Annotated in this window: 107 protein-coding genes and 1 pseudogene (1 of these 108 running past the window's edge); 39 read left to right on the top strand and 69 right to left on the bottom strand. The window is 63.4% G+C overall.

Annotated elements, in window-relative coordinates; all coding sequences use genetic code 11:
• From AX729_RS21525 to AX729_RS21485, 10 genes are all read right to left on the bottom strand, one after another.
• Positions 1-5,740 carry the 5' portion of an LPD38 domain-containing protein gene (locus AX729_RS21525; protein ID WP_061026374.1) on the bottom strand. The gene continues 1,343 nt to the left of window position 1, outside the view, so the window shows 5,740 of its 7,083 coding nt (coding positions 1-5,740); it begins with the start codon at positions 5,738-5,740; the stop codon falls past the left edge of the window.
• A complete protein-coding gene (locus AX729_RS21520) occupies positions 5,740-8,205 on the bottom strand; it encodes a lytic transglycosylase domain-containing protein (protein WP_156457124.1) in 2,466 nt (821 codons plus the stop codon). The genes AX729_RS21525 and AX729_RS21520 overlap by 1 nt, the downstream gene beginning before the upstream one ends.
• A 1,777-nt stretch (positions 8,206-9,982) precedes the next feature.
• Positions 9,983-10,366 (bottom strand): hypothetical protein, encoded by a 384-nt coding sequence (locus AX729_RS21515; RefSeq protein WP_156457123.1) that lies wholly within the window; start codon positions 10,364-10,366, stop codon positions 9,983-9,985.
• A complete protein-coding gene (locus AX729_RS41170) occupies positions 10,350-12,530 on the bottom strand; it encodes an AICE element replication initiation protein (RefSeq protein WP_245325305.1) in 2,181 nt (726 codons plus the stop codon). Before AX729_RS41170 ends, AX729_RS21515 begins: the two co-directional genes overlap by 17 nt.
• Positions 12,523-12,828: a hypothetical protein gene (locus AX729_RS21505; protein WP_061026371.1), complete on the bottom strand. Its 306-nt coding sequence runs from the start codon at positions 12,826-12,828 to the stop codon at positions 12,523-12,525. Before AX729_RS21505 ends, AX729_RS41170 begins: the two co-directional genes overlap by 8 nt.
• Positions 12,825-13,082 carry a transcriptional coactivator p15/PC4 family protein gene (locus tag AX729_RS21500; RefSeq protein ID WP_197433644.1) on the bottom strand — a complete coding sequence of 86 codons (258 nt, stop codon included), beginning with the start codon at positions 13,080-13,082 and terminating at the stop codon, positions 12,825-12,827. The genes AX729_RS21505 and AX729_RS21500 overlap by 4 nt, the downstream gene beginning before the upstream one ends.
• 102 nt (positions 13,083-13,184) lie before the next feature.
• Positions 13,185-13,418 carry a helix-turn-helix transcriptional regulator gene (locus tag AX729_RS41800; RefSeq protein ID WP_502686913.1) on the bottom strand — a complete coding sequence of 78 codons (234 nt, stop codon included), beginning with the start codon at positions 13,416-13,418 and terminating at the stop codon, positions 13,185-13,187.
• A 133-nt stretch (positions 13,419-13,551) separates the two neighbouring features.
• Positions 13,552-14,370: a hypothetical protein gene (locus AX729_RS21495; RefSeq protein WP_156457122.1), complete on the bottom strand. Its 819-nt coding sequence runs from the start codon at positions 14,368-14,370 to the stop codon at positions 13,552-13,554.
• Between the two features lie 511 nt (positions 14,371-14,881).
• Complete coding sequence (locus tag AX729_RS39815; RefSeq protein ID WP_156457121.1) at positions 14,882-16,102, bottom strand: tetratricopeptide repeat protein; 1,221 nt, start codon at positions 16,100-16,102, stop codon at positions 14,882-14,884.
• Positions 16,072-16,959 carry a hypothetical protein gene (locus tag AX729_RS21485; RefSeq protein WP_061026367.1) on the bottom strand — a complete coding sequence of 296 codons (888 nt, stop codon included), beginning with the start codon at positions 16,957-16,959 and terminating at the stop codon, positions 16,072-16,074. Before AX729_RS21485 ends, AX729_RS39815 begins: the two co-directional genes overlap by 31 nt.
• A gap of 487 nt (positions 16,960-17,446) precedes the next feature.
• On the opposite strand from AX729_RS21485, the gene AX729_RS21480 reads away from it, so the two are divergent.
• The 4 genes from AX729_RS21480 (at position 17,447) to AX729_RS21465 (ending at position 20,730) form a co-directional block, all read left to right on the top strand.
• Positions 17,447-18,004: a hypothetical protein gene (locus AX729_RS21480; RefSeq protein WP_156457120.1), complete on the top strand. Its 558-nt coding sequence runs from the start codon at positions 17,447-17,449 to the stop codon at positions 18,002-18,004.
• 92 nt (positions 18,005-18,096) lie between these two features.
• Positions 18,097-19,119, top strand: a complete 1,023-nt coding sequence (locus AX729_RS21475; protein ID WP_061026365.1) for a site-specific integrase — start codon at positions 18,097-18,099, stop codon at positions 19,117-19,119.
• A gap of 158 nt (positions 19,120-19,277) precedes the next feature.
• Positions 19,278-19,568: a helix-turn-helix transcriptional regulator gene (locus tag AX729_RS21470; protein ID WP_061026364.1), complete on the top strand. Its 291-nt coding sequence runs from the start codon at positions 19,278-19,280 to the stop codon at positions 19,566-19,568.
• Entirely contained in the window at positions 19,555-20,730 is a 1,176-nt protein-coding gene (locus AX729_RS21465; RefSeq protein WP_156457119.1) for a site-specific integrase, read from the top strand. Before AX729_RS21470 ends, AX729_RS21465 begins: the two co-directional genes overlap by 14 nt.
• 9 nt (positions 20,731-20,739) lie before the next feature.
• On the opposite strand, the gene AX729_RS21460 is transcribed toward AX729_RS21465, so the two are convergent.
• The 3 genes from AX729_RS21460 to AX729_RS21450 form a co-directional block, all read right to left on the bottom strand.
• A complete protein-coding gene (locus tag AX729_RS21460) occupies positions 20,740-21,411 on the bottom strand; it encodes a hypothetical protein (RefSeq protein WP_156457118.1) in 672 nt (223 codons plus the stop codon).
• 473 nt (positions 21,412-21,884) lie between these two features.
• Entirely contained in the window at positions 21,885-22,790 is a 906-nt protein-coding gene (gene rnz / locus AX729_RS21455; protein WP_061026361.1) for a ribonuclease Z, read from the bottom strand.
• Between the two features lie 30 nt (positions 22,791-22,820).
• Positions 22,821-23,447 carry a TetR/AcrR family transcriptional regulator gene (locus AX729_RS21450; protein ID WP_061026360.1) on the bottom strand — a complete coding sequence of 209 codons (627 nt, stop codon included), beginning with the start codon at positions 23,445-23,447 and terminating at the stop codon, positions 22,821-22,823.
• Positions 23,448-23,646: 199 nt separating this feature from the next.
• Here AX729_RS21450 and AX729_RS21445 point away from each other — a divergent pair, with 199 nt between their 5' ends.
• Together AX729_RS21445 and AX729_RS21440 are read left to right on the top strand one after the other, a co-directional pair.
• Complete coding sequence (locus AX729_RS21445; protein WP_061026359.1) at positions 23,647-24,891, top strand: efflux RND transporter periplasmic adaptor subunit; 1,245 nt, start codon at positions 23,647-23,649, stop codon at positions 24,889-24,891.
• 180 nt (positions 24,892-25,071) lie between these two features.
• Entirely contained in the window at positions 25,072-28,260 is a 3,189-nt protein-coding gene (locus AX729_RS21440; RefSeq protein WP_061026358.1) for an efflux RND transporter permease subunit, read from the top strand.
• A 193-nt stretch (positions 28,261-28,453) separates the two neighbouring features.
• Here AX729_RS21440 and AX729_RS21435 read toward each other — a convergent pair whose 3' ends face one another.
• From AX729_RS21435 to AX729_RS21410, 6 genes are all read right to left on the bottom strand, one after another.
• A complete protein-coding gene (locus AX729_RS21435; protein ID WP_061026357.1) occupies positions 28,454-28,951 on the bottom strand; it encodes a hypothetical protein in 498 nt (165 codons plus the stop codon).
• A gap of 85 nt (positions 28,952-29,036) precedes the next feature.
• Positions 29,037-29,483 carry a MaoC family dehydratase gene (locus tag AX729_RS21430; protein ID WP_061026356.1) on the bottom strand — a complete coding sequence of 149 codons (447 nt, stop codon included), beginning with the start codon at positions 29,481-29,483 and terminating at the stop codon, positions 29,037-29,039.
• A 387-nt stretch (positions 29,484-29,870) separates the two neighbouring features.
• Positions 29,871-30,293 carry a hypothetical protein gene (locus AX729_RS21425; RefSeq protein ID WP_061026355.1) on the bottom strand — a complete coding sequence of 141 codons (423 nt, stop codon included), beginning with the start codon at positions 30,291-30,293 and terminating at the stop codon, positions 29,871-29,873.
• A 12-nt stretch (positions 30,294-30,305) separates the two neighbouring features.
• Positions 30,306-30,527, bottom strand: a complete 222-nt coding sequence (locus tag AX729_RS21420) for a hypothetical protein (RefSeq protein WP_007592399.1) — start codon at positions 30,525-30,527, stop codon at positions 30,306-30,308.
• Between the two features lie 201 nt (positions 30,528-30,728).
• Positions 30,729-31,547 (bottom strand): lytic murein transglycosylase, encoded by an 819-nt coding sequence (locus tag AX729_RS21415; protein ID WP_061026354.1) that lies wholly within the window; start codon positions 31,545-31,547, stop codon positions 30,729-30,731.
• Between the two features lie 34 nt (positions 31,548-31,581).
• Entirely contained in the window at positions 31,582-33,435 is a 1,854-nt protein-coding gene (locus AX729_RS21410; RefSeq protein WP_061026353.1) for a flavin-containing monooxygenase, read from the bottom strand.
• 178 nt (positions 33,436-33,613) lie between these two features.
• On the opposite strand from AX729_RS21410, the gene AX729_RS21405 reads away from it, so the two are divergent.
• Positions 33,614-35,239: a long-chain fatty acid--CoA ligase gene (locus AX729_RS21405; protein ID WP_061026352.1), complete on the top strand. Its 1,626-nt coding sequence runs from the start codon at positions 33,614-33,616 to the stop codon at positions 35,237-35,239.
• 55 nt (positions 35,240-35,294) lie between these two features.
• Positions 35,295-36,506 (top strand): acyl-CoA dehydrogenase family protein, encoded by a 1,212-nt coding sequence (locus AX729_RS21400; RefSeq protein ID WP_061026351.1) that lies wholly within the window; start codon positions 35,295-35,297, stop codon positions 36,504-36,506.
• Between the two features lie 235 nt (positions 36,507-36,741).
• On the opposite strand, the pseudogene AX729_RS21395 reads toward AX729_RS21400, so the two are convergent.
• The 5 genes and pseudogenes from AX729_RS21395 to AX729_RS21375 form a co-directional block, all read right to left on the bottom strand.
• Positions 36,742-37,650 (bottom strand): annotated as a pseudogene (locus tag AX729_RS21395) (amino acid ABC transporter substrate-binding protein).
• Between the two features lie 129 nt (positions 37,651-37,779).
• A complete protein-coding gene (locus tag AX729_RS21390; protein WP_061026350.1) occupies positions 37,780-39,213 on the bottom strand; it encodes an amidohydrolase family protein in 1,434 nt (477 codons plus the stop codon).
• An 18-nt stretch (positions 39,214-39,231) separates the two neighbouring features.
• A complete protein-coding gene (locus AX729_RS21385) occupies positions 39,232-40,257 on the bottom strand; it encodes an ABC transporter substrate-binding protein (protein WP_061026349.1) in 1,026 nt (341 codons plus the stop codon).
• 39 nt (positions 40,258-40,296) lie between these two features.
• On the bottom strand, positions 40,297-41,073 hold the full coding sequence (locus AX729_RS21380) for an ABC transporter permease (protein ID WP_061026348.1): 777 nt from the start codon (positions 41,071-41,073) through the stop codon (positions 40,297-40,299).
• Positions 41,073-41,930, bottom strand: coding sequence for an ABC transporter ATP-binding protein (locus AX729_RS21375; RefSeq protein ID WP_156457117.1), 858 nt, complete (start codon positions 41,928-41,930; stop codon positions 41,073-41,075). The genes AX729_RS21380 and AX729_RS21375 overlap by 1 nt, the downstream gene beginning before the upstream one ends.
• Positions 41,931-42,124: 194 nt before the next feature.
• Here AX729_RS21375 and AX729_RS21370 point away from each other — a divergent pair, with 194 nt between their 5' ends.
• Positions 42,125-42,883, top strand: coding sequence for a GntR family transcriptional regulator (locus AX729_RS21370; RefSeq protein WP_061026347.1), 759 nt, complete (start codon positions 42,125-42,127; stop codon positions 42,881-42,883).
• On the opposite strand, the gene AX729_RS21365 is transcribed toward AX729_RS21370, so the two are convergent.
• Entirely contained in the window at positions 42,880-43,296 is a 417-nt protein-coding gene (locus AX729_RS21365) for a nuclear transport factor 2-like protein (protein ID WP_061026346.1), read from the bottom strand. The two genes, AX729_RS21370 and AX729_RS21365, sit on opposite strands and share 4 nt — an antisense overlap.
• Before the next feature lie 147 nt (positions 43,297-43,443).
• On the opposite strand from AX729_RS21365, the gene AX729_RS21360 reads away from it, so the two are divergent.
• The gene (locus AX729_RS21360; RefSeq protein WP_061026345.1) at positions 43,444-44,685 is read left to right on the top strand and encodes an amidohydrolase family protein; all 1,242 of its coding nucleotides are present in this window, start codon (positions 43,444-43,446) and stop codon (positions 44,683-44,685) included.
• Positions 44,686-44,868: 183 nt separating this feature from the next.
• Positions 44,869-45,183 carry a hypothetical protein gene (locus AX729_RS21355; protein ID WP_061026498.1) on the top strand — a complete coding sequence of 105 codons (315 nt, stop codon included), beginning with the start codon at positions 44,869-44,871 and terminating at the stop codon, positions 45,181-45,183.
• Here the strand turns inward: AX729_RS21355 and AX729_RS21350 are convergent.
• The 6 genes from AX729_RS21350 to AX729_RS21325 are packed head-to-tail and all read right to left on the bottom strand — an operon-like array spanning position 45,162 to position 50,074.
• Positions 45,162-46,112, bottom strand: coding sequence for a DUF1932 domain-containing protein (locus AX729_RS21350; RefSeq protein ID WP_197433646.1), 951 nt, complete (start codon positions 46,110-46,112; stop codon positions 45,162-45,164). The genes AX729_RS21355 and AX729_RS21350 overlap by 22 nt on opposite strands.
• Entirely contained in the window at positions 46,109-46,978 is an 870-nt protein-coding gene (locus tag AX729_RS21345) for a substrate-binding domain-containing protein (protein ID WP_061026343.1), read from the bottom strand. Before AX729_RS21345 ends, AX729_RS21350 begins: the two co-directional genes overlap by 4 nt.
• A 24-nt stretch (positions 46,979-47,002) precedes the next feature.
• Entirely contained in the window at positions 47,003-47,686 is a 684-nt protein-coding gene (locus tag AX729_RS21340; RefSeq protein ID WP_061026342.1) for a 4-carboxy-4-hydroxy-2-oxoadipate aldolase/oxaloacetate decarboxylase, read from the bottom strand.
• Complete coding sequence (locus AX729_RS21335; RefSeq protein WP_061026341.1) at positions 47,683-48,396, bottom strand: PIG-L deacetylase family protein; 714 nt, start codon at positions 48,394-48,396, stop codon at positions 47,683-47,685. The genes AX729_RS21340 and AX729_RS21335 overlap by 4 nt, the downstream gene beginning before the upstream one ends.
• A 51-nt stretch (positions 48,397-48,447) precedes the next feature.
• Positions 48,448-49,332, bottom strand: a complete 885-nt coding sequence (locus AX729_RS21330; RefSeq protein ID WP_061026340.1) for an amidohydrolase family protein — start codon at positions 49,330-49,332, stop codon at positions 48,448-48,450.
• A 31-nt stretch (positions 49,333-49,363) separates the two neighbouring features.
• A complete protein-coding gene (locus AX729_RS21325; RefSeq protein WP_061026339.1) occupies positions 49,364-50,074 on the bottom strand; it encodes a TetR/AcrR family transcriptional regulator in 711 nt (236 codons plus the stop codon).
• Positions 50,075-50,189: 115 nt separating this feature from the next.
• Here AX729_RS21325 and AX729_RS21320 point away from each other — a divergent pair, with 115 nt between their 5' ends.
• Positions 50,190-51,170: a tripartite tricarboxylate transporter substrate binding protein gene (locus AX729_RS21320; RefSeq protein WP_061026338.1), complete on the top strand. Its 981-nt coding sequence runs from the start codon at positions 50,190-50,192 to the stop codon at positions 51,168-51,170.
• Between the two features lie 200 nt (positions 51,171-51,370).
• Positions 51,371-52,291 carry a PepSY domain-containing protein gene (locus AX729_RS21315; RefSeq protein ID WP_061026337.1) on the top strand — a complete coding sequence of 307 codons (921 nt, stop codon included), beginning with the start codon at positions 51,371-51,373 and terminating at the stop codon, positions 52,289-52,291.
• Between the two features lie 14 nt (positions 52,292-52,305).
• On the opposite strand, the gene AX729_RS21310 is transcribed toward AX729_RS21315, so the two are convergent.
• Positions 52,306-53,451 carry a mechanosensitive ion channel family protein gene (locus AX729_RS21310; RefSeq protein WP_061026336.1) on the bottom strand — a complete coding sequence of 382 codons (1,146 nt, stop codon included), beginning with the start codon at positions 53,449-53,451 and terminating at the stop codon, positions 52,306-52,308.
• A 126-nt stretch (positions 53,452-53,577) separates the two neighbouring features.
• Between AX729_RS21310 and AX729_RS21305 the strand changes: the two genes are divergently transcribed.
• Positions 53,578-54,828, top strand: a complete 1,251-nt coding sequence (locus tag AX729_RS21305; RefSeq protein ID WP_061026335.1) for a DUF763 domain-containing protein — start codon at positions 53,578-53,580, stop codon at positions 54,826-54,828.
• A gap of 162 nt (positions 54,829-54,990) precedes the next feature.
• Here AX729_RS21305 and AX729_RS21300 read toward each other — a convergent pair whose 3' ends face one another.
• The 3 genes from AX729_RS21300 to AX729_RS21290 all read right to left on the bottom strand — a co-directional run bounded on the left by AX729_RS21300 (position 54,991) and on the right by AX729_RS21290 (position 57,554).
• Positions 54,991-56,253 carry a cytochrome P450 gene (locus AX729_RS21300; protein WP_061026334.1) on the bottom strand — a complete coding sequence of 421 codons (1,263 nt, stop codon included), beginning with the start codon at positions 56,251-56,253 and terminating at the stop codon, positions 54,991-54,993.
• Positions 56,254-56,353: 100 nt separating this feature from the next.
• Positions 56,354-56,674, bottom strand: a complete 321-nt coding sequence (locus tag AX729_RS21295) for a hypothetical protein (RefSeq protein ID WP_061026333.1) — start codon at positions 56,672-56,674, stop codon at positions 56,354-56,356.
• 106 nt (positions 56,675-56,780) lie between these two features.
• Positions 56,781-57,554, bottom strand: coding sequence for a ferredoxin--NADP reductase (locus AX729_RS21290; protein WP_061026332.1), 774 nt, complete (start codon positions 57,552-57,554; stop codon positions 56,781-56,783).
• A gap of 155 nt (positions 57,555-57,709) precedes the next feature.
• On the opposite strand from AX729_RS21290, the gene AX729_RS21285 reads away from it, so the two are divergent.
• Both AX729_RS21285 and AX729_RS21280 read left to right on the top strand, forming a co-directional pair.
• Positions 57,710-58,906, top strand: a complete 1,197-nt coding sequence (locus AX729_RS21285; protein WP_061026331.1) for an amidohydrolase family protein — start codon at positions 57,710-57,712, stop codon at positions 58,904-58,906.
• 121 nt (positions 58,907-59,027) lie between these two features.
• On the top strand, positions 59,028-59,717 hold the full coding sequence (locus AX729_RS21280) for a hypothetical protein (protein ID WP_061026330.1): 690 nt from the start codon (positions 59,028-59,030) through the stop codon (positions 59,715-59,717).
• 16 nt (positions 59,718-59,733) lie between these two features.
• Here the strand turns inward: AX729_RS21280 and AX729_RS21275 are convergent, their stop codons facing one another.
• The 8 genes from AX729_RS21275 to AX729_RS21240 all read right to left on the bottom strand — a co-directional run bounded on the left by AX729_RS21275 (position 59,734) and on the right by AX729_RS21240 (position 67,906).
• A complete protein-coding gene (locus AX729_RS21275; protein ID WP_061026329.1) occupies positions 59,734-60,189 on the bottom strand; it encodes a MarR family winged helix-turn-helix transcriptional regulator in 456 nt (151 codons plus the stop codon).
• A gap of 13 nt (positions 60,190-60,202) precedes the next feature.
• Positions 60,203-60,907 (bottom strand): ABC transporter ATP-binding protein, encoded by a 705-nt coding sequence (locus AX729_RS21270; protein WP_057028850.1) that lies wholly within the window; start codon positions 60,905-60,907, stop codon positions 60,203-60,205.
• Entirely contained in the window at positions 60,904-61,695 is a 792-nt protein-coding gene (locus AX729_RS21265) for an ABC transporter ATP-binding protein (protein WP_061026328.1), read from the bottom strand. Before AX729_RS21265 ends, AX729_RS21270 begins: the two co-directional genes overlap by 4 nt.
• Positions 61,692-63,563 (bottom strand): ABC transporter permease, encoded by a 1,872-nt coding sequence (locus tag AX729_RS21260; protein WP_061026327.1) that lies wholly within the window; start codon positions 63,561-63,563, stop codon positions 61,692-61,694. The genes AX729_RS21265 and AX729_RS21260 overlap by 4 nt, the downstream gene beginning before the upstream one ends.
• 149 nt (positions 63,564-63,712) lie before the next feature.
• Complete coding sequence (locus AX729_RS21255) at positions 63,713-64,915, bottom strand: ABC transporter substrate-binding protein (RefSeq protein ID WP_061026326.1); 1,203 nt, start codon at positions 64,913-64,915, stop codon at positions 63,713-63,715.
• A 29-nt stretch (positions 64,916-64,944) separates the two neighbouring features.
• On the bottom strand, positions 64,945-65,529 hold the full coding sequence (locus AX729_RS21250; protein WP_061026325.1) for an amino acid synthesis family protein: 585 nt from the start codon (positions 65,527-65,529) through the stop codon (positions 64,945-64,947).
• Positions 65,530-65,555: 26 nt separating this feature from the next.
• Entirely contained in the window at positions 65,556-66,452 is an 897-nt protein-coding gene (locus AX729_RS21245) for a UPF0280 family protein (protein WP_061026324.1), read from the bottom strand.
• Positions 66,449-67,906: a hypothetical protein gene (locus AX729_RS21240; RefSeq protein ID WP_061026323.1), complete on the bottom strand. Its 1,458-nt coding sequence runs from the start codon at positions 67,904-67,906 to the stop codon at positions 66,449-66,451. The genes AX729_RS21245 and AX729_RS21240 overlap by 4 nt, the downstream gene beginning before the upstream one ends.
• Before the next feature lie 241 nt (positions 67,907-68,147).
• On the opposite strand from AX729_RS21240, the gene AX729_RS21235 reads away from it, so the two are divergent.
• Positions 68,148-68,630 carry a (2Fe-2S)-binding protein gene (locus tag AX729_RS21235; RefSeq protein ID WP_061026322.1) on the top strand — a complete coding sequence of 161 codons (483 nt, stop codon included), beginning with the start codon at positions 68,148-68,150 and terminating at the stop codon, positions 68,628-68,630.
• Entirely contained in the window at positions 68,630-72,163 is a 3,534-nt protein-coding gene (locus tag AX729_RS21230) for a molybdopterin cofactor-binding domain-containing protein (protein ID WP_061026321.1), read from the top strand. Before AX729_RS21235 ends, AX729_RS21230 begins: the two co-directional genes overlap by 1 nt.
• On the opposite strand, the gene AX729_RS21225 is transcribed toward AX729_RS21230, so the two are convergent.
• Positions 72,160-73,128 (bottom strand): catechol 2,3-dioxygenase, encoded by a 969-nt coding sequence (locus AX729_RS21225; RefSeq protein WP_061026320.1) that lies wholly within the window; start codon positions 73,126-73,128, stop codon positions 72,160-72,162. The genes AX729_RS21230 and AX729_RS21225 overlap by 4 nt on opposite strands.
• A 427-nt stretch (positions 73,129-73,555) precedes the next feature.
• Here AX729_RS21225 and AX729_RS21220 point away from each other — a divergent pair, with 427 nt between their 5' ends.
• From AX729_RS21220 to AX729_RS21210, 3 genes are all read left to right on the top strand, one after another.
• A complete protein-coding gene (locus AX729_RS21220) occupies positions 73,556-75,295 on the top strand; it encodes an ATP-binding protein (protein WP_197433643.1) in 1,740 nt (579 codons plus the stop codon).
• Between the two features lie 134 nt (positions 75,296-75,429).
• Entirely contained in the window at positions 75,430-76,008 is a 579-nt protein-coding gene (locus tag AX729_RS21215) for a peroxidase-related enzyme (protein ID WP_061026318.1), read from the top strand.
• Between the two features lie 10 nt (positions 76,009-76,018).
• Positions 76,019-76,513 carry an MgtC/SapB family protein gene (locus AX729_RS21210; RefSeq protein WP_061026317.1) on the top strand — a complete coding sequence of 165 codons (495 nt, stop codon included), beginning with the start codon at positions 76,019-76,021 and terminating at the stop codon, positions 76,511-76,513.
• A gap of 246 nt (positions 76,514-76,759) precedes the next feature.
• Here AX729_RS21210 and AX729_RS21205 read toward each other — a convergent pair whose 3' ends face one another.
• The 5 genes from AX729_RS21205 to AX729_RS21195 all read right to left on the bottom strand — a co-directional run bounded on the left by AX729_RS21205 (position 76,760) and on the right by AX729_RS21195 (position 82,084).
• The gene (locus AX729_RS21205) at positions 76,760-77,902 is read right to left on the bottom strand and encodes a PepSY-associated TM helix domain-containing protein (RefSeq protein WP_061026316.1); all 1,143 of its coding nucleotides are present in this window, start codon (positions 77,900-77,902) and stop codon (positions 76,760-76,762) included.
• Positions 77,903-78,302: 400 nt separating this feature from the next.
• Complete coding sequence (locus AX729_RS21200; RefSeq protein ID WP_082770495.1) at positions 78,303-80,867, bottom strand: cation-translocating P-type ATPase; 2,565 nt, start codon at positions 80,865-80,867, stop codon at positions 78,303-78,305.
• Positions 80,864-81,031 carry a hypothetical protein gene (locus AX729_RS40570; protein ID WP_197433642.1) on the bottom strand — a complete coding sequence of 56 codons (168 nt, stop codon included), beginning with the start codon at positions 81,029-81,031 and terminating at the stop codon, positions 80,864-80,866. Before AX729_RS40570 ends, AX729_RS21200 begins: the two co-directional genes overlap by 4 nt.
• A gap of 149 nt (positions 81,032-81,180) precedes the next feature.
• Positions 81,181-81,324 carry a hypothetical protein gene (locus AX729_RS40565; RefSeq protein ID WP_165637161.1) on the bottom strand — a complete coding sequence of 48 codons (144 nt, stop codon included), beginning with the start codon at positions 81,322-81,324 and terminating at the stop codon, positions 81,181-81,183.
• Between the two features lie 136 nt (positions 81,325-81,460).
• Positions 81,461-82,084, bottom strand: coding sequence for a ParB-like protein (locus AX729_RS21195; protein WP_061026315.1), 624 nt, complete (start codon positions 82,082-82,084; stop codon positions 81,461-81,463).
• Positions 82,085-82,386: 302 nt separating this feature from the next.
• Between AX729_RS21195 and AX729_RS21190 the strand changes: the two genes are divergently transcribed.
• From AX729_RS21190 to AX729_RS21165, 6 genes are all read left to right on the top strand, one after another.
• Positions 82,387-82,728, top strand: a complete 342-nt coding sequence (locus AX729_RS21190) for a hypothetical protein (RefSeq protein WP_061026314.1) — start codon at positions 82,387-82,389, stop codon at positions 82,726-82,728.
• 230 nt (positions 82,729-82,958) lie between these two features.
• Complete coding sequence (locus AX729_RS21185; RefSeq protein WP_007592476.1) at positions 82,959-83,246, top strand: acyl carrier protein; 288 nt, start codon at positions 82,959-82,961, stop codon at positions 83,244-83,246.
• A gap of 10 nt (positions 83,247-83,256) precedes the next feature.
• Positions 83,257-83,727, top strand: coding sequence for a 3-hydroxyacyl-ACP dehydratase FabZ family protein (locus tag AX729_RS21180; protein ID WP_061026313.1), 471 nt, complete (start codon positions 83,257-83,259; stop codon positions 83,725-83,727).
• Positions 83,724-84,929 (top strand): beta-ketoacyl-ACP synthase, encoded by a 1,206-nt coding sequence (locus tag AX729_RS21175; protein WP_061026312.1) that lies wholly within the window; start codon positions 83,724-83,726, stop codon positions 84,927-84,929. Before AX729_RS21180 ends, AX729_RS21175 begins: the two co-directional genes overlap by 4 nt.
• Positions 84,930-84,946: 17 nt before the next feature.
• Entirely contained in the window at positions 84,947-86,224 is a 1,278-nt protein-coding gene (locus AX729_RS21170; protein WP_061026311.1) for a beta-ketoacyl-ACP synthase, read from the top strand.
• Positions 86,225-86,233: 9 nt separating this feature from the next.
• Positions 86,234-87,166, top strand: a complete 933-nt coding sequence (locus AX729_RS21165) for a lipid A biosynthesis lauroyl acyltransferase (protein ID WP_061026310.1) — start codon at positions 86,234-86,236, stop codon at positions 87,164-87,166.
• Positions 87,167-87,169: 3 nt separating this feature from the next.
• On the opposite strand, the gene AX729_RS21160 is transcribed toward AX729_RS21165, so the two are convergent.
• Positions 87,170-88,903, bottom strand: a complete 1,734-nt coding sequence (locus tag AX729_RS21160; protein ID WP_061026309.1) for a winged helix-turn-helix domain-containing protein — start codon at positions 88,901-88,903, stop codon at positions 87,170-87,172.
• A gap of 185 nt (positions 88,904-89,088) precedes the next feature.
• Between AX729_RS21160 and AX729_RS21155 the strand changes: the two genes are divergently transcribed.
• On the top strand, positions 89,089-92,589 hold the full coding sequence (locus tag AX729_RS21155) for an autotransporter domain-containing protein (RefSeq protein WP_197433641.1): 3,501 nt from the start codon (positions 89,089-89,091) through the stop codon (positions 92,587-92,589).
• Positions 92,590-92,685: 96 nt separating this feature from the next.
• On the opposite strand, the gene AX729_RS21150 is transcribed toward AX729_RS21155, so the two are convergent.
• The 7 genes from AX729_RS21150 to AX729_RS21120 form a co-directional block, all read right to left on the bottom strand.
• Positions 92,686-93,795 carry a polyamine ABC transporter substrate-binding protein gene (locus AX729_RS21150; RefSeq protein ID WP_061026307.1) on the bottom strand — a complete coding sequence of 370 codons (1,110 nt, stop codon included), beginning with the start codon at positions 93,793-93,795 and terminating at the stop codon, positions 92,686-92,688.
• 6 nt (positions 93,796-93,801) lie between these two features.
• The gene (locus AX729_RS21145; RefSeq protein WP_061026306.1) at positions 93,802-94,980 is read right to left on the bottom strand and encodes an aminotransferase; all 1,179 of its coding nucleotides are present in this window, start codon (positions 94,978-94,980) and stop codon (positions 93,802-93,804) included.
• 8 nt (positions 94,981-94,988) lie between these two features.
• Positions 94,989-95,315 (bottom strand): rhodanese-like domain-containing protein, encoded by a 327-nt coding sequence (locus AX729_RS21140; RefSeq protein WP_061026496.1) that lies wholly within the window; start codon positions 95,313-95,315, stop codon positions 94,989-94,991.
• A gap of 158 nt (positions 95,316-95,473) precedes the next feature.
• Positions 95,474-97,402, bottom strand: coding sequence for a potassium transporter Kup (locus tag AX729_RS21135; protein ID WP_061026305.1), 1,929 nt, complete (start codon positions 97,400-97,402; stop codon positions 95,474-95,476).
• 138 nt (positions 97,403-97,540) lie between these two features.
• Positions 97,541-99,442, bottom strand: a complete 1,902-nt coding sequence (locus AX729_RS21130; RefSeq protein ID WP_061026304.1) for a potassium transporter Kup — start codon at positions 99,440-99,442, stop codon at positions 97,541-97,543.
• A 175-nt stretch (positions 99,443-99,617) separates the two neighbouring features.
• The gene (locus tag AX729_RS21125) at positions 99,618-100,448 is read right to left on the bottom strand and encodes an OmpA/MotB family protein (RefSeq protein WP_061026303.1); all 831 of its coding nucleotides are present in this window, start codon (positions 100,446-100,448) and stop codon (positions 99,618-99,620) included.
• A gap of 23 nt (positions 100,449-100,471) precedes the next feature.
• Positions 100,472-101,245 (bottom strand): motility protein A, encoded by a 774-nt coding sequence (locus AX729_RS21120; protein WP_061026495.1) that lies wholly within the window; start codon positions 101,243-101,245, stop codon positions 100,472-100,474.
• 166 nt (positions 101,246-101,411) lie between these two features.
• Between AX729_RS21120 and AX729_RS21115 the strand changes: the two genes are divergently transcribed.
• From AX729_RS21115 to AX729_RS21070, 11 genes are all read left to right on the top strand, one after another.
• Positions 101,412-101,636 (top strand): hypothetical protein, encoded by a 225-nt coding sequence (locus AX729_RS21115; protein ID WP_061026302.1) that lies wholly within the window; start codon positions 101,412-101,414, stop codon positions 101,634-101,636.
• Positions 101,637-101,639: 3 nt separating this feature from the next.
• Positions 101,640-101,840, top strand: a complete 201-nt coding sequence (locus AX729_RS21110; protein WP_061026301.1) for a hypothetical protein — start codon at positions 101,640-101,642, stop codon at positions 101,838-101,840.
• Positions 101,841-101,870: 30 nt separating this feature from the next.
• The gene (locus AX729_RS21105; protein WP_061026300.1) at positions 101,871-102,107 is read left to right on the top strand and encodes a hypothetical protein; all 237 of its coding nucleotides are present in this window, start codon (positions 101,871-101,873) and stop codon (positions 102,105-102,107) included.
• Between the two features lie 244 nt (positions 102,108-102,351).
• On the top strand, positions 102,352-102,603 hold the full coding sequence (locus tag AX729_RS21095; RefSeq protein WP_061026298.1) for a hypothetical protein: 252 nt from the start codon (positions 102,352-102,354) through the stop codon (positions 102,601-102,603).
• A 52-nt stretch (positions 102,604-102,655) separates the two neighbouring features.
• Positions 102,656-102,889 carry a hypothetical protein gene (locus tag AX729_RS21090; protein ID WP_061026297.1) on the top strand — a complete coding sequence of 78 codons (234 nt, stop codon included), beginning with the start codon at positions 102,656-102,658 and terminating at the stop codon, positions 102,887-102,889.
• Positions 102,882-103,106, top strand: a complete 225-nt coding sequence (locus AX729_RS39810; RefSeq protein ID WP_156457111.1) for a hypothetical protein — start codon at positions 102,882-102,884, stop codon at positions 103,104-103,106. Before AX729_RS21090 ends, AX729_RS39810 begins: the two co-directional genes overlap by 8 nt.
• A 16-nt stretch (positions 103,107-103,122) precedes the next feature.
• Complete coding sequence (locus tag AX729_RS21085; RefSeq protein WP_061026296.1) at positions 103,123-103,326, top strand: hypothetical protein; 204 nt, start codon at positions 103,123-103,125, stop codon at positions 103,324-103,326.
• A 29-nt stretch (positions 103,327-103,355) separates the two neighbouring features.
• Entirely contained in the window at positions 103,356-103,508 is a 153-nt protein-coding gene (locus AX729_RS39805) for a hypothetical protein (RefSeq protein ID WP_156457110.1), read from the top strand.
• A gap of 18 nt (positions 103,509-103,526) precedes the next feature.
• Complete coding sequence (locus AX729_RS21080; RefSeq protein WP_061026295.1) at positions 103,527-103,826, top strand: hypothetical protein; 300 nt, start codon at positions 103,527-103,529, stop codon at positions 103,824-103,826.
• A 307-nt stretch (positions 103,827-104,133) separates the two neighbouring features.
• Entirely contained in the window at positions 104,134-104,376 is a 243-nt protein-coding gene (locus tag AX729_RS21075) for a hypothetical protein (protein ID WP_061026294.1), read from the top strand.
• A gap of 26 nt (positions 104,377-104,402) precedes the next feature.
• Positions 104,403-104,711: a hypothetical protein gene (locus AX729_RS21070; RefSeq protein WP_061026293.1), complete on the top strand. Its 309-nt coding sequence runs from the start codon at positions 104,403-104,405 to the stop codon at positions 104,709-104,711.
• A 537-nt stretch (positions 104,712-105,248) separates the two neighbouring features.
• Here the strand turns inward: AX729_RS21070 and AX729_RS21055 are convergent.
• From AX729_RS21055 to AX729_RS21000, 12 genes are all read right to left on the bottom strand, one after another.
• A complete protein-coding gene (locus tag AX729_RS21055) occupies positions 105,249-107,810 on the bottom strand; it encodes a phage head spike fiber domain-containing protein (RefSeq protein ID WP_061026290.1) in 2,562 nt (853 codons plus the stop codon).
• A gap of 61 nt (positions 107,811-107,871) precedes the next feature.
• Entirely contained in the window at positions 107,872-108,255 is a 384-nt protein-coding gene (locus AX729_RS21050; protein ID WP_061026289.1) for a hypothetical protein, read from the bottom strand.
• Between the two features lie 31 nt (positions 108,256-108,286).
• Positions 108,287-108,625 carry a hypothetical protein gene (locus AX729_RS21045; protein ID WP_156457145.1) on the bottom strand — a complete coding sequence of 113 codons (339 nt, stop codon included), beginning with the start codon at positions 108,623-108,625 and terminating at the stop codon, positions 108,287-108,289.
• A 20-nt stretch (positions 108,626-108,645) separates the two neighbouring features.
• Positions 108,646-108,810 carry a hypothetical protein gene (locus AX729_RS21040; protein ID WP_156457109.1) on the bottom strand — a complete coding sequence of 55 codons (165 nt, stop codon included), beginning with the start codon at positions 108,808-108,810 and terminating at the stop codon, positions 108,646-108,648.
• Between the two features lie 59 nt (positions 108,811-108,869).
• A complete protein-coding gene (locus AX729_RS21035; RefSeq protein WP_061026286.1) occupies positions 108,870-109,217 on the bottom strand; it encodes a septal ring lytic transglycosylase RlpA family protein in 348 nt (115 codons plus the stop codon).
• Positions 109,218-109,228: 11 nt separating this feature from the next.
• Positions 109,229-109,549, bottom strand: coding sequence for a hypothetical protein (locus AX729_RS21030; RefSeq protein WP_082770493.1), 321 nt, complete (start codon positions 109,547-109,549; stop codon positions 109,229-109,231).
• An 87-nt stretch (positions 109,550-109,636) separates the two neighbouring features.
• On the bottom strand, positions 109,637-109,903 hold the full coding sequence (locus AX729_RS21025; RefSeq protein WP_061026284.1) for a hypothetical protein: 267 nt from the start codon (positions 109,901-109,903) through the stop codon (positions 109,637-109,639).
• On the bottom strand, positions 109,903-110,136 hold the full coding sequence (locus AX729_RS21020; RefSeq protein ID WP_156457108.1) for a hypothetical protein: 234 nt from the start codon (positions 110,134-110,136) through the stop codon (positions 109,903-109,905). The genes AX729_RS21025 and AX729_RS21020 overlap by 1 nt, the downstream gene beginning before the upstream one ends.
• Positions 110,137-110,162: 26 nt before the next feature.
• Complete coding sequence (locus AX729_RS21015; RefSeq protein ID WP_061026282.1) at positions 110,163-110,366, bottom strand: hypothetical protein; 204 nt, start codon at positions 110,364-110,366, stop codon at positions 110,163-110,165.
• A 56-nt stretch (positions 110,367-110,422) separates the two neighbouring features.
• Positions 110,423-111,262: an N-acetylmuramoyl-L-alanine amidase gene (locus AX729_RS21010; RefSeq protein ID WP_061026281.1), complete on the bottom strand. Its 840-nt coding sequence runs from the start codon at positions 111,260-111,262 to the stop codon at positions 110,423-110,425.
• A gap of 12 nt (positions 111,263-111,274) precedes the next feature.
• Positions 111,275-113,428: a beta strand repeat-containing protein gene (locus AX729_RS21005; protein ID WP_061026280.1), complete on the bottom strand. Its 2,154-nt coding sequence runs from the start codon at positions 113,426-113,428 to the stop codon at positions 111,275-111,277.
• A 23-nt stretch (positions 113,429-113,451) separates the two neighbouring features.
• Complete coding sequence (locus AX729_RS21000; RefSeq protein ID WP_061026279.1) at positions 113,452-114,042, bottom strand: hypothetical protein; 591 nt, start codon at positions 114,040-114,042, stop codon at positions 113,452-113,454.
• Positions 114,043-114,143 lie beyond the last annotated feature (101 nt).

Raw genomic sequence — 114,143 nt, 5'->3', positions numbered from 1 at the left:
CCGCGTCCGTCGCAAGCACTTGGTCACCGCGAACCTTGTCGAGCACCGGCCGCACCATCGTGCGGTAGGCTTTATTGAGCCCTTGGAGGTGAGCATTGATGAACGGCACATAGCGGCGCACCGCTTCCGTCCGAGAACCATGCCGGGAAAAATCTAGGATATCAGTCGCCTGAAAGGCCGCTTCGATCATCGCTTCATAGTCCGACAAGCCTTCCAACTTTTTGGCCGCGAACACCTTGCCAAAGACCGAGTTGCGCGTACCAGCTTCCGTGAAAGACGCGAGCTCCAGTGCTCCTTTCAGGCTGGTCACTCGGTTTACGAGGTATCCCTTCTTTGCCAGAGCTTGGACGTCCGCCTCGATCGCCCGCTCGACTGGGGCAATGCCGGCGCCAGCCGAGACGCCCCCACCCACGCCGTAGAGCCGTGCCGCCTCGCTCTGAGCGAATTCGCCGTGGATTCCCCTCAGGCCGCTGACGATCGGGACGTAGTCGCTACGCAAGAGCGCCGTTGCGAATTGGTCACGGATGTAATTGGACAACGCGAAGGTCGGGTTTGTCACGATGCCCGTGCGAACCAGTGACGAAGATGCTGCGACAACCTCTGAGAACAGGTCCGTCATCTTCGCAGGAAGCGCGGTCACCAGTTCATAAAGCGGAAGGCCTTCCGCCTCGGACATGAAGCGTGCGGCGCGGAGCTCGCCGCCTTCCTTGTAGAATACGATGGGCTCGCCTCGCTTGCCGGTCGGCTCCATCTTGAAGAACGAGCCAATGATCGGATCTTCTCCGAACACATCCGTGAGGGTGCCGGTAACAAAGGCTGTGTCGTCGGCATCGACCCCGTGCTTCTTGGCAAGCCGCTCTACCGCCTCGGCCAAATCGAACGTGTATTGCCGCGCTTCCTGCGCCGGTATCCGCTCGACATATTTGCCCCCGGCAAGTTTGGCCTGTTCCGCAAGGCGCACGAACGAGCGGATGACATCGTTGTGCTGCAGCGTCCTGTTGACGAGGAACGTCTGCGTCATGATCGACTCGATCGGGTCCTTGATATCCCTCGAGGAGCCGGTCATCCGCTTGACCACCTGCGTCAGGCCCGGCCCTTCGGACGAGGACTCAAAGCCCGATCCCGCCAGAGGCTTGTCCGAGAGATCACGCATGAACGGGACGTAGAACTCTTCCTTCCCTAGCTTCTCGAACAGCTCAGCGGGAATCAGGCCCCCATCGTACGCCTTACGCAGAAGCTCACGCGTGTACGCGTGCACCATATCCGAGGCGTGACGGAACGTGGGATTTGCCGCCTCAAGGTCCGCCATGGCCCGCGCGGCGTCACCGAGGGAAAAGGCCGCTGGCGGGTTCAGCAGCTGACCGTCCTTGAACTTCCGCCACAGCACCGCAGCGCGACGCGCGACCAGGTATGCGCTGAACTGCTCTTTCTTGATGGGGTCCCATTTACCCCAGCCGCCCGAATTCCGGCCCCCTGTCGCTGTCTCGAGCGCGGCCGAAAGTGATGGTCCTTCAGGGATCGTGGCATGGTAGGGCCGCACCCCCTCCATCATATCTCCAACGGCAGCCTGCTGAGACCGGCCCGCGAGGCGCATGAGGATTTCGGGATTGTCGGCCGCCTTGAGGTCGAGTGGCTTTCCGGTTTGTTCGCTGATCGCACGCGCCAGGTCACGCACGGCCGTGGCCACAGGCGCACGCTCGTCGAGGATCGCTCGATAGGCGTTCTGCAGCACCGATTTAATGACGACGGGCAAACCGTCGTCGCGCACGGCGGCGATGCCTTTGGCGATCAGTCCATGCGGCTCCTCGTCGAAGCTGCGCACAACCGAGCCGATCGCATTGACCGACGGCGCTTCGAGATAGGCCCGATACGCCTCGCCGGCTCGATCGAGCGTTGCCAGCAGATCCGGCGCCCGTCTCCGCATGAAATCGCGGAAGGCGTTGGTGAACTGGGAGGCGTTTTGCTCGGCCCAGGCCGGGTTGCCGATGTAACGCCGCACAAACTCGGCGAACCCTTCTTTCACATGCACGGACGGATCGTAAGCCGCAGGGTTGGTAACCATTGGCCGCAGTTCGCTGCCAAAGCGCTCGGTCAGGTCGGTTAGGTCCTGCCCCACTTTGTATTCGATCGCGTGTCCTGCTTCGTGAGCAACTACCTCGAAGTCCGGCACCTCCCGCACACGGACGACGCCGGTACCCGGCGTGAAAACGCCGAGTGCAGAACGCGGGCGCACCCGCCCCTCACGCAAGGGGAATTCAAGTTGCTTTGCGATATCCATCGCCTGCTGCTGCAGGCTCCGGATGGCGGTTTGCCGCTGCGGCGCAGGCGGCTCAGGAACGGGCGCTACGTCGGTCCCCGTGCCGCTTTCGACGGAAACACCCTCGCTGGGCCGCGCCTTCTCCATCGGGAGCCGGCCCCCGCTTTGGCGACTGCTGAGCGCCGCCAATTCGGCCGGCGGCGCCATCGATAATTGCCTGTTATCGGAACCTTGGCTCGGAGCTGCTGCAGCCTCCCTCGCCGCGCCACCAGGCTGCGTCAGGTCGAGGGATTCAGCTCGGCCTGGTGTTCCTTGATTGCTTGCAGCGAGCGCGTCTCGAGGTCCGCGGCCGCCGACCGCAGAGCTTTGTCGTTGTACGCGTCTGCCACGCGCCGTGCCGTGCGCGCCATAACCAGAGCTGCTGGTGAGGAAAAGGCCGCCCTCGTCGGTTCGTTTGACATAACCCTCTGCTCCTTTTCCCGCTGCAAGCTTCTGGACGTCGCGGGCACTCACCGGCACCAGGCCGAGGTCGAGCCCCGCCTCGGCCGTCACCTTACGTGCCTCATCGGCATAGAAGCGGAGAGCGTCGGATATCCGCTGGCCCGCCGCCGCGCGTCGACCGGACGGATCGTAGAACATCCGCATGAACGCTTCCACCGGTTCGCTGAGCCGATCGAATGCATCCTGTTGATCAAGGTGTGATTGTAGCTTCGTGCCTTTGGTGCGCAGATCGGCCGTCCGCTGAACTGCTTCCAGCAGCTCCGGCGTCAGATCCATATCGGCACGGACGAAGCCCGACTCGATCTCGGCTCGCATCTTCGCCCAGTTCGGCGCGGCCGAGACCAGGGCGTTCGAGATGCTCTTGCTGTCGTCGGTCAAGGACTCGGCAATGCGCGTGAGCACGTGTGCGTTGCCGTAGGCGCGGGCCAGCACAGCGTTTCGGATCCGGGTGAGCCCTTCGGCCGACAGTCCTCCTCCGGCATCGAGCATGGCAGCTCGCTCGGTCGGCGGCAGCTTCGCGACGAACGCGCGGGTGAAATCGCGGTTCGCTAGCGCGCCCAGGTCGTCGGCGTTGCGGATCAGGTCGAGCGTTTCGGTCGGAAGTAGGCGAGCATCGGCCAGCGCCCGTTCCGGCGCAGAGAGGCCAAGGGATGCCGACTGGTTTGCCGCGACCGTGAAGGCCTGCCGCTCTTCAGGCGACAATTCGGTAAGCCGCACCCGAACCAGCACCGGCTCCCGGAAGTGCGCAAGGTCGACACCCTGCTGGACCAGCCATTCGCGGTATCGCTGCGCTGCTTCCCCACCCTCGTGATAGGCGCGACGGATGGCCATGACGCGGCCGTTACCGCTTTCTACCATCGCATCAGGCCCGACGATGGGGGCGCCGCGGTCCGCCTCTGAGGATAAGCCCAAGCGATTGGGATCGAGACGATTGGCGATATCGGCAATCTGCGCCTGGCTTGCCGCCCTATCGCGATCGCGCGGCTGCAAGGTTGGGTCGAAGTCAGCATCCGACGATGCCTTAAGGTCGGAGGCTTCGATCACCCGCGGCGCGACGTCGATCGAGCGGCCGTCAGCTACCGCGACACGATGATTTGCCAGGTTGGGAACAGCGTCGCCCGGAAGGCCAGCCGATCCGATGCGAGCCACAGGCATCGGAGCCGAACCGGAGGCTGCCGAAGCCGACGGCACCGATCGTTCTATCGGGGCTGAAAGGAAGTCGGCGAGCTCGCGCATCTGCTCATCGACAAGTTCCCTCGCGTCGTGGCCGTTGCCGTAACGCCTGGCCCGCTCGCGGAATGCGTCCTTCAAGAAGGCTTGCGGATCGCGGCCGGCCTTCTTCTCCTCGTTCAGGGCCGTCAGGATGGTAAGGACGGATTCGCGCTGGCGAGAGTTCATCTGCGACCAGTCGTGCGCCTTGGGGATCTCGCGTACCGCGGCGGCCACCGCGGCGATCGCGTCTTCCCGACCGTTTTCAATGTCCTGGAGGTTACGGGCGAGGTAGTGCCAATTCTCAGCGACGGAATGCTCGGACCATCCCTGGCCATTCAGCCAGTTCTCGTCCGCCTCGGTCAGACCGACCTCACGCTCCAGCTTGTCGATCTGCGCATCCAGCGCGCGCGCTTCGCCATCGCGAGCGTTGTCCCAAGCGCGGTCAGACTTCCGGTGCAATGCTCGCCACTCGTCAGCGCGATCACCGAAGATCTGGTCCTCAACCCGGCGCTGCTGCTGCTCGAGGCCGGCCGCAACGTCGCGAGCTCGCCCTGCTGACAATTCTCCGCCCATCGCCAGATCGAGGGGATCTGGCGCTTCCGGCGGCGGGCGATGCGACTGCTTCGTCGCCTGGCCTTCATTCGAGCCGACGCTCGGGGCCTCTGACGAGCCCTCCGTGGCGTTCGATAATGGGGGTTTATCGAAAGCTTGCGCGTCCGCTCCTGCTTCGTTCGCGATGTGGTCTTGCCTACCAGAAGCCTCCGCCGGCGCGGTCCCCTCTGATGCATTCTCGGCCACTCCTTCGGTCGCCGCGCGCGCCGTCGCAGCGTTGGCGAACTGAGGATCCTCACTGGCCAGGTCGGCGTGGATATTCTTGACCTTCGCCGAAGAAAGCAGTTCGCCGCCGACGTGAAGGCCGCCGCCGATCACGGCACCAGTCGCCATCGCCCAGCCCGTATCCGAAAGGCTGTAGTTCTTGCGCACCCCACCTGCGACCTCAAAGCCCTGGACAACGGGATTGATGGCACCCGTGATAAGCGCCTGCTTGGCGGCCGCCGACAATGCGCGGGCGATGAAAGTGGCGCCCTTGCCGATACCTCCCAGCAAACTCTCAGGACTCAAGAGGCCGCCAGCGAGCTGGCCGGCCAAGGCTGACGCGCCCTCTTCTGTGGTGTCCCACGGCCTGATTGCATCATAACGCGCGAGATCACTCACAATCCGCGAATACTCGGCTTTCTGTTCCTTGATCCAGGACCGCCGCTCGGCCGAGCCGGCGTCCTCGGGCAGCGTAAACAAGTGCGCAAGGCCCGCCAGCTTGGTCGAGCCGTTCAAGGTCCCGCGATAGAACGAATGCACAGCGTTGAGCCGGGCCCGTTCAACCAGGCCGGCCTCACCTGCATCCGGGTCGGCGTCGAACTGATCGAAGTGATTGCTGGAAGACGGACTGTCCTCCTCTGGCACCTTAGGGCTGGTCGCCGGCAAATATCGCGCGGCCTGTTGGGTGTGGAGCGTCTCCGCATAACGCGTGGCGTTGTCTGGGCTATCGAACCTTCCAAGATGCTTGCCCGTCTTCCTGAATTGCCCAATCGCTTCATCATTTGACATAATGCGAGCATCGTCGCTGACGGTCGGGATCAAGGTCTCCTGTCCATCAATGTTCACGCCGATGGAGCGCACTGTCGAGATGCTGCCGTCGTCGTTCTTCACCACGGGACGGGTGTTGAGATCGATATTCCCCGGTTCCAGCAGGCCAGCGACGTCATCTGCCATCATCGCACCGGATAGTTTTCGAGGATCTTCTTCGCTTCGCCCGAGCCGTACTTCCGATCAAAGTCGGCAGACAGCTTTGGGTTGGTCCGCAGATCCATGATTGCCCGGGTGGGAATTGTGACACCTTCCGCGGCTGGCCTTTGGGCCGGCGGCTGCATCGGCCCCATTCCGTAACCCGGCACTGAATAGCTCGGATCAAATGGCCCGCTGCCCGATAGTGCGCGCTCAGCGGCTCCGATTTCAGCTGCCGCACCCGCCGCCCGGGCATCGGCTTCGTCGGGCACCTGCCCCAGCCCCATCTTCTTCACGAGCCGCGCTGCCACCTGTGCAACTTCGTTGTCGACCTTGTGTGCTCGTAAGGCAAAAGCAAACGCTTGGTCGGCATGAACCCCGTAAGTCTCCTGGAATTTGGTCGCGAGCGCGGTCAAAACATCGCGCTCCTGTCCGGGCAGCATCGTGCGAAGGGGCCGAGTGAGCGTGATAGCTTCGGCCTGGGTAATCGGCGACTGGTTCTCCTTTGGGATGCCGGCACGGGTCTGTGCGGCCAAACGCGCCTCAACCACGGCGCTGATTGTTTCCGGGCTTGCCGGCTCAGCTTCCGCCGCTTTCACAAATGGATCTGTTCGAACTGTTTCGGCCGGATCGATGTCACGCTGCTTCCGGAGTTTTGTGGCCGCCGTGCCCGCCATTATGTACACAGCTTGCTTTTGGTGGAAGTCTACGTCGCCAGGCTTTGGCGCGATCGAGGCGAGACGCTCATCGATCTGCCTGTCGGTCAGCGATGATAGGTCATGTGTGGCCGACCACGTCGCGAGCGCGTCGTCTCGATCTTCGGCCCATTTCTGGGCCGCGGCGGTACCAAGTGCGCGTTGAACGCGATAAGGATTGAGGTCGTCGACACCACGCCCCGTCGTGAGCATGGACGTCAGATCGCTCTTCACGAGTCCTTCGACCCGCTGCGTCTCGAGCGCAGTTTCAGCCTCCTGGTGGGAATACCGCCGCCCGAGATACGTCAACGTTGCCGCCTCGAGTGCCGGACCGGCATTGCCGCGCTGAAGAAGGTCCCGCGCCCGCGAGAAGGCCTCAGATTTGTCGGGAAGCGCGCCCCCCGTTGCGGCGTCGACCTTCTGTTCCCACAACTGCGTGAATTGACGGCTGGTCAAGTTCTCCACGCTGCCGAACCGAGCTTTGTCGCGGTCTGGAATATTCCCCCAGATTGCGGCCTTGGCCCACGCTTCGCCCTTCTGCTGCCCCTCCTTCGTCGAGAGCATGTTCTGCCAGGCAGGACGATCCGGATTTGCCATGTGGGCGGCGAAGCCGCCGGCGCCCTGCTGGTGTGTCAGGTACATCTCGGCCGCAGTTGGCAGACGTCCATATTTCTGCTCGAACTCGCCCGCTTCGTTTGCAAGTTTGCGAGCGGTCGCGCGGAGATTATCGCGCGCATTGAAGATGTCACCGCCTCCATACTTTTGAAACTGATCGTCAGAGAGTTGACCGAGGCCTTTGTAGCTGCCTTTCACTGCTGTCGGATTGCCTGAACTCTCGATGCGGATCACTCCGCGCAAGAGAGCGGGGTCAAGGCCAGCGATCGAAGCCGCCCGGTCGACCTCATCATTCAACGTAGCGGGAAGCGGCGACTGCCCGAGCGCTTCATCGCCGATCTGCTTACCGATCTGCTGGGTCCGGATGGGCTTCAGGTATGCACCGGTGTCAGCCCGGCTTTGCCCGTCCATCTGCGGCGCATATTGTACGAACATCCTGACGGCGGCATCGGAGTCGTAGCTGGCCGTTTCTTTGATGATCCGCTGAAGGTTTCGGCCCCGGTTCTTGGCGACCTCCGCCTGAACGGCCTCGGTGTCATAACCTTTCTGCTCGAACAGCTTTCGAACTTCATCATCCGAGCCGCGCAAGGCGACTTCCATACCCTGCGGGTCGGAGTTTTGATTGGCGATTGAAGCCAGGTTTGCGTTGCTGGCCGCCCTGTCGATCGCGGTTTTATCCGCCCATGCGCGCGACTGGCGGGCGGCGTGCTCGGCGGCATAGCCGTAGTATCGCGATGTGAGAAACTTCCCCGACTTCGCGACCATCGCTCTCTCGGACTCGCTCGGCGCCTGTTCCATCGCCTGCTTGTAGAGATCGTCGAGGTCTTGTTTGTATTGCGGCAGAGCATCGAGCGCCGCCTTACCTTCGAGGGTGGCATAAGCCGTGTGCCGATCCGTGACGCGATCAGCCAGCCAAGTGCCCACTTCCGCGGCGTGAACCTCGTTTTGGTTCTCCTGATGCTCCGATGCGATCTGTAGCCCTGTGTTGGCCGCCTTCTCGAGCCCGGCGCCAAACGTCCCAAGCCCCTGCGCGATCCCTCCACCGAACATGCCAGGATCGACCGTTATGCGCTCCCGCGCACCAGTGGCACCCACACTCGGATTCGAGGTCGGGAACGGCGTGTATTCGAGCGGATGTCCCATCGTCTACGACTGCTGTGGCGAAGTGATCCAGATCTAGACCACGCGAGCCATGCAGCGAACTGCTCGATGTCGTGGGGAAATTCGTACGACAAAAACTGGCTGTCGTTTGCGCTTGTTTCGCGCAACCACCTCCCCGCAAGCGCTCCCGATGGCCGAACCAGAATCCCGGATTCCTGGCCCCGCCGCCCTTAGACGCCCGCCCCTCCTCAATCTTTCCACACGCGTTGACGGGGGCCGTCCTACGGCGACCGAATGCGAAGCGCGCATAGCTCAACTCTAATTCGAACAGCCATGCGCGAGGCGAAGCCTGGACGGCTCCTGCGCCGATCTGGACAAGGTGGACGACCCGATCGTTCCGGATAACTCACTGAAGCGACAGGATATCTGCGGCGCCGGACGGCTTGGACGGCCTTTTTCGCCCTCTGTCCACATTGCGCTATGCTCCATCGCAATCATCACTCACGCATTCATGGGACGTTCTGCCAACTCTGCACGCTCTTACTGACGCCCCTTTTGATTCAAAGAAAGGAGCCGTCCAGCCGTCCAAGCCGTCCAAACTCCTTTGCCGATCGGGAGATAGCTGAAATCTGCGAGCCGTCCGAAGTCGTCCAAAGCCGACCAGGCGACGGCCGCCGCTGGAATCATTCGGTATCATTGCGACGCATTCCTGCCGAACCTGCCCTTTGATCGGACTCCCCTTTTCTGCCGATTTTGCGACCTCCGATTCCAGCTGATTTCAGAGAGCGCGTAGGTCGCAGATCGGCGGAGGCATGCAGGAACTGCACAAGAAGGCCCATCGAAGAGGTCGTTCTGACAGGGGGAGTCATTTGGTGTCCGGAAGTCCCGATTGCGGTCACAATTGTGAGGCGGGTTGCGCTGGTGAGCCGAGGTCGACCGCGGACAACGTGTCGCATTTCGATGGGAAAGGGGTGCGGGGAAGCTAAGAAGCCCGGCAGATCGTGATTGCGGCTGAGGCCGATCAAGGGCTCAATTGAGCCCTTGGATCATTGCCTGGCGGTCAAAGTTGCAAGAGCCCGTCGAGCACTTCGGAGAGAGGAGCAAGGCGCAAATTTGCGCTTTGAGTGCCGCCAGCGGGGCTCGTCGCATTGTGAAAGTTCATGGTGCGAAACTCCCTCAATTGAGGGAATAAGCGGTAGCAGGGCTCCTTCAAACGGCAAGCTGCCGCGGTCGATGTGCCATCGCGGAGCGCGCGATAGGCCGAGGCTCCGTGCTCGGGCGGAAACTCCGCCAATTGGCGGAATATGCGGTGGGCCCGGCTGGCAATATGGAGGCGATCGATCTCATAGGCAGATCGATCTCATAGGCAAATGCGTGAGCGATCTCCCGCTGTACCCCGAGAGAACAGCGGGGCAGCCTACGTCCGGGGTTATCTGGGTGCCGCGTTTATTCCGCAAATTCTCGGAATTTCGTCCGGCGCGCGCAGCGGGTTTGTCCGACCGTCAGCGCGCCCGAGGTTGACACGACGAAGCAAGCGGCCAATTGGCCCCTTGAGTGCCGAGCAGCGTGCGCCTGCTCAACAATCGTGAGACGAAGCGTCCGCCGCACAGAGTTCGTGAGAAGCAGGCCCAAGTCAGACGGTACCGCGCCGGCACCATCTAAACTGGTGATAACTCCCAATTATCAGCAGCGAAGCTGCGCGCGCTGCGGCCAGAGGGCCACCAAGAAGAAGGCGGGTCGGCTGGGCGCATATTCCGCCATTTGGCGGAATATGCGGCGTGTGCTCGATGCCGACTTTCCTTCGAAGCGAACAGTCGTCTTAGCTATTGCTCGGTGGTCCACGCCGGAGCGGCACGACGTTACTCGACGAATCGACTCTCTGGTCTTCCTCGGACGGCGCCGCGCGCTCCACGGCTGCGGAAAAGTTCGCCGGATCGATCCCCAGTTCGCGAATAATTTCGCCAAGGGCTGCCTTGGTTCGAATGGTAATCAAGGCGTCAGGCCTTGCCGCAAGGGCATCGCTGAGCTCCTGAGAGTTTCGTATGCGCCAGAAGTCCTCTTCCGACAATCCGTCGAGCCATGCGCGGATCTTATCGCGCCGCACGGGCTCCTTGGCAGCAGGCCTCGCCTTCAAGGCGTCCAGCATTCTCAGTTCCTCGTGCGCCGCGCCGTCACTCTTTCCTTCATCATCCGACGTCGACATGCCGTTCCTCCTCTCCACCCGCGTTCTTTACCGGCGGCACTATGGTAATCGTGCGCACACCAGAGTGGCGACGTTCTACCTTGAATCCTTGCGCCTTGAGGAGTGGCGAGATGCGATCAATTCGATTTCCGAGCCCCTGCGCAGTTGCCGGCCAGGTCCGCTGCTTCCGGATGCCGTCGGCGATCAGGTCCGTCGCGTTCAGTTTTGTCAGCAGCTCGGTGGCGGTGGCAGTCAGACCGTCCGGATACTCGATCCGAACGAGCTTCGCGATCGCCACAGCAACCGAATCAGCCTCGAAGGCGGACTCGACGATCTCCTCGCGGTTAGCGCGAACGACCCTTTGGAAGCTCCCTGGGTCCCAACCGAGGCCGGACTCAGCGGCTGTTACAAGCTTCTCGAAGTCCGCCATTCGACCTGATCGGTCCAGCCGAGTGGTTGGCAAATTGCGAAGCGCCGCGGAGACGGCGCTCAGAAGGGCACCAAGCAGCCGCGGCCGTGCACTCTCGAAACTGAGCCTGATTTCATCTTCAGGCCGCCGGTCACTCTCTGGGATAGAGCGCAAATGTACCGTCAGGGCACGATCGGCCAGGTCGGCCCGGTCGGTCAGCAGCGGAATGCCGTTCAGCATGATCGGCCTTTGGCCCTCAAAAATCGTCTCGTCTTTATCCGTGTGCAGTGTACGGGTCGCATAGCCACCGCCCGTCGACAATCGGCATAGAGCATCGGCGAGCCACGGCGGCACGCTGGATAGGTTATCAAATCCCAGGACATGACTGTTCGAGGCCGAGACGATTAGGTTGTGATCGTCCTTCGGGACCGAACGAATTGCTGCGGCGCTCGGATCGACGAGCTCGCGCAGCATACGCGAGGTCATCGACTTGCCAGATCCCTGTTCGCCGTTCAGCACCAGGATAGGGTATGGCCCTTTAGGCCGAAGAGTGGCTACGAGCCAGCCTACGATCAACATCCACTGTTCTTCGGGCACGTTCATATACGAACGAAGATCCTCGATCATCCCGCCAGCTTCCGGCTCTGGCATCGGCCGTAACGAAGCCGGACGCATGAATTTGACCGGCGCTGCAGTCACAATTCGCCAATCGTTCCGGTTGACCTCGACCGCTCGCCACTTCTGATCGCACAAATCGAGATAGAGCTTACCGGCATGCTCGCCGACCCGAATGAAAGGCTTGTGTTGCGGCCCGTCGTGCACGGCCCGCGCCTCGAAGATCCTGATCGCGTCTTCAAGTGACTGTCCCCCAATCGCTCGTCCTGTAGCCTGGTAATACCTGCCGGACAGCCACATGCGAAATTCGCGTGATCTAAGCGGCCAATTCTCCTGGTGCGAGTTCACTGGAAAGGTCGTGTAGGCTACCCTGTTGGCGTCGTGCCAAAACTCGCAGCAATCCGTGAGTTCGATTACGACGTCGCGCTGCGTCGCCCGCCTCCTGTTACCCTCACACTGTTCTGCCGGCGCTCCACCGTTCGGAGCAGGCCGCGCCTCCTCGATGAGCTGATGGGCGTGCCCGGGCGTCCATCCTTCCTGCAGGGCATCCGCGGCATCCCATCCCGTACGCACGCCCTCGGGTGGCGAAATGATGCTGATCGATTCAGCCTCCGCCGCGCGCGCAAGCTTCGCCACATCATCCGCATACTGAAGCCCCGCAGCATCACTGTCTGGCCAGATCGTCACCACTCTCCCACGTAGCGCTGACCAGTCGGCCTTCGCCGCGCTTTTCGACCCGTGCGGCGAGGTTACCACGACCATGTCAGGCAAGAGCTGTGTAGCCGCGTCGGCAGCCTTCTCGCCCTCGGTAACGAGAACGGGCGCACGTAGCCGCTCAGCGAGGCGATTGAGCCCGTACAACGGCCGCTTGCCCGACCAGCTCTTCCATTTCCATTCTGGCTTGCCGCCGTCATTGGCAAGCCCGAACGTCAGCGGCAGGAAGGTTTTGCCATCTTGCGTGTTGAACCGCCGCACATAGCCGAGGAGCCGATCGGATTCGTCGTAGTAAGTCCAGGTAGCGGCCGGCTTGCCGTACCTCGAGTGTGATGCCGGCGCCCGCGGCGCATCCTCCGGCACCGGCGCCACCGAGCGCCAGTCCGATTTCGGCCGCTCAGATTTGCCAGGAGCACCTGCGAGAGGCGCAAAGGGATCTTCACTCATACGGATCGATCCCCAGCATCGCCGCCACGCGGATGGCTGCCTCGCCCTGCTTCAGATTGAAGAGGTAGGCCGCTAGGCTAACGATATCGCCGCCGGCAGAGCCCGTGGCGAAGTCGGACCAACACCCGGTCTTCAGGTTTATTTTGAAGCTGCCCTTCTTGCCGTCGCTCCGGGTCGGGTTGATCGCTACCCATTCCCTGCCCTCGCGGCGACCATCCGGCAACCAGCGCTGGACGATCACTTCTGCGCTCGCGCGCGCAGCATCGGCGACACGAGCGAATGAAACCTTACGCTTCATTCTACCCCCTCGCCTGGAATTAGACCATCAGCTTGCACAACGGCGAGAGCCTCAGCCACGGCGCTGGCGAGACGCGGGAGATGCTTCAGGCTAAGATTGATGCCGTCCTTGCCTGGCGCGAGCTCACCATCGGCAGTGCGAAACCATTTTCGGACGCCGATGATCTGAGTTCCCTTGAATTCGTGGATTTCGACCCGCAGGATCTCGCGCCGGTTGAGCTCCCATTCCGGAATGATCTTTGGTGCGGCGTCCATCGGCGCGTTGCCGCCGCGCTCGCCTTGCGCTATATCCATGGCTCTCGGTTCCTATTGATCTGCTGAAATGCGAACGCCGCCCGGCCAGGGGCGGCGTTTTCGCTATTCTGCGCACTCAGAAGAACCGGCTTCGGACTCGGCACCGACGAGCTTCAAAAGAGATGGCACGTTGACTAGACGACGACGTCCAACTGGCTTTGTAAGCAACGTTCCGTCATTGATGCGCTCGTAGAGCGTTGTCCGGCTCAGGCCAGTTGCTCGGCAAGCTTCCTTAACCGTGCAGCTTGGACGTTCACGAAACGGAATGATCTCGGCTGAGGCATTTTGCGAAGGCATGTGGTCGGTCCCTGTCCTTGGCAACCGCTTACAACAGCGGTCAACGGGGACCGGAATACGAGATAGAAAGACGAACTCAAAAATGCGTAAGTCGTGGGGAAACGCGTACGAATAAAAGGAGGACAGTGTCGCCCTATGCCGCAATGCGGCCCTCGATTTCCTGAAGCTTGGCCTCGACTACTTTGGCGAAATCGGCAGTCGCCTCATTCGAACGACGTCCCTTTTTGGGTTTGCCGAGCACGTTGTCGAAGCTGAGGCGCCAGGCTGTCTGACCGCCCAAACCGTTCTCCTTGTGTCGCTCCATCGCCTCTTTGACGACGGCGTCCTTGCCTCGCCCTATATCCCTTGCCGTCTCTCCGTGACCAATCAGAACGCCGCGCTGCAAGAGGAGCTGCTTCGCCGTCCTTAGAATGGCGAGCTGTCGAGAGAGTTCATCATCCGGCCCCAGCAAACGGCCTGTAGCGACATCAATCTCCGCAAGCTCGCGCTCTCCCATCTGGACCTGGTTTGTTGCTGTGCCTTCTGATAGCGCGCCGGGTTTCGTGCGGTCGAGCGTCAGCGGCTTCCTGCGAGGGTCAGAAAGCGGATGCGCGGTTGCAGTCGCATAGCGCCACCGAAGCCAGAGATCCAGATCATCGGCGCTTATCCAAATGGCGACGACACGCCACCGCTCGGTCGGAGCGAAGTTGCCCTGAGATGCTCCGGCGATTATGTGCACAACCCGGTCATTTTCGAGCATGGCATTACGCCAGAACGATTCATGACGAATACGACCGGCGGTAGATCGAGATGGAACGCATCCTGAGCGCATCGCGTCGAGAAAGGCTCCTTCGGTGAATCCGAGCGATGCAGCCGCGCCCAGGATTTCACTGGTCAATATCAAGGCCGCATCAATGCCGATCCAGCGGACAGCTGATGCATGATCTTCCTTCGGCAAGTATTCTTTCTGCATGTTCGCTCCCACAGGCGAAACCACACAGTTACACGGGGGCAGCCGAGTGTGGTGCTCGGCTTGTCGGCTGGCCGGCCTAGCCCCCGCGCGAACCATAGGAGATGGTCCGGATCAACTCCTTGCGTCGGAGGCAAGTCCCCATCGACGCGCCCGATGCAAATGCTGAAGTTCTTGGGCGATCCGCCCCGCTCTCATCAGGTCCGCCGAGCGGCGGTTTTTTGAGGGCCGCGCCCTCCTGCATGAGAGGGCTGCAGTCCCTCTCGTATCCGGAGCGCCGCACGCTCCTCAGAGTGCATCGGCTTTGCCTCAACCATCGCGCTGGTGAAGTGTCCGATCACTTAGACGGCCGATCTGCTCGCTCAGAGAATCGGCCGTTCCGTCGCAGGCCTCGCGATAGGTCGAGCATCGCGAAAAGGCCACCCGATTGTCAACAGGACGAATTCAGGCGATTCACCCGCTCAAGTTGAGTGTAGGCCCGCTCATACTTTCGATAATTAGGGCTTATCGTGAACTAGTCGGCAGAAGTTCGAAGCTGGGGTATAGACTCAAGAATTCTGCGGCTTCTCCGCACGCCCAATTCGTTCTCAATCTCTTGGTCTGCGGTCAGAGCCTCCTCGAACCACCTCTTAGCCAAGTCACCGTCCCCTCGATAAAACGCTACCGCTCCAAGTCCGGCGCACATCATTGCCTTGACTTCCAGATCGTCTTCAAATCGCTCAAGCCCCTCCGAAAACATCTCCAAGGCTGCAACGAAATTGTTTCTAGCAATGTGAGTGCCGCCTAATCGGCTGACGATGGTGGCTTCGGCCCACCTATCCCTTACAAGCCTGTAAATATTTAGTACCTCAAAAAGGTGTAGCTCCGCCTCTGCATAGTCCGCCCGAGCTAGTGCAACGTCAGCCATGCCTTCAATTGCGTTTGCCTGACCGATATCGTTTCCATTTCGGAGATGGGCTCTCTTGGCGAGCTCAAACTGGTCCCGAGATGACTTAAAGTCTCCACGTGCGAGGGCAACGCAAGCCAACCCATGCAAACAAGCTGCTTGACCGCTAGAATCTTGACTGGCCGAATACCGAGCGAATGCATTTTCCAACAGTTCGTCAGCAGCTTCATAATCGCCGTTGATCATCGCGCTGAGCGCAAGAGCTTCTCCAGCCTCTTTTGCGCGGTCATACATTTCCGCTTGTTGAAAAATTCTATTTGCCAGAGCCCACCAATCCTCCTCCTCGTGCGACCTTACGTCAGTCTCACACAAGATTCTTGCTATCCGAGTCGACGAACGAGCTTCACCGCTTGCCTCTCCATGATAGTGAAAAATGCTACGAGCAACTGTGAAGGCCCTTTCTGCCGCGACAAGATCTCTCAAAATCTCGTCTCTCTCACCCCCTACGAACCACCTCTTGGCATGCACCAACGTTTTGGCGTCGGAAACATTAAGATAGCTGGGCAGACGTGAATCTGCGTCGAATATTGCAGCTTGAAGACCAACAACTTTCGACAGGTCAGCTCCTCGCAAATCGGCTCCCCGGAAGTTGAATCCGCTAAGATCGTTTGCGCCAAAGTCCACACCGTCCCATTCTCCTCTAGCAAAACACTCTAAGGGGTTCAGACCGGCGGACCGAGCGAGAGAAACGGCGTCGAGACTTCTGTTGTCGGGCGAAAGCAATTCGCGAAACTTGCTCCGCTGGTACGGCGTTAGTTTCATGACTTGTGCTTCCAGCGCACGGTGCATGCGCCGATCCGCAAACTACCATCGGGCTCTGCAACTGTTTGCGCGATCTGTTGGGCAACCCAAGCCTGCGCGAGCTTCACCTGCGTAGCAGAGAATTTTGATGTGTCACCTTCCAAGGTTATGCGCAGGTCATTTGGATTTTCCAGGTGCAGCTGAAATTCGACTTCGGGTCGCTTGTCAGTACCTTCACCCGTAGTCAAGAATCGCCCAAGGGTCTCTCCCGCCATCTGGTCGCCCTCGAGTATCCCCGACGGCGGATCCGCTGGAGCTCGAAACACCACTTGGCCGGCCCCTTCGGGCTGATATCCGCGCTGGCGAGATGGGCGGTACAACGAACCTGGCTTGACCCGATAACCCTTAAGCACCGGCAACAGGACCGCCCTTCTCACGCCTATCATAACGGCTCGTCCTTCGATCACGTCCGGGGCACGAGCAAAGCGAATTTCACCGATCACGACAAAATCATCAGGCGAACTGCCTTGGTCGGGTACATCAAGGTCCAGCGAACACAGCTTTGGGAAATTGTTATTTGGAATGATCGCTACGTCGCGCATATAGGGGGCGTTTGGCTCATTCGCTCGGGCTGCTGCTTCCAAAGCATTCAGTTGTGCGGCGCTTAGTCCCGCCTTTAACAAACCAGCTTGGGCCGTCTTCCAGCTGTCCCGTTGAGGCTGGTTTTCTCCGTCGAACCATCGGCGAATTGTTCTGATGTTGGTACCGCAGATTTTAGCGAAGTTTGCCTCGTGTCGGCCATTCTCACCCAGCTTGCCCTGTTTGGCCAAATTGAAGAATGCGTCACTCAAGCGGACTGCGAAGGCGCCTTTGTCCGGTTTGTCCGATCTGTCCATTTTGGCCATTTTCAGTTGTCTCGTTTGGACCTCGCAAAGTCCGGTCTGGTGCTCACCATTGCAGGTGACCACGGACAGAGAGAACGGCTATGCAAAACCAGACCATCATCTACCTCCTGCTGGCGGCGCTGGCGCTGATTGAAGGCCACTACATCCAAGCGCTGCTCTACGCGTTGCTGGCGGCAAATCACAAACTCTAAGCAACCATCGGTTCTAAGCTCTTGTTTTGAGCTTAAGGGCCAGATCAACAAGCCGACGAACTGCTTCGGGACGACCAGGAAGGTCACCTTGCGTCCGCCGCCAATCATCAATTGTTTTGAGCAAATCGGCGGACATCCGAACATTGATCGCCTCACTCTCGACGGGGGGGCGACCTCTCTTAGATTTTTTAGCGCTATTTATTGTTGACTTCATGATTTTATGGTGCCAAAAATTAGCGAGCCGAACAAGTGCTGGAACACCCGTTCGACTCTAACCATCGAGCACGAGGTAAGTCATGTCCAAGGCTGATCGCAACAATAGCACGACTCCGTCTGGAGATACCTCGTCTTCTACTAGAAAGGTTGCCAGATCGCGCGAGACGCCTCCGAATGCGGCCGCCGGTGACCTGCCGGCCGACCAGAAGGAGACGAGTATGAGTAAATCAGCAAAAGCCCAACCCGCCCACGCCCTGCAGCCGATGCAGCAGCCGACGGCTCATCGCCGATCCGTCCGCGCAGCGCGCGCCAACGGCTCCGTCGCTGACGATCCAATAATTCAGGCGCTGAATGAATATCGAACTGTGACAGTTCAGGTACTCCAGGAGCGAGGCGTCGACCTTAAAGATCCCACAGCGGCGACCATTGAGGACGAGCAGAAAGCTCTTCAAAAAATCAAGCAGACCGTGCCTCGTACTCTTTACGGAGTCATGCACTTGGCTAAGTTTATCCGTGGTACGATCCAGGACGAAATTGGGATCGACGAATATCAGGCTGCGCTGCAGGACAATTTGATCCGAGGGCTCGAGCGGCTTACTGGTCGCGCAGCGCCCGAAGTCCCGCCCTATTTATATTGAGGCTGAAGCTGGCCGCCGGACGATGTGGTCCGGCGGCCTTCTTGCAACATCCAAAGTTTCGATAACCCTCAATTATCAGAACGGACAACGCGATGACGACCGAGCTCATCGTGCAGACCACGAGTCTGCCTTCAGTGATGGAAGAGCTGCGCGAGCGCGCCGGCGAATACGTCAAGAACGCCCACTCGAAAAACACGCAGCGCGCCTACAAGACCGACTGGGAGCACTTTGAAACCTGGTGCCTGTCGCATGATCGTACGTGCTTCCCAGCTGATGTGTTCGAGACGATCGTGCCCTACCTTACAGCCCACGCGGGCGCGCTGAAGGTCTCGACCTTGCTGCGACGCCTTACCGCCATCCGCGTCATCCACCGCGCGCGCGGCACCAAGCTGGACACCTCCGACGAGCGGTTTCGTGTTTTTTGGCAGGGGCTCCGCAACAAGCACCGCGTCCGCCCGACCAAGAAGGCGCCGCTGATGTCCCCCGACTTGCGTAGGGCTATTCAGGCATTGCCGCCAACGCTGCAAGGACATCGTGATCGTGCCCTGCTCCTGATCGGTTTCGCGGCGGGTCTTCGTCGATCAGAGTTGGCAGGCCTGTGGGCGGCTCAAGATGCGGAAGCGCCAGGCTGGATCGAGGAGACTTCGGACGGCCTGGTCGTGCAGTTGGCAAGCTCAAAGACGAACCAGGCCGGCGAGGAGGAAATAATCGGCGTTCCGTTCGGGAAGGACGAAACCGTATGCCCCGTCCGCGCGTATCGCGCCTGGCTGGCGATTTCCGGCATCGCAACGGGACCGGTCTTCCGTCCTATCAGCCGCCATGGGAAAATGGCCTCTGCTGCGATCACGGGTGCCGGAGTAGCGTTGGTAGTGAAGCGCGTCGTCGGCAACATGGCGTTGGCGGAGGGGCTCACCTTGGATAAGGCTTTGTCCTTGGCGAGCACGTATTCCGGTCATTCCCTTAGATCAGGGCTCGCAACCTCGGCTGCGAAGAACAGGGCGCCCGGACACGCAATCCAGCGCCAGCTCAGGCATAAGTCGTTCGCAACGACGCTGGAATACATCAGGATCGGTTCGCTCTTTGAGGGAAATGCGGCCAGCTTCGCCTTAGAATAGGCCTGCCCCTCCCACGCGCGCAGCCGGCCTGGTGTCTCAGGCGCCTGCTGCACAGCAATTGTCGTACGAATTCCATCCACGACTTATGCATTTTTGGAATCCGACCGTCGCCTCGTACATGTCTCGACAGTTGCCTCACGAGGCCGGGGTATGGGCGAATGACTATCCGCAAGGACGAGAACCTGCTGCGCGGCGATCGCACCCCGGCCTATGTCAGCCGGGAAACGGGTGCGGCCGAGCTGCAGATATCGCCCGACACTTGGGACCACTGGGTCAAGGACGGCACCCTGCCCGCGCCTTGCGACGCCTTCCCAGCCGGCACGGCACGCTGGCGCTGGGAGGACGTTGATCGTAAGCTCTCGGGGCGGACGGTCGTCGGGCTCGACGCCGCCCTCAAGGGAGCGGCGAACTTTGGCAAGAAACCGGGTGGCCGGCGTGACGCTGCCTGAAGGCGTTGAAAAGACCGTCGTCCGCAAGAAGTGCGGCAAGGTCTACACTTACTATTACTGGAATCCCGGCCGCGGCACCGCGCGTGAAGGCGAGCGCATCAAGCTGCCGAGCGCCGACACGCAGCCCGACGCGTTCTGGCGCGAAGTGAAGCGCCGGCGCGAGGCCATGCCGGCAGAGCTGCCGCCCGGATCGGTCGGCGCTCTGATCGCCCGCTACCGTGACAGCGACGAGTTCAAGCGGCTCTCGGAAGGGACGCAGAGCAATTACGACGTCCACATGCGCCGCTTCGAATCCGCCGAGACCTGGGGCCTTGTCGCCGTCGGCGAGCTGGTGCCGCTGGTTGTGCAAACCGCGCGCGACGCCATGAAAGAAACGCCGGTGATGGCCAACCAGATGCTCTCGGTCGGCCGCACGATCTGGGACTGGGCCATTCCGCTCGCGCTCGCCGAGGCCAATCCGTTCGACAAGGTGCGCGATTTCGAGATTCCCGATCGCGGGCACGTGCCTTGGCCAGCCTTCGCGATCGAGCACGTTCGCGCACACGCCCCACCCGACTTGGTGCGGATGATGCGCCTCGGGGTCATGACGTGCCAGCGTGGCAGCGACATGATCCGGATGGGCCCGGAGCACCGCGAGCGCAACGGCATTTGGTGCCGGCCGAAGAAGACGCGCAAGCGCCGGCGTGCCTTCCATATTCCGCTCGCAACCGTCGACGCGCTCGAGTTGGATCGCTGGGCCGAGACGCCGGTGCGCTTCACCAACTCGCGCTGGAAGAAGCCGATCGATCGCTTTCGCGAGGATCTGTATCTCTATTCGCCCAAGGGCGCGGCTTACACCGGCGACGGCCTGCGTGCGCGCTGGAACAGATGGCTGGAAGATACCGAACACGGCCGCGCGCTGTGCAAGCGCTGGAAGCAGTGGGTGGCCGGCCAGGTCAAGAAGTACGAGTGGGACATCGACCCCGAAGATGCCGACCACCCGACCATTCACGGCTTGCGCGGCACCGGCATCCTCGCCCGCGCCGAGGCAGGCTACGAGGTCGACCAGATCGCCAACGACATCGGGATGTCCAGGCAGAACGTCGAGCACTACATGCGGTTCAGAGATCAGATGAAGGTTGGGGCGGACGGGCAGCAGCGGCTTCGGGTGGTCAGCGAGTAAAAACCGCCCCTACTTTTTGGTGATGTGAGGTCCAACCATTCCGGGGAAAAACGGCATCAAGCTTCCCTCATTGAAAGTAAGACGATACGCCCGCGTGTCGTCTTCGATGTTCAAGAAAAATTGGCTCCAGGTTTCTAAAAACGCCTTAGCCTCCAGGCCAAGGACCTTCCCAGATGCTGAAGGATCTGGATCGCCGAATTTTGCGACCAACCTGACCGGCGCGCCGGGCGGAATCAGATTGATCTGATCGAGAGAGACAAGAACGTTTTGTCCGGTCGAATCTCGCGCCAGAACTTCAAGGTCGAGCTTCCTTCCGTTCTTCGCGGAAACCAAGCTCGCAGTTTTCAACACGACCTCTTTTTGAGAACTATTAGTTCCGAAGAACGTTAGCGCGAACACTGGCCGGCCGGTTGGCGGGCCGCCTTCCATCTCGAGATTGTAGAACCACCGCAGCGGTCCAGCTTCAGCCTCGCTTGTAGTTGGACCGATGAGAGAGCCCCCTGTATAGATCGCCCAAGCGGCGGCACCGAGGGTGAGCGATAGAAATATCCACGTACCACCGATGCCGACCAACAATAATTGCCAGCTCTGCACCCCTAGATCTCCCCCGGTAATTCTTTGGCGATTTCGCCAAGCGAATGCCACGACTCCGGCAAGAACCATCGTGGCAAAGAACCACATCCACCCCTCGGCGGGCAGAAATCGCGTTGCGACGCTTGTTAGGAAATTGCCGAGCCACATGTCTGGAACGTAGCACAGGCGCGCTGAAGCCGATCAGCGGTTGCGGGTGGACGATGCAGTTGCCCACAGCAGAGAGTTTTGCAAACCGCTCGGAAGTGCCCGGAATTGCTCAGGTCAAAACCGGAGCCAGTTGCAAAACCGTCTTAGGAAAATCAACAGGTTGGACGAAAAACCGAAAGGCTACCGTTACACCATTCCCCACCGAAGCGCTTGAAAACGTTTAGCTTTCTTCGGAAGTCCTGCAAGGCTGGCTGACAATTTTGCAAATCAGCGGCTCGCAGGCCGCTCATATAGCCGCGCTGCCCTTCGCGGTCCAGCCCTTCTGTGAACATCGTCACGTGTTCTCGCTGCGTTCACGCCCCTTTGCGCGATGTTGCGAAATCGGAGGTGCCCTCTCCGACTCGAGCACGTGTCTAGATGACGATGCGATCGAAATCAGCTGCGATCCGGGTGTTCGGAAAGATCCCGGCGGCCTCCGCAAGAACCTCGTCGTCCTCATAGCGGCCCGATTGGTGCGTGAGCACGAGCTGTCCGACATTGGCTGCCGCCGCAAACGCCGCCGCCTCTGCCGCAGTGAGATGGCCGTAAGCCCGGGCGGTCGATGCGTCGCGGTCCAGGAAGGTCGCTTCGATCACCAGCACGTCGGCGCTGGCGACATCGTCGGACAGCCCCTCCGTGGTCTCTGTGTCGCCTATCACCACGAGCTTCTTGCCGCCACTCGGCGGTCCCAGCACGTCTTCCGGGTCGATCGTTCGTCCGTCGGCGGTCACGACCGGTCGTCCCTCGGCCAGCCCTCCGCGCAAAGGACCGTCCGGAACGCCGAGCGCAGCGAGGCGGTCGGGCTGGAGATGACGGCGCGCGGGGCTCCGGAAAACGAAACCAAAACTGTCGGTGTCGCGGTGGCGGACCGGAAAGCAGTCGATGGTGAATTCACCGGCATCGATGACCTGTCCGGCGGTCAGCGGCGCGAACTCCACCGCGATCGGCGCCCTGCCTGCACCCCAGAGGCCTGCAAGCATTCGGATGACCATGTCGAGCGTCCCTTGCCCGCCGTGAATCGTCATCGCGTCGGAAGTCTGCCGCAATCCCAGCGTTGAAAACAGGCCGGGGATGCCGAGCACATGATCGAGATGAGCGTGCGTCAGCAGGATGCGGTCGAGCCGCCGAAAGCCGGCGCCGCTGCGCAGCAACTGGCGCTGCGTGCCCTCGCCGCAATCAATCAGGACACGCTTGCCTGCGGCCTCCACCAGGAGCGCCGGATGGTTGCGCTCCGCCGAAGGAACGCTGGCGGAGGTCCCGAGAAATGTCAGGGCGAACATTGGCGCGACTCGTCCAGCAGGCCTGTGAGCTTATCCGCTCGGCTTCGCAGAATCTGACCTCGGCTCCGATTGCGCTTCGACCGCCTGCACGGCGACACTCGCGACCTGTCGTAACGCTTCGCAATCCGCGCCTGAGGACGCCATCACGCCCATGCCGACCGACACCGCTGAGACATAGCGCGCGAGCGCCGCGGGATCCGACGTCGGCCTGAGATCGCCTTCGGCCTTGGCGCGAATGAAACGGTCGCGGAGCTGCTCCTCGTTGCGGGCGCGGCGCGCGGCCAATTCGAAGGGGACGTTCTCGGAGCCGGTGCCGCAGGCGATGCCGCCTTGCACCAGCAGGCAGCCGGGTGGATTGGCGGGATCGGTCTGCTTGTCGGCGATGCCCATCAACATCCGCTCGGCGACGGCGCGGGCGGTCGGTGCTGCCACCACCTCCTCCATCCAGATGTCGCGCAGCTTGGTGTAGCGGTCGAGCGCGGCCTTCAGCAGACCTTCCTTGTTGCCGAAGCAGGCGTAGAGACTGGGCGGGTTAATGCCCATAGCCTCGGTGAGCTGGGCAATGGTCGCGCCCTCATAGCCATGGCGCCAAAACACTTCCATCGCCTGGTCCAACGCCACATCAGCGTCGAATTGGCGGGGACGTCCCATGCCCATGTGCCTGTCTCCCTCGGATCCGGCGTTCCGTCCTACCCTAACGTCAAATCCTATCTAATTGTTCTAGCTCTCTTTTCTTGTGTCTTCCAATCGTCGCGGTATCGGCGTACAATTTTCTTAGTGAATGGTACATAAGTATCTTGCACTGCGGTATCCAGCTCCACATCTGTAGTGAACACTACATATCTGGAGCGCGCAAATGCATCCCTCCCAAAATACCCCCCGCACTGGCCGTTTCCGCCGCCTTCTCGGCGGCGTGGCCGTCGTTGGCGTCCTCGCCGCGGCCGGTTCGATTGCAACCGGCCGCTACTTTCATGCGGCGCAGGCGACCGCACCGGCGGCCGGGGCCGAACAAGCCGTTTCCGTCACCGTCGCGGTGATCGAGCCCCGGCAGACTGCGCTGTGGGACGATTTCTCCGGCCGGCTCGAGGCCATCAACCGCGTCGAGCTACGCCCGCGCGTGGCAGGAGCGATCATGTCGGCGAACTTCACCGAAGGCGCGCTGGTGAAGGCCGGCGATCTGCTGTTCAAGATTGATCCCGCCCCTTATGCGGCCGAGGTCGACAAGGCTGCCGCCCAGCTCGAAGCTGCGAAAGCGCGCGTCGTATTCACCCAGAGCGAGCTCGAGCGCGGCGCGCAGCTCGTCGGTAACGCCGTGGTGACGCGGCGCGATTTCGACCAGCGCGAGAATGCCCATCGCGAAGCGGTCGCCAATGTGAAGGCGGCCGAGGCAACGCTCCAGACCGCAAAGCTCAACCTCGACTATACCGAAGTGCGCGCTCCCGTTGACGGCCGCGTCGGCAAGATCGAGGTGACCGTCGGCAATCTCGTTGCCGCCGGCACCGCGTCCCCGGTGCTGACCTCGCTGGTCTCGGTGAATCCGATCTATGCCTCGTTCGATGCGGATGAAGAGATCGTGCTGCGCGCGCTGAACTCGATCGCGGATGCCTCCGGCCAACGCGGCAAGCTGGACCAGATCCCCGTCGAGATGACGACCTCGGGCGGCCTCTCCGCGAAGGGCCACATCCAGCTGATCGACAACCAGGTCAACGGCCAGAGCGGCACGATCCGTGTCCGCGCGGTATTCCGCAACGAGGACGGACGCCTCATCCCGGGCCAGTTCGCCCGCGTGCGCATGGGGCAGCCGAAGCAGCAGTCGCTGGTGATGATCGACGAGCGCGCGATCGGCACCGATCAAGACAAGAAGTTCGTGATGGCCGTCGGCGACGACAGCCGCGCCGTTTACCGGCCGGTCACGCTCGGCGGCGCTGTCGAGGGACTTCGCATCGTCACCGCGGGCCTCAAGCCCGGCGACCGCATCGTGGTCAACGGTTTGCAGCGCGTGCGTCCCGGCGCCCTCCTCAAGACGGAGATCGCACAGATGGGCGCGCGCGGGCCGCAGCAGGCTTCCAACCACAGCAACCAGGACGTGGTGCAACGCTAAGCACGATATTCCGGGGCGCGACGACGTCGCGAACTCAGGTGCGCAAACTGCGCACCTGAAAATCTCGAAGTTGCGAGACTCCGACACTTCACCTCTGGATTACGGGTTCGCGCTGCGCGCGCCCCGGAATAACGGCGGAGCTGTCGGAGGCGCGGAAAGACATTGCCCAGGGGCAAAACCATGAATCTCTCGAAGTTCTTCATCGACCGTCCAATTTTCGCCGGCGTGCTCTCGGTGCTGATTTTCCTCGCCGGCCTGATCTCGCTGTTTGCGATGCCGATCTCGGAGTATCCCGACGTCGTGCCGCCATCCGTCGTCGTGCGCGCGACCTATCCCGGCGCCAACCCCAAGGTGATCGCGGAGACGGTGGCAACGCCGATCGAGGAGCAGATCAACGGCGTCGAGAACATGCTGTACATGTCGAGCCAGGCGACCACCGACGGCGCGATGACGCTGACGGTGACGTTCCGCCTCGGCACCGACCCGGACAAGGCGACGCAGCTGGTGCAGAACCGCGTGCAGCAGGCAGAGCCGCGCCTGCCCGCCGTGGTGCGCCAGCTCGGCATCATCACCAAGAAGTCCTCCCCCGACCTCACCATGGTCGTGCATCTGTTGTCGCCCAACGGCCGCTACGACATGACGTATCTGCGCAACTACGCGGTGCTCAACGTCAAGGATCGTCTCGCCCGCATCGACGGCGTCGGCGACGTGCAGCTCTACGGCGCCGGCGATTATTCGATGCGGGTCTGGGTCGACCCGCAAAAGGCCGCCGAGCATGGCCTCACCGCGAGCGACATCGTGAGGGCGATCCAGGCGCAGAACGTCGAGGCCGCGGCCGGCGTCGTCGGCTCCTCCCCGAACGTGAGGGGTATCGACCTGCAACTCTCCGTCAACGCAGAAGGCCGCCTTGCGAACGAGGAACAGTTCGGCGACATCGTGGTCAAGACCGGCACACGCGGCGAAGTCGTTCGCCTGCGCGACGTCGCGCGCATCGAGCTTGGCGCCTCCGAATACGGCCTTCGTTCGCTGCTCGACAACAAGCACGCGGTGGCGATTCCGATCTTCCAGGCGCCGGGCTCCAACGCACTGCAGATATCCGACAATGTCCGCGCCACCATGGCCGAGATCAAGAAGAACATGCCCGAGGGCGTGTCCTACCAGATCGTCTACGACCCTACCCAGTTCGTGCGCTCCTCGATCGAGGCGGTGATCCACACGCTCCTGGAAGCGATCGCGCTGGTGGTGCTGGTCGTGATCCTGTTCCTGCAGACCTGGCGGGCTTCGATCATCCCGCTTCTCGCCGTGCCGGTGTCGATCGTCGGCACCTTCGCCGTGATGCACGTGTTCGGCTTCTCCATCAACGCGCTCAGCTTGTTCGGCCTCGTGCTCGCGATCGGCATCGTCGTCGACGACGCCATCGTCGTGGTCGAGAACGTCGAGCGCAACATCGAGTCCGGCCTGTCGCCGCGCGACGCCACCTATCAGGCGATGCGCGAGGTCTCGGGGCCGATCATCGCGATCGCCTTGGTGCTGGTCGCGGTGTTCGTGCCGCTCGCCTTCATTTCCGGCCTCACGGGTCAGTTCTACAAGCAGTTCGCGCTGACGATCGCGATCTCGACGGTGATCTCGGCCGTCAACTCGCTGACGCTGTCGCCGGCGCTGTCGGCGCTGCTGCTCAAGGGCCACAACGAGCCGAAGGACCGGCTGACGCTGATCCTCGACAAGAGCCTCGGCTGGTTCTTCCGCGCCTTCAACAAGGCGTTCACGCGCTCCTCCGAGAATTACGGCGGCAGCGTCAGCAAGGTGATCTCGGGCAAGGCTGCGGTGATGGGGCTCTACGTGGTTCTCGTTGGCATCACGGCCCTCTTGTTCCAGCAGGTGCCGGGCGGTTTCGTGCCGGGCCAGGACAAGCAATACCTGGTCGGCTTCGCCCGCCTGCCCGATGGCGCCGCGCTCGACCGCAGCGAAGAGGTGATCCGCAAGATGAGCGACATCGCGCTGACCCAGCCCGGCGTCGAGAGCTCGGTCGCCTTCCCCGGCCTGTCGATCTCCGGGTTCACCAACTCCTCGAACGCCGGCATCGTGTTCTCGACGCTCAAGCCGTTCGACGAGCGCAAGGATCCCTCGCTCAGCGGTCCCGCCATCGCGGCCGAATTGAACAAGAAATATGCCGGCATCCAGGAAGCCTTCATCGCCATGTTCCCGCCGCCGCCGGTCAACGGCCTCGGCACCATCGGCGGCTTCAAGCTGCAGATCGAGGACCGCGCCGGTCTCGGCTATGAGGCGCTGAACGAGGCCACCAGCGCGTTCATGGCGGCGATGCAGAAGGCGCCGGAGATCGCTGGCGTATTCTCGAGCTTTCAGGTCAACGTGCCCCAGCTGTTCGCCGATATCGACCGCACCAAGGCGCTTCAGCTTGGCGTGCCCGTGACCGAGGTGTTCAACACGCTTCAGATCTACCTCGGCTCCTACTACGTCAACGACTTCAACAAGTTCGGCCGCACCTATTCCGTCCGGGTTCAAGCCGACGCGCCATTCCGCGCGCGCGCCGACGACATCAGGCAGTTGAAGGTGCGCTCGTCCTCAGGCGACATGGTGCCGTTGTCGGCGCTGCTCACGATCCGCCAGAGCGCAGGCCCGGAGCGTGCGATCCGCTACAATGGCTTCCTGTCATCCGACATCAACGCGGCGGCCGCGCCCGGCTTCTCATCGGGCCAGGCGCAGGAAGCCGCGACGCGGATCGCTGCGGAAGTGCTGCCGCCGGGCTTTGCCTTCGAATGGACCGACCTGACCTATCAGGAGTTCATCGCCGGCAATTCCGGAATCTGGGTGTTTCCGCTGGCGATCCTCTTGGTGTTCCTGGTGCTGGCCGCGCTCTATGAGAGCCTGACCCTGCCGCTCTCGATCATCATGATCGTGCCAATGGGGCTATTGGCAGCGATGTTCGGTGTCTGGATCTCGAAGGGCGACAACAACGTCTTCACCCAGATCGGCCTGATCGTGCTGGTCGGCCTTTCCGCCAAGAACGCGATCCTGATCGTCGAATTCGCGCGGGAGCTCGAATTCGCGGGACGCACGCCGATCCGGGCCGCAATCGAGGCGAGCCGACTGCGGCTGCGTCCGATCCTGATGACGTCGATGGCATTCATCATGGGTGTTCTGCCGCTGGTGCTCTCGACCGGCGCCGGCTCGGAGATGCGGCGTGCCATGGGCGTCGCGGTATTCTCCGGCATGATCGGGGTCACCGTGTTCGGCCTGTTCCTGACGCCGGTGTTCTACGTGCTGCTGCGGACCGTCACCGGCATGAAGCGGCTGACGCATCACGGCAGCGACATCAGCGCTGCACCGGTTCAGGGCGCCGGGCACTGATCTGCCGCCCAGGCAACAAAGTCGCGTCATTCGATCGAATGACGCGCGATAACTTTCTGATGTCTCGGTTTGAACCTATCTCCGGCTGCAGCGACTCGCCTGCAATCGGAGTGGGGCCTTCAAGCATGAGCGGTATGGAAAAGGCTGCTGCGAACCTGACGAGACAGAGTGTGTCCCGCTATGGAGCGAGGATCTACTTCCTGTTCTCCTCGCAAAACTTCAATGCCGCCAGCGCCTCGCCGGCCCGCGGAATCTGCATCTCGATGCTGTCCTCCTCGTCGTCCTCGAAATCAAGCGTGAGGCGCTTCGCTTTAGCCAGCCGGTCCATGATCGACTGATCATACTCGAAGATGCCGCGCACCGTGGTCTTGTCCATGACCTCCCACTTCGCCTTCTTCATGATGTCGGCGTCGTCGGTGCCGACATCGGCCCGGAGGATCTCGCCTGTCTTGTCCCATTCCCAGCCGTCGTAGATCATGACGATCACAATCGCCTTCTCGGAATAGGTGATCACGATGACGTAGTCGCGGTTCTCGTCATCCTTGTCCTTGTAGCCGCGGCTTGCATTGCAATGCGTATCCTGCGCGCGCTTCTCGATGGTCCAGTCGCCGACTTTGGATTGTTGGGCAACAGCGGGCCCGGCGCTCAATGCGCCCGAAAGCAGTGCCGCGCCGAGAATGAATCGTTTCATGTCGGCCTCCCGCGTGGTTCCCGACCGGAGATGACCATCTCTGCCGGTGACTCGCAAGGGTTTCAGGCACAGAACGCGCCTGTGCCTACTCCCGTCGCGGCACGATCGCAATCGGCGTGAACGTGTAAACTTCCTCGCCCCTCTGGTTGAACATGGTCCATTTCACCAGCGCGATACCCTGCGGCTTCGTCTTGGACGGCGTCAGGCTCATGACCTCGCCGACCAGATGCAGACGGTCGTCGGGGCGCACCGGCATCGTCCAGCGCAGGCCGTCGACACCGGCGCCAATCAGCGGATGCGGGCCGAACGGGCGGGCCTGGATTGCGAGGTTCATGGCGATCGCGGCGGTGTGCCATCCGGAGGCGGCCAGCCCCTTGAACAGGGTCGCCTTGGCGGCCTCGTGGTCGAGATGCATCGGCTGCGGATCGAACTCGGCGGCGAAGCGCTTGATGTCGGCCTCGGTGACCTGAACTTCGGGGGATTTGAACTGCATTCCGACGGTGAGATCGTCGAACCACTCGACCTGCGCCATGATTCTGCCTCGCAATATGATGCGCCGTCCCGAAGAGGCGGCTCAAATGGCTTCAACAGTAACTGGATATAGCGGGCCCGCAGCGCACAAACCAGTAATGGGTTCCGCGCGAAACCCCTTTCCCGATGCGACGAAACACGCCTGAAACAGATGGCCGGTTAAGTGGTTGTCAAAATAAGTACAGGGAAGGCGACCATGCAGTTCATCCTCGACCTGATCTACGAATATTCCTGCTGCCAGAACCTCGTTGCCCAGCTGCCACGGGAGGATGAGCTATGATCGAAGTGATCTCAGCCCTGCTCGCCTTGTGCAGCGTCGGTGTATTCGCGGCGCACGCGCTCGACGCCTACCGCACCTCGCACTCCTGACCGCCTTGCCCTTCCCGCGCTAAAAGGGCCGCCGGTAGAAATGCTCGGAGTGTGTGGCCGGTGGAAACCGGTTGGCAAGCGCAAGTGCTGCCTTCTCGTCCGTCTCGAGAGCGATCTTCTGCGCCAGCATTACGTCGCCCGGCACGAGGAAGCCTGACGGGACGAAGCACCAGCCCATCGTCGCGTGGCCGTCGCCGTCGATCTCGTGGACGTTGGCGGCCGTGCCATAGTGGATGCGATAGGTCCTGCCGGTGTCGCAGCCGACCACGTCGAAATACCGGTGGTGCTCGAACTGCGCGCGCTGCGCCGGCGACAGCCATTCGGCCAGAAGCCGGCGGCCGCGGGCATCCGGCGTATTCTCGCCGAAGAAGCGGCGATAGAGTTCACGCAGCGCATGCAATCGCGCACGCGCCGGCGCCCGGAGCCAGACTGCCGCGATCATGAGCAGCTCGGATCAACCGCCGACCAGGCGGGGATAGAACAGCGTTTCCTGCGCGGTCGGGTCGAACGATCGGATCCGAGTGACTTCGCCGGGGCCGGTCCGAAGAGCGGCGGTGAACCCGGCTCCGGTCAGCTCCCGAAAGCGCCGTTCGGCTCGTGCCAGCGCTTCGGCATTGCCCGGATCAAACTCGTGGCGCGTGTCGCCAGTCTGGTCCATCACGATCTGGGTAGCCATGTTGAGTCTCCTCATGCCCAGCCCTGAACTTGAACAAAGCAAACCTCGTGCCGTCGGTTCCTGATGGCAACAACTTTCTCGCGCCCGCGCATCACGCCTTGCTGAGCAGCCTAAAGCGCAATAAGATCGTCATCGCGCTTTAGGCTGTTGTTTAAGCATGATCTTTTCGGAAATCCGCCGCACGCTTTTCCGGATCATGCTTCAGCGCGAGGCCGCGGCGCTCCCGCCCTCGTCGATCTGACGGCCCATCAGCGCGATGGCTTTCTGATAGACGCCTGCAGCATTCCAAGCCTCGATCGCGGCAAAATTCGGTTCGCCCGGCTGGTACCCGGCTCCCGCGCGCCAGCCATGGGCTTTGAGGAAATTCGCCGTCGAGTTCAGCGCATTGGCAGCAACTTCGAGGTTGCCGGTGCCGTAAGCCAGAATGCTCTTGGGCATGAACTGGGTCTGGCCGACCTCGCCATGCATGGAGCCGCGCGTCGATCCCGACAGCGTTCCGCGATCGATGAGCTTCAAGGCAGCATAGAGCTGGTCGGTGAAGAATTCGGGACGACGGCAGTCATAGGCAAGGGTCGCGATGGATGACAGCATGTTCTGATTGCCGCGCTGGCTGCCGAACCCGGTCTCCATGCCCCAGATCGCGATCAAGGGACCTGGCGGGACGCCATAGCGCTGCTGGATCGAGGCGAACAAGGCGGCCTGCGACTGCTTGAGCTGCCGTCCCTTGGCGACGATGGTGGTGGCACCCCGCTTGGCCAGGAACTGGTCGAGCGTCAGCGAAAAGCTGCGCTGGCCGCGATCGGCCGCGATGGTGGCGCTGGCGTAATTGGTCTGCATCAGGGCCGCTAGCGCGGTGGGACCGATGCCCTTGCCTTGCGCCTCCGCGCTGAACTCGCGCTTCCAGGCCTCAAAGCCGGCCGGCGAGCTGCCGCATTGCGCGGCCTCGGCGGTGGACGCCAGGCAACCCATCAGTGCCGCCACGCCAAGAACCGCCCCCGCAAGAGCCCTGCCTCTGATCATAACCAACATCTCCGTCCTGTACCGATCGGCAATCTTACCCACTCGAAGGCGCCGACTCCATGGCCTGATCATAGGACAATTCGAGACCTTCCAGTTTGCCCTCCTTGCGCCATTTTGCGAGCAGCCGCAGGAACGCCACCGGCCCGCGCCAATACTGGCTGTTTCTTGCCGCGATTGGATCGAATACGCCTTCGTTGTTGTAGTAGCCCGGCGTGCATTCCGCGAGATAGGTCTGCCGGCCGACTGCGGCCCTGACGACCTCGTCGACCCAACCGCTCTCGGCGGCAAGCGTCGGCTCCAGGGTACGCGCCTTGCGCTCGCGGGCCTGCTTGATCACATACGCGATGTGCTGCGATTGCTCATCGATAATGTGAGGAAAATTGGCGCTCTGTCCGGCCTGCACCGTGACAATGAGGAAGCAGTTCGGGAAGCCGCGGCTGTAGAAGCCGTGCAGCGTCTTGACGCCGTCACGCCACCGCTCGGACAGGCTGATGCCGTCGCGGCCATAAACCTCGAAGCCCATGCGGCGGGCGTAATCGGTGCCGACCTCGAAACCGCTGGCATAGATCAGGCAGTCGATTTCATGGGCCTTGCCGTCGACGACGACGGCATTCTCCGTGATGCGCTCGACGCCCTGCCCCTTGGTGTCGACGAGGTGCACGTTCGGACGATTGAACGTATCGAGATATTCATCATGGAAGCACGGCCGCTTGCAGAAGGCCTTGTACCAGGGCTTGAGCGCCGCGGCCGTTGCTTCGTCCTTCACGACGGCGTCGACGCGGGCGCGGATCTCCTCCATCTTGCGGTAATCGGCCTGCTCGATCACCTTGAGCGCCTCATCCATCGAGGTGACCGGCTGGGCTTGGCGGCGCGGCGCCAGCAAGATCTCGCCGAGCAGGCCGGTCCAGCCGTCCTGCACCAGATCCTGTTCGAACGGCTCGCCTGAAATGACGGCTGTAAAATTGTCCATACGCTCGCGCTGCCAGCCCGGCCTCAGGCTCTGGGCCCAGGCCTGATCCGTCGGACGGTCGTCGCGAACGCCGATCGCAGACGGCGTGCGCTGGAACACATAGAGCTCCTTCGCCGACCGGCCGAGATGCGGCACGCATTGCACGGCGGTGGCGCCGGTGCCGATGATCCCGACGCGCTTGTCGGCGAGACCGGTCAGACCACCGTCCGCGCTACCGCCGGTGTAGCCGTAATCCCAGCGACTGGTATGAAAGCTATGGCCCTTGAACGTCTCGATGCCGGGAATGCCCGGCAGCTTCGGACGGCTCAGCGGACCGCCGGCCAAGATGACGAAGCGCGCGCGGATGCGATCGCCCCGATCGGTCTCGACCAGCCAGCGCCCTTCCTGCTCCTGCCAGTCCATCCGCGAGATGACGGTCTGAAACAGCGCACGCTCATAGAGCCCGAAATGACGGCCGATGCGGCGCGAATGCTTGTAGATCTCGGGCGCTCGCGCGTACTTGCGCACCGGCATGTAGCCGGTCTCTTCCAGGAGCGGCAGGTAAATGTAGCTCTCGGTGTCGCAGGCGGCGCCGGGATAACGATTCCAGTACCAGGTGCCGCCGAAGTCGGCGGCCTTTTCCACGATACGAAAATCCTCGATGCCGGCCTCACGCAACCGCGCACCACACAACAGGCCGCCGAAGCCGCCACCGACGATGAGCACTTCGGTTGCTTCGCTAACGGCGGCGCGCGCAAATCCTGGATCGGCCCAGGGGTCGTCGAGATAGCGGCCGAACTCGCCCGTGACGTCGACATACTGCGCCTTGCCCTCGGCGCGCAGACGACGATCGCGCTCGTCGCGATAGCGGGCACGGAGCGCGGAAATATCGACCGTAGGCGCGCCGGTTGTGCCGGTCTTGTGTCTTTCCGCTGACATTCATCTCCTCCACCGCGACCGCTGCTTCACCGGCAGCTCCCCTCACGTTAGCTCTGAAAAAGTGCCGCATGCAATCATGCCCGTTGTTTTTTGCGTGAACGCCGCGTGGCGTTCCGCTAACCTTCCGCGCAAATCACGAGCCTACGCCGCGCAACGACGCGGCGATCCGGAGGAGACCATGCAGGGATTGATGATGGACATGCCGCTTCTGATCAGCGGCCTGATCCAGTACGCAGCCGACTATCACGGTGAAGCGGAGATCGTCGCGCGCGAGATCGAGGGCGACATCCATCGCTACACCTATGCGGACGCCCATCCCCGCATCAAGCGGATGGCGCTGGCGCTCAAGCGGCTCGGCATGAAGCCCGGCGACCGCGTCGGCACGCTGGCCTGGAATACCCATCGCCATTTCGAGATGTTCTACGCCGCCCCCGGCATGAACTACGTGCTGCACACAGTGAATCCGCGGCTGTTTCCCGAGCAGCTCGTCTACATCATCAACCATGCCGAAGACCGTCTCCTGTTCTTCGACCGCGCCACGCTGCCGCTCGTCGAGGCGATCGCGCCGCAATTGAAGACGGTCGAGGCATGTATCGTGATGTCCTCGCGCGAGCGGATGCCGGAGACGAAGCTCGCCAATGTCCATTGCTACGAAGAGCTTCTGGAGAAGGAGAACGACGCCGGATTCGTCTGGCCGGAGTTCGACGAGAAGTCCGCTTCCACCATCTGCTACACGTCGGGCACGACCGGCAATCCCAAGGGCGTGATCTATTCGCACCGCGCCGCGATCCTGCAGACGATGACCTGCTGCAATTTCGACTTCCTGCCGGGCCATGTCGAGGGCGTACGCGAGGTGATGATGCCGATGGCGCCCCTCTTCCACGGCAATGGCTGGAATATGCCGTTCACGGCTCCCTATACCGGCTCGAAACTGGTGCTGCCCGGCCGCAACTACGAGCCCGACAAGCTCTATGAATTGCTCGAAGGCGAGAAAGTGACGCTGTCGGCGGGCGTGCCCAGCTTCTGGCTGATCCTGCTCGATTGGCTGGGTCGCACCGGCAACAAATTCTCCACGCTGCGCGCGACGCTCTCGTCCGGCTCGGCGCCGCCGCGCGCGATGGTCGAGAAGCTGAAGCGCGAATATGGCGTCGACTACATCCAGGCCTGGGGCATGACCGAGGCCCTGGGCTGCTCAATGCCGGGCTTGCGGCCCGGCTCGGAGCATCTCAGCGAGACGGAGAAATTCGATCGACGCCAGGTCTCGGGGCGCGCCTGTTTCGGCACCGCCTTGCGCATCGTCGACGATGCCGGCAACGAACTGCCGCGCGACGGCAAGACCGTCGGTCATCTGCGCGCCCGCGGCCCCTGGGTCGCCTCCGGCTACATGAAGCTGGAGGAAGGCCTCGATCGCGACGGCTGGCTGATCACCGGCGACATGGCGGTGATCGACGCGCAAGGCCACGTGACGCTGACCGATCGCTCCAAGGACGTGATCAAGTCCGGCGGCGAATGGATCTCTTCGATCCAGCTCGAGGACATCGCACTGTCCCATCCCGACGTGCTCCAAGCTGCCGTGGTCGCGATCTCGCACGAGAAATGGCAGGAGCGTCCCTTGCTCCTCGTGGTCCGCAAGAAGGGCGCGACCGTCGACGGCAAGGCGCTGCTCGACCACATGCGCCCAAGGATCGCGAGCTGGTGGATGCCGGACGCGGTGGAATTCCTGGACGAGTTCCCGATGACCGGCACGGGCAAGGTGCTGAAGTCCGCTCTGCGCGAGAAGTTCAGGGAGTACCGCGTCGCGTGAAGCGACGCATCATCGCGCGGACGTCCGCGCCGCCCTTCGATCCAGGAGACCAGAGATGCTCTACCCGATGTCGCCCAAAGTCGTCGAGCTCAAGCGCAAGCTCGAGAGCTTCATGGACCGGCACATCTATCCGAACGAGGAACGCTTCTATCGCGAGGCGGAGGAACTCGGGCCGTGGAAGGTCTATCCTGTCGTCGAGGAGCTGAAGCCGCTGGCGCGCGCCGAGGGACTCTGGAATCTGTTCCTGCCCGAGAGCCGTCACGGCGCCGGCCTCACCAATCTCGAATATGCCCCGCTCTGCGAGGTCATGGGCCGCTCGCATCTCGCCCCCGAAGTGTTCAATTGCTCGGCGCCCGACACCGGCAACATGGAGGTGCTGGAGCGCTACGGTTCGGAGAAGGACAAGGAGCGCTGGCTGAAGCCGCTGCTCGCCGGCGAGATCCGCTCCTGCTTCGCCATGACCGAGCCTGCGGTCGCCTCATCCGATGCGACCAACATCGAGAGCTCGATCGTGCGCGACGGCGACCATTACGTCATCAACGGCCGCAAATGGTACACGACGAACGCGACCGACCCGCGCTGCAAGATCTGCATCTTCATGGGCAAGACCGATCCTGACAATCCGGACCGCCACAAGCAGCAATCGATGATTTTGGTGCCGATGGACACGCCCGGCATCGAGGTGAAGCGTCCCCTGCCCGTGTTCGGCTTCTACGGCGTGCCCGACCGCGCCTCTGAAGTGATCTTCACCAATGTCCGCGTGCCCAAGGAGAACATGCTGCTCGGCGAAGGCCGCGGCTTCGAGATCGCGCAGGGCCGTCTCGGTCCCGGCCGCATCCATCACTGCATGCGGCTGATCGGGCTTTCAGAACGTACGCTGGAGAAGATGTGCCGGCGCGTGCGCAGCCGCGTGGCGTTCGGCAAGCCCGTGTCCGAGCAGACCGTGACACAGGAACGCATCGCCGAGGCCCGCATCATGATCGAGCAGGCCCGGCTGCTGACGCTCAATGCCGCCTACGCGATGGACACGGTCGGCAACAAGGTGGCGAAAGCCGAGATCGCGATGATCAAGGTCGCCGTGCCCAACATGGCCTGCCAGATCATCGACTGGGCCATCCAGGCGCACGGTGGCGGCGGCACCTCGAACGATTTCGGCTTGACCCAGGCCTACGCGACCGCGCGCTTGCTGCGGCTCGCGGACGGGCCGGACGAGGTCCACCGGAACCAGATCGCCCGGCTCGAGCTGAAGAAATATTCGAACGCTTAGAAGAAGCGCTCGTTTGTGAGGCGCCGTCGGCGCTCGCGCTTCCTTCTCCCCTTGTGGGAGAAGGTGGCGCGAAGCGCCGGATGAGGGGTTCTCTCCCCTCGCCGGACCGTTCGTGAGGATAGAGACCCCTCACCCAAGTGAGTTCGTATCGACTAGCGGAGCTGCCCTCTCCCACAAGGGGAGAGGGCGCAATAACATGCAGCGCGGTCGCAATCAGTGCCTCGGCACCCTCGCCTCAATTCACCCCATACACATCCGGATCGGCGCTCGAGCTAGGCTTCTTGAAGGCGTTGCGCAAGGCGGGCGACATCGGGACGTTGTAGTTGAGGCCGTTCGGCGGGGTCGGCGATTGCAGCCATTTCCGGTAGAGCACCTCGATCTTCGGGCTCGCATAGAGCTCCGCCGTCGCGCGGTCGGCGAGCGCCTTGAACGGTGCATCCTCCCGCCGCAGCATGATGCCGTAAGGCTCGGGCTTGGAGAACGCCTCCTCGCTGATCATGTAAGCTTGCGGCTCCTTCGATCGCGCGATCGCGACCGCGAGTTGCACGTCGTCGAGCGCCTAGGCCTGGGCGCGGTCGGTCTCCAGCAGCAGGAAGGCTTCCGCTTGGTCCTTGGCCGGCATCACATTGATGCCGAGGTTCCGCTCGGTGTTGACCTTGGCAAGCTGCGTCAGGTTGACCGATCCCGCCACCGCGGTGACCGCCTTGCCCTTGAGATCGTCGATGGTGTTGATCTTCGCGGCCTTCTTCGCGGCAAACCGCGTCGCGCTCAGGAAATGCGTGTTGGTGAAGGCGACCTGCTTCTGGCGCTCGGCATTGTTCGTCGTCGCCGAGCAATGCAGATCGAGCGTTCCGTTGACCATCAGCGGAATACGGTTCGACGACGTCACCGCGAGCGTGTCGACGGCGATGTCGGGCATGCCGAGCTGCTTTTTCACGGCGTCCACGATCTCGAGACAGATATACATGGCAAAGCCGACCGGCTTCTGATTGCCATCCAGATAGCTGAAGGGCACCGAGGCCTCCTGATAGCCGAGCGTGATCTTCTTGGTCTCCTTGATCTTTTGCAGCGTGCCGGACAGGTCTTCGGCTGAAGCTGCGCTCCCAAGACAGGTCAAGGCCAGCAGAACGGTGAGTGGACGCATCGGGGGCTCCTCAAGGGGACGTGGCTGTATCGAGCAATCGAGGAGCTGATAGCCTACACCTCCGGGGAACACCAGACGTGGCCTGCGTCTAACTGCTATCGCCCCTGGATATACGTCTTCGTCCGCACGTCACTGGCAGGTCAGCTGCTGCTCGAACCAGCCGCCCAGCCGTTCCGACAACGGCGGCCAAGTCCGCCGGAAACGATCGAGCTTGCCGACATTGACGCGGTACATGGCCCGCAACTGCTCTTCGATGGCCGGCAGATCAATGCCAGCGCAGCGTCCTTCCTTCACGATCGTCTTGCCGGCGACGACGACCTCCTTGACCAGCGATGCGTTGCCCCGCGCGAACAGGAGCGCCATGAGGTCGACCGGCATGATCTGGTCGCGATCCAGCCGATCGAGATCGATCACGACGTAGTCGGCGGGATTGCCTGCGACGAGCTCGCCGCTCCCCGGCGCGCCGGTCGCGCGACGCCCGTTGCGGATGGCGAGCGCGAACATCTCGGCCGGGGTCCAGGTCGGCTTGAACCCGAGCCCGCCATGGACCATCTGCACCAGCCGCATCTCGCGCAGGATGTCGTCGTCCTCATCCAGCGCGAGGCCGTCGACGCCGACGGCGACGGCGCAGCCGCATTTGTGGGCAGCGGCGATCGGGGCGAGTCCCGAGCGCAAATGCATGTTCGAGCTGAAATTGGTGACGATGCGCGCGCCGGAGGACGCGATCATCTCCAGCTCATCCGGCCTTGCGTGGATGCAATGCGCCAGCGTCAAACGCTCCGAGAGGAAACCGATGTCGCGTAGCCAGCGCACCATGTCCGGAAAGTGCTGATCGGCCCAGGCCCGCTGGTACACGGTCTCCAGCAAGTGCATATGGATGCGGCGGCCCGTCAGCGCCGAGTTTTCGGCCACGGCCTCCAGCAATGGCTTCGAGCACCATTGCACGCCGGCGGGCCCGAGTTGAACGTCGACCATCGGGCCGGCGATCGCGGCGGCTATTGCGTCCGTCAGCTCGATATACGCCTTTGGCGACATCGGCGCGCGGACGAACAGCTCCTCGATGGTTCTGCGATCATCGCCGGAGAGACCGGACAGCACCGGCTCGGCATCACCGTAGACGATCGGATTCTGGTCACGCACGGCCATCGCAAACGCAATGCGGATGCCTACGTCGGAGGCAGCCCTCGCGATGGCCTCCGCCTCATCGACCAAGGGCATCGTCCCGCTCGGGCGTGTGTAGTGCACCATCATGGCCGCGCAGCCGGCCTTGGCCGAACGCGCCAAGGCGGAAGCTGCGGTCAGGTAGGGATCGACCGGTGTGCCGAGCGCGGTCCGCAGGATCCAGCTCTCCAGCGGCATGCCGACCGCGCCGAAGGACGACGCAGTGGCACGAGCATGGTCATGGGCGTTGACGAAGGCCGGGAGGACGAAAGAGCGCGGCGCGGCGCCCGCTCGTTCCGAGATGTCGGTGATGACGCCGTCATCGTGCCGCAGCACGACATTGTCGATGACACCGCGCTCGAGGCCACAGAACAGGCTGGTCGCCGCTATCTCCGTGGCCATGAGCGTCCCTCCAATACTTCAATTCGCTGTATAGACCAGCTCCCGCTCCGCGCGCGGCGGGAGGAACTCGCGCGAGAACACTTCAGCAGGCGTCGGCGCACGGGCGAGCTGATAGCCCTCGACCACGATTCCGATGGCACGCGCCATGCGGTCGTCCTTGATGTCGCCGATGCCGATCTCCTTCATCTCGGGCGAGACGATCAGCTTCTCGAAGGAATACTGCAAGCGCCGCTTCTCGACATCCGCGTTGATGAGGTTGTCGTAGTTCACCGCCGCCTTCATGCCAGCATTCTGGTCCTTCGCAACCGCGATCGCCCCCTTGTTGATGGCGCGGACCAGGCCCGCGACAGCTTTCGGGTTCGAGGCGATCAGCTTGCGCGACACCATCACGCCGTTGGAATAGAGGTCGAGACCGTACTCACCGAACGAGAACCATTTGAAGTCCTTGTCCGGGTCCTGGCGGTTGAGCACCAGGTTGAAGTAGCTGGTGATGTTGAAGACGAGGGCAGCGTCGATGTCGCCCTTGATCAGCATCGGCTCCTGCAGGTTCGGCGCCATGTTGGAGATCTTGATCTTCTCGCCGTCGAGGCCGTTCTTGCGCGTGAACACCGGCAGGAGCCGTGTCGTCGGCGTGCCCTGCGCGCCGCCGAGCGTGCGGCCCTCGAAATCCTTGATGGTGTTGATGCCGCTTGACTTCTTGGCGACGATCGCAAACGGCGGCTGGTTCCACATCATGTAGACCATGACCGGCGCCTCCTGCGGCTTGGTCGAGGCGTTCTGGATGATGGCATTGACGTCGCCGAAGCCGGCGTCATAGGCCCCCGACATGATGCGGGTGACGGTGGCGCCGGAGCCCTCGCCCTGGTCGATGACGACGTTGAGGCCTTCCGCTTTGAAGTAGCCGTTGTCCTTGGCGTAGAAGAACGCGGCATCGCTGCCCTGGGTCTTCCAGCCGAGCGTGAACTTGATGGTCGTTTCCTGGGCCATTGCGGCGCCGGTGGACAGAGCCAGTCCCAGCAGCGCGACACTTACTTTTCTCAACATCGAGACCTCCTCAAGCTTCGTTGCATGACGGTTGACAAATCAGGTGGCGATCACGTCGTTCTTGCGCGTTGCCCAGCCCGTGACCCGCCCTTCGATCAGCGAGAACACGACGTAGAGCGCGACGCCGAGGCCGGCGAGCACGAACAGGCCGGCAAACACCAGCGGCACGTTGAAATTGGACGAGGCGGTCATCATGACGTTGCCGATGCCGCGATTGGAGGCGACAGTCTCCGACAGCACCGCCCCGACGAAAGCGTAGGAGATCGCGACCTTCAGCGACGCGAAGAAGAACGGCATGGTCCTGGGCAGGCCGACATTCCAGAGGATGTCGAGCTTGCTGGCGCCGAGTGCCTTCAACACGTCCTCGAGCTCGGGCTCGGTGGTCGCAAGGCCCGTCGCGATGTTGACCACGATCGGGAAGAAGCAGATCGACAGTGCGGTCAACACCGCCGGCACCGTACCGGAGCCGAACCACAGCACGAAGATCGGCACCACCGCGACTTTCGGGATCGACGAGAAGCCGATCAGCAGCGGATAGCAGGTGTCATAGGCCGTCCTGGAGACGCCGATGATGGCACCGAGGGTCACCCCGAGCGCCACGCCAAGCACGAAACCGAGCATCGTGGTTGCCAGTGTCTGCACGATGTGCGGCCACAACACCGGAAAACGCTCGACCAGCGTCACGAACACCTGCGACGGGCGCGGCAGCACCAGGTCTGACATGCCCGTCATCAGGCAAAACAATTCCCAGGCGACGAAGAACAGCACGATCAGCCCCGCCGACCACGCCTTCTGCCTGACATCGATCCCGAACATCAGCTTGCCCCCTGCTCAGCTGCGCTCCGCGCGTCCTCTATGAAGGCGCGCAGCTTCTGGTTCAGTGCGACGAACTCCGGCTCGAAGGTCATGGCCACCGTGCGCGGCCGGGCGAATTCGACGCGGCTGTCGTCGAGGATGCGGCCGGGACGCGCGCTCATCACGCAGATCCGGCTCGCGAGGAAGCCGGCTTCGCGCAGGTCATGCGTCACCAGCAGCACCGTCGGCTTGTGCGTCATCCAGAGGTTCTGGAGGATCGCCCACAATTCCTCGCGGGTGAACTGGTCGAGCGCACCGAAGGGCTCATCGAGCAACAGCATGCGCGGCTCGTGGATCAGCGCGCGGCAGAGATTGGCGCGCTGGAGCATGCCGCCGGAGAGCTGCCAAGGGTACCGGCTGCCGAACCCCTTTAGGCCGACCTGCTCCAGCAGCGCATTGGCCTTGTCGCGGAATTCGGTCTTGCGCAGCTTCCGGAAGTTCGAGCGGAACGGCTCGACGATCTTCAGCGGCAGCATGATGTTCCGCTCAATCGTCATCCACGGCAGCATGGTCGGGTTCTGGAAGGCCATGCCGACCCGCATCGCGCGCGCCGCGACCTCACGGCCGCCGACGATGACGACGCCAGTGGTCGGCTGCACTAGGCCGCTGACGAGACGGAGGATGGTCGATTTGCCGCATCCCGACGGACCGACCAGGGCGACAAACTCGCCATCGGCGATCTTGAGCGTGGTCTTCGACAGAGCCGGGACGGCGCGATCGCCGCGCCCGAAGGTCACGGAGGCCTCGGACAGCTCGATGGCGGTCGGGCCGGAGCCCTCGGGAACGAGCTGCCCGTCAAACTGGGCGTGGGTTTGCATGCGCATCACAGCAAAAGTGCATGCAAGCTGGATGCCAGCCATCGGACGTAGACAAATCAACGACCTGGCAAAAGCCCTCGCCGCATGGCCGGTCTTATTCTAGGCAATCCTGGCCCCAAACTGCATGCAATTGAAGCGCTGAATTGGCCGTGGAATATGCTAAAGAGAACTCTCACCCCTATTAGGATTCGCGGATGGCGGCGCGCGCGAACAGCAAGATTTCCGAATCGTCGGACAAGGTCAGCGTGATCTGCCGCGCGCTCAGGCGGGCGATCATCGAGCAGGCGCTGGAGCCCGGCGCAAAGCTGCCGGAGGATGCGCTCGGCGAGCGTTTCGGCGTCAGCCGCACCATTGCCCGCCACGCGCTTGGGCAACTCGCCGCGGAGGGCCTCGTCGAGCTTCGCCGCAACCGGATCGCGGTGGTGGCGACGCCGAGCTGGCAGGAGGCGCGTGATGCTTTCGACATCCGCATCGAGCTCGAACGATTAGTCGTGCGCCAGCTCGCGGGCAAGCTGACAAAGGCGCAGATCGCCGAGCTGAACGCCCATGTCGACGCCGAGGATCGTGCGCGCGGCGGCACGGATGCGGTGTCGATCCGCCTCGCGACCGAATTCCACATCCTGATAGCGCACATGACGAACAGCCCGATCCTGGTTCGCTATGTCAGCGAGGTCGCCTATCGCTGCTGCCTGACGCTGTCGCTCTACAGCCGGCCGCATTCCAGCGAATGTGCCATCAACGAGCACCGCGCCATCATCGCCGCGCTCGCGAAAGGCGACGAGGTCAAGGTGATGGAGCTGATGCATCATCACCTGGATTCCGTGGCTAATCGCGCGCTGGTGGCCCCGACTCCCCAGCGCGGCCGGGATCTGCTCGATATCCTCGCGCCCTATGCCGACGAGGTGACGAGCGACCGCGTCGTCAAGCTGCCGAAAATCGCACGGAGGGGCTAAGCCTCGATGCCGCGCTGAACGAGGATGCGCTCGGCGCTGTCGTTCCACACGTCCATCTTCACGATCTGGCCGCCCCGGACGACGAAGCGATCGACATAGCGATTGCCCTCGAACGGCGTGCCGTCCATCCACTCGCCGTACAGCGTGCCGACGCTGTAGACGACGGTTTCGTCCGCGCCGGGGCAGACATCGAACCGGTCCATCTTCTTCTTCACCCAACGATAGCGCTTGGCGTTGAAACCGGTCGGCCCGCGCGGATGGTCGAACTCACGCCCGCCGGTGAAGGTGATCACCGTGCCCGGCTTCATATAGGCCGAAGCGGCGTCAGGATCGGGTATCATCGACGCCGTGAGATAGGCTTCCACGATCTGGGCGTCGGTCATCGGGCGTTCGGTTTTTGTGGGGGCGGACATACTGGATTCTCCGGGTGTCAGCATCCTACAATTCGTACCCCAAACTGCATGCACATTTTTTGAACAGCTTGATGTCAAGAGTGCACACAATCTGGAGCTGCCTGCCCCCAGACCTTCCGCTAGGCTATCACAGCTGAATCCGATGCCATGACCACCCAGACCGCTTTCGACCTGATTGTCCGCAACGCGCTGTCGCGCTCATCCGCCGTACCCGTCGATATCGGCGTGAAGAGCGGTCGTATTGCCGCGATCGAGCCAAAGCTCGCCTGCGAGGGCGTCGAAGTCGACCTCGGCGGGCGTCTCGCCCTGCCCGGCTTCGTCGACACCCATATCCATCTCGATAAGGCCTGCCTGCTCGGCCGCTGCGGACACAATCACGCCAGCGTCTCGGAAGCCATCCGCGCCGTGGCCGGGATGAAGAAGGATTTCACCGTCGAGGATGTCTACGCCCGTGGCGCCAGAGTGCTCGAACGCGCGATCGTGCACGGCACGACACGCATGCGCACCCATGTTGAAATCGACCCGCGCATCGCCTTGCGCGGTTACGAAGCGATCAAGGCACTGAAGCGCGACTATGCTTGGGCGATCGATCTGTCGCTCTGTGTTTTTCCGCAGGAGGGCCTGACCAACGATCCCGGCAGCGAAGAGCTGCTGGTCCAGGCGCTGCGCGACGGCGGCGAGGTGATCGGCGGCTGTCCCTACATGGACAGCGACCCGGTCGCGCATCTCGAACGCATCTTCGATCTCGCGCAGGAATTCGATGTCGATGTCGATCTCCATCTCGACTTCGACCTCGATCCCTCCTGGTGGCACCTCGACGAGGTCTGCCGGCAGACCGAGCGACGCAACTATCACGGCCGGGTGGCGATCGGCCACGCCACGAAGCTCTCGGCGTTGCCGCCCGATAGGATGCAAGCCGCCACCGCGCAATTGGCAAGAGCCGGCGTTGCCGTCACCGTTCTGCCGGCGACCGATCTCTATCTGATGGGGCGGGATGCCACCCATAACGCGCCACGGGGACTGACGCTCGCCCACAAGCTCGCCGATGACGGCGTATTGTGTTCGGTCGCGACCAACAACGTGCTCAATCCCTTCACGCCGTTCGGCGATGCCTCGTTGCTGCGTATGGCGAACTTCTATGCCAATGTCGCGCATGCCGCCGTCAGCGACTTCGATACCTGCCTCGATCTCGTCACCGAGCTGCCGGCACGGCTGATGAACCTCGGGGACTACGGCATCAAGGTCGGCAATCCCGCCGATCTCGTCGTGCTCGACACCCGGGACAGCCGTTTCGCCATCGCCGAGCTGCCCGAGATCATCATGGGCTTCAAGGCCGGCCGACGCACATTCGAGCGGCCCCGGGCCACTTTGTTCAAGCCCGGAGGCTGAGCGCGCAGCCACCTCAGGCAGGATTGTCGGGAAGGTGGCCGCTTACGTTCTATACTACCGCCGCTTCAGCCCAGCCAGACCGGTAGAATCCCGGACCGTAGCCCCCACGCGTTGCGAGATCGGGCGCGCCGACCTTAACTGGGCCCTGCAGTGACTGTTGCGTGCGATCGGAGAAGTATGGCCATGTTCAGCGCGTTTCGCAGCATCGACGATCGTTCCATCCAGGCCAGAACGCCCACCGATACCGCGGTAAAGCGGCTCGAGGGCATCGAGCACGTTCTGTCCGATCTCGATCTCGCGGGGATCCAGACGCAGGACGATTTGAACCGTACGCTGTGGACGCTCGACGCCGCGCGCAAATGCGTTCGCGCCGTGCTGGCCGAATTCCGCACCCAGCCGGTGACGGAGCAACTCGTCGGCAAATCCCGCAATCTCATCGACCTGATCGAGCGCGCTCGCGACCATGTCGTGACCTTTCAGGTCCTGGTGCGATCCTGAGCTGATGGCTTTGCGCGCTTGACCTTCGCGAGGATCCGATCCGCCTCGGTACGCCAATCAGCGCTGCGTGCGAATTCCTTGGTCCCCTTGGTTCCGAACAGCCCCTCATCAGCAAGATCGGCTACCCAGGCCTGTCGTTCGGCGGTGCCCTGCGCCGACCAAGGCGTCAGGCCGACCTCGCGCACGGTTTCGGCCACCTCGCGCACCTCCTCGGCACGACGGCGGCCGTGCTCGATCACGCGCTGGAAGAAATAGGCGCCCTGCTTCTCCCAATCGATGCCGGGAAAGGTTTCCGCCAGCGAAGCCAGCACGGCATCCTCGACACCATAGGCGCGCGCGGTGGTAAAGCTCTCGATGACCATGGCCTCCAGGCCCTTGATCATGATGCTGCGGCACATCTTGACGGCCGAGGATACGCCGAGTTCTTCGCTGGCAACCCTCGCCGCAAAGCCGATCGCGTTCAGCAGCGGCTCCAGCTCCCTCGCGCCGGGCCCGCCGAGCAGCAGCGGCACCTTGATGCGATAGGGCGGGACCGACGTCATCACGGCGCCCTCGACATAGCGCCCGGCCGCGGCGTCGATCAGTGCAGCGGCGCGCTGCTTGGCACCCGGAGACGCCGAGTTGAAATCGAGGAACCAGGTGCCCTGATTGAGCGCCGCCGCACAGGCCTTTGCGACCGGAACGGCCTGGCTGGCGGTGACTGCGGAGACGATGAGATCAGACTTCGCGGTCAGCTCGGCATGAGAGCCCGCGAGCACCACCCCAAATCTCGCCGCATGCTCCTTCAGTGACGCGCCCTGCTCGCCGCCGAGCTTGATGTCGTAGGCGGCGACCTTGATGTTCTGCTGGCGCAAATCCTCGGCAAGAATCCTGCCGACCTCGCCGTAGCCCACCAGCCCGATCTGCCACCGTCCCGGATCAGACATCAGTTCAATCCTCGCATCGTTTCGTCGAACAGTTCCTCGACCGCGTAACGGCGCGGGATCAGCGCCTGCTGGAATGCGTAGTCTACGATCAGTTCGAGTGGTTTTCTGTTCGCTTCGATTCCGAACGGAACGAGATCCGGCGAGCCGGCCGGCCCCGCCTGCGCCTTGTTTCGTTTCAGAAGATCATAGACGCCTGCGACGACATCGGGGCGCGATCTCGCCAGCTTTTCGGTCGCGACCACGAGATGATTGACCGGCACGACGCCGCGACGCGCGTACCATCGGGCGGCCTCCGCAGCAGGATCGGGAAACAGCGGCTTCAGCTCGGGATTATCGGAGGTCTCGCCAAGGACGGCGTCGAGCTCGCCATCGAGCAACATCTGCTGGATCTTCTTGTCCTTGGGCGCACGCTCGGTGGTGTCGACATATTCGGCAACGTGCGGATCCTCGAAGGTGACCCATTTGATGTTGTCGAGGTTGACGCCGTAGTCGTTAGCGAGAATCCCTCTGATCCAGGCCCCGGTCGTCGTTGTAAACGAGCGGATGCCGACGCGTTTGCCTTCGAGGTCGGACGGCCCGAGCGTGCCCCGCCCCGGATTGTAGAGCGCGTAGGCGTGCTGGAACCGGCCGAGCATGGTTGCCGGCAGCAGCACCAGCGGCTTGCCATGCGCCTTCGCCATTAGATAGGTGACGATCGCCATCTCGCAGACGTCAAAGGCCTGCTCGCGGACCATCGGCTTGAACGCGGTGTTGGTCGGCGTGTATTCGATGAAGTCGAGATCGAAAAGGTCGGAGCGGAGTTCGCCGCTCTTCACCGCCCGCACATGGGGGTGACTGCCGAGCACCGCCTTCAGCTTCAGACGATCCATCCGTCCGCTCCGTTTCCCGTCGCTTCAGACGTCTTCGGGACTGTCGACATACATCAGCCCGGCCTTCGCCAGCGCCTCGCGCATGTTGTACATGTCGAGACCGAGCTCGCCGGAGGCCAGCCGCTTGCGCTTGCCACCTTCGTCCGCATTGCGCTTCTTCGCCTTCTCGGCGACTTCAATGACATAGCGCTTCGGCACCACCACAACACCGTCGTCATCGGCCACGACGATGTCGCCGGGATCGACATAGACGCCGGCGCAGACGACGGGGACGTTGACCGAACCGAGTGTGGCCTTGACCGTTCCCTTGGCCGAGACCGCGCGCGACCATACCGGAAACTTCATCTCGTGCAGCGCTTTGACGTCGCGGCAGCCGGCATCGATAATCAATCCCTGCACACCGCGCGCCTGCAGCGACGTCGCAAGCAGTTCGCCAAACATGCCATCGGTATTGTCGGTGGAGCAGCCGACGACGAGGATGTCGCCCTCCCTGCACTGCTCGACCGCGACATGGATCATCCAATTGTCGCCGGGCTGCGCAAGCACGGTGACGGCAGGTCCGGCAATCGACGCACCCGGCCAGACCGGCCGCAAATACGGCTTCATCAGGCCGATGCGGCCATAGGCCTCGTGCACGGTCGAGACGCCGTACGCCGCCATGCCGTCGGGATCGGCACGCCTGATGTTGCGAACGACGACCGGCTTCATGCAAGCTCCTCCGCAACGGTCGGAAACAGCCGCTGATAGGCCTCACCATACGTCATGGGCACGCCGGTGTTGCGGCTGCCCTGGATGCCGCGGTTGAGGGCGACGCGCTCGTAATAGCCCCAGAGATGCTTCTGCGCAGCGAGGATCTGGAACGCCTCGTATTTCTCCTTCCAGACCTCGTCGATCTTGAGGAGCAGGTCCGGCTTGTAATTGCACTGCTCCGGCTGGTGCGGCTCGAACAGGAATACCGGCGGCGCTGAGTATTTGTACTGCGCACCGGGCTTGTGGCCCATCGCCTGGGCCACCACACGCGTCTCCTGTGCAAAGTGCGCCGCGTTGGGATGGTCGAAATTATAGGGATCTTCCAGCGCATGCGTCAGCACGAAGCTCGGGTTGAGCTCGCGGTAGATGTCGACCATGCGGTCGAAATGCGCCTCGGTCAGCTTCAGCGGATAGTCGCCGCAATCGAAGAACTCGATCTCGGCGCCCAGCAGCCTTGCCGCCCGCTCCGCCTCGTCCTTGCGGCCGGCCTTGACCGACTCCAGCGTCGCGCCCTTCTCCTTCCAGGCGAACTGGCTCTCGCCACGCTCGCCGAAAGACAGGCAAACGATCTTCATGCGATAGCCCTTTTTCGCGTGAAGCGCGATGGCGCCGCCGGCGCGCCAGACGAAATCGCCGGGATGGGCGGTGATCACGAGACCTGTTTTCATGGGACGAACTCCCTTCTTTCGTTTGTGGGCATCATTTCGATCGCAGCCCCCTCATTGGCTGAAGCCAAACAGGCGCGCGGGATTGTCGACCAGAATCTTATGCTGAAACTCCGGCTCCGGCGCGAACAATGGAATCAGATCGACGAGATCACCGTCGTTCGGCATCACCTTGACGTTGGGATGCGGCCAGTCGGTGCCCCAGATGACTCGATCGGGTGCCGTCTCGACAATCTTTCGCGCGAACGGCACCGCGTCCGTGAATGGCGGCCCCGCCGAAGACACCCGCTCCGAGCCGCAGATCTTGACCCAGCATTTCTCGTCACGCTGCATCAGCTCGATCAGGATCCTGAACGGCAGCTGGTCGAGCCTCTCGGACGCCCTCACCCGCCCCATGTGGTCGATCGTGTAATTGAGCGGCAGCTTTGCCAACATGTCGGCATATTCAGGCAAGTCGATCGCGTCAAAATGCAGGTCGATATGCCAGTCGAGCGGCGCGACCTTCGCAATGACTCGCTCGAACACGCCCTTATCAGGGACGCCGCCGAGATGACGGACGAAATTGAAGCGGCAGCCGCGGAAGCCGCCCTCGTGCAGCGTGCGAAGTCCGCGCTCGGTGATGCCATCATCGATATTGGCGACCGCGCGGTAGGCGCCGTTGCTTTGCGCAATGGCATCGAGCGCTACCGTATTGTCGGTGCCGTGCACACTGGCATTGACGATGACGGCGCGCTCGACGCCGAGCTTGGCATGCAGCGCGCGAAAATCCTCCAGCGGCGCGTCCGGCGGCGTGTACGATCGGTCGGGCGCGTAAGGATATTTCGCGCCGGGTCCGAAGATGTGGCAATGCGCATCGCACGACAGCTTCGGCAGCTTGAAACTGGGCGTGCGCGTGTTCGGATCAGGCGGCGGAATGGTCGGCGTGTACATCATCGTCATCGGGTGAACCCGCCGAAGCGAGACGCTTGTTTCAAGTCTTGCTGCTGACGACCGGCCGCCGTCGCGCCGGCGGGGCTTGATCCAGCGCGGGCGCCTGGAACGCGGCCACAGTGGCTTGCACCAATTGCTCGATGGCATTGGCGGCGTCGCCGCCATCGGCTTCGCCACGCGACAGGCGCGAAACCCGTTCCGGCGTCACCAGCGAATAATAGAGCGCGCCGAGCAGGAAGTGACTGCGCCAGACGATGTCGGTGCGCGGAATGTGCGGCAGGCTCTCGTGGATCGCGTCGATGAAGGCATGGCTGGTGTCGTCAAACGTCTGCGCGATGATTTTTCGCGCGACGTCGTTGCCTTCTGCCGACATCACGGCGCGCAGGCGCGTGAAGCGCGCCCCGCCTCCGGCGAGATCGCTGCCGGACGTGAACGCCGGCACCACATAGGCGCGCACGATCGCCTCCAGCCGGTCCTGGAGATCGCGCACGCGCTTGGCGGCCGCGAGCAACTCGGAGCGGCGCAGGTTCATCGGCCCGCAATGGCGCCGGTAGATCTCGAGCAGCAGGCCGTCCTTGGTCTTGAAGTGATAGGTCACGCTGCCGGGATTGGCACCTGCGGCCTGCGCAATGTCGCGCACGGAGACGGCATTGAATCCGTTGGTGGCGAACAACTCCTCGGCCGCGGCGAGGATCGCCTCGCGCATGTTCGGCTTGCGCGCCGTTTCCGTGCTGGTGGACTTGCGTACCATGGGATTTGTACTATCGTACAAGAGATCAGGTCTCGTCAACAAGAACCATGGGCGGCGTCCGGAACGGATTGGAGACCGCCGACAGGCGCAAATGCCCTCGAGGAGTGCTGGGAATATGTTGGGTTTGAACAAGAAGATCGGCGGTTTGCTGCTGGGTGCCGGTCTGCTGCTGGCGGGCGGCGCCGCGTGGGCCGCCGACAATTATCCGAGCAAACCCGTCCACATTGTCGTCCCCTACGCCGCCGGCGGCGCGGTCGACGTGCTCGCGCGCACGCTGGGCCAGGCACTGGCCAAGACCTGGGGCCAGCAGCCGGTGATCGACAACCGTCCCGGCGCCGGCGGCATCGTTGCTTCGCAGGCGCTGACGCAGGCCGCGCCCGACGGGTACACGCTGATCCTGGTCGCGAGCGGCCATCCGCTCAACCAATTCATCTACCCCAGCGTGCCCTATGACACCTTCAAGGATTTCACCGCGATCACGGAAGTGGCCTCCTCGCCGCTCGCGATCGTCGTGGCGAAGGACAGCCCCTACAAGACGCTCGGCGATCTGCTCGCCGCAGCGAAGAAGGAGCCTGACAAACTCTCCTACGGCATGTCCGGCAACGGCACCTCGGCACATCTGGCCGGCGAGCTGCTGAAATACATGTCCGGCACCAAGATCGTCGCGATCCCCTACAAGGGCGGCGCACCGGCGCTCACGGCCGTGATCGCCGGCGAGATCCCGCTCAGCATCAATCCGCTTGCGGAAGCCATCGGCCAGCTCGAAGGCGGCCCGGTGCGCGCGCTCGCGGTGACCTCGGCCGAACGCTCCAAAGCTCTGCCGAATGTGCCGACGGTCGCGGAGTCCGGTGTCGCCGGCTACGATGTCTCGGTTTGGTGGGGCGTGCTTGGTCCGGCAAAGATGCCGCCGGAGATCGTGGCCAAGCTCGAGACCGATCTGAAGGCCGCGCTGCAAGACTCAAACGTGCAGTCGACACTCGGAAAGATCGGCGCGACGCCGGTCGGTTCATCCGCCAAGGACTTTGACGCCTACATGCGGGCCGAGGCGACCAAATGGGAGCCGGTGCTGAAGGCCGCCAACATTCGCGCGCAGTGAGGCGGGTCATCGCGTATCGCCCGCGATTTCGCGCCTGCTTCGCGCGCCGCCAGACGATCTCCGACCAGATGCAAACGATTGGCGTTCGCCAACATCGCCAACCTCGTTTGCTGCAAATCAACGCAGCAACATGGACAAAGCGTCATTTGTCATCGGGGCTGCGCCGGGCGACGAAAGCGTGAGCTCGCCGGAGATTGAGAATGAGCAAACCTTTGTTGTTGGCACTGCATCGCTGGATCACGCTGGTCTTCGCACTACCCCTGCTCGCGATCATCGCCACCGGACTGATCCTGTCCTTTGAGCCGCTGGTGCAAGTCAGCGGCATCAGCGGTCAGGCGATTGAATCCGGGCGCATCGTCGAGCTGGTGAAACGGTATGATCCGGATGGCAAGGCACGCGGGCTTTCGATCAATGCCGCTGCGCAGCGGATGACGCTGCAGGGGGCGGGAGCATCTGCGATCGATCTCGCAACCGGCGAAGTCGTTGCCTCAAGGTCCACCCTCGCCGATCTCCTCCTGTGGGCACGCATCACGCATGAACGGCTGCTTGGCCAAACGTGGCTGGTGACAAGCTCGACGATCGCCATGGTGACCCTGATGTTGCTCGGCGCTCTCATGGGGCTGCCAAGGCTGCGCAACACGCTGTCCGGATGGCACAAGGGCACGGCCTGGTTCGCATTGCCGCTGACTCTCCTGAGCCCCCTGACCGGCCTGTGCATGGCGTTCGGCCTGACGTTCCAGAGCAGCGCCGCTCCAGCGGGCGGACGTCCCGTTGCCCTGCCCGACGCCGTTCGCATGGTCGCAGACTCGCACGAGCTGTCGCATGTCATCTCGATCGGCGCCCGCGGCGGGCGCATGATGGCGCGGATCTATGAGGACGGAGAGCTGCGCGCCTACGCCGTCAGTTCATCCGGCGTCACACCGCTGCCGCGCAACTGGCCGCGCCTGATCCACGAGGGAAACTGGTCGGCCCTGATCGCTTCGCCTCTGAACGTCATCACCTCGATCGCACTTCTGATCCTGCTGTCGACCGGACTCCTGATCTGGGCCCGGCGCAAGCTGCGCAAGCCGCGGCGACGCGCCGGCGGACAGACCGACGCAGCCATGGCTGGAGCGGCGTAGCATCCGGCCTGCATTCAATTGCGTGCACCCGCCCGCATCTTCTCCGGCGGCGCGGAGCGTCGCGGGAGATCGACATCGTCGTCTCCACCTGACGGGATGAGAATCGCGCGCTCGCGCGGCAAGGCCTCCGGCATCTCGTCGCGGATGAAGGCGATGAGCTTCTCCCTCATCTCGCAGCGCAGGTCCCAGGATTGCGGCGCATTCCTGGCGCTGACCAGAGCGCGAAGCTCGATGGTGCGAGAGTCCGCATCGATCACCTGGAGATTGACCACCGCTCCATCCCAAAGCTTGGACTCCTTGACCGCTCCCTCCAGCCAGCGCCGGATGCGCGGAACATCGGCGCGGTAATCGACATGAAGCGCGATCACGCCGATCAGAGAGGCGGTATCGCGTGTCCAGTTCTGGAACGGCTTTTCGATGAAATAGGACAGCGGCACCACCATGCGGCGCCAGTCCCACAACCGGATCACGACATAGGTCGAGGCGATGTCCTCGACCCATCCCCACTCGTTCTCGATGATCACGGCGTCTTCGATGCGGATCGGCTGGGTGATGGCGATCTGCAGGCCGGCAATCAGATTGCTCAGCAGCGGCCGCGCGGCAAGACCGACGATGAGACCCGCGGCACCGGCGGAGGCGAACAGGCTGACCCCGTATTGCCGGACCGAATCGAACGTCATCAGCGCGGCAGAGACCGTGATGATGACGATGATGGTGTCCGTGACGCGCTTGAACACGCGCACCTGCGTGACGTGCTTGCGCGCGACGAAATTCTCGGTGACGTCGCGAAAGTTCTGGAGATAGCGCGCCGCACTCATGTCGACGATCCGGATCGATATCCAGCCGATGAGCGCGATGAAAGCCACGACGAACAGCCGCATCAGCGGCGTGCGGATCGCGTCGTCGAGCGGTGCGAGCGGCAGCACCAGGGCGACGGCAGCCAGACACAGCGCGAGTTGGGCCGGGCCCGTGGTCCGATCGACGAACACGCTCAGAAGGGGAAAGCGAGTTCCGAAGGTGCGGCCGAGCAGCCATATGGCGAGCCGGTAGACCAACAGGGCGAGCAGGATCGCTCCGGCAACAAGGCTGAGGCCAATGAACCATGAGGGTATCCAGCCGAGCATCCCATTGATGTCGGCCATGAGGGCCTGCCAATTCATTGCGTCCCCGCCATTTCATGCGCACCAGCGCGCTCAACGCCGTCTGGCCGTCTTGGCTCCCCCGCCCAGTGCAATGCAGCATCCCGCTGATGCAACCGTCCCTGAACTGCGCTAGATTGAGATTCAATGACTCGACGAACCGGCAGCGCCGATCTCCCTCTTCACACCGGACGGGTTCCGCCCTGGCTGGCGAGCCGCATGTCCTCGCTGGGCGCGATTGTCACCCAGGCGATCGTGCATCATTACGGCCGCGATGCGTTCCTCCAACGGCTGGCGCATCCGTTCTGGTTCCAGTCATTCGGCGCCGTGATGGGGATGGACTGGCACTCCTCCGGTATCACCACGTCCGTGATTGGCGCGCTGAAGCGCGGGCTCGAACCGCTTCAGGATGAGCTCGGCATCTATGTGTGCGGCGGTCGGGGCCAGCATTCGCGCAAGACGCCGGACGAGCTGATGCAGCTCGGCGACCGCGTCGGCTTCGACGGCGCAAAGCTCACCCGCGCCAGCCGCCTGGTGGCGAAGGTCGACAGCGCGGCCGTGCAGGACGGCTTCGACCTCTATCTCCACGGCTTCTTCGTGACCGCCGACGGCAAATGGACGGTGGTGCAGCAGGGCATGAATGGGGACAAGCGGCAGGCCCGCCGCTATCACTGGCACTCCGAGGCGCTGAAGAGCTTCGTCGATACGCCGCACAGCGCGATCGACGGCCCGCAGCAAGGCGAAATCGTCAACCTGACCGACCATCGCGCCGACGTCTCGCGAGCCGCGCAGCTCGAGCTTCTGGGCAATCTCGGCCCCGACCGCATCGTCTCCGAGCTGGAGCGCCTCACCGGGACGGCGCAGGAACCGGCGCAGGCGATGCTGCCCCATCTGATCATGCCCGCGCATCACGATGTCCGCCCCAAGGACGTGTTCACGCGGCGCCTGCACGGCACGCTGGCCGCGGCGGCCGAGCGCGGTCCGGTCGATTTCCCCGAACTGCTGCTGACGCCGGGCGTCGGCGCGCGCACCGTGCGCTCATTGGCGATGGTCGCCGAGGTCGTCCACGGCGCGCCGTATCGCTTCAAGGATCCAGCGCGCTTCTCGCTCGCCCATGGCGGCAAGGACCGGCATCCCTACCCCGTTCCGATCAAGGTCTATGATGAGACCATTCGCGTGCTCAAGGGCGCGATCCAGAGCGCCAGGCTCGGACGCGAAGAGGAGATGCAGGCGATCAAGCGGCTTGACGATCAGGCGCGGCGGCTGGAGCAAACTGCAAGCGGGCCGTCGGTTGAGGCTTTCATCGCCGGCGAACTTGCCGCCTCGCCGGATCTCGATGGCCGCTCGGTGTTCGGATGGGAGCGCGACCTCGCAGCGACAAAAAAGCGGACCGGCTGAACACCGGTCCGCGAGTTGTCGGGAGGAACGCTCTCAGGTCGGTCGGCCTCCGGAGTGTCGTCGAGCCGGTTCGCGGCGTGGTCCTGGTATTGTTCAGCCTGGATGGACCGCCGTCCAACGCCGCGACTGTCCGAATTCCGCTTCTTGTCGCGGTCGCTGATCTCAGCTCGTCGCGAGGGAACGCTCAAGGCTCGCTCCCGCCCGCCCCGGTGTTCCACGGCCCTCAGCCGTGACGGGAAGTTTCGCGATCGCGCGCAAGCCCGGCCGCCTGCGCCAATGGATCTCGGCGGCCTCGACGGCAAGACCGAGCTTCGGCCATCGCACGAACAGCGCTTCCAGCGCGCAGGCCGCCTCGATGCGCGCGAGCTGATGGCCAAGGCAGAAATGGATTCCTGTTCCGAACGAGAGATGCCGGTTGGGCTTGCGTTCGAGATCGAGAATTTCGGGACGGTCATGCACCGCGGGATCCATGTTCGCTGCCGCGAGCATCACCATGACACGATCGCCCTTCTTCAGGAGAATCCCCTCGACCTCCACGTCCCGCCGCACATAGCGCGGCTTGGAGAACTGCACCGGCGAGACGAACCGCAGGAACTCCTCGACGGCGAGGCCGACCCGGCTCCAGTCCTGTTCGAGCCAATCGCGCAAGCCGGGGTTCCTGAGCAGTTCGTAAGCCGAGCCGCTGATGAGATGCGTGGTGGTCTCGGAGCCCGCCGCGAGCAGCAGAAACACCATCGAGACCATCTCGTCCGGCGTGATCTGGCCGCCCTCGCGCTCGACCTGGATCAGTTCGGCGATCAGGCCCTCGCCGCCCTGCACGCGCGCGATCTGCAGCTGCCGTTCGAGATAAGCGCGCATCTTGCGGAACGCGAACAGCAGGCGGAAGAAGCTGACGACATTCGTCAGCGAGGACATCTCGTTGGCCCACGCGATGAACTTCGGGCGATCGGCCGGCGGCAGGCCCAGGAGCTCCGAGATCACTGCGAGCGGCAGGATGCGCGCGTAGCGCTGGACGAGGTCGGCCGTGCTTCCGTTCGCAAAGATCTCGTCGGCGAGACCGTCGGCGATGGCACGGATGCGCGGCTCCATGGCAACGATCGCGCGACGGCGAAACGCCTCGTCCACGATGCTGCGCAACCGCGTGTGATCCGGCTCGTCCATCGTCAGCATGTTGTTGGCGATGGTCCTGACGTATCCCGGCATCCACCAGCGCAGACCAGCGACGTCGCCATCTTCTCTTCTCAACGTGAAGGTCGCGCCGTCCTTCAGGATTTGCGCGGTGGCATCATGGGTCGTGGTGATCCAGACGTCGCCGATGAGAGGAAATCGTGTCGCGACGACGGGGCCGGACATGCGCAGCGCCGCAATCGCCCTGGGTGGATCGCGAAGGTAGGCCTCGCTGGTGAAATCGAGGCGGACTGTCATGGGAGCACCGGACTGATTGCTGGCGTCTCACCCAGATGGTGCGCGGCACCGCCGGCGCAAGGGCTGGAGCGCGCGCTTCAGGAAATGCCGAGAGAGGGGTCTAGCCGCGTCCGGGAGAGCGCTGACCGGTCTTGCGCTGCTGCGTGTAGGCGTCCCAATGGCTCCAGCTGCCATTGCTGAGGCTCTGCAGGTCGGTAGCGAGCGGACGGCGTGTGCGCTTGTCGTGATCGGCGATCACGCGTTCCGACTGCGCGATCTTCCGCTTGAGGTCCGCGACCGCCTTCTGGATCTGGCCATTCCGTTTCGACGAGGCGATCTCGCCCATCGTGAAGCGCGCGGTCTCCAGCGCCTTCAACTCGGCGCGGTTCTTCTTCAACTGAACCCGGTGCCAGGCGATGTTGCTGTCGCTGTCCGCAACCATGTGGGAACTCCGCTGATTCGCTCCCGCATAGTATCAAGCGCCGAATCGGCGCCGCAACGGGCCCGACGCGGCGAAAATGCGGTCTTATTGCGCAGGAATTCCGGGATTACCGCTCGGCGAAGGCCTTTTCGACCACGAACTGGGCCGGCTCGCCATGGTTGCCCTCGGCGAAGCCGCGCTCGCCCAGGAGGACGCGGGTGTCCGCGACCAGCGCCGGGCTGCCGCAGATCATGACGCGATCCCGGGCTGCTTCCAGCACGGGCAGCCCGATATCGGCGAACAGCTTGCCCGACGTGATGAGGTCGGTGATACGGCCGCGGTTGCGGAAGGGATCGCGGGTCACGGTCGGGTAGTAGATCAGTTGGTTGCGAATGTACTCGCCGAGCAGCTCGTCCTTCGGCAGATGCTCGTTGATCATCTCGCCATAGGCGAGTTCCTTCACGTGCCGGCAGCCGTGCAGCAGCACCACCTTCTCGAACCGCTCATAGGTCTCGGGGTCCTTGATCACGCTCAGGAACGGCGCAAGGCCAGTACCGGTGCCGATCAGGTAGAGGTTGCGCCCCTCCTCGAGATTGTCGATCACGAGCGTGCCGGTCGCCTTGCGGCTGACGATGATCTCGTCGCCTTCCTTCAAATGCTGAAGCCGCGAGGTCAGCGGGCCGTCGGGCACCTTGATCGAGAAGAACTCAAGCGTGTCTTCGTAATTGGCGCTGGCGACGCTATAGGCACGCAGCAGCGGCTTCTCGCCGACCTTGAGCCCGATCATGGTGAATTCGCCGTTGCGGAAACGGAAGGTCGGGCTGCGAGTGGTCTTGAAGGAGAAGAGCGTGTCGGTCCAATGATGGACGCTCAAAACGCTTTCCTGATTGAAATTGCTCATCACACCTTCCCTGTCGCGTCATTGCGGTTACGAGGCGGGCAGCTATGCGTCGTTTGTACACGATCATTCGTATACTAATGAATAATCCTGCTTGATCCGGCGGTCAAGGCTGCCCAAGATCGGAAGCGTTGCAATTGAGGACAAGGACCCCTTCCATGGCGCATGACGCACCCCAGGCCACCGGACCCTCGAAGCTCGTGATCCGAAATATCGGCCTGATCCTGTCCGGCGCTTTGGAGAAGCCGATCCTGGACGGCGACACCATCGTCTCCGAGAACGGCAAGATCACCGCGATCGGCCGCTACAAGGACGTCAACACCGAGGGCGCGACCACCGTCGTCGATGCCCAGGGCACCACGGTCGCGCCGGGCCTCATCGACAGCCACGTCCACCCCGTTGCGGGTGACTGGACGCCGCGCCAGAACCAGATCAACTGGATCGACAGCTACCTCCATGGCGGCGTCACCACGATGATCTCCGCCGGCGAGGTGCACATGCCGGGCCGTCCCCGCGACGTCGTCGGCCTGAAGGCCATGGCCGTGTTCGCCCAGCGTGCGTTCTGGACCCTGCGTCCCGGCGGCGTGAAGGTTCACGCGGGCGCGCCGGTGATCGAATGCGAGATGGTCGAGGAAGATTTCAAGGAGATGGCCGCCAACGGCGTCAAGCTGCTCGGCGAAGTCGGCCTCGGCGGCGTCAAGGACGGCCCGACGGCGCGGAAAATGGTCGGTTGGGCACGCAAATACGGCATCCAGAGCACGATCCACACCGGTGGCCCCTCGATCCCCGGCTCCGGCCTGATCGACAAGGACGTGGTGCTGGAGGCCGACACCGATGTGGTGGGCCATATCAACGGCGGTCACACCGCCCTGCCCGACGACCAGATCCGCTGCATCTGCGAGGGCTGCAAGCGCGGGCTCGAGCTCGTGCACAACGGCAATGAGCGCTCCGCCCTGTTCACTCTGCGCACCGCGCGCGAGATGGGCGATCTGCACCGCGTCATCCTCGGCACCGACGCGCCGGCCGGCTCCGGCGTGCAGCCGCTCGGCATTTTGCGCATGGTTTCGATGCTGTCCTCGCTCGGCGACCTGCCGGCCGAGCTCGCCTTCTGTCTTGCCACCGGCAACACCGCGCGGATGCGGCAGCTCGATTGCGGCCTGATCGAGGTCGGCCGTTCCGCCGATTTCGTCATCATGGACAAGGCTCAGCACTCGCCCGGCAAGAACATCCTGGAGAGCGTGCAGCTCGGCGATCTCCCCGGCATCGGCATGACCATCATCGACGGCATCGTGCGCACCCAGCGCAGCCGCAACACGCCGCCGGCCGGCAAGGTGCCCGAGGTGGTCGCGAAGTGACGCAACCGGCGCGCGCGGCGCTCCGCGTGGCCCCCAAGGACCTTGAACCAGTTTCCTCTCTGCTGCGTCTCATCCAAGCAGCCTGACGAGGGCCGTGCATGGCTGGGGCGTCGAGGAAATCATGAAGCGTTCGTGGCGAATTGCCGCCGGGGTTGCCGGCGCGGTGGCGGGCTACGTCGCGATCTTTCTTGTGTTCTCCCTGCTTGATTTTGGCAACCGGGCAGACCCGATCACATCGGGTCTGCTGGCACTGTTCATCTACTCACCCATCGGCGCGATCGCCGGCGCGGTGCTCGCCAGCTGGCTGGTGACGCTTCCAGGCAGTGACGCAAACAACGGAAGCGTCGCGCGCACCAGCCTGAAGTCCCTTGGTATCGTCGCCCTCTTCTGCGTCGCAGCTGCCGCCACTTACCTCGCTTACGCCTATGCGACCGCGACGCCGTGGCTCAATCCGAACGCGGCCAATCCTCTTCTCGTGTTCGAGGTCCGTTTTCCGGCGGGGGTAAAGGTGCCGACATCAGCGCAGGGCATCACCATCGAATTGCAAACCGACCTCAACACCATGCCCGGCGAAGTGACCCCGGCCGCCTTCTATCGCGACGGCGACCAGCCCGTCATCGCAGGCGAAGTCGAACTCGCCTTTCGAACCTCGCACCGGCAACTCGCCGTGAACATCCAGGGCCAGCCGACCCGAATCTATCCGATCGACTTAACGGCCCGGGCGCCGCATACGCCGGAATTCGGAACGTGGCGGCGCCTCAACGATGGCAGTGAAATCCGCTACCGCGCCAAATGGCCGGGCAAAACTTGATCCCCTATCGTCTTCGCTACCGCAGCTTGTTCAGCAGCGCCATCAGCATCTCACGCTCTTTCGCGTCGAGCGGCGCCAGCGTCTCGCGGGTGATCGCGATCGCGTTCGGCGCCAGCTTCTCGGCCAGTTGCTGACCGGCGCGCGTCAGGCTCACCAGCAAGCGGCGTCCGTCTGCGGGATCCTGGCTGGTCTCGGTCAGGCCGCGCGCCGTCAGGCGGTCGATCACGCCCTTGATGGTCGCAACATCCATCGCGGTGAGCCGACCGAGCTGGTTTTGCGAGCACGGTCCGGTCTCGGCGAGCTTCGACAGCGCCGCCCATTGCGTCGGTGTCAAATTGGTGCCGATATCGCGCGAAAAGATCGAGCTGTGGCGCTGCCAGACCTGGCGCAGGATGAAGCCGACCTGCTCGTCGAGCACGTAAGGCGGTTTTGACGGTTTGACGTTCTTCTTGGCCGCAACGCTTCTCGCCATCCGTTCCCCGCCCTTACAACGACAGATGCGCGTCGCGGATATCCGGACGCGCGTCGAGCTCGGCCATGGTGCCGCCGAAGCAGATGCGGCCACGCTCGATGATATAGGCGCGATCGGAAATCAGCCGCGCGAAATGCAGATTCTGCTCGGAGACGACGATGCTGACGCCCTCCTTCTTCATGGTCAGGATGGCATCGACCATCTGCTCGACGATCTTCGGCGACAGGCCCTCTGAAGGCTCGTCCAGCAGCACCAGCGACGGATTGCCCATCAGCGTGCGCGCGATGGTGAGCATCTGTTGCTCGCCGCCGCTCATGCGCCCGCCGGGACGATTCTTCATCTCACCCAGATTTGGAAAGAGAGCGAACAGCTTTTCGCGCGTCCAGTGCGGTGCGTTCGGGCGCTTGGGCTGGCGGCCGACTTCGAGGTTCTCCTCGACGGTCAGGTCGGTGAAGATGCGCCGTTCCTCCGGTACGTAGCCGAGCCCCTCGCGCACGATCTCGTGTGTCGGCTTCGTCGAGACGTCCTTGCCCTCGAATGTGATGCGGCCGGAGCGTTGCGCAACGAGGCCGACGATCGAGCGGAACGTCGTCGACTTGCCCGCACCGTTGCGGCCCAGCAGCGCCACCACTTCGCCCTCACCGACCTCGAAGCCGATGTCGAACAGGATATGGGCCGGGCCGTAATGGCTATTGAGGTCTTGCACCGTGAGCTTCATGCCGATGCTCCTTCGCGGTGGCGCGCATCGTAGACGAGGCCCTCGCCGAGATAGACCGCCTGCACCTGCGGATTGCCGCGCACCTCCGCCGGCGAGCCCTCGGCGATCAACGTCCCGCGGTTGAGCACGATGATGCGGTCGGCATGCTCGAACACGACGTCCATGTCGTGCTCGGTGAAGAGCACGCCGATCGATTTTTCCCGCGCAATGCTCGCAGTCAACCGCATCAGGTCGACGCGCTCGCGCGGCGCCATGCCCGCGGTCGGCTCGTCCATCAACAGCAGCTTCGGCTCGTTGGCGAGCGCGACCGCAAGCTCGAGCCGCTTGAGGTCACCATAGGCGAGCTCGCCGCAGGGACGGTCCGCGTAGCCACCCATGCCGACCAGTTCGAGCAGCCGCCCGGCCTCGCCGCGGTCGAACTTGGGCGCCGAGCCGAATGGATTGAACAGTTGCTTTCGGTGCGAGATCAGCGCGACCTGCACGTTTTCGCGCACGGTCATGGTGGCGAAGGTCGCGGTGATCTGGAATGTGCGCCCGACGCCGAGCCGCCAGACCTCCCGCGGCTTCCTGCCTGTGATGTCCTCGCCCAGCAGGCGGACATGGCCGGAATCCGGCTTGTTCTGGCCATTGAGCATGTCGAAGCAGGTGCTCTTGCCCGCGCCGTTCGGCCCGATCAACGCCAGTATCTCACCGGCACGCAATGAGAACGAGACGCCGCGAACGGCATGAATGCCGCCATAGGATTTGGTCAGGCCTTCGACCGCGAGAAGTGGGGGTATGGCGCTCATTCGGCAGACTCGATCGGCTTTGCAAGCAAGGGGGATCCCGGCGGCGATGCTTTCTTCCGGCGCTGCGCCAGCACCTCCAGCGTGCCGACGATGCCCTTGGGGAAAACGACGACGATCAGCATGATGAAGCCGCCGAGCACGAGCTTCGACAGATCGGTCTGGCTCACCAGCCAGATGTTCAAAGCCTTGTAGACGATGGCACCTATTACCGCGCCCGAGACCGTTTCGACGCCGCCGAGCAGCACCATGACCAGCGCATCGACCGAGAGCGAGATGCCGAGATTGTCGGGGAACACGCTCCCTTTGAGATAGGCGAACAGTGCTCCGCCGATGCCGGCGGTCGTGCCCGCGATGACAAAGGCGGTCCACTGGATGCGCTTGGCATCGATGCCGACCGCCTCGCTGCGCAACAGCGAGTCGCGCGTTGCCCGCAGCGCGTAGCCGAACGGCGAGAACACCATCGCCCGCAGCACGACGGTCACCAGCGCCGCGACGCCGAGCGCAAGCCAGTAGAAATGCGACGGGCTTGCCGCCCAGCTCGACGGCCAGAGGCCAAGAATGCCGTTGTCGCCGCCGGTCACGTCCACCCACTGGAATGCGATCGACCAAACGATCTGGGCGAAGGCGAGCGTCAGCATCGCGAAATAGACACCGGAGAGCTGCACGGCAAAGAAGCCGAACACGGCCGCGCCCACGCAGCCGAGCAGCGGGATCATCGGCAGCCCCGCCATCTTGGCGAGGAAGGCGATACCGTAGGCGCCGAGCCCGAAATAGGCCGCGTGACCGAACGAAGCGAGGCCGCCGACCGACATCAGGAAGTGCAGGCTGACGGCGAAGATCACGAAGATCGCGATCTCCGAGCCAACGGTCAGCAAATAGTTGCCCGCGAACAGCGGCAGCGTCGCTGCGACGATGAGCGCCGCAAGCGCGGCCAGCCGTTCGTTCGACGTCAGCGGACGCCAGGGATTGACGGTGAGGCCAGGCGTCTTGCGCGCGGCCGCCTCCGGCTTGCCGAACAGGCCCCAGGGCCGCACGATGAGCACCACCGCCATCACCAGGAAGACCAGGATGATCGAGATCTTCGGGAAGATCAGGATGCCGAAGGCGTTGAGCTCGGAGACCAGCACCGCCGCGACGAACGCGCCGACGATGCTGCCGAGACCGCCGATCACGACGACGACGAACACCTCGACGATGATGCGCAGATCCATCGCGTGATGCACGGCATCGCGCGGAATCTGGAGCGCGCCGCCGAGCGCGGCGAGGAAGACGCCGACAGCGAACACCGACGTGAACAGCCATTTCTGGTTGACGCCGAGCGCCGCGACCATGTCGCGGTCCTGCGTCGCGGCACGCACCAGCACGCCCCAGCGCGTGCGCTGGAACAGCAGCCAGAGAATGCCGAGCACGACGGGTCCCAGCACGATCAGGAACAGGTCGTAGCTGGGGATGTTCTGGCCGAAGAAATCGACCGCCCCCCTGAAGCCCGGCGCGCGGCGGCCGACGAGATCGTCGGGTCCCCAGATCAGGACCACGAGGTCCTCGACCATCAAGGTCAGCCCGAAGGTCGCGAGCAGCTGGAACAATTCCGGCGCATGATAGATGCGCCGGAGCAGCACCATCTCGACGATGACGCCGATCACCGCCACGGCCAGCGCGGCCAGAACGATTGCGCCCCAGAAGCCGAACGCGCCGGAGAGGCGTTCCGTCAGCGTGAAAGCGATGTAGGCGCCGATCATGTAGAAGGCGCCGTGGGCGAAATTCACGATCCGGGTCACGCCGAAGATGATCGACAGGCCCGAGGCCACCAGGAACAGCGACGCTGCGCTGGCGAGACCGGTCAGAAACTGTACGACATAAAAGGCCATCGGCGGTCCGGGTTGGTTGAAGTCGTAGGGTGGGTTAGCGCGGCGTAACCCACCGCTTGTTCTCGAATTGCACCGAAGGTGGTGGGTTACGCCAAGCGGTCTGCGCTACGCGCAGTCCGCAGGGCTAACCCACCCTACGGCAGCGGCGATCAATCCTTCGGGCGCAGCTTCGCGACTTCGGCATCGCTCGGCAGATAGTCCGCACCCTTCTTGTATGACGAGTCCACCATGACGCCCTTGCCGTCCTTCAGCGCGGTCTTGCCGACATAGGCGCCGAGCGTCGACTGGTGGTCGATCTTGCGGAAGGTGATCTCGCCGAACGGCGAGGGCATGGACAGCCCTTCCGCCGCGGCGATCAGCTTCTCCGGATCGGTCGAGCCGGCCTTCGCCAGGATTGCGGCGGCGGCCTTGATGGTCTGGTAGCCGACGATCGAGCCGAGACGCGGATAGTCGTTGTACTTGGCCTGGTAGGCCTTCAGGAATGCGTCGTGCTCGGGCGTCTTGATCGAGTACCAGGGATAGCCGGTGACGATCCAGCCCTCGGGCGTTTCGTCCTTGAGCGGATCGAGATATTCGGGCTCGCCCGTCAGGAACGAGACGACCTCGCGCCCCTTGAAGAGGCCGCGGGTGTTGCCCTCGCGCACGAGCTTGACGAGATCGGCGCCGAAGGTGACGTTGAGGATCGCTTCGGGATTGGCGGCGGCAACTGCCTGCACCACCGGACCTGCGTCGATCTTGCCCTGCGGCGGCCACTGTTCGTCGACCCACTGGATGTCCGGACGCTTCTCCGACATCAGCTTCTTGAACACCGCAACCGCCGATTGGCCGTATTCATAGTTCGGCGCGATCGTGGCCCAGCGCTTGGCCGGCAGCTTCGCCGCAGCCTCGACCAGCATCGCCGCCTGCATATAGTTGGAGGGACGCAGGCGGAAGGTGTACTTGTTGCCCTTGGACCAGGTGATGGCGTCCGTCAGCGGCTCTGCCGCGAGGAAGAACACCTTCTTCTGGTTGGCGAAGTCGCTGACCGCAAGGCCGATGTTCGACAGGAACGTGCCGGTCAGCATCGCGACACCCTCGCTCGAGACGAGCTCGTTGGCCGCGGTCTGCGCATCCGCCGGCTTGCCGCCGTCGTCCTTGGAGACGACCACGAGCTTCTTGCCGTTGATGCCACCCGCCGCGTTGATCTCCTCGACCGCGAGCTGCCAGCCCTTTCGATAGGGCTCGGTGAACGCCGGCAGCAGCGAGTAGCTGTTGATCTCGCCGATCTTGATGTCCTGCGCCAGGGCCGAATGAGCCATGCCGCTCGCCAGAAGCGCGAAGGCCGCGCCGACGATAGTATTTCTTGCTCGCATCCCAACCTCCAGTTTGAAATCTCTACGTCTTATCTCAGACCGTCTTCGCCCTTGATCTCCGCGACCGTCAGCCCGCCGACGCGCGGCAGCGGACGGCCGCTGTCGGTGACGGCGACCGCGACCATGATCTCGTTGGCACGCGGCGCGTCGTTGATCTGCACTTCCATGCCGTCGAAGTGACTGCGCACGAAGGCAGCATCCTTGTGGCCGAGCGGAATGTCGAGCGTCGCGCCCGGACCACCGCGCTTCTTCGAGGACGGGATCAGCGCTGCACCCTTGGTCAGCACCTTTCGCACCGGCGCGCCCATCTTCGGGTGAAGGATGGCGGCGGCATGCTCCAGCTCGCCGTTCTCGCCGACCGCGGCCGCCTTGCCATAGCTCTGCGCCTTGGCGCCATCGATGCCGAGCGCAGCTACTGCGCGCTTTGACAGCAGCTCGCCGAGCTCCTCGCCGATCGCGATCAGCGGCGAGAGATCCTCGACATATCTCCCGGCAAAGGGATTCTCGATCACGGCAATCGCAGCCGCACGCCGGGTCGGCGGCGACACCTGCCGGCCCATCTCCATCTGCGTCTCTTCGACGACGGTGACGATCTTGCGGATGATCGCGCTCATGATTGGGTCCTCAAGCTCTTCCCTGTTCAGGCATCAACCGCGTTCTCCAGCGTGAGCGGGCGCGATCGTTGCCGTTCAATCTCTATCGGTCCGATGACAAGCATATCACCACAAAGCTGCAACACGGCACCCTCGATCAGGCCGCGATCGAACAATTTCCGTGCACGTTCCGCGCCAGATTCGAGCGCGCGGGCTATCTCGTTGTGAGACAGCTCGCCGACGTCGCGGGTGACGAGGCGCGTGCCCAGATCGTTGTCCGGCTGAAGCTCGTTCGCTGGTTTCCGGATGATGGCGGGATGCCCGGGCAGGTCGACGGCATTGGCGATCACCGTCGCCGCCGCATCGGCCTGCGATGCGGTTGCCGCCAGCACCGTCACGGCATCGGCGATCCCGAGCGAAAAGCTGCGGCCGTGGCGTCCGCTGGTCGCGATGCCCCGCGCCGGGTCATGCGCATCGATCCGCATCGTCCGCATCACGCCGTCGCGGTCGGGCCGATCCATCAAGCCGAGCGAAAAATGCTCGCCTTGGCCGAGATGAAGCGCGATGTCGCCACCATTGTTGACGTAAGCGCGATCAAGCGTGGCAACGCGGAGCATCGCGCCGAGAATCTCCTCGGCCACGCTGCCGGCAACAGCCGCCATCGGCGTGATGAAGCAATCAGCGGCATAGGGCGCCACCGCGGCGTGCATCCGACGTGCCACAACGCCCTGCAGCGAAGTCCGCTTCTCAGCGGCCGACCGCAATGCCGGCAGTTCCGCACAGAGCTCGTCGAGAAGCCCGGTGAACCGGCGCGCCGCAGCCTCGTAGGCCCCCCGCACCTCGTCTTCGCGCCCCCTCGCCTCGACGATCAGATCGATCGGACCATCCTGCAAATGCAGCCGCCGGCCATCAGACAGCAATGCGATTTGCGGGAACCTTGTCATGCCCGCGGTCCCGGGATCGGATTCTGCCACGGCAGCTGGCGAACATCGTCGCCGTTCTGCACCTCGGAGAGCGGCTTCACATAATCCATGTGGCCGCCGAGCGCAGCGTAGTCGGACAGCTTCATGGTGAATTCGATCGGCGCGACAAGGGCCGGCGTCGGCACATAGCCGAACGCGCCTGACGGCATCTGCGTCACATCAACCATGTAGGTGATGCCACCGCCGGGCCAGACATAGACCGGCGCGCCGCCGCTGGTGACACGGGTCAGCGCATCCTTGACTGAACGCGTCAGCCGAACCGGATTGTCGGTGACACCTGCCCGCAAGGAACCGCCGGCCCCGGCCATGAACAGCACGGTGCACAACGCGGGCTCGCAGTTTTCCTGGATACGCTCGACCGAGAACCTCAACTCCGCCGGCATCTCGGTCTCGATCGGCTTCAAGGCCTCGTCGAGCACGTAGTACGACGAATGCTCGCCGGTGGTGGAGACCATCAGCATGGTCAGACCGGGCCTTGCTTCCTTGGAATCGAAGGGACCGAGGATCGACAAGGGATCGGAAATGTTGGTGCCGCCCCAGCCCGTGCCGGGATCGGCGACCTGGAAATAGCGGCCGGGCGTCGAGCGCCGTCCTTTCATCTTGATGCCGGTGTCGGCGATGTCGAGCAGCTTGCCCGCCTGATGCTCCGAGAGCACGCCGGTGATGTGGTCGTCGACGACCACGACCTCGTCGACCTTGCCGTGCCATTGCTTGGCGAACATGCCGATCGTCGCCGAACCGCAGCCGACGCGCATGCGCTCTTCTTTCATGCCGTTGACGATCGGCGGCTGCCCGGCCTGGACCACCACCGTGGCGCCACCGTCAATGGTCAGCTCGACCGCCTTGCAATTGGCGAGATCCATCAGCGTGTCGCAGGTGACACGGCCCTCCTTCTTGGAGCCGCCGGTGAGATGATGAACGCCGCCGAGCGACAGCATCTGCGAACCATACTCGCTGGTCGTGACGTGGCCGACGGCCTCGCCCTGCGCGCGCACGGTCGCGGTCTCCGGACCAAGATAGCGATCGGTGTCGATCTTCACCTTGATCCCGCAATAAGAGAAGATGCCCTCGGTGACCACGGTCACCATGTCGACGCCGTCGACCTCAGCGGAGACGATGAACGGTGCCGGCTTGTAGTCGGGATAGGTCGTGCCCGCGCCGATCGCGGTCACGAAGGTCGAGGGTTCGTGGACGATCTTGCCGTCCCAGTCTTCGGTGCGGCTGAACGGGACGAGCTTGCCGCCATGCGAGACCGTGCGCTCCAGGATCACATGCGGATCGACACGGACGAGCTTGCCGTCGTGATTGGCGTAGCGGTCGCAAGCACCCGCTGCGCCCGGCTTGATGTAGCACATCACCGGACAAGCATCGCAGCGGATCTTGTCGATGACGGCGCTCGTCGTTTCAATCACCATGTCGGGGCCAGCTGACACTGCGGTTATCATTCGTATACGAACGATGTTGCGCGCGGTCCCCCGCAGCTGTCAAGCGGCGGTGCAATGCAAAAGATGCCGCTGCCGCATAAAGCCTCATTTGCCTACGCGCCTTGTCCACAAAGAAGGCAATCGCGCTGCAGTGCGGCATGCGCCGCTTGCACGTTTGTGTACAAACGGTATCGTCGCGGCGTTGAATTCCACGCGGAGCTGGGGAGCAAGGATGAAGCAGACACCGATCCGCCTCACCGTGAACGGCAGGATCCACGAGGTGACGGCCGCGCGGGACACGCCGCTGCTCTATGTGCTGCGCAACGATCTCGCGCTCAACGGCCCGAAATATGGTTGCGGTCTCGGTGAATGCGGCACCTGCACTGTCCTGATCGACGGCACGGCGGCGCGCTCCTGCGTGATTCCGGTGAGCGGCTGCGCCGGCCGCGACATCGTGACGCTCGAAGGGCTGGGCAAACGCGACGCGCCTGACGTCGTCCAACAAGCTTTCATCGACGAGCAGGCCGCACAATGCGGCTACTGTCTCAACGGCATGATCATGACCACCAAGGCACTGCTCGCGATCAATCCACGGCCGACCGAGCAGGAGGCGCTCGCGGCGCTGCGCTACAATCTCTGCCGCTGCGGCACTCATGTCGAGATCCTGCGCTCGGTGATGCGCGCATCGGGTCAGCTCACCGAGGCCGCGGATTGATGGCCTCCCCTGTTTCGAACGAAGCTGAGCGGCCATCCGGCTCGCTCGTCGTCGTCCGCACGGTGGACGAGGTCACGTCCGAGACCTTCGTGCGCATCACCGCGGACGGCTCGGTCACCGCCTATAACGGCCACGTGGATCTCGGCACCGGCATCCGCACGGCGCTCGGCCAGATCGTCGCAGAAGAGCTCGACGTTTCCTTTGCGCGCGTCGTGGTCGTGCTCGGCGACACGGCTGTGGTGCCGAACCAGGGCGCGACGATCGCCAGCGAAACCATCCAGATCACGGCCGTGCCCCTGCGCAAGGCCGCGGCGCAGGCGAGGCACTTCCTGATCGCGCGCGCGGCCGAGCAGCTGGAGCTGCCGGCTGCCGAACTCAGGATCGAGGACGGCCTCGTGCGCGGGCACGACAACCGCACCGTCAGCTATGGCGAGTTGATTGGTGGCGAAGAGATCCGGCTCGAGCTGGCCGACGATGTCGCGGTCAAACCTGTCGGCGACTACGCGATCGTCGGCCAGTCGATGCCGCGCGTGGATCTGCCGGCCAAGGCCACGGGCGAGCTGACCTTCGTGCACGACATCCGCGTACCTGGCATGCTGCACGGCCGCGTCGTACGGCCGCCTTATGCCGGCGTCGATGCCGGACCGTTCGTCGGAACCAGCCTGCTCGCCGTCGATGAATCCTCGGTGCGCGACATTCCCGGCATCATCGCCGTGGTGCGCATCGGTGATTTCGTCGGCATCGTCGCCGAGCGCGAGGAGAATGCGATCCGCGCGGCAGAGCAGCTCAAGGTGAGCTGGAAGCCGACGCCAACTCTCACCGACCTTGCCGACGTCGAAAGGGCCCTGCGCGCCAATCCATCGACGCCGCCGCGCACGCTGATCGACAAGGGCGATGTCGATGCGGCGATATCAGGCGCGGCCAAGCCGATGCAGCGCACTTATCTCTGGCCGTATCAGATGCACGCCTCGATCGGCCCGTCCTGTGCCGTCGCCGACTACAGGGACGGCAATGTCCGCGTCTGGTCGGGCACGCAAAACCCGCACGTGCTGCGGACCGATCTGGCGCTGCTGATCGAGCGCCCCGAGAGCGAGATCGAGGTGATCCGGCTCGAAGCCGCCGGCTGCTACGGCCGCAACTGCGCCGACGACGTCACCGCCGACGCGCTGCTGCTGTCACGCGCGGTCGGCCGGCCCGTGCGCGTGCAATTGACACGCGAGCAGGAGCACGCCTGGGAGCCCAAAGGCACCGCGCAGCTCATCGACGTCAACGGCGGGCTCGATGCCGACGGCGGCGTTGCCGGTTACGATCTCGCCACGCGCTATCCCTCGAACGCCGCGCCGACGCTGGCGCTGCTGCTGACCGGGCGCATCTCGCCGGATCCCGCGGTGCTCCAGATGGGCGACCGCACCGCGATCCCGCCCTACGATTACGACAACATGCGCGTCGTTGCCCATGACATGGCGCCGATTGTGCGTGCCTCCTGGTTTCGCGGTGTCTCCGCGCTGCCGAACACCTTCGCGCACGAATCCTACATCGATGAAGCCGCGACCGAGGCCGGCGTCGACCCGATCGAATATCGCCTTCGCTATCTGAAAGACCAGCGCGCTATCGACCTGGTCAATGCAGTGGCTGAGCGTGCCGGCTGGAAGCCCCGGCCGGTCCGCGAGGAGAAAGACGGCGAAGTCGTGCACGGGCGCGGCTTTGCCTATGCGCTCTATGTCCACAGCAAGTTTCCCGGTTATGGCGCGGCCTGGTCGGCCTGGGTGGCCGACGTCGCCGTAAACAAGACGACCGGCGATGTCAGCGTCACGCGCGTCGTCGCGGGACAGGACTCCGGCCTGATGATCAATCCGGACGGCGTGCGTCACCAGATTCACGGCAACGTCATCCAGTCCACCAGCCGAGCGCTGATGGAGGAGGTCTCGTTCGAACGCGGCGCGGTGGCGGCGCGCGAATGGGGCGCCTATCCGATCATCCCCTTCCCCGACGTGCCCAAGATCGACGTCCTGATGCTGCCGCGTCAGGATCAGCCGCCGCTCGGCGTCGGCGAATCCGCCTCGGTGCCGAGCGCGGCGGCGATCGCCAACGCGATCTTCGATGCAACAGGTGTGCGCTTTCGCGAACCGCCGTTCACGCCTGAGCGCATCCTCAAAGGCCTGCACGGCGATGCACCGGCGACACCGCAGGCCCTTCCCGCTCCCGCGGCGTCGCAGCCGGCTCGCGTCTGGCAAAACCCGTTCGCAAAACGCGCCGGCGTCTTCACGGCCATTGCAGCTCTCTGCACGGCTGCAATCGGCGTCGGCGCGGCGCTGCTGCCCGGGCGTGCGATTGCACCCATCGCGCGCCCCGACGCGTCAGTCTATTCCGCGGCGACGATCGCGCGCGGAGAGCTGCTCGCGGCGCTCGGCAATTGCGCGGAGTGCCACACCTCGACCGGCGGCGCGCCCAACGCCGGCGGCCGCGCGCTTCAGACGCCGTTCGGGACGATCTACGCGACCAACATCACGCCAGACGTCGAGACCGGCATCGGCGCCTGGTCCTACCCTGCCTTCGAGCGCGCCATGCGCGACGGGCTGCATCGCGACGGGCGGCAGCTCTACCCAGCCTTCCCCTACACGCATTTTGCAAAAACCAGCGATGCCGACATGCAGGCGCTATACGCCTACCTGATGGCCCAGCCTGCGGTGCGCGCGACGACGCCGGACAACAAGCTCGCCTTCCCGTTCAATTTGCGCCCGCTGCTCGCGGGCTGGAACGCGCTGTTCCACCAGGCGCGCGAGTTCAAGCCCGATCCAGCCCAATCCGAGGTCTGGAATCGCGGCGCCTATCTGGTCGAGAGCCTCGGCCATTGCAGCGCCTGCCATTCGCCGCGCAACGCGCTCGGCGCCGAGCAGCGCGAAGCCTATCTTGCCGGCGGCTTTGCTGAGGGCTGGGAGGCGCCGGCGTTGACGTCACTCTCGCGCGCGCCGATTCCATGGAACGAGGACGAGATCTTCGCCTATTTGCGCACCGGCCATTCGCGCTATCACGGCGTCGCGGCCGGCCCGATGGCGCCGATCGTCCGGGACCTCAAGGCCCTGCCCGATCAGGACATCCGCGCGATGGCGGTCTACCTCAACTCGTTCAACGACACCGCGACCGACCGGCAGGCACAGGAAGTACTCGCGGCAAAGCTCGAGAGCGCAACGCAGGTTACCGTCGCCTCTTCCTCGGGGGCCCGACTCTATCTTGGCGCCTGCGCTGTGTGCCACGAGGTCGGTGGCCTGCCGCTGTTCGGCAGCCGCCCCTCGCTCGCGCTCAACAGCAATCTGCACAGCGCGACTGCGGATAATCTGGTGCAGGTGATCCTGCATGGGATCGCCGAACCGGTCACCAGCGACCTCGGCTACATGCCCGCCTTCAAGGGCAGCATGAACGACGCGCAGGTCGAGGAGCTCGTCACCTTCCTGCGCAAGCAGTTCGCGCCGGACAAGCCAGCCTGGACGGGTGTGCGCGAGACGATCGCGCGAGTGCGGGCGCCCACACATTAGGTGTGCGTCTTGATCTCCACCGGCGGCGTGCCATGGGTGTGGAACGACTCGATCGTCTTCAATCCCCACGCCTGGCCCTTCTTGCGCTCCTCCTCGGTCCATACGATCGGCTTCCAGTCGGGCGCAAGAATGAGCCGCGCGCCGGCATTGGCGACCTCGACGCGGTTGCCGCCGGGCTCGTAGACATAGAGGAAGAAGGTCTGCTGGATCGCGTGCTTGTGCGGTCCGGTCTCGATGTGCACCCCATTCTCCAGAAAGATGTCGGCGGCTCGCAAAATCTCCTCGCGGCTGTCGAGCGCATAGGTCACGTGGTGGAAGCGGCCGGGCACGCCGGAATGGTCGAGCGAATAGGCGAAGTCGTAGCTCTTGTTCGACATCGTCAGCCACATCGCCGCTTCCCGGCCGTCATTGAGCACAATCTGCTCGGTGAGACGGCAGCCGAGATAGGTCTCGAAGAACTCGCGGTTGGCCTTGATATCGACGGCGAGGCAGTTGAGATGGTCGAGGCGGCGCACATTGACGCCGCGGGCGGGAAAGCGTTGCGCCTGGTTCTTCAGCGCCGGCTTGAGCTCCGGCGGCGCCTGATACCATTCGGTCTCGTAATAGAGCTCGACGATGTGTCCATCGGGATCACGGCAGCGGAAGGTCGGCCCCTGCCCCATGTCGCCGTCGATCCAGCCGATGTCGAAACCGGACCCTTTCAGCGCGGCAACGCGGCGCTCCAGCGCCTGCTGGCTGCGCGCGCGCAGCGCCATGTGACCCATGCCCGACGTTTTCGACGCCGTGAGCTTGAGCGAATAGCGCTCATAGTCGTCCCAGCCGCGCAAGTAGACCGACTCGCCCTTCTGTCCACTGACGGTCATGCCCATGACGTCGACGAAGAACTTGAGGCTCTCGTCCGGCTTGGGCGTCAACAGCTCCATGTGGCCGAGATGAGCGAGATCGAGGATCGGTTCGGGCTGCATGATTCCTCCAGGGAGTGGCTGCATGCCGCCTCACCGGACGGCGCGCCTGGACGCCAGGCACAACGGCGCGGGCTCCGCACGGCATCGAGGGCGGCCGGCTTCATTTGTACTAATGTACAAATCATTAGGTCCCGTCAACAAATCACTGGCCCGCTACGAATGGCTTCCGATGGCGGCGATGGGTGCTCCCGGAGCGAACGCCAGCCTGTCCGGATGGTAAAATCTTCCTTAAGGCCTTCTTGAGCGGGCGGCCCAAAAATGCAGCATTTTCCCGCCGATCGCGCCCGAAAGTATGCATTGGCCACAAAGCTCCCGACCAAATTACCGCAGATTTAACGAAGCGCCCGAGCCCGGCGTTTAACCGTTTGTGCAGCGACGGCCGCGCATAGTCCGAGCAAATCGCTTGCTCTTGCCAGGTTCATCGATCGTGACATCCTTTGGACGCGTGATTTCGGTTCGCGGATCGCTCGCCCGGGTCGGGCTTTTGGCCGCAAGCCAAATGCCGATCTCGGAGGTTCGGGCGACCGTCGGCCGCTTCGTCAGCATTCGTTGCGCCAGCTCGGTCATCGTTGCGATGATCACCGAGGTCTCCTGCGAGAATTTGTCGAGCTCCGACAATTACATCGCCATCGCCTCGGTCGACCTGCTCGGCGAGATCCTCAATGCCGCTGACAAGGCCAAATTCCAGCGTGGCGTCACCAACTATCCGACCATCGGTGATGCCGTCGACCTGATCACCAGCCAGGAGCTGCGCACGATCTACGCGCCGACCGGCTCGGACCAGATCAACGTGGGTTTCCTCCAGCAGGACCGCTCCGTCGTCGCCTATGTCGACGTCGAGGAAATGCTCTCCAAGCATTTTGCCGTGCTGGGATCGACCGGCGTCGGCAAATCCACCGGCGTCTCGCTCCTGCTCAATGAGATCCTGAAGGCACGGCCGAACCTGCGCATCTTCCTGCTCGACGTGCACAACGAATATGGCCGCTGTTTCGGCGACCGCGCGCTCGTGCTCAACCCGCGAAACCTTAAGCTGCCGTTCTGGCTGTTCAACTTCGAGGAAATCGTCGACGTGCTGTTCGGCGGCCGCGCCGGCGTGCCCGAGGAGCTCGACATCCTCGCCGAGGTGATCCCGCTCGCCAAGGGCGTCTACACCCAGTACCAGAACGCCGATCGCATCGGCCTCAAGCGCATCGATCCCAAGCAGATCGGCTACACGGTCGACACGCCGGTGCCCTATCGCCTGGTCGACCTGTTGTCGCTGATCGACGAGCGCATGGGCAAGCTCGAGAACCGCTCATCGCGCATCATCTATCACAAGCTGATCTCGCGCATCGAGGCTGTGCGCAACGACCCGCGCTACGCCTTCATGTTCGACAACGCCAATGTCGGCGGCGACACCATGGCCGAGGTGATCAGCCATCTGTTCCGCCTGCCGGCCAACGGCAAGCCGATGACGGTGATGCAACTCGCCGGCTTTCCGGCCGAAGTCATCGATTCCGTCGTCTCGGTGCTGTGCCGCATGGCCTTCGATTTCGGCCTGTGGAGCGACGGCGTCTCGCCGCTGCTGTTCGTCTGCGAGGAGGCCCATCGCTATGCCTCGGCCGACCGCAACATCGGCTTCGGGCCGACCCGCAAGGCGGTGTCGCGCATCGCCAAGGAAGGGCGCAAATACGGCGTCTATCTCGGCCTCATCACGCAGCGACCGGCCGAGCTCGACGCCACCATCATCTCCCAGTGCAACACGCTGTTCACGATGCGCCTCGCCAACGACCGCGACCAGGCGCTGCTGCGCGCCGCGGTATCGGACGCCGCCGCGAACCTGTTGTCGTTCGTGCCCTCGCTCGGCACGCGTGAAGTGCTGGCCTTCGGCGAAGGCGTCGCGCTGCCGACGCGCCTGCGCTTCAAGGAAGTGCCGCCGCACCAATTGCCGCGTGGCGAAGCCACCATCAGCAGCGTACCGTCCGTCACATCCGGCCACGACATGCATTTCGTCAGCGCCGTGCTCGAGCGCTGGCGCGGCGCCACCTCGCAGCGCGACGTGCCCAACGACCCCGTATTCTCGGCGCCGCCGGCGAAGATGATGTCCAGCGTCGAAGCCCCGATGCTGCAACCATCGATGGGCCTCGATCCGGACCGCTTCTCGCTCTTGAAGAAGCCGCTTCGGTAAAGATTCTCGTGTCCCGGACGTGCCGCAACGCGGAGCGTTGCTGCGCTGCGACCGGGCACATTCGCGCGACCGCGGCACGTTGAGCCCGCCACCCGCATCGACTATGGTTGCCGGCCTCAAGCTGGAACCATGCCATGACAAAGCCCGCGCAACGCTTCCCCGCACCCGCCCTCGACACGCTGCCCGACGACATCCGCACGCGGCTTCTCGCCGTTCAGGAGAAGAGCGGCTTCGTGCCGAACGTGTTCTTGACGCTGGCCTATCGTCCCGACGAGTTCCGTGCCTTCTTCGCCTATCACGACGCGCTGATGGAAAAGGACGGCGGCCTGACCAAGGCCGAGCGCGAGATGATCGTGGTGGCGACTTCGGCGGCGAACCAGTGCCAGTACTGCGTGATCGCCCACGGCGCGATCCTGCGCATTCGAGCCAAGAATCCACTCATCGCCGATCAGGTCGCGGTGAACTACCGCAAGGCCGACATCACGCCACGGCAGAAGGCCATGCTCGACTTCGCCATGAAGGTCTCGACTGACGCGCAGCGGATTTCCGAGGACGATTTCGCCGCGCTCGCGCCGCACGGATTCAGTGACGACGATATCTGGGACATTGCCGCGATCTCAGCCTTCTTTGCGCTGTCGAACCGGCTGGCGAATTTCACGGGCATGCGGCCGAACGAGGAGTTCTATCTGATGGGACGCCTGCCGAAGAAATGATCGACAAGCCATGAGCGAGCTCGATTGGCCAGAAGTCCTGCTGCGTCTCGGTGTTGCGACGCTCGCCGGCGGCGTGATTGGCCTCAACCGCGATCTGCACGGCAAGCCGATCGGGCTGAAGACGCTCGGCATCGTCGGGCTCTCCACTGCGACCGTGGTTCTGCTCGCACTGCAACTCGCTGAACCGACCAAGGTCGCCGACGCTGCCAGCCGTGTCATCCAGGGCATCCTCACCGGAATCGGCTTTCTCGGCGCTGGCGTCATCGTGCACCAAAGCACGGGGTTTCGCGTTCGGGGCCTGACCAGCGCCGCCTGCACCTTCCTTGCCGCCTGCCTCGGCATCGTCTGCGGCGCAGGACAATGGAAGATCGTCATCGTCGCCGTGGTGCTGGCCTTCGTCCTGCTGACCATCGGCCGCCGCATCGAGCGCCGGTTGCACCGGATGCTTGGCGGCACGGACGAGGCGCACGACGTCGAAAGCGGCCCGGAAGAGCAGCACCCATAGCCCCTTCCACGGTTCGGCCGTCAGTGCGAGCTATCTACGCGATGCCAATAGAAGACCACAAGCGCGACCGGCAACGAAAGTGCCAGCCACGACAGGCCATCCCAGATCCCATCACCAACGAGCGCCAGGCCCAGTCCTGCGGCGCAGACCAAGCCGACAAGGAGCGGAACGCGGAATACGTCCCAGGCACTTCTGTGGCTTCGGGCCCGGTTCGGAACGTCCGCCTTGGAAACGGAGGGCATGGGACTAGACACCGGCTGCTACGATTTGGCCTGCGTCGAGCAGCTTGCGGCGGACTGACGACCTTCTCCTCGCGACCCAGAGATAAATTCCACTGATGAGGATGATGATCGTGATCACGTCCAGCAGCGCCCAGACGATCTTCAGCGGAAGCCCGCCATAATCGCCGAAATGCAGCGGGCGCGAGACCTGAAGCGCCTTCAGATACCACGGCACTTCGGGCGCAACGATCGTCTTGCCGTCGTTGGCGTCGACCAGCATCGGCTGGAGCATGCGCGCGGTGAAGGGCGTCGCGCCCTTGGTCCAGACGACGAGGTGCTGCGGGCTGCCGAAACGCGCCGACGTCGGCATCGTCACCGAGGTGACCAGGCGATCCGGAAACCTCGCACGGACGAGCTCGACAGCCGCCTGCACCGAAGGGATCGGAGCCACGGGCTTGCCCAGATGAGGCGCCAGCAACACGGGAATCAGCTGTGCCCGCCACAGGTCGAACAGCGGCGTCGCAAGTGTGTTGATCATGCCGGTGAGGCCCACCACCATCGTCCAGGTCACGGTGACGATGCCGAGGAGATTGTGGGCGTCGAGCCATTTGACGCGGGGCGACCGCCGGCGGATCGTGCCGAAATCCAGCCGGCGCATGAACGGCCAATAGACGACGACGCCGGATATGATCGAGACGGCGAACACGAGCCCCATCGCCCCGAGAAACAATTCACCGGGCAGGCCCGCGAACATGTCCTTGTGAATCCGCAACACGATGTCCATGACATCCTGCTGCGGGGCCTCCTCGCCGAGTATCTCGGCCGTACGCGCATCGAGAGTGAGACGATGGAAGTTGCCCGGCGACGGGACGGCGGTCGGAGAAACCGCGACAGTCACGAGCGGCTCATTCTGCTTTAAATTTAGGAGCAGGACGTACTGACCGGGATAGCGCGCCTGAGCCGCCGCGATCATCCGGTCGAGCGAGAGACGCGGCGTTCCCTCCGGCATTGCCGGCGCCGCGATCTCATCCTCGAGCAGCTCGTCGATCTCGTCGTGGAAGACCAGCGGCAACCCCGTCACGCACAGCATCAACAGGAACAGCATGCACACCAGCGACGTCCAGGTGTGAATGCGGGACCACAGGCGGATCGTGCGTGCCTGAACCATGAGGGCTACCAGCAATGGCTGACCGAGCCCGCGATGGTATGCGGGCTGGTGTCTTGGCCGCCGCCGTTCATCGTGCAGGCGATGGTAACGTGATCGGCAAAGGTCCGCGCCCGGGCGAGAAGACCGTACAACGTCGACGCGCGCCGCCGCTCCGTTGTGGGTGCGTCAGGCACAGATTCCAGCATTCCCCGTCCCCAAATCAATGGGGACGACCATGCAGAGACTCCGATCGCACAATCAAAGTCTTTCGGGCGTCTTCAGCCTAGAATCTATTTAGAATAGACTCGTTCTAATGAGGCCGCACCGCGGTGCTGCTCGCATCTTCCGCTGGCTGCACGAATTCCCGGCGCCGACGATCCGTCACGGCGCTCGCCTCGGTGAAGTCCCGCCGCATCACGATTCAAAACCGCAGCCGCCGTGCCCACAACGGTTTCAGCAGTTCCAGCACCGTCAGCACAAACAATCCTGCGCCGAGGGTGATCATCAGGTCGTCGAGATGCAGTGGAACGAAACGAAAGAGACCGGACGCCGGCGGCCAGAACAGGGCCGTGCCGAGAATGAGCGCAATCGAAAGGAATATCCAGAGCAATGCCGGGTTCGGACGAAAGAAGGCGGACAAGAAGGATGCGCTGAAGGACCGATTGACCAGCACCAGAGCGGCGATGCAGACGACGAGGGTAATGAATGCGAGCGTGCGCGCCTCATCGGGCGGAATACCGGAACGAAGCGCGCCGACGAATGTCACGGCGATCAAAGCGAACGCCATGGCGCCCTGCAGGACACTCCAGACGATCAGAGGCCACGAGAACAGCTCTGCATCGGCACGCCGCGGCGGACGCTTCATGACATCGCGCTCCTCCCGCTCGGCTTCGAACACCAGCGAGCAGACGGGATCGATGATCAGCTCCAGAAACGCGATGTGAACCGGGCCCAGGACCAGAGGCAGCCCGAAGACCAGGGGAAGCAGCGCAAGCCCCGCGATCGGGACGTGGACGGCGAAAATGAAGGCCATCGCCTTGCGCAGATTGTCGTAGATCCGTCGTCCCAGGCGGATGGATGCGACGATGGAGCCGAAATCGTCGTCGAGCAGGACGATCGAGGATGCTTCGCGAGCAACATCTGTGCCGCGGCCCCCCATCGCGATCCCGATATGGGCAGCCTTCAGGGAGGGTGCGTCGTTGACGCCGTCGCCCGTCATAGCGACGATCTCGCCGCCGCGCTTCAGCGCCTGAACGATCCGCAGCTTCTGCTCCGGCAAAATCCGCGCGAAGACGTTCACGTTCCTGACGAGTGCATCGAGCTCGCTCTCGTCCGCGAGCTTGACCTGCTCGCCGGTCACGACCTCGTTGACGTCGAGCCCGGCCTGCCCGGCGATCGCCGTGGCTGTCGCCGGATAGTCGCCCGTGATCATGACGACGCGAATGCCGGCCGAACGGCATTCAGCCACCGCCTCGGGGACGCCAGGGCGAAGCGGATCGGCCAAGCCGACGAGACCGATGAACCGAAATGCGAAGCCTTCCTGCGAAGGCGGCAGATCCTCGCCGTCGCAGGTTGCGGCGGCCACGCCCAGCACGCGAAGACCGTCCTTCGCCATCGCCGCGACGGCATCCCGCATCGCCTCCTGGTCCGCTCCGTCCAGCTTGCAGAGCTGCGCAATCGCCTCGGGAGCGCCTTTCGCGGCGGCGAGGGCTGTCTGGCGATGCGACGACCGCCAGACCTGGGTCATCGCCAGCAGTTCGGGACGCAGGCCGTAGGTGCGGATCAAGGTCCGATCGCCATCGGCGTCGACACCCAGCGGCAGACCGGCACGTACGAACGCGTGCAAGGCCTTCTCCATCGGATCGAACGGTTCCGGCGAGCTCGCCAGAACGCTGCAACGCGCCAGCTCGAAGAACTCTTCTCCCACGGGAGCGGGCTGCGAGGGCGCAGGCCGCACGCATGTCCCGTCGCGCAATCTCAGCTCCGCAACCGACATACGGTTCTGCGTCAACGTCCCGGTCTTGTCGGTGCACAGCACCGTGGCAGAGCCAAGCACCTCGATTGCGGCGGCGCGCCGCGTCAGCACGCGCACCTTCGAGATGCGCCAGGCACCCATGGCCATGAACACCGTGAGGACGACGGCAAACTCCTCAGGAAGCATGGACATGCCGATTGCGATGCCCCCGAGCAACGCTTGCAGCCAATCTCCGCGCAAAAATCCGTAGAGCAGGACGGCGGCCAGACTGATCGCTGCGCCACCGAGAAAGCAAAGCCGTACGAGCCGTGCGGTCTGCTGCTGTAGCCGAGGCGGCTCCGGCTGCAAGCCATGCAGCGACAGCCCGATCTTCCCGATTTCGCTGCGAGGGCCGGTGGCCTCGACCTCGGCGATGCCCTCGCCTCTTACGACGAGTGAGCCGGAATACACGTAGGGCTGGTCGTCGCCGCCCGGACGATGATCGGCCAGGGCCGATTCGGCGGCCGGCATCTTGACGTGCTGCTTGCGAACCGGGACCGACTCTCCGGTCAGCAGGGATTCGTCGACAGCCAGATCGCGTGCGCTGGTGAGCACCGCATCCGCCGGAACCCGATCGCCCTCGGAGAGGACGAGGAGATCGCCACGGACGACGTCCCGGCCTGCGATCCGCCGGCGTTCCCCGTCTCTGACCACGAGCGCTCGCGGGCTCGTCAGCTCTCGCAAGGCATCCAGCACGCGTTCGGTGCGGGCCTCCTGCACGATGGTGATCACGATGGAGATAGCGCCGAACGCCAGCAGAAGCAGTGCCTCGCGGAGATCTCCCAGCAGGAGGTAGACCAGCCCGCCGCACAGCAGGAGCGCGAGCATCGGCTCCCGCAGGACTTCCAAGACGATGCGCCAAGGCGTGCGCCGTTCGGACCGCGGCAGCTCGTTGTAGCCCTCCTGTTGCAGCCGCAACTGGGCCTCGGCTTCGCTTAGGCCGGCTTTGCTGCCGCGTTCTGCCTCGATCACGTCTTCCGCCGCAGGCTCCAGAGACTTCCAACGCCCACGATAGCGGTCACGAGCATAATCGCAACCAAGGTCTGGATGATCGTGAAGTTCAGGGCATCGCGCGCAACGAACAGCGCGGTGACGGCGCCGGCGATGACGAAGAGGATGCGAAAGATGAGGCTCATGGCCATGTCTCCAGTCGGCATGACCTTGAGCCCACCTCGCCCCCGACATCGGGACGCATCGCTGCTTCGGCAATCATGCAGGCGGACGATAGCCTCCGGCCGCACTTGCGAATTTGCGGAAGATCAAGCGTGCCCGGGTCGCCGAGCCGCTAGCGCTTTGCCATCAACTCGAGCGCCGGCGCGAAGCGCTCGGCGAATGTCAATGACTTGGCGTGGTGAACTGCGGCAAACGAAGCCGAAATCCCTGCTGAGGCGACGGCGAGCAAGGCAATTGCAAAAACCAGACGGCGCATTTTGGCCTCCTGTGTGAGCTCGTAGCACAAGAGATGGGACGGCCCTGTTTCAGGACCGCTTCATGAAGACGGGAAAGTGATTTCACTCAAGAGACCGTGATGTGGCGCGGTTGATGGTGCCGCAGGGCGCCACCGCCTAATCATCGTCCTCCGGACCGCACCAGCCGGGCAGATAGATCGCATCCTTGCTTCGGGCCGCAGCCATCGCCTTCTCGAGCGCCTTGTCGAAACTGGCCTCCACCACCTTGCGCGAGACCTGTCGACGCAGGAAGTCGGCCCACAGGAATTCGGAGAACGGCGTGGTGTCCTTGGCGAAGCCGCCGATCCGGCGGAGCTCGCCGGCAAGGCTGCGGAAGGGGTCGTCCTTGAGGTCGGCGACCGATTTCGGCAGGTCGCGGAACGGCCGCCTTTCGCCCTTGGCGTCGTAGGGATAGACCCAACGCTTGTTGTCCATCACGCCCCAGAACGCATCGCGTTCGACCATTCTGAGGTCGCCGATAACGGTCACCAGCACCTCCTTGACGCCCTCGTCGTGCAATGCGCGGCCGAGATGATGATGGTCGATCACGTAGTAGCGCTTGTCCGGCCCGTAGACGACCGGGATCATGTGCTTGCCGAGCAGATCGGCCTGCCTGTCCTTGTCTTGCTCGCGCCAGCGCTTGCGCTTCTCCTTGACCTCGCGCATTCCGACCGTCATCTGCGTCGGCCGGAGCGACAGGACCGGGACCGGATGCACTCGCGGCTCGCGCGTATTGGTCATGATCGAAAGGTCCTCACATGGTTGCAGCCGATAATCCGGGCTCCCACGACTATGCCACGGGCCCTGCGACGACGAAATCCGTTCGGAAGCGACGCGGAGAGCGCGAGTCGATTGCGGACGAACTCCATGGCTGTCGTCATGGCTTCCGTTGCAGCGCAACCCGTGCACCACCGGCTCCCGATCGTTCCACCGGTCCATGCACAATAGTGCGAACGCAGAAATACACGCGGACATTGACAAGATTTTCTGCACGCGCCCGTCACATATGCTATCAAAATGTCTGCTTCGGATGATCTCGCCCCATGAACAACCAGCGGCCCAAAAGCTCTGATGAAGAGCACCGGGTGCTCCAGTTCAGACCGCGCACCTCGCCTTCCCCGGCGGTCCAGCGCGGCAACGGCACCGTGCAGCCGTTGCGCATCGCGCCCGAACGGCTGGATCTGTCTCGCTACGAGCAGCCGCGCGCCGAACCCGACAATTTCCGCCAACGCATGCTTGCCAATATCGCGGCGCTGGCCTTCACCATCGCCCTGACCGCGATCGGGATTTGGCTCTTGGTCAACATCGCCGACCTGCGCCGGACCCAGGATTGCGTGCTGATGGGCCGCCGCGACTGCGCCAAGATCACGACTCCACATATTTAGGACCGGCCTAGCGCCGGTCCCTCGGCGGAAGGGTCCCGGCGGGGATCCCCAATCCGGTCCCTTGCTGTCCCGGGCCGCCCCGGCTCCATTGAACTCAGGGCGGCGCTCCGATATACGGGCTCTCGACCCGGCCAGAGGGCGTTTGAGGGCGTCATCAGGGGCGCGATGCCCACCCACCCTGCCACTCTGGGCAATCCGAAAAATATCCGCAATATATCAAAGGCTTAGTGATGTCTTCCACATTCGATCAGGTCGCCACGATCATCGCTGAAACCTGCGACATCCCGCGCGACACGATCACGCCGGATAGCCATGCCATCGATGACCTCGGCATCGACAGCCTCGATTTCCTGGACATCGCGTTCGCGATCGACAAGCAGTTCGGCATCAAGCTGCCCCTGGAAAAGTGGACTCAAGAGGTCAACGACGGCAAGGCGACCACCGAGCAGTATTTCGTGCTGAAGAACCTGTGCGCCCGCATCGACGAACTGGTTGCGGCCAAGGGCGCGAGCGCCTAAGGGCGCAGTCATGCAACTCGAATACTTCCACATGATCGATCGCATCGTCGACCTCAAGGTCGACGAGAAGACGATCGTCGTCGAAGCGCAGGTTCCGAAGGAGAGCACCATCTTCGAGGGACACTTCCCGGGCTATCCCTTGATGCCCGGCGTGCTCCTGATCGAATCGATGGCGCAGGCTTCGGGCTGGCTTCAACTCGGCGTGTTCAAATTCGAACGTATGCCGATCCTGGCCGCCGTGAAGGAGGCCAAGGTCCGCGGTTCGGTCTTCCCGGGCGACCTCATGAGCATCGAGGCGAGCCTCACCCATGAAGGCTCCGGCTACGCCATGACCGAGGCCAAGATCAAGGTCGGCGGCAAGCTGCGCGCGAATTCGGCGCTCACCTTCACGCTGATTCCCTTCCCCAATGCGGATATGCGCTCCCACATGGACGCGATCGCCAAACGCGTCGGGTTTCCGCAACGGGCCGTATCGCCATGACTGACACTCACGCTTCGAAGCCAGGCCGGACCGAGGTCTGGATCACCGGTATTGGGTTGGCCACCTCGCTCGGCGAGGGCCTGGACGCCAATTGGGCCGCGCTTCAGGAAAAGCGCATCAATGTCGACGAGAAGGGCTTTGCACCCTACATCGTGCATCCCTTGATGCCGGTATCCTTCGACAGTCAGATCCCGAAGAAGGGCGACCAGCGCCAGATGGAAGCCTGGCAGCGCATCGGCACCTATGCCGCAGGTCTCGCGCTCGATTCGGCGGGCATCAAGGGCAACAAGGATATCCTGTCGAAGATCGACATGGTGATCGCCGCCGGCGGCGGAGAGCGCGATCTCAACGTCGACACCGGCGTGCTGACGGCCGAGGCCAAGGGCGCCAACGCGCCCGGCTTCCTCAACGAGCGGCTGATGAGCGATCTCAGGCCGACGCTGTTCCTGGCCCAGCTTTCCAACCTGCTCGCCGGCAACATCGCCATCGTGCACGGCTTGGGCGGCACCTCGCGCACCTTCATGGGCGAAGAGGTCGCCGGCGCCGACGCCGCCCGCATTGCGCTCGCGCGCATCGCCTCGGGCGAGAGCGACATCGCGCTGGTCGGCGGCTCGCACAATGGCGAGCGCAAGGACCTGCTGGTCCTCTATGAATTCGGCGACTTCAACCTCAAGAACAAGTTCGCTCCCGTGTGGGCACGTAAGGACCACGCCGGCTTCGCGCTCGGATCGGCCGGCGCCTTCCTGGTGCTGGAATCGAAAGCGCATGCGGAAGCGCGCGGCGCAAAGCCGTTCGCAAAACTGTCCAGCGTCGTTGCAGACCTCGCCAAACGCAAGCAGCCCGGCGACATGACCGCGACGCTGGAGAAGCTGTGGGCCGAGCTGCCGAAGCACGAGGGCAAGGGCGCGATCATCACCGGGGCAACCGGTGCGGAGCCCGCGACTTCGGAAGAGCGCGACTTCCTGAAGAGCCATACCGACTTTCCGGTGCGCTCGACCGGTACGATGTTCGGGCACGCCATGGAGACGCAATTCCCGCTCGGAATCGCACTCGCTGCACTGTCGATCTCGCGTGGTGCTCTGTTCCCACCGAACGATTCGACCGGGACCGAGATTGAAATGCAGGGGGCGCCCACCCAGATTGTGGTGGTGGGAGCCGGACATTGGCGCGGCGAAGGCATGGCGCTGGTCGAGGCGGTTTAGCTCAAGCGGGGATCGACATGACTGCACCACGAGACAAACTCGGGCGGCCCGTTGTCGTCGTCACCGGCATGGGCATCATGACGTCGCTCGGTGCCGGCAAGGCCGACAATTGGGCGAAGCTCGTCGCCGGTGAATCCGGCATCCGCACCATCACGCGTTTTCCGGTCGACGGCCTGAAGACCACGATGGCCGGCACGGTCGATTTCGTCAGCGTCGATCCGTTCTCCTCCACCGGCCTGTCCGAACGGATGGCCGAGCTGGTGACGCAGGAAGCGCTGGAGCAGGCCGGCATCGGCGCCAAGGCCGATTTCCCCGGTCCCCTTTTCCTCGCGGTTGCACCGGTCGAGGTCGAATGGCCGCAGCGTCGCGAACTCGGTCGCGCCGTCGGCCTGCTCGACTTCAACTATGACGATTTGCTTCGCATTTCCGGCGGCGGCAAGTACAGCGCCTACCATCATCGCTTCATGTTCGGCTCGGTCGCCGCGCATCTCGCCGAGACGTTCGGCACCAAGGGTTCGCCGATCTCGCTGTCCACGGCATGTGCCTCGGGAGCGACGTCGATCCAGCTCGGCGTCGAGGCGATCCGCCGCGGCGAGACTGATGCCGCGCTGTGCGTCGCGACCGACGGCACCGTGAACCCGGAAGCGCTGGTGCGCTTCTCGCTGCTGTCGGCGCTGTCGACCCAGAACGATCCGCCCCAGGCGGCCTCCCGCCCCTTCTCCAAGAACCGCGACGGCTTCGTCATGGCGGAAGGTGCCGGCGCGCTAGTGCTGGAAAGCTATGAGGCCGCCACCGCACGTGGCGCAAAGATCCTCGGCGTGATCGCCGGCTGCGGCGAGCTCACCGATTCCTTCCATCGCACCCGCTCCTCGCCCGACGGCAAGCCGATCATCGGCTGCATGAACAAGACGCTGGCCGATGCCGGCATGACGCCGGACCAGATCGACCACATCAACGCGCACGGCACCGCGACGCCCGAAAACGACAAGATGGAGTTCAACACGACATCGGCCGTGTTCGGCGAGCTCGCGCAGAAGATTCCGGTCACCTCCAACAAGTCGATGGTCGGTCACACCATCTCGGCCGCCGGCGCGGTCGAGGCGATCTTCTCGCTGCTCACGCTCGAGCATCAGCGTATCCCGCCGACGATCAACTACGAAACTCCGGATCCCACGATCCTGTTCAACGTCGTCGGCAACAAGGCGCGCGACGCCCGCGTGACCGCCGTAATGTCGAACTCGTTCGGCTTCGGCGGCCAGAACGCCTCGCTGATCCTGACCCGCGAACCGGCCTGATCGATCCGCATGGCGCTGCTTCCTGCGAGCACGAAGGCCCGCGTGCGGGAGGCTGCCAAGTCGATCGGCGGCAGCCTGATCGGCGCCGCCACCGTCGGCCTGCTCCGCACCACGCGTTATTTCGATCCGGTCAAGACCTCGAACTTTTTCGCGCGCGCCGTGAAGCTGATCGGGCCGCGCCTGCGCGAGCACCGCATCGGCCGTGCCAACCTCACCGCCGCCTTTCCGGAGAAATCACCGGAGGAGATCGAACGGATCCTGATGGGCGTCTGGGACAATCTCGGCCGCGTCGGCGCCGAATTTGCCCATATGGACAAGGTCTGGGATTACGATCGCGCGCACCCGGAGCGAAGCCGGATCGAGCTGTCGCCGCGCAGCATCGAGCTGTTCGACCGGATCCGGGACGACGGCAAGCCGGCGCTGATTTTCGCAGCCCATCTATCGAATTGGGAATTGCCGGCACTCGCCGCGGTCGCGCACGGACTGGATACCGCGATCCTCTATCGCCGCCCGAACATCGCCTCGGCCGACCGCATCATCCAGGAGATGCGGCAGGTCAACATGGGCACGCTGATCCCCGCGGGCCGCGACGCGCCGCTGCGGCTCGCGCAGGCGCTGAAGGACGGCAAGCACGTCGCGATGCTGATCGACCAGTACCTGACGGGCGGCGTCGAGGTCACCTTCTTCGGCCGCAAGACCCGCGCCAACCCGATGCTGGCGCGCCTGCTTCGCCAGGTCGAATGCCCGATCCACGGCGTGCGCATCATCCGCCTGCCCGGCGGCCGCTTCCGCGGCGAGCTCACGGAGGAGATCCCGCCGGTGCGCGATGCCGAGGGCAGGATCGACATCCAGGGCACGACGCAGGCGGTCACGAGCGTGGTGGAAGGATGGGTGCGCGAGCATCCCGAGCAGTGGCTGTGGCTGCATCGCAGGTGGCGGTAGGGCTTACTGCTCCGGCAATCCTGCGTCGACCTCGGCCTGAACGACGCGCTCCCAGGCTGCGATACACACCGGGCTTGCGTTCTTCATCGGCGGCGAGACGTTGAGCCTGGTCGTACCGGGCCGCAGTTTCAGTCCCTCCGCGATCGCCGCCCTCGCCTCCTCGAACCGGCCCGATCGCTGATAGGCGGCTGCGAGCAGAAAGTGCGAACGGCCGGTCCCCGGTGTAATGCCGATTGAACGCTGCAGCCACGGCAATGCTTCCTCGTCGCGCCCCATCAGGACATTCGCCATGCCTGCGCCGAGCAGCCAGGTCCAGCGCGAGGCCGGCGGCGTGTCGTAACGATCGGCTTGCCGGAATGTCGCGAGCGCATCGTCGAAGCGGCCGAGATAGATCTGGCCCAATCCGATCAGATACAGCGCCGCCCCGTTCCACGGATCGAAGCTCAACGCCTTGGCGCAGGTGACGAGACTTTCGATAAAATGGTTGGTCGCGCTGAGGAAGCGGCAATAGGCCTCGAGCACCGGGATCGAATTCGGCTTCGACCGAAGTGCCCGCTCCAGCGTCGCATTGGCCCTGGCCTCGACCGCGACCGCCTCCTCCGGGCTGAACCAGACCATCTGGATGCCGCGCATCTGGAGCGAGGCGAGCGCGACCGCGATGTCGAGATTGTCGGGGTCGCCGGTGAGCGCCTTTTGCAGTATGGCCTGCGCCGCGCCAAAACGCTCGCGCGTGGTCTGGTTGATCGAGGCGAGCGCCTGCTCGACGGCCACCTTGTCGCCGCCCGCCGATGATTTGCGAGCTCGGGAGGGTGCCGCACTCGGCTCCAGAATCTCGTTGAGGCGGCGCGCGAGCACATGACCCGCGCCGGCGACGAGCCGGGATTGCGCAAGCTGCGCGTCCGCTTCGTCAGCGCTGACCGACGCCGCGACGACCGACTGAACCTCGCCGGTGACAGCCTTGATGACGCGCGCCCGCAGCGTCCAGGATTGACCGCTGAGCTGCAACTCGCCACGCAGCTCGTAATCGGATGATGCGGCGGACGCAGCGGTGCTGTCGCCGCCCTTGGCCGCCAATCGTGGCGCAACCGCGCTGATGTTCTGGATCCCAGCAAAACCATCCGTGAGGCGAGCCGTGACCTCGGCGGCCATCGCCGCGCCGCGCGGGTCGTTGCTCTCGTCAACGATCGGGATCACGGCGAGGCGCGGCATCGTTCGGCTGAACAGGAGGTCCGGCTTCATCACGGGCGCAGCCACCGCAAGCCCGATGATGATGACGCCAAGCCCGACCACGGCGGCGACCATGGCCTTCCGGCTCAAACCGAACGGGACGCGCCGAGGCCGCACCGGCATCGCGGCCTCGGCCGGCAGCCGCGGTGCAACCTCGCCGGCCGGGTCCGACCGGCTTCCCTCGGCCTGCGCCGGGGCGGCGGCGGACGCAGCGACAACCTCCGTCGCCAGCAGATAGCCGCCGCCGGAGGCGAGCTTGATCAGCTGCCGGCGCTCGTCACCGAGCGCGGCACGAAGCTCGCGGATGCACTGGAACAGGCTGTCCTCGCCGACATGGACGTTCGGCCAGACCGCCTCCATCAGTTCTTGCTTGGTCAGCACCCGCCCACCGCTGGTGGCGAACAGCCGGAGCATCTCGAACGTCTTGGGCCGGAGCCTGATCGGAGTGCCATCGGCCCCGCGCAGCTCGGCGCGCCGCTGGTCCAGCTCGAAGCCGGCGAAACGAAGCAAGCTATCCCCCAACACGGTCTCTCAAGGCGGCTCATATAGCGGAAGTCTGCCGAAAATGCCCGAAAATCGGGTCTGAAGCCCAAATATCAGAAACTTTCAGAAACTAGCCAAGCCCTTATCAAGACACCTACTCCCGCCCGGTGCGATCAATCCGATCGAGGACTCGTGGTGCGCCGGGGGAAGTGGTGAGGACGGGGAAAGATTGTTTCAAACTGAGCGACCGCCTGCGCGCCGCGCTGCTGACGTCATCGGCGTTGGCCCTGGCCTGGGCGCTGCCGGCCGCGCCAGCCCGTGCGCAGGATGCCACCTGGCTGGCCTTGCCCGGCAGCGGCAATTATGGCACCGGCTCCAACTGGGACGGCGGCTTCGTGCCGTTGGGCACCGCCACCTTCGGCACCTCTGCGACCACCAGCCTAGTGATCTCGAGCGCCAGCGTCGGCGATTGGACCTTCAACGCCGGCGCCTCGAACTACACGTTTGACGTCAGCGGTCCGTTGAACTTCACGGGCGCCGGCATCATCGTCAACGGCGGCAGCGCCACCATCTACAACAACAATCAATTGGTCTTCTCTAGTTCAAGCACCGCCGGTAACGCCGCCATCACCAACAACTCCGACCTCGGCTTCGCAGACACCGCCTCGGCCGGTAACGCGACCATCCTCAATATCAACTTGTTATCATTTACGGGTGCAAGCACGGCCGGTGCAGCGACAATCGCCAACAACTTCAGTGCCACCTTCTCCGGCTCCAGCACTGCTGGCAATGCCACGATCACCAATAGCGCCTCCGGCATATTGAGTTTCTTGAGCAGTAGCAGCGCCGGCAGTGCCGCCATCACGAACGATTATGTGCTGTACTTCCAGAACGACAGCACGGGGGGAAGCGCTGATATCATCAACAATGGCGGCCTCGCATTCAGCGGCTTTGCCACAGCCGGCAATGCAACCATCACCAACAACGGCGGCCTGACATTCACGTACCGCAGCACGGCCGGCAATGCGGCCATCATCAATACTGCCAACGCCTCGGCCGATTTCAGTTCCTCCTCAGGCATCAACGGCGATAACAAGATCAGCGCCGGCTCGATCGCTGGCGCTGGTTTCTACCAGCTCGGCGCCATCGAACTGACCGTCGGCTCGAATAATCTCTCGACCGGGGTGAGCGGCGTCATCGCCGGCATCGGCGGTTCGCTCGTGAAGACCGGCACCGGCACGCTGATCCTGTCGGGCGCCAACACCTACACCGGCGGCACTACCTTCGCGAGCGGAGCGGTCAGCGTCTCCTCGGACGCCAATCTTGGCGACCTCGCGGGCATCCTGACCTTCAAGGGCGGCACCCTGCAGATATCAGGCACCGTTTTCAACACGACCGCGCGCGCCGTCATTTTGGGAGCCGACGGCGGCACGCTCGACATTGCGGACGCCGCCAACAATTTCGTCGTCAGCCAGGGTATCAGCGGCAGCACGCTGACCAAGTCGGGTGCGGGAACGTTGACCTTGACCGGCGCGGCAAGCTTTTCAGGCGCGACGGTTTCCGCCGGCACGCTGGCGTTCGACGGCAATGCGACCGCCGGCAATGCGGCCATCACCAACAACGCGGAGCTGGTCTTCGCCACCAGCGCCACGGCCGGCAACGCCACCATCACCAACACCAATCAGTTGACGTTCTATGGCAACACCACAGCCGGCAACGCCGTTATCTCCAACAGCGGCAATGTGCTGTTCGACGGCAATTCGACGCCGGGCGGCGCGCAGCTCATCAACACCACGTCCAGCGCCGTCATCAACTTCTTCACCCCCGGCCCGAGCAGCGACGGCAAACTCACCGCCGGCTCGATCGCCGGCAACGGCCGCTTCGACCTCAATGGCGCAGAACTGACGGTTGGCAGCAACAATCTGTCGACCATTGTGACCGGCGTGCTCACCGGTGACGGGAGTATCACCGGGACATCGCTGATCAAGGTCGGCAATGGCAAACTGACCCTGTCGGGCGTCAACACCTACACCGGCGCCACCACCGTCGACGGCGGCACGCTGGCGGTAAACGGTTCGATCGCTTCGTCAACCGGCCTCACCGTGAACGCGGGCGGCATTCTCGGCGGCACCGGCATCGTCGGCAACACGACGATTGCGAGCGGCGGTGCGCTGGCACCCGGCAATTCCATCGGCGCCCTCACCGTCAGCGGCAATCTGGCGTTCACCGCCGGCAGCTTCTACACGGTCGAGGTCTCCACGACCGCAGCCGACCGCACCAACGTTTCGGGCACGGCAACGCTCACCGACGCCACCGTGCAGGCAATGGCGATCCCCGGCAGCTTCCGCGGCCAGACCTTCACGCTACTGAATGCGACCGGCGGGCTCGGCGGAACGCAGTTCGCCGGGCTGACCATCACCGGCAGCTTCAGCCCTGCCCGCAATCCGCGCCTCACCTACGACTTCAACTCTGTCTATCTCGTGCTCGATCCCGGCAAGATCGAGCTGCCGGCCGGCACGAGCGGCAACCAGACCAGCGTCGCCGGCGGCATCAACAACGCGGTCGAGAGCGGCGCGACGCCGCCCGTCGGCTTCGATACCCTGCTCAACATGAGCGGCGCGCAGCTCAACCGGGCCCTCAGCGAGGTCTCGGGCCAACCCGGCGCCGCCACCACGCAAGCCACGTTCAACGCCATGCAGCAGTTCCTGGACATGCTCGATCCGGTCGGCGGCAGCATGGACAGCGAGCGCGGCATGAGCGGTAGCACGTTGGGCTACGCCAACACCGCGCAGGACGACGCCAGGGTGCGCGAAGCCTACGCCGCGGTGACGCCGCGCGAAGCCGGCGTCGATGTCATCGACCGGCGCTGGGGCGTGTGGGCCTCTGCTTACGGCGGCGGCAGCACGTTGAGCGGCAATGCGGCGGAAGGTTCGAGCACCACCACCAGCCGCATCTACGGCACCGTGGTCGGTGCCGACTATCGCGTCTCGCCGGACACGCTGGTGGGCTTCGCGCTCGGCGGCGCCGGCTTCAACTTCGCGGTGGCTGATAGCCTCGGCGGCGGCCGCGCCGATGTCTTCCAGGCCGGCCTGTATGCCCGCCACAATTTTGGCCCGGCGTATCTCTCCGCCACGCTCGCCTATGGCTGGCAGGACGTCACCACCGATCGCACCGTGACGGTGTCGGGCACCGACAAGCTCACAGCCAATTTCAAGGCCAGCACCTTCGCCGGCCGCCTCGAAACCGGCTGGCGCTTCGCACCCGTGCCCGCCTCCTCTTTCGGCGTCACGCCTTACGCGGCCGTGCAGGCCACCACCTTCCACCTCCCAGGCTATGGCGAGACCGCGCTCGTAGGCAGCAACCAGTTCGCGCTGTCTTACAGCGCGCAGGACACCACCAATGTCCGCACCGAGCTGGGTGCCCGCACCGACCAGCGCTTCCTCGTCGACGATGGCCTGCTCACCCTGCGCGGCCGCCTCGCCTGGGCGCACGACACCAACACCAACCGCTTCGTGAGCGCCGCCTTCCAGATGCTGCCCGGGGCCGCCTTCACCGTCAGCGGCGCGCGCCCCGCCGCGGACTCCGCACTCGTCGGTGGCCGCGCCGAGGTGAGATGGCGAAACCGCCTCTCGCTTGCCGGCACGATCGAGGGCGAGTTCTCGCAGAGCACGCAGACTTACACCGGCAAAGGCACGGTTCGGTATGAGTGGTAGGGCAAGCCTGCTCCGGCAATGCTGCGCTCGGAGGCGGCTCCACTTTGCATGGGGTTGTTTTGCGAAAATGAATTGCAGGAGGCGTTTCCGGAACGCCTACCGCCCCGTCTTCACCCTGATCCAGAGCCGGTTGATGATCCGCTGGGTCGCCGGCTCGCGCGCGGTGATGACGAACAGCTTTGCGAGCGTCGCCTCGTCCGGATAGATGTTCTTGTCGTTCAGGATTCTCGGATCGACCAGCTTCTGGCTGGCAAGGTTGCCGCTCGCGTAGGACAGGAAGTCCGAGTTCTTGGCGGCGACATCGGGCCGGTAGAGATAGTTGATCAGCTCGTAGGCTTCCTTGACATTCTTGGCGTCCGCAGGGATCGCCAGATTGTCGAAGAACATCTGCGCGCCTTCCTTCGGAATGGCGTAACCGATCTCAATGCCGCTTTTGGCCTCCGCCGCGCGGGCCCGGGCCTGCATGATGTCGCCGGACCAGCCGACCACGAAGCAGATCTCGCCGGTGGCGAGCGCGCTCAGATATTCGGACGAATGAAACTTGCGCACGGACGGGCGAACCTTGGCGACGACCTCGGCGGCCTTCTCGAGATCGGCCTGCTTGGTCGAGTTCGGATCGAGCCCGAGCCAGCTCAGCGCCGCCGGAAAGATGTCGTCGGCGGAGTCGAGCATGTGCACGCCGCAGTCCTTGAACTTCGCCAGGTTCTCCGGCTTGAAGACGATGTCCCAGCTGTCGATCCTGGCGTCAGGCCCCAGGATCTGCTTCACCTTGGCGACGTTGTAGCCGATGCCCGTCGTGCCCCACATGTAGTTGGCGGCGTAGACATTGCCGGGATCGTAGGTCGCAAGATGCTTGGTCACCATCGGCCAGGCGTTGGCGAGGTTCGGCAGCTTCGACTTGTCGAGCTTCTGGAAGATGTTGGCCTTGATCTGGCGCTGCAGGAAGTAGGCCGTGGGCACCACGACGTCATAGCCGGACTTGCCGGCCATCAGGCGCGTCTCCAGCGTCTCGTTGGCGTCGAAGGTGTCGTAGACCACCCTGATGCCGGTCTCCTTGGTGAAGGCCTCGAGGACATCAGGCGCCATGTAGTTGGACCAGTTGTAGAAGTTGACGACCCGCTCCTCGGCGGTCGCTGACGCGGTCCAGAACGTCAGCGCTGCGGCGGCGAGACCAAGGCGGAATCCCGAGCGGCCGATCGTCGTCATCTCTATCTACCTCTTGCGTCCACGCACGGCGTCCGACAGCCGCTCCAGCGCGGTGTCGAGCGTCTCGTCCTTCTTGGCGAAGCAGAAGCGCACCACTGACGTCACCGGGTCCTGCTCGTAGAATGCCGAGACCGGGATCGCCGCCACCTTGTAATCCTTCACGATCCGCCAGCAGAATTCGGTGTCGCTCTCGTTGAGCCCGAGCGGCGACAGGTCGACGGTGAGGAAGTAGGTGCCTTGCGACTTCAGCACGGGGAAACCAAGGCTCTCGAGCCCCTTGGTCAGGCGGTCCCTGCTCCGCGTCAGATCCTTGCGCATCGACAGGAAGTAGTCGTCCGGCTTGCCGAGGCCGTAGGCGACGGCGGCCTGCAGGTTCGGCGCGGTGGTGAAGGTCAGGAACTGGTGCACCTTGGCGGCCACGCGCAGCAGCGGCGGCGCGGCGCAGACGAAGCCGATCTTCCAGCCGGTGAGCGAAAAGATCTTGCCGGCCGAGCCGACCTTGATCGTGCGCTCGCGCATGCCGGGGATGGTGATCAGCGGGATGTGCTTGTGCTCGTCGAAAGTGACGTGCTCCCAGACCTCGTCGCAGATCGCGATGACGTCGAACTCCTGGCAGTAGCGCGCCAGCAGCTCGAGATCCTCGCGCGGATAGACCACCGCGGAGGGATTCAAGGGATTGTTGAACAGCACCGCCTTGGTCTTTGAATTGAAGACGCTTTTCAGCATGTCCTCATTCAGCCGCCAATGTGGCGGCTCGAGCCGGACCAGGCGCGGAATGCCGCCGGCCTGGCGGATGATCGGCAAGTAGGAATCATAGACCGGCTGGAAGCAGACCACCTCGTCACCGGGCTGGACCACCGCGAGGATCGCCGAGGTCAGCGCCTCGGTGCCGCCGGAGGTCACCATCACCTCGCTCATCGGATCGAGCTTGAGACCGTGCCAGTGGCCGTAATGGGTCGCGATCGCCTGACGCAGTTCCGGCAGACCCATCATTGAGGGGTACTGGTTGTAGCCGTTCAGCGAGGCCTCGGCCGCGGCGCGGCGGATGTCCTCGGGGCCTGGATCGTCGGGAAAGCCCTGGCCGAGATTGATGGCATTGTTGTCGCGGGCGGCCTGCGACATCGCCTCGAAGATCGTGACGGGAAGGTCGGCGAAGATCCTGTTCAGGGACGAGCTTTTGGACATCGGGCCGATCAGCCACCGACCTTGCTGGGAAGTCCCGCCGCCTTCCAGCCGAGCATGCCGCCGGCCAGGTGCTTGTCGTAAGGCAGGCCCGCCGCCTGCGCCGCGAGCGAGGCTGTCACCGAGCGCTTGCCCGAGCGACAGGCGAACACGACCTGCTTGCCGGCGGGGTCGGGGATCGCCTTGGGATCGAAAGTCGAGAGCGGCACCACGACGCCGTAGGGATAGGCTTCGGCCTGAACCTCGTTCGGCTCGCGGACGTCGACGAGCAGGTATCGCCCTTCCGCGACACCCTTGGCGACCTCGTCCGGGGTCAGATCCTGTACCTGGTTTGCCACATCATCCTCCAACATCCGAGCCTGGCGCCGGAGCGCCCCCGGCCGGCGGGCAACCTCGCCTCTCGGCCAGTGAAAATCAAGCGCTACAAAGGCTTGAGCCGTGCGGCGCAAGTTAAAGCTAAATCGCAGCGACTTGAAGTGCGCTTCGAATCCCGGGCCTAGATGGTCACCTGGGTGCCGACCTCGACCACGCGGCCGGACGGGATCTGGAAATAGTCGGTGGCGTCGTTGGCGGAGCGGCTGAGCGAGATGAACAGCCGGTCCTGCCAGCGCGGCATGCCGGAATGGGCGGCGGGTTTCAGCGTCCGGCGCGACAGGAAGAACGAGGTCGACATGATGTCGAACTGCCAGCCCAGCTTGCGGGCGATCGCCAGCGCCTTCGGCACGTTGGGCGATTCCATGAAGCCGAATTTCAGCGTCACCTTGGAGAAGGTCGGTGAGATCTGCTCCAGCCGCACGCGGTCGGCCAGATCGATCCGCGGGGTCTGCGCGGTCTCGATGGTGAGAATGACGTTCTTCTCGTGCAGCACCTTGTAGTGCTTCAGACTATGCATCAGCGCGGTCGGCGCGCTGAGCGGGTCCGAGGTCAGGAACACGGCGGTGCCCGGCACCCGCTGCGGCGGCCGCTTCTCCAGCATCGCTACGAGATCCGCGAGCGGGAACTCGAGCTTGCGCGACTTCTCGAACAGCAGGCGGCTGCCGCGCCGCCACGTGTACATCAGGATGATCATGAGTGCGCCGAGTGCCAGCGGGACCCAGCCGCCCTCGAACACCTTGAGCAGGTTGGCGGAGAGGAAGGTCAGATCGAGGAACAGGAACGGCGCAATGAGAGCGGCGGCGGCGAATGGCGACCACCGCCAGACCTTCCAGATCACGACAAAGCCCATCATGGCCGTGACCACCATGGTGCCGGTGACCGAGATACCGTAGGCCGACGCCAGCGCACTGGAGGAGCGGAACATGAGCACCAGCAGCACCACCGCGACCAGCAGCAGCTGGTTGATGCGCGGGATGAAGATCTGGCCGGAATGGGCTTCGGACGTATGGCGAATTTCGAAGCGCGGCAGCAGACCGAGCTGAATCGCCTGTCGCGTCAGCGAATAGGCGCCGGTAATGACGGCCTGGCTCGCGATGACGGTTGCGGCCGTGGCCAGCACGACCATGCTGCCGCGGAGAATGCCTTGCGGGAAGAGCTGGAAGAACGGGCTCACGATCGCACCGGGATCGCTGAGGACGAGCGCCCCCTGCCCCAGATAATTCAGTGCCAGCGAGGGCAGCACGATCGACAGCCAGGCGAACTGGATCGGACGCTTGCCGAAATGGCCGAGGTCGGCATAGAGCGCCTCGGCGCCGGTGACGGCCAGGAAAACGGCCCCCAATGTCACGAAGCCGATGACGCCATGGTTCAGCATGAAGGACACGGCATAGATCGGGTTCAGTGCGAGCAGAACCTGCGGCTGCTGGACGATCGGATGGATCGCCGCCGCCGCGATGACCGCGAACCACACGCACATGATCGGGCCGAAAAAGGCCGCGACCCGCGCCGTGCCGCGGGATTGCACGGCGAACAGACAGACTAGGATCACGACGGTCAGCGGAACGATGTAAGGCTCGAACCTCAGAGTGACGTCCTTCATGCCCTCGATCGCCGACAGCACCGAGAGGGCCGGCGTGATCACGGCATCGCCGTAGAACAGGGCTCCGGAAATGATGCCGAGCAGCACGATGGCGGACCCGCCGGTGCCGACCGCCCGCTGGGCGAGCGCCATCAGCGCCAGCGTGCCGCCTTCGCCATTGTTGTCCGCGCGAAGCAGGATCACGACGTATTTGAGCGTCACCACGATGATGAGCGCCCACAGGATCAGGGAGAGCACGCCGAGCACGGCCGCAGCCGTCGGCAGGCCATCGTGCCCGGAAGCCGCCGTCACCGCCTCGCGGAACGCGTAGAGCGGGCTGGTGCCGATATCGCCATAGACGACACCGATGCTGCCGAGCGTCAGCGCACCGAAACCGGCCGTGGTATGGGCCTCGCCACGCCCGTTGGCCGCCGCCGTCTCCGGGGCGGGAACTGCTACGTCACTGGTCATGGAAGAGCCCTATGGCCTCTACGATGCTTCACGGCACAACGGCGGAAGAGCGCGGGGCTTATAGTCCTGCGCTGCAGTCATAGCCTAGCCCGAATTCGGGCCCTAGCCATGCTAATTTTGCATGAATAGGTAGCTCGTTCAAATAGTGACCTGGGTTCCGACTTCAACCACCCGCCCTGTGGGAATTTGGAAATAGTCGGTGGCATCGTTGGCCGACCGGCTCAGCGCGATGAACAAATGGTCCTGCCACAGCGGCATGCCCGACTGCGCCGAGGCCTTCAGCGATCTCCGCGACACGAAGAACGACGTCGACATGATGTCGAACTGCCAGCCCTGCTTGCGCGCGATGGCGAGCGCCTTTGGCACGTTCGGCTGCTCCATATAGCCGAAGCGCAGACGAACCTTGGAGAACTTGTCGCTGATCTTCTCCATGCGGAACCGCTCGGACAGATCGACCCGCGGCGTCTGCGCGGTCTCGATCGTCAGGATCACGTTGTGCTCGTGCAGCACCTTGTTGTGCTTGAGGTTGTGCAGCAGCGCGGTCGGCACGAACGCGGGATCGCTGGTCAGGAATACCGCGGTGCCCTTGACGACGTGCGGCGGGCGCTTTTCCAGGCTTCGGATCAGGTCGTCCAGCGGCACCTCGATCCGGCGCGTCTTCTGGATCAGGATTGCCGAGCCTTTCCGCCAGGTCCAGATCGTCCCCGCCATGGCAACGCCGAACAGCAGCGGCACCCACGCGCCCTCGAGCAGCTTCAGGAGATTGGCGCTGAAGAAGCTCAAATCGACGATGACGAAGGGCACGATCACGGCCGCGGCCGTCGCCGCACGCCAGTTCCACAGCTTCCAGATCACGACGAATCCCATGATGCCATCGACGACCATGGTGGTGGAGACCGCGATGCCGTAGGCCGAGGCCAGATTGCTGGGGGTGTGGAACAGCAGCACCAGCAGCATCACGCCGATCAGCAGCAGACGATTCACGCGGGGAAGATAGATCTGGCCGGCATGGGTTTCGGACGTGTAGCGCACCTCGAAGCGCGGCAGGAGGCCGAGCTGCACCGCCTGATAGACCAGCGAATAGGCGCCGGTGATCACCGCCTGGCTCGCGATCACGGTCGCCGCGGTCGCAAGCCCGACCAGTGGCAGCACCAGGCTTTCGGGCACCATGCGATAGAAAGAATGCTCGATCGCGCTCGGATCGGACAGCACCAGCGCACCCTGCCCGAAATAGTTGATCAGGAGCGCGGGCAGCACGAAGAACATCCAGGCCGACTGGATCGGCTTGCGGCCGAAATGGCCGAGATCGGCATAAAGCGCCTCGCCTCCGGTCACCGCTAGGAAGACGGCGCCGAGCGTGACCAGGCCGATCATGCCGTGCGACAGCATGAACTGAACTGCGTAATAGGGATTAATTGCCGCCAGCACGGAGGGGTCGTCGGCGATGTGGACGGCTCCCATCACGCCGATGACGGCGAACCAGATCACCATCACCGGCCCGAACGCCGAAGCCACCAGGGCGGTCCCCTTGCTCTGGACCGCGAACAGCAGCGCCAGGATCAGGACGGTGAGCGGCACGACGTAATGCTCGAACGCCGGGGTTACGAGCTTCAGGCCCTGAACCGCCGACAGCACCGAGATCGCCGGCGTGATCATGGAATCGCCGATGAACATGGAGGCGCCGACCACACCGAGCGCGAGCAAGACCCAGCTTCGCCGCCCGAGCGCGCGCTGGCCGAGGGCCATCAGCGAGAGCGTGCCGCCCTCGCCGTTATTATCGGCGCGCAGCAGCAAGAGGACGTATTTGGCGGTGACGACGATCAGCAGCGCCCACAGGATCAGCGAGAGCACGCCCAGCACGATGACCCGCGAGACTGGCTCGCCATGAGCTGCGCCCTTGACCGCCTCGTGGAATGCATAGAGGGGCGAGGTGCCGATATCGCCGAAGACGACGCCGATGCTCCCAAGCGTGAGGGCCCAAAAACCTGAGGTGACCGGTTGCCCGTCGTGGGTCTCGGTCGATGAGGTGCTCGCCGTCATGGGGGTGAAAAACGCTTCGTCCCTGGAATTGATCCGGCGCCTTTTGACTCTTCCGCGAAGACTGTCAATCGGCACACCACCATAACAGGACCCAAGGCAGTTGCTGTGACGGCGCGGCAACGTTCGTCGCTAGCGTGACCACATGCCTCAGGTAGGATGGTAGCGCAAGAGCCCTTTAGGGCTTCAAGTTCGGCGGGAGCGGCGGATCTTCGCGCATCAGGGTGATGGTCACCCGCCGGTTGGCCGCAAGCGAGGGATCGTCCGGGAACAGCGGCTGGGTGTCCGCCTTGCCCGAGACGGCGAAAATATGCGACGGCGGCAGGCCCTCGCGTTCGAGGATCTGGCGCACCGCATTGGCGCGGTCGGCCGACAGATCGAAGGCGCCGTAATCGCTGCGGGTCGGCACAAATCCTGCCGCGGTGTGGCCGGCGATGGACACGCGTAGCGGCGTGGCCTTCAGCGGGATCGCCAGTTTCTCGACCAGTCGCCGGGTACGGTCATAAGGCACCTTGGAGCCGTCGGCGAACATCGAGCGGCCGTCCTGGTCGACGATCTCCAGGTTGAGGCCCTGCTTGGTCTCCTCGAACATGATGTGCTTGGACATCTCGGTCAGTTCCGGCATGTCCTGCAACGCCTGGCGCAGCGAGGCCGCGGCCAGCGCAAAGTTGCGATCGACCTTGATCTTCGCGCCGGACGTCTTGTCGCGGTCTTCCTGGTCCGGGGTCGGCGTGTTGGAGGCATCCTCGGGCTGGATGTGATCGACGTTCTTGAGCCGCGGGCGTGTCGGCAGACCGTCGGATTCGACGATGCCGGAGTAGCGCGCTTCGCTCTGAACGCCGAACGCCTCGCGCATCGATCCCGCGACGATCTTCAGCTTGTTGGCGTCCTGCGTGGAGAACGCGACAAGCATCACGAAAAACGCCAGCAGCAGCGCCATCAGGTCGGCGAAGGTCACAAACCAGCCATGACCGCCGCCGTGAGCATCGCCGCGCTTCTTCTTGGCCATCTCTCAAATCCCGGCGGGCGGCCTTAGGCCGGAACCGGCTCTCCCTCGGTATGACGATGCTTCTCCGGCAGATAGGCCAGCAGCATTTCGCGCACGAGCGTCGGGCTCTTGGAGTCGCGGATCATTAGGATGCCGTCGATGATCAAGGTACGGTTGGTTTCTTCGTCGAGCAGCTTGCCATGCAGCTTGTCGGCAATCGGCAAGCAGATCAGGTTGGCGACGACGGCGCCATACAGCGTCGCCAGCAGCGCGGTGGCCATGAACGGACCGAGCTTGGAAGGATCCGACATGTTGGAGAACATCTGCACCATGCCGAGCAGCGTGCCGATCATGCCGAAGGCCGGGGCGCAGTCGCCGACGGCGCGATAGATCTTGCTGCCTTCGTCGAGATGCATCAGGAAGTTGTCGCGGTCGCGCTCCAGATTGTCGCGAATGAAGTCGAGGTCGTAGCCGTCGGCGACGTAGCGGATGCCCTTGGCAAGGAACGGCTCGTCGGTCTCGACCTTTTCCAGCCCGACCGGGCCCTGCTTGCGGGCGATCTCGGCGATACGGGCGAGTTCGTCGACGAGGTCGTGGGCCGAAAGGCGGCTCAGGGTGAAGGCAAATTTTGCGCCCAGCGGAACGCCATGGATCATCGCCGACAATGGAAAGCGGATCATCGTTGCGGCGAAGGAACCGCCGAAGATGACGATCACGGCGTGGATGTCGTAGAACATCCCGAAGCTGCCGCCCATCAAGATCAGCGTCGAAACAACAACGGCGCCCGCGGCAAGGCCGACAAGTGTTGCGATATCCATCATCGACTCCAACGCGTACGCGACAACGGCCGTCCTGGCCGCTGGTGCGGCCCAACCCCGAACCGCATCGGAAACCCTAGAGGCCCGCCCTTAAAGCCGCGTTACCGGAAAATTGTGCATTAACAAATCGTTACACTGCCTAACTCTCACAGAAGGCCAAATTGAAATGATTGAGGAAAAAACCGGACTGCCTAACTTCGCCGACACCCGAGCCGCTCTGATCCTCAAGCGCGAGGCAGTCGGCGCCGATACCCGGACCGGCCTCACCCTCTCGACCGTGGTCGAGCAGATGGAGAACCTTCAGGACTACCGGACGCCCGGCTGGGCCTGCGATCCACGCCAGACGCTCCCGCACATGCTCAAGAAGTCTCTCGCGCGGTTGGGAGGCTGAGAGATGCCCGTGAAGGTGATGCAGGATAGATCCGACTTTGCCGAGGCAATCGCCGGCCTCCCGTTTAACGCGCTCATGGAGATCGCCACAGAGCTTGTCACCATGGTCGAAGATGCCGGAGACGACCGGGACATCAAGACGGCGGTTGGCATGGCCGAAATGCTAGCCGATTGGGCCGAGGCTCAGGCCGACAGCGACGACTAGTCTTTGCGATGTGATCACTGAGGAACCCCCATGGGAATTACCTACGGCGACTACCTGATTGACATAGGACACAACGAAATGACGCCAGAACAGGAACGCGAAATCGAAGCCCGAGAGGAATGCGGGCGGCGCGGCATCGACCCCGACGAGATTTGCGCCGACGGCGGCGTAGAGGCGTGGATGGTGGTGGACAAGGAGCTTCAGGAGAAGCGCGAACCGAACGTCGGTCTTGGATGGGTCCGAACTCAATTCCCGGAGCTATTCTAATGACGCCGCCACTCCCGTCCCCATTAGAAGCAGCCAAGAAGCTCCTGGTTTCAGCGGCCGCGGGTTCATGCACCTGCAACACAAAATCTCCGGAGCTGATTTGGCACGCGCCAGACTGCCGCTACGCCACGATCATGATGGCGCTGGAGAATGTGGAGATAGCGCAGCAGCCTAGCGAACCACTCCGATGCCTGCGCTGCGGCACGGTTGACGCGTTCGCCACGGTCCCGCCGGAGGAGAAGTGATGGCCGACGAAATCAATAGCTTGGAAGACTTCGAAAAGGCGTGTCAGGACCACGACCTGACCTACAGCTATTCGGATGATGGGCGCTGGTGGCGCGCCGGGATGGCTAGCCACGATCGCATTAAGAAGGCCGCCGAGAGGTTCCCGCGCGAGGACGTTGAGCGCATCTGGAACGCTGTCGTTGACACTAAGGTCATTCCGGAAGCGGCCTCGCAATTCTATTGGCGCTGGCCGGACACCGCCGCGCACTGACGAGGTCACTGAGCACCCCAGTTATACTCAAATCGCGAGGATAGTATAACCGATGGGCAACAAGATCACATCAACCCCGGCATGGGATGCCGTCCACGCCTTCGACGCCGAGAATAACGTCGAGCCATTCAGGACGATCGCAGAGCGCATCGCCTACGGCGCCGGATGTTCCAAAAACCATCCACTGGTAGACGACATCAGCGCCGACCTGGAGGACGCCTATAGCCTGGGAGAGCGGCGCGGCCCGCTGGTAGCGGGTGCCACAAACGGAGGACAGCATGATTGACCATAAGTATGTGCCTGCGATGGAAGAAGACGGGCAATGCCCATATTGCGGCGGCCCGACCATGAACGTGGCATTTGAATACATCACCTGCGGAGCCGCCTGGAATCCCGAGTGCTTCGGGCATCAGATACGCACGCCGGTTCATCACCTGCCCGGCCACGATGAGACGATGGCGGGGCTGGATGCGCTGACCATACGGCCAGGGGTTACTCGGTGAGGCGGGGAGAGAGACGATGAATGACGATGTTTTCAAGCGAACCTATGCGGTCGAGATCGACTTCGACACGCCGATTACTTTCGCGGAGCAGGACCGCCTTGCGTGCGTCGTCCTGGAGCGGCTTGTCGATGAGTGGTGGGAGAATGCACAGAGCGGGACCGGGCAAGGAAATATGCCCATCAAGGTCACTGCCTACCCGATCCCAACGCCACGACGGTAGGGGTCACACGCTGCGGCAAGGGGAACGCGATGGCTAAACTCGACAAGAAGGCTCACGCTAAAGCGCTAAGCCTCCATGAAAAGCTGCTGCGTGAAAATCCAGACTACAAAGCACAGTGGGATAGGTTGCTGGCTCAGCTTTTCACTGATCTGGCCGAAACCAAGATCCCTGATGATCAGTAGCCACCACCGGAGCCCAGCATGAGCACCACAAACACAATCGCCGAGCCTCAAAAGCGTTTCACGCTCGCCGAAATGTCGGCCGTGATGATGGATCGCAAGCGCGTTCCATACGGTTTCTTCCTGTCGCAGAAGCTCTGGGACCACATCTGCGCTCGCGTCACCGTCGAGACCGGCGGCACGATCGTCAGCAAGGGGCCAATCACGCTCAACGGAACGTTGACAGCCGTCGATCCAAGCCTGCCAGACGCGGAATTTGACGTCGCGTTCACACAGGAGGCGTGGTCGCGGCGCCTATCCTCATTGTCGAATGGAGAGTGAGCGACCATGACCGATTTTCTGCTGTTCATTGGCCCGTGGAAGACGCTGTTTTACGGCTTAGCCGCCGGCTTCTTGATCGGCACGCTTTATGGCGTGTGGGCCGCTACGCCAGCTAGGCCGTCCTAACCGTTAACAACGAGGAAACCATGTTCATTTGGACGATAAGCGACGCGATAGGGTTGGCCTGTTTGGCGATAGGGGCTCTGTTTTTCGGCCCCATCTTTTTAACAATCTGGATTCAGGACCGACGCCTAAAGCGAAGACGCAACCGCACTTGACCGAACATCATCACACCCAGGAGACAACAATGCAGCCGAACGAGAGATTTCCCGCCGACCTCGACCTTCTGGCCAAGCTCAAGCCGGAAACGCGCGATGCGTTCGAGAAGTTTATGGTTGATCTCGATGCAGAGCACGTCAAGCGAGAGGCGCCCTATGGGCGTGGATCGCTCTGGCAGATCACCGGCGCCGAATGCTGGTACTCGTTTTTTGAGGACGGCATGTCGCCGGCCGAAGCGCTCGACGAAGATATGTCAGCGAGCTACGACTAGGGTTCTGCGGTGGTGAGCAGGGAGCAATGAGCCGCACCAAACAGCCCCATTTCATGCACTTCGGCCCGGAGATTCCTGTCGTCCCGATGGGAAGCTTCTCGCGTATGGGGCTGACAGAGAAGCAATGGGCCGATGCGTGGCATCTGTGCGGCCCGAGCGCAGCACGGAACATGCAACGTCTTCAGCTCTGGCAGGTGATCGCGTCAGCCTACCTTGAGGGTCTGCAACATGGCGCCGAGATGATGAAGGAGAAATCGGATGTCGGACGCGATCAGGAATTACCTGCCGTGGCTTCTGTCGGTCATCACAATTTGGATGACTCTTTTGGCGGGTAACAAGCACCCGAAGGCGTGGCTAATCGGGCTCGGAAACCAGCTCCTTTGGCTGGTTTGGATATTCGTCGTCGGAGCATGGGGCTTGCTACCCATGAACATTGCCTTGTGGATCGTCTACGCTCGCAACCATCTGAAGTGGAGCGACCCGCTAGGCCCGCAGAACATCCGCACGTAATCGTTCCTGGGCAAGGAGCGCTGAAGTGACGTCAGATTGGAGCCCAGACCTGCTAGTTAGGATTAGGCCACAAACGAGGCATGACATGACAGAAATGCTAGAGCGCGTCGCAGAAGCCATTGCAGAGCACGGTGGCAGCAATTGGGAGTCCTGCCTTAAGGCGCCCGGGCAACGGATGGCAGGAATGTATAGGGCTATGGCCCATGCAGCTATTAAGGCTATGCGCGAACCAACGTCTGGGATGATGGAGGCGGTGGATTGCGGTGGAGAAAAGGCCGACTGGATGTCGGGCCGCGCGTGGAGGGCGGGTTACACCTCCATGATTGACGCCGCGCTAGGGGTTCAGCGTTGTCCCTGAGACACTAATTCAGCCAAGCCTTGTAGAACCCCGTCCTGTCGTCCGCCGCGGCATCGTTCTGGAATGCCTCGATCGTGGCCCAGGGGCCGGCGGCGGCCGCGATATCCGAATCCGTGACGACCTGTGTCGTGCCATCAGGCAGGCTCACTGTTGCCGAGCTGCCGCTGATGCTGACGTCGACCGTGAGCGGCACGCCGTAGGACAGAGCTGGTGAGAACGACCCGCTGGCGATGGTCGTTACCGGGTTGCCCCCGAGGATCTTGCCGAAGATCCAGCCCGAGCGGCCGATCGCAAGATGCACGCCGGCATCAGGAGGCGAGCCCGTCGATATCGGCTGGGTCTTCCAGACGACGACCGTGGCCGCGCCGTTGCTGCCCGCACCGACATTGGTGAACTTCCACGTCGCGCCGATGCGACTGACGTTCTGCCCGGCGTTCTGGTTGGCCGTGAGATATCCGGCCTGCTGGCCGCTTGCCGCGGCGTTGGTGAGAACGCCACCCGAAAGCGTCAGCGCGTTGGAGCCAGTGAGCGGAAGCTGGGTCCAGCTCGTGCCGAACAGCGCCGAGGACGGCTGCGCCGTGGTTTCCAGCCCAACCGAGGCGGTCGGGATCAGCCCGGTCTGGTTGACGACGGCGTTGCAGGACGAGGCATAGATGCCGTTGCCGGCTACGCCCTGGTAGCTGTTGGCGCCGAGGGTGTTGGAGAGGTCGAGCGCCGGATAAAGCGCGGTGGCGCCGGCGTTGAGCTTGCCTGTCGCCGAGAACGTCCACCAGCCGTTGCCGCGATCGACCGACGTCGCGTAGACGTATGTTCCGGTTCCAGCGGCGCCGGATAAGCCAGAGCCGGTCGTGGCGACCGCACCGGTCGTCAGGTTGACGCTGGCGAAGAAGCCGTTGGCCGCGGTATTGTCGAGCCCGCTGAGGATAGCAAAGCCGCGCTCGGCTGCCTTGAGCGTGCAACTGATAGTGACGACGGTGTCGGCAGGGATCGGCAGCGTCGCGGCCCCGGCGCCGTTTCCGAACAGGAGGTGCCGGCCAAGGCTGCTGTCCTCGACGATCTTGAACGCCGTCGCCGCGCCGTCGGGCCCGACAATGCCAGTCGAGCTCGCCCCAAGACCAACCTGCCCCCAATTCACGCCGGCGAGCAGGCTCCCCGAATACGGGTGGATGTTGCTCTGGCTGCGCGACGTGACGAGATGGTTCTGGCTGTCGTTGGCGAGCGTGTCCTGCGCGCCGCCGGCATACATGCGACCGTTGGCAAAATCAAAGGTGGTGCCGGCCGTGTCGACGATCCAGTCCGGGAACGGGGTCAGGCCCATGCCGTAGCGGAACATGGGTTTCATCAGCGCGGCGCGGAAGGACTCGCCATAGATGCGGTAATGCACCGCGTCTGCCTGCACCGTGTAGCCGTAGGAATCCGAGATCGTCTTGCTGACGAGCGCCTGCCTGGTGCGGAAGACAATGCCGCCCTTGGCGATCGCTAGCGCCGCCGCGGCGTCAACATACTGCTGCTGGTTGGCGGCGTTGCCGGTTGAACTGCTATCGAACGGCGGCTCGACGAAGATGAAATCGGCGCCGGCCGCCTTGATCGCATCGAACAACGTCGTCAGGTCGAGGACGACGTTGGCAACGGACCGGTTCAGACGCCAGCTGTTGACGATGCCGTAATCACCGGCGACGACATCCGGCCGATTGAGATCGAGTTGACGCAGGCGCCCGCTGGAAGGCGTCCCGGTATTTTCGATCATGTTGGATGTGGTGCCGCCGGAGATCGCCCACTGGCGGATCGTCACTTCCTTGCGGGTCGCGTCCTGACAGTCGATGCCGTAGATGCGGACGAAGGCGGCTACCCATGACAGCCGGATCGTATGCGTCCCGACCGACCCCAGCGAAATCGTGGCGCTGGCGATCGTATTGAGACCGGCCGTGGTGATCGTGGTCGCAGAGCCGCCGTCGACATCCCATGAGAATTGCCGGCCGGCCGAGCTGTCCTGATAGTAGATCTGGCAACTGCTGACTGGCTGCTGGGGCGTGAACGAGAACGTGCCGGCAGCAGTCGGGAACTCCAGTTCAGAACCGCCCTGGACCGGCACGGCCGTAACGAATGCGGTCGCCGACCCCGTCGCGGCCAGCCGACTATCCCGCGGCATGAAGTCGTCTGCGAAATTCGTCCCGCTGATGCCGTACCAATTGTTCGCGCCGGAAGCGATGCCGTCCGATCGGAACAAGATCGCAAGCTGTTCGGCGATCGAGAGCGGATATTGCGAGCCATATGGAGACGCCGTCTCGTCGACACTGCGCTCCGTGCTGTCGCCCATGACAGCAACGACCATGTTGCGCGTGCCGGCCAGCATGGCCTGGAAGCCGGCGCGCATCTTCGTGGTCGTCGCAGGCTTGAGGTTGTCGACGAACTTGACGCCTGAACTGACGACGCCAGAGGCCCCGAGCGACCCGACCCCGCCGCGCGCTCCGAGATCGCCAAGCCCAAACGCCTGCGCGCTCTGGATCGGAGCCGCAGCGGCAATGACGAAGGCGAGAATACCCGCGAGGATGCGTCGGAAGATCATGCTATGAGCCCTACGTCGAGGCGATCACAAAAATTGACTGTTGGAAAATTGGCGCGACGAGCTACGGCGCAGCTATGACGGAGATTTTGTAGGTTGATGTGGCCGTGATCGGCGCGGTGAAGTATTCCGGCGACCCGGCCTCAATGATCATGTCCGTGGTTGCAACGGTCGACGATCCGGTCTCAGCCTTGATCGCGCATCGAAGGCTACAAGTGATCCGCAAAATCTTGGTGTTGGCATTGAATGTCGCGGATTGCGCCGCCCCTGATGTGAAATCGACCGGCGTCTGGCTCACATCAGGAACAATTTTGGCAGCTTGAGGCGCGAAGCCGCTGAACCCGTGCATCTCGAAATATTCTGTCACCTTCATCAGGCTCGCGGCCGATGCCGGCGCGACTGCGAATCCGAGAACAAAGGCGAGCGCGATCATTGCCTTGCGAAGCATTTTGAAGTCCTCCGGTTCTTGAAATACGATTTCAGGTCATGCTGCCTGGCATAAAGCAGCGGATGTGAATGCTGCCGTCCTGATAGGTCACCGGCCACACCATGGTGCGGCCTGCGCGGTTTGGCTCGGTGATCAGGGCTTCCTCCGGCACGTCGTACCAGCGGCCATCGATGCGGACGCGATAGCGCCCGCCCTTGGCTTCCCAATCGACGTCGGAAACGGCGCTGCCGTCGGCATCGGAGCAGCACGGCGCGCCGCCCTTTGACTTCAGGTTGTCGAACCAGCCTTTCAGCGGCGAGTTCGCATAGCGGCCGTCGACGTCGCGAGCCTTCACGTTGCCGATCAGCAGTGCGGCGCCGACGCCGAGCATGATTCCGAGAGCCTGCACTTTCATAAAAGCCCCACTGCGATGAGAGACGCTGCGAAGAAGCAGAATGCCCCGATGCACGAAAAGGTGACCCAGCCGACCGCCGCGCCGATCTTGCGCATGCGCCACTCCTCCAGCACCCAGATCACGATCAAGATCAGAAGCACGATCCCGAGCGCGAGCAGCATCTTTTGGAGCTCGCCGCGGAAGGCCGCCGCGGTGATGAGAAGGTCGGCCCCATGACCCCTCACTCGACCGAGACCCGCGCAGTGCCGTCCATTCCCAGAGCGTTCGCCCCTGCCCGTCCGAGGTCCACACAGCGGCCTTTCACGAACGGGCCCCGATCCGTCACGACGGCGGAAATAGCGCGCCCATTGCCCAGATTGGTGATCCGCAGCACGGTCCCGAACCGATGGGTCTTGTGCGCCACGGTGAATGGGTTGCTGGCGTATGTGTTGAAGATCGCCCCGGAGGCCGTGCGGCGCCCGTGGTAGCCGTCTCCGACGCCGTACTGAGAGGCAATGCAGGTTTCGGCACGGGCCGGCGTTGCGACGCTGGCGATAACCAGCGCCGCCGTGAGTAGGCGGAGAATCATGTGATGCTTTCTTACGTTTTTCCCATTAGGGTCTTGAATCCGAGCCAGAAAGCTCCGACAACGCCGCTGATTATTGCGGTCACAACGATCTTGAACGTCATCGTCTGCGCCTGCTCGACGCTCTTGCGCCACTTCCGGAGATGGATGAAGTCGGCGCGCAACTCGATGCGATCCTCCTCCTCAATACCGAACGACGTCAGGATGGTCGCGATGGTCTTCAGAACCACCTCGTCGACCTCGCTATTGTGCAGTCGCTTCTGTTCAGCGAGCACTTCAGCGACGATTTCCTTGACCTCGTGCGGATGCATTAATTCTTCACCCTTTACCGTCATTCTCTTTCCTAGCCGTCTCGGTGGTTAGCGCCATCGTTGCGGTTAGGGGCGCCGCGCTGTTGCAACCAACGCGGCGTCCCGCCTGGTTTACTTTTTGCCCCAGCCGCAGAGACGCTTTCCGACGGCATTCACGAGATCGGCCCGGTTCTTGGTCTCACTGGTGTCATTTCGAGACCACATGATCGGACCGCCCTGCCGGTTCATCACCTCGCAGAAGGAGGCGGAATTCTTCACACCCTCCTTTTCACGGCATTCAAACTCAAACATGTCATTGAAGGTCGGCCGGCATACCGTTGTTCCCGCCGCCGCAGCCGGGATCAGCACAAGGGTGGCAGCGGCGAGCACTCGCAGCATCAGTCTCTCCGGAATGAAATGTCGCGACCATCGTCGCTGTCTGGATGTTCCGCCTGCCTAGCCTTCGCTTCAGCGACCGCGGCATCAGCCTGCGCGATTTGCGCGGTGGCCGTCTTGATACCGTCGGAGACGGCTCGATCGTAGCCAATGCCCTGATTTGCCTTGGCGTCAGCCGACGACTTGATCTGCTGGATCAGACCGAGGACTAGTGGCAGCGACTTCACCGCTGCCACGAAGAAGGTCCACCAGGTTGCCGAGATCACTGGACCGGCGGCTGCTGTTTCGTGAGGCCAGAGAAACCGTCGCGGATGACGTTGATGATCATCTTCGCCGTACCGAGGCCAGCAACGATCTTGCCGGCGAGGATCGGGTCAAGCCCAAGCCCAACGAAATCGAAGCCCGCAAGGCCAGCGACCACGATCATGAGGATGTTGAGAATGTTGTGGATCAGGTTGGTGTTCACGTCTCGTCTCCAGTTGAATGCGCGGGAAGCCGCCCGCGCGCGGTCCAGAAAATGCGCTAGATCAGCGTGACATAGCGCGCAGCGACAAAGTCGCCGCCGTCAGGGCTGGCGATCTTGTACCAGCGCGTCGCCCCGTTCATGGCGTCGCCGATGATCTCGATCGCTTCGCCAGGTTGCAGCCGCCGCGTCTCAGGCGATTTCGCGCTCGGCTCGTCGCGGACACTCAGGAAGTCGCCCGGCGGAACATTGACCTTCCCTTTGCGGTTTGCAGGCGACACATGCGGCGGCGGCTCGTCGTCATCGTGCGCAGCCGCTCCGGTCAGCTCCAGCATCTTGGCCTTGACGAGTCCGGCCATCACCGCCTTGTCGACCTTGCGGCCCGGACAGGTCTTGGTGGTCTTAGGGTCGTCCCGATGGAAATGCAGGCCGCGCACGTTGAACACGAAGGGATCTGGATTGATGCCGAGCGCGACGTGCAGGCAGGCCAAGCCTTCCGCATAGCGGTTCGCCAAGTCCGGCGTGAACGGCTCGCTGTCGAAGTCGCCGACGCACTCCACGCCCCACGAATTGGCATTGAATGAAACTGCGTGCACGCCCCGCTTTTCCGGAAGCGACAGAACGCAGAAATTGTCAGGCGTGAAAAAGAAGTGCGGTCCTGCGCTCCAGCCGAGCTCGTTGCCGTAGTAGGCCGCGAGGTTCTTCATCCACTGCGCATCGCTGATCGGCACCTTGCGGTTGCCGTGCGCGTAGGTCTTCCATGTCGCCAGCGACGGACCGCCGGTGTGGTGCATGGTGACGAAGCGCGGCGTCCAGGCCTTGAACTGGATGGTGTCGAGATAGTCGAGGAACTCTTTGGCCGTGGGAAAGCACTTCCCGATGAAGGAAATGGCGGTCATATTGGCAATCTCCTAATTCCGCTCGTAGAGGCCAGAGATGTTGAAGCGCGAAGTCGAGGCGAATGGAGCAGAGTTGCGACACGTCATCGTCGCGCTCGACGCCGTGATCCAGCAAGGAACGGCCACGCCCTGCGTGACATACTCAAAGCCGCCGCCACCGGCGCCATTCAATGCAGTCAAAGGCATCGTGAATGTCATATTGCCAGCCGAGCAAGAGCCGCTGGAGATGGTGACATCCATCGTCCAAAACACGACCTTGCCCCAGTTTTTGTATCTCGCTGAGTTAACCGTGAAGGTGCCGCCGCTGCATGACGCGCTTGGCGAAAATGTCGTCCATGCCGTTTGATCTAGGTCGCACTGACCAGATGTCGTGATCGTGCCCCCGGCGAGGTTTGTGCCGCAAACCACCTGGGTCACGGTGCCAGAACCGCCACCGCCGGTGCCGGAGCCCGTTGTGTTGCGCCAGCGCGAGGCGGTGCCGTCATATTTGAGATGCGCCGCAGCCTTCGATCCCAGGACGAAATCAGCGCCGAGATCGAGGCGATTTGCAGCCGTCGACGACGCGCTACCGTCTTTCAAGGTGATGCTGAAGGATCCGTTGTTGAACAGAAACAGGTCGCATCCCGCCACGCCACCAGCAAAGCCGGTGATGTCGCGCGCGGCATCCGAATTGATGAGCAGCGTGGAACTTGTCGCGCAAATGACCGATGACGGGTTGTAGTCGTTCTGGTTGGACGTGATCTGCGCCGGCGCCGATTGCGTCGAATCCTTGCGAGCGCCAGAGAAATTCGCAACGCCGCTGATCGTCGGGGCCGCCAGCGTCGCATTGGTCCCAAACACAAGGGCGCCGCTTCCGGTTTCGTCCGTGACCGCGGTAGCGAGGTTTGCAGAGGACGGCGTCGCCAGTGCTGTCGCCACCCCGGACCCAAGGCCAGATACGCCTGTTGAGATCGGCAACCCGGTGGCGTTCGTCAACGTGGCTGACGATGGCGTACCAAGCGCTGGCGTCACGAGCGTCGGCGACGAGGCGCGCACAACCGCGCCAGTTCCGGTGTTTGCCGTAGCCGCCAAGCCGTTGATGCTGAAGCTGTTGCCAGTTCCGGCCGTGTCGAATGTTTTGTTTGTCAGCGTGTCCGTAGTCGCGCGACCGACATAGGTATCCGTACCTTGAAAGGTCAACGTGGTCGCATCGATTCCGGCCAGAGTCAGGGAGTTGCTGAAGGTTAGCGTCTTTCCGGCGCCACCTGTCAGGGTATAGCTGCCGGCCGTGAGCGTATTCCCATTGATGCTGGTCGCCGTCGCCGCGCCGAGCGTCGGGGTCACGAACACCGGTGACGTCGTGCGCGCGACTGCGCCAGTGCCGTTGTTGGCTGTCACGGCAACCCCTGCGATCGACAGCGAGTTTCCCGTTCCCGCCGTGTCGAACGTCTTGTTTGTGAACGTGTCGGTGGTCGCCTTGCCGACTAGCGTATCTGTCGCGATCGGCAACGTGATGACGCTGGTCCCGGCCGCCGCCCCGGATTTGAGCGTCGTCGTTCCAGACGTCGATCCCTTCAGGATGACCGTCGCGTCGTTGAACGACTTCGCGCCCGTGACGGTCTCGGCATTGCCGAGCGTCATCGCCGTACCGGACGCAGCCGGACCAGTCAGCGTGACACCGTCGGGAATGGTCAGGGTCGCCGAGGTCGCCGGAGCCGTAATGGCAACCTTATTGATGGACGTGGCCGTTGCCACGCCAAGCGACGGGGTCGTCATCGTCGGGCTATTGATGACCGGGCTGGTCAACGTCTTGTTCGTCAATGTGTCGGTCGTCGCCCTGCCGACCAGCGTATCGGTGGCCGCCGGAAGCGTCAGCGTTCCGGACGCGGCAGCGCTTGCGTTCAGCGTGGTGGACCCCGACGATGACCCGGCCAGCAACAGCGTCGAACTATTGAACGTCTTGGCAGCCGAGAAGGTCTGGATGGCCGCGAGCGTCGCAATGGTGTCGGTGGCGTTCGGCAGCGTGTAGGTCTTCATCGAGCTCGCTGGCCCGGTGAACTGCATGAACGAATTGTTCGTGCCGCCCTTGGCGCCAGAGAGCGGCGATGTGCCAGGACTTACCTGCGCGAGCGCCGGCGCGCACGATAGAGCGAGCGCAAGCGCTATGGTGCCGAGAAGCTTCATCATGTTCTTTCCGTGTCGAGAGAGGATCAAACCCAGCCGGTTCCGTCTGAAAGCGGCGTCAAGGTGATCGAACCACCGTTGGAATCGATCACGTAGGACGTCCCGCCCATGATCGTCTTCGATGTGCCGGCAGAGGTGATGGTGATGTTGTTGGTCGCAGCATCGTATTTGCGATCAACGATGCGCACTGGCGTGGTCGTGGTCGCCGGGTCCGGAATGGAAACTGCCGTCGCTGCCCCTACGGTCTTGTTGATCAAGATCACGTCAGCATCGTCGTTTGTCACTGTGACGTCGCCGGCAGCGGTAACTTCTCGCTCCGAGCGACCTGACACGATAATGTCGCTTCCCTGAGCCAAGCCAATTCCGACGTAGCGCCTCGTTTTTGAGTAGATCCCGGACGTGACCTCAATCTTGTAGTAGCCACCGATGCAATAGAACCCGACGTCGCCGTTCGAATCCGTTGTCAGCGGGTTGCCCGTTGGCGTGGTCCCATCGCGATCACTGTAGAGCGACGCAAGCGGCTGCCCTGGAATTTCGCTCCTAACCTCGACAGAGGCCCCGGAGATCACATTTCCCTGTGTATCGGTCGCGGTCAGGTCGTAACGAGCCATCGTCATCGGCAAAGCCTCAGTTGATTTGAGAGCCGCGGATATCGCCGGAGCCTAGCGTCAGCGCGATATAGCTGGCGCCGTCGATCGCCGGCCCGGCAGCGGCACCG

The organism is Bradyrhizobium sp. CCH5-F6 (assembly GCF_001556045.1).
Classification (GTDB): Bacteria; Pseudomonadota; Alphaproteobacteria; order Rhizobiales; family Xanthobacteraceae; genus Bradyrhizobium.
Note: the sequence above shows the minus strand (reverse complement) of the source record. Positions and strands in the feature narration are given on the sequence as shown.

Excerpts from the sequence above, each read along its gene's own strand:
- AX729_RS21315 (WP_061026337.1), top strand. The coding sequence starts at position 51,371 with ATGAGCAAACCTTTGTTGTTGGCACTGCATCGCTGGATCACGCTGGTC.
- AX729_RS21255 (WP_061026326.1), bottom strand. The coding sequence starts at position 64,915 with ATGCGAGCAAGAAATACTATCGTCGGCGCGGCCTTCGCGCTTCTGGCG.
- AX729_RS21380 (WP_061026348.1), bottom strand. The coding sequence starts at position 41,073 with ATGTTCGGGATCGATGTCAGGCAGAAGGCGTGGTCGGCGGGGCTGATC.
- AX729_RS21050 (WP_061026289.1), bottom strand. The coding sequence starts at position 108,255 with ATGCTTCGCAAGGCAATGATCGCGCTCGCCTTTGTTCTCGGATTCGCA.
- AX729_RS21185 (WP_007592476.1), top strand. The coding sequence starts at position 82,959 with ATGTCTTCCACATTCGATCAGGTCGCCACGATCATCGCTGAAACCTGC.
- AX729_RS21005 (WP_061026280.1), bottom strand. The coding sequence starts at position 113,428 with ATGATGAAGCTTCTCGGCACCATAGCGCTTGCGCTCGCTCTATCGTGC.
- AX729_RS21235 (WP_061026322.1), top strand. The coding sequence starts at position 68,148 with ATGAAGCAGACACCGATCCGCCTCACCGTGAACGGCAGGATCCACGAG.
- AX729_RS21130 (WP_061026304.1), bottom strand. The coding sequence starts at position 99,442 with ATGACGGCGAGCACCTCATCGACCGAGACCCACGACGGGCAACCGGTC.
- AX729_RS21245 (WP_061026324.1), bottom strand. The coding sequence starts at position 66,452 with ATGACAAGGTTCCCGCAAATCGCATTGCTGTCTGATGGCCGGCGGCTG.
- AX729_RS21230 (WP_061026321.1), top strand. The coding sequence starts at position 68,630 with ATGGCCTCCCCTGTTTCGAACGAAGCTGAGCGGCCATCCGGCTCGCTC.
- AX729_RS21165 (WP_061026310.1), top strand. The coding sequence starts at position 86,234 with ATGGCGCTGCTTCCTGCGAGCACGAAGGCCCGCGTGCGGGAGGCTGCC.
- AX729_RS21285 (WP_061026331.1), top strand. The coding sequence starts at position 57,710 with ATGGCGCATGACGCACCCCAGGCCACCGGACCCTCGAAGCTCGTGATC.
- AX729_RS21325 (WP_061026339.1), bottom strand. The coding sequence starts at position 50,074 with ATGGTACGCAAGTCCACCAGCACGGAAACGGCGCGCAAGCCGAACATG.
- AX729_RS21365 (WP_061026346.1), bottom strand. The coding sequence starts at position 43,296 with ATGTCCGCCCCCACAAAAACCGAACGCCCGATGACCGACGCCCAGATC.
- AX729_RS21310 (WP_061026336.1), bottom strand. The coding sequence starts at position 53,451 with ATGAATTGGCAGGCCCTCATGGCCGACATCAATGGGATGCTCGGCTGG.
- AX729_RS21090 (WP_061026297.1), top strand. The coding sequence starts at position 102,656 with ATGGGCAACAAGATCACATCAACCCCGGCATGGGATGCCGTCCACGCC.
- AX729_RS21045 (WP_156457145.1), bottom strand. The coding sequence starts at position 108,625 with ATGCTCGGCGTCGGCGCCGCACTGCTGATCGGCAACGTGAAGGCTCGC.
- AX729_RS21195 (WP_061026315.1), bottom strand. The coding sequence starts at position 82,084 with ATGACCAATACGCGCGAGCCGCGAGTGCATCCGGTCCCGGTCCTGTCG.
- AX729_RS21375 (WP_156457117.1), bottom strand. The coding sequence starts at position 41,930 with ATGCAAACCCACGCCCAGTTTGACGGGCAGCTCGTTCCCGAGGGCTCC.
- AX729_RS21150 (WP_061026307.1), bottom strand. The coding sequence starts at position 93,795 with ATGACGACGATCGGCCGCTCGGGATTCCGCCTTGGTCTCGCCGCCGCA.
- AX729_RS21215 (WP_061026318.1), top strand. The coding sequence starts at position 75,430 with ATGACAAAGCCCGCGCAACGCTTCCCCGCACCCGCCCTCGACACGCTG.
- AX729_RS21275 (WP_061026329.1), bottom strand. The coding sequence starts at position 60,189 with ATGGCGAGAAGCGTTGCGGCCAAGAAGAACGTCAAACCGTCAAAACCG.
- AX729_RS39815 (WP_156457121.1), bottom strand. The coding sequence starts at position 16,102 with ATGCACCGTGCGCTGGAAGCACAAGTCATGAAACTAACGCCGTACCAG.
- AX729_RS21460 (WP_156457118.1), bottom strand. The coding sequence starts at position 21,411 with ATGTGGTTCTTTGCCACGATGGTTCTTGCCGGAGTCGTGGCATTCGCT.
- AX729_RS21145 (WP_061026306.1), bottom strand. The coding sequence starts at position 94,980 with ATGTCCAAAAGCTCGTCCCTGAACAGGATCTTCGCCGACCTTCCCGTC.
- AX729_RS21415 (WP_061026354.1), bottom strand. The coding sequence starts at position 31,547 with ATGATCAGAGGCAGGGCTCTTGCGGGGGCGGTTCTTGGCGTGGCGGCA.
- AX729_RS21030 (WP_082770493.1), bottom strand. The coding sequence starts at position 109,549 with ATGACGGTAAAGGGTGAAGAATTAATGCATCCGCACGAGGTCAAGGAA.
- AX729_RS21115 (WP_061026302.1), top strand. The coding sequence starts at position 101,412 with ATGATTGAGGAAAAAACCGGACTGCCTAACTTCGCCGACACCCGAGCC.
- AX729_RS21450 (WP_061026360.1), bottom strand. The coding sequence starts at position 23,447 with ATGGGCATGGGACGTCCCCGCCAATTCGACGCTGATGTGGCGTTGGAC.
- AX729_RS40565 (WP_165637161.1), bottom strand. The coding sequence starts at position 81,324 with ATGCGCCGTCTGGTTTTTGCAATTGCCTTGCTCGCCGTCGCCTCAGCA.
- AX729_RS21000 (WP_061026279.1), bottom strand. The coding sequence starts at position 114,042 with ATGACGATGGCTCGTTACGACCTGACCGCGACCGATACACAGGGAAAT.
- AX729_RS21420 (WP_007592399.1), bottom strand. The coding sequence starts at position 30,527 with ATGGCTACCCAGATCGTGATGGACCAGACTGGCGACACGCGCCACGAG.
- AX729_RS21225 (WP_061026320.1), bottom strand. The coding sequence starts at position 73,128 with ATGCAGCCCGAACCGATCCTCGATCTCGCTCATCTCGGCCACATGGAG.
- AX729_RS21345 (WP_061026343.1), bottom strand. The coding sequence starts at position 46,978 with ATGGATCGTCTGAAGCTGAAGGCGGTGCTCGGCAGTCACCCCCATGTG.
- AX729_RS21205 (WP_061026316.1), bottom strand. The coding sequence starts at position 77,902 with ATGGTTCAGGCACGCACGATCCGCCTGTGGTCCCGCATTCACACCTGG.
- AX729_RS40570 (WP_197433642.1), bottom strand. The coding sequence starts at position 81,031 with ATGAGCCTCATCTTTCGCATCCTCTTCGTCATCGCCGGCGCCGTCACC.
- AX729_RS21110 (WP_061026301.1), top strand. The coding sequence starts at position 101,640 with ATGCCCGTGAAGGTGATGCAGGATAGATCCGACTTTGCCGAGGCAATC.
- AX729_RS21180 (WP_061026313.1), top strand. The coding sequence starts at position 83,257 with ATGCAACTCGAATACTTCCACATGATCGATCGCATCGTCGACCTCAAG.
- AX729_RS21320 (WP_061026338.1), top strand. The coding sequence starts at position 50,190 with ATGTTGGGTTTGAACAAGAAGATCGGCGGTTTGCTGCTGGGTGCCGGT.
- AX729_RS21405 (WP_061026352.1), top strand. The coding sequence starts at position 33,614 with ATGCAGGGATTGATGATGGACATGCCGCTTCTGATCAGCGGCCTGATC.
- AX729_RS39810 (WP_156457111.1), top strand. The coding sequence starts at position 102,882 with ATGATTGACCATAAGTATGTGCCTGCGATGGAAGAAGACGGGCAATGC.
- AX729_RS21495 (WP_156457122.1), bottom strand. The coding sequence starts at position 14,370 with ATGCAGAAAGAATACTTGCCGAAGGAAGATCATGCATCAGCTGTCCGC.
- AX729_RS21360 (WP_061026345.1), top strand. The coding sequence starts at position 43,444 with ATGACCACCCAGACCGCTTTCGACCTGATTGTCCGCAACGCGCTGTCG.
- AX729_RS21340 (WP_061026342.1), bottom strand. The coding sequence starts at position 47,686 with ATGAAGCCGGTCGTCGTTCGCAACATCAGGCGTGCCGATCCCGACGGC.
- AX729_RS21260 (WP_061026327.1), bottom strand. The coding sequence starts at position 63,563 with ATGGCCTTTTATGTCGTACAGTTTCTGACCGGTCTCGCCAGCGCAGCG.
- AX729_RS21290 (WP_061026332.1), bottom strand. The coding sequence starts at position 57,554 with ATGAGCAATTTCAATCAGGAAAGCGTTTTGAGCGTCCATCATTGGACC.
- AX729_RS21385 (WP_061026349.1), bottom strand. The coding sequence starts at position 40,257 with ATGTTGAGAAAAGTAAGTGTCGCGCTGCTGGGACTGGCTCTGTCCACC.
- AX729_RS21470 (WP_061026364.1), top strand. The coding sequence starts at position 19,278 with ATGACTATCCGCAAGGACGAGAACCTGCTGCGCGGCGATCGCACCCCG.
- AX729_RS39805 (WP_156457110.1), top strand. The coding sequence starts at position 103,356 with ATGGCTAAACTCGACAAGAAGGCTCACGCTAAAGCGCTAAGCCTCCAT.
- rnz (WP_061026361.1), bottom strand. The coding sequence starts at position 22,790 with ATGTTCGCCCTGACATTTCTCGGGACCTCCGCCAGCGTTCCTTCGGCG.
- AX729_RS21520 (WP_156457124.1), bottom strand. The coding sequence starts at position 8,205 with ATGGGACATCCGCTCGAATACACGCCGTTCCCGACCTCGAATCCGAGT.
- AX729_RS21445 (WP_061026359.1), top strand. The coding sequence starts at position 23,647 with ATGCATCCCTCCCAAAATACCCCCCGCACTGGCCGTTTCCGCCGCCTT.
- AX729_RS21080 (WP_061026295.1), top strand. The coding sequence starts at position 103,527 with ATGAGCACCACAAACACAATCGCCGAGCCTCAAAAGCGTTTCACGCTC.
- AX729_RS21240 (WP_061026323.1), bottom strand. The coding sequence starts at position 67,906 with ATGGTGATTGAAACGACGAGCGCCGTCATCGACAAGATCCGCTGCGAT.
- AX729_RS21300 (WP_061026334.1), bottom strand. The coding sequence starts at position 56,253 with ATGACAGTCCGCCTCGATTTCACCAGCGAGGCCTACCTTCGCGATCCA.
- AX729_RS21280 (WP_061026330.1), top strand. The coding sequence starts at position 59,028 with ATGAAGCGTTCGTGGCGAATTGCCGCCGGGGTTGCCGGCGCGGTGGCG.
- AX729_RS41800 (WP_502686913.1), bottom strand. The coding sequence starts at position 13,418 with ATGCCTTCGCAAAATGCCTCAGCCGAGATCATTCCGTTTCGTGAACGT.
- AX729_RS21440 (WP_061026358.1), top strand. The coding sequence starts at position 25,072 with ATGAATCTCTCGAAGTTCTTCATCGACCGTCCAATTTTCGCCGGCGTG.
- AX729_RS21515 (WP_156457123.1), bottom strand. The coding sequence starts at position 10,366 with ATGTCGACGTCGGATGATGAAGGAAAGAGTGACGGCGCGGCGCACGAG.
- AX729_RS21070 (WP_061026293.1), top strand. The coding sequence starts at position 104,403 with ATGAGCCGCACCAAACAGCCCCATTTCATGCACTTCGGCCCGGAGATT.
- AX729_RS21270 (WP_057028850.1), bottom strand. The coding sequence starts at position 60,907 with ATGAAGCTCACGGTGCAAGACCTCAATAGCCATTACGGCCCGGCCCAT.
- AX729_RS21295 (WP_061026333.1), bottom strand. The coding sequence starts at position 56,674 with ATGGTTGCGGACAGCGACAGCAACATCGCCTGGCACCGGGTTCAGTTG.
- AX729_RS21035 (WP_061026286.1), bottom strand. The coding sequence starts at position 109,217 with ATGATTCTCCGCCTACTCACGGCGGCGCTGGTTATCGCCAGCGTCGCA.
- AX729_RS21125 (WP_061026303.1), bottom strand. The coding sequence starts at position 100,448 with ATGGCCAAGAAGAAGCGCGGCGATGCTCACGGCGGCGGTCATGGCTGG.
- AX729_RS21135 (WP_061026305.1), bottom strand. The coding sequence starts at position 97,402 with ATGACCAGTGACGTAGCAGTTCCCGCCCCGGAGACGGCGGCGGCCAAC.
- AX729_RS21355 (WP_061026498.1), top strand. The coding sequence starts at position 44,869 with ATGTTCAGCGCGTTTCGCAGCATCGACGATCGTTCCATCCAGGCCAGA.
- AX729_RS21040 (WP_156457109.1), bottom strand. The coding sequence starts at position 108,810 with ATGCTGCTCGCGCTCGGGATCGTGCTTCTGATCTTGATCGTGATCTGG.
- AX729_RS21480 (WP_156457120.1), top strand. The coding sequence starts at position 17,447 with ATGTCCAAGGCTGATCGCAACAATAGCACGACTCCGTCTGGAGATACC.
- AX729_RS21055 (WP_061026290.1), bottom strand. The coding sequence starts at position 107,810 with ATGATCTTCCGACGCATCCTCGCGGGTATTCTCGCCTTCGTCATTGCC.
- AX729_RS21250 (WP_061026325.1), bottom strand. The coding sequence starts at position 65,529 with ATGAGCGCGATCATCCGCAAGATCGTCACCGTCGTCGAAGAGACGCAG.
- AX729_RS21210 (WP_061026317.1), top strand. The coding sequence starts at position 76,019 with ATGAGCGAGCTCGATTGGCCAGAAGTCCTGCTGCGTCTCGGTGTTGCG.
- AX729_RS21305 (WP_061026335.1), top strand. The coding sequence starts at position 53,578 with ATGACTCGACGAACCGGCAGCGCCGATCTCCCTCTTCACACCGGACGG.
- AX729_RS21410 (WP_061026353.1), bottom strand. The coding sequence starts at position 33,435 with ATGTCAGCGGAAAGACACAAGACCGGCACAACCGGCGCGCCTACGGTC.
- AX729_RS21370 (WP_061026347.1), top strand. The coding sequence starts at position 42,125 with ATGGCGGCGCGCGCGAACAGCAAGATTTCCGAATCGTCGGACAAGGTC.
- AX729_RS21390 (WP_061026350.1), bottom strand. The coding sequence starts at position 39,213 with ATGGCCACGGAGATAGCGGCGACCAGCCTGTTCTGTGGCCTCGAGCGC.
- AX729_RS21435 (WP_061026357.1), bottom strand. The coding sequence starts at position 28,951 with ATGAAACGATTCATTCTCGGCGCGGCACTGCTTTCGGGCGCATTGAGC.
- AX729_RS21505 (WP_061026371.1), bottom strand. The coding sequence starts at position 12,828 with ATGAAGCGTAAGGTTTCATTCGCTCGTGTCGCCGATGCTGCGCGCGCG.
- AX729_RS21265 (WP_061026328.1), bottom strand. The coding sequence starts at position 61,695 with ATGAGCGCCATACCCCCACTTCTCGCGGTCGAAGGCCTGACCAAATCC.
- AX729_RS21075 (WP_061026294.1), top strand. The coding sequence starts at position 104,134 with ATGCAGCCGAACGAGAGATTTCCCGCCGACCTCGACCTTCTGGCCAAG.
- AX729_RS21175 (WP_061026312.1), top strand. The coding sequence starts at position 83,724 with ATGACTGACACTCACGCTTCGAAGCCAGGCCGGACCGAGGTCTGGATC.
- AX729_RS21010 (WP_061026281.1), bottom strand. The coding sequence starts at position 111,262 with ATGACCGCCATTTCCTTCATCGGGAAGTGCTTTCCCACGGCCAAAGAG.
- AX729_RS21190 (WP_061026314.1), top strand. The coding sequence starts at position 82,387 with ATGAACAACCAGCGGCCCAAAAGCTCTGATGAAGAGCACCGGGTGCTC.
- AX729_RS21425 (WP_061026355.1), bottom strand. The coding sequence starts at position 30,293 with ATGATCGCGGCAGTCTGGCTCCGGGCGCCGGCGCGTGCGCGATTGCAT.
- AX729_RS21500 (WP_197433644.1), bottom strand. The coding sequence starts at position 13,082 with ATGGACGCCGCACCAAAGATCATTCCGGAATGGGAGCTCAACCGGCGC.
- AX729_RS21475 (WP_061026365.1), top strand. The coding sequence starts at position 18,097 with ATGACGACCGAGCTCATCGTGCAGACCACGAGTCTGCCTTCAGTGATG.
- AX729_RS21085 (WP_061026296.1), top strand. The coding sequence starts at position 103,123 with ATGAATGACGATGTTTTCAAGCGAACCTATGCGGTCGAGATCGACTTC.
- AX729_RS21120 (WP_061026495.1), bottom strand. The coding sequence starts at position 101,245 with ATGGATATCGCAACACTTGTCGGCCTTGCCGCGGGCGCCGTTGTTGTT.
- AX729_RS21430 (WP_061026356.1), bottom strand. The coding sequence starts at position 29,483 with ATGGCGCAGGTCGAGTGGTTCGACGATCTCACCGTCGGAATGCAGTTC.
- AX729_RS21330 (WP_061026340.1), bottom strand. The coding sequence starts at position 49,332 with ATGACGATGATGTACACGCCGACCATTCCGCCGCCTGATCCGAACACG.
- AX729_RS21335 (WP_061026341.1), bottom strand. The coding sequence starts at position 48,396 with ATGAAAACAGGTCTCGTGATCACCGCCCATCCCGGCGATTTCGTCTGG.
- AX729_RS21400 (WP_061026351.1), top strand. The coding sequence starts at position 35,295 with ATGCTCTACCCGATGTCGCCCAAAGTCGTCGAGCTCAAGCGCAAGCTC.
- AX729_RS21170 (WP_061026311.1), top strand. The coding sequence starts at position 84,947 with ATGACTGCACCACGAGACAAACTCGGGCGGCCCGTTGTCGTCGTCACC.
- AX729_RS21095 (WP_061026298.1), top strand. The coding sequence starts at position 102,352 with ATGGCCGACGAAATCAATAGCTTGGAAGACTTCGAAAAGGCGTGTCAG.
- AX729_RS21485 (WP_061026367.1), bottom strand. The coding sequence starts at position 16,959 with ATGGCCAAAATGGACAGATCGGACAAACCGGACAAAGGCGCCTTCGCA.
- AX729_RS21025 (WP_061026284.1), bottom strand. The coding sequence starts at position 109,903 with ATGCTGCGAGTGCTCGCCGCTGCCACCCTTGTGCTGATCCCGGCTGCG.
- AX729_RS21105 (WP_061026300.1), top strand. The coding sequence starts at position 101,871 with ATGGGAATTACCTACGGCGACTACCTGATTGACATAGGACACAACGAA.
- AX729_RS41170 (WP_245325305.1), bottom strand. The coding sequence starts at position 12,530 with ATGAGTGAAGATCCCTTTGCGCCTCTCGCAGGTGCTCCTGGCAAATCT.